Annotated in this window: 109 protein-coding genes, 2 tRNA genes and 3 pseudogenes (2 of these 114 running past the window's edge); 60 read left to right on the top strand and 54 right to left on the bottom strand. The window is 70.9% G+C overall.

The genetic code is table 11. From position 1 onward, the window contains the following. Positions 1-889, bottom strand: the 5' portion of a protein-coding gene (locus tag G7071_RS05030) for an acyltransferase family protein (protein ID WP_166315683.1). It extends 233 nt beyond the left edge of the window; the window shows 889 of its 1,122 coding nt (coding positions 1-889); the start codon lies at positions 887-889; its stop codon lies beyond the left edge, outside the window. A gap of 128 nt (positions 890-1,017) precedes the next feature. After that, positions 1,018-1,593: a LysM peptidoglycan-binding domain-containing protein gene (locus tag G7071_RS19945; protein WP_425489414.1), complete on the bottom strand. Its 576-nt coding sequence runs from the start codon at positions 1,591-1,593 to the stop codon at positions 1,018-1,020. 190 nt (positions 1,594-1,783) lie between these two features. Between G7071_RS19945 and G7071_RS05020 the strand changes: the two genes are divergently transcribed. Continuing rightward, positions 1,784-2,149 carry a sunset domain-containing protein gene (locus G7071_RS05020; protein WP_166315680.1) on the top strand — a complete coding sequence of 122 codons (366 nt, stop codon included), beginning with the start codon at positions 1,784-1,786 and terminating at the stop codon, positions 2,147-2,149. Between the two features lie 67 nt (positions 2,150-2,216). Here G7071_RS05020 and G7071_RS05015 read toward each other — a convergent pair whose 3' ends face one another. Next, positions 2,217-3,308, bottom strand: a complete 1,092-nt coding sequence (locus G7071_RS05015) for a hypothetical protein (RefSeq protein ID WP_166315677.1) — start codon at positions 3,306-3,308, stop codon at positions 2,217-2,219. Positions 3,309-3,415: 107 nt separating this feature from the next. On the opposite strand from G7071_RS05015, the gene G7071_RS05010 reads away from it, so the two are divergent. Beyond that, positions 3,416-4,069: a nitroreductase family protein gene (locus tag G7071_RS05010; protein ID WP_166320941.1), complete on the top strand. Its 654-nt coding sequence runs from the start codon at positions 3,416-3,418 to the stop codon at positions 4,067-4,069. Further along, positions 4,066-4,542 carry a glutathione peroxidase gene (locus tag G7071_RS05005; RefSeq protein WP_166315674.1) on the top strand — a complete coding sequence of 159 codons (477 nt, stop codon included), beginning with the start codon at positions 4,066-4,068 and terminating at the stop codon, positions 4,540-4,542. Before G7071_RS05010 ends, G7071_RS05005 begins: the two co-directional genes overlap by 4 nt. Before the next feature lie 28 nt (positions 4,543-4,570). Here G7071_RS05005 and G7071_RS05000 read toward each other — a convergent pair whose 3' ends face one another. Further along, a complete protein-coding gene (locus G7071_RS05000; RefSeq protein WP_166315671.1) occupies positions 4,571-4,861 on the bottom strand; it encodes a GNAT family N-acetyltransferase in 291 nt (96 codons plus the stop codon). Positions 4,862-4,917: 56 nt separating this feature from the next. Between G7071_RS05000 and G7071_RS04995 the strand changes: the two genes are divergently transcribed. Next, complete coding sequence (locus G7071_RS04995; protein WP_166315668.1) at positions 4,918-6,306, top strand: NAD-dependent malic enzyme; 1,389 nt, start codon at positions 4,918-4,920, stop codon at positions 6,304-6,306. A gap of 18 nt (positions 6,307-6,324) precedes the next feature. On the opposite strand, the gene G7071_RS04990 is transcribed toward G7071_RS04995, so the two are convergent. Then, positions 6,325-8,391, bottom strand: coding sequence for an MMPL family transporter (locus G7071_RS04990; protein ID WP_166315665.1), 2,067 nt, complete (start codon positions 8,389-8,391; stop codon positions 6,325-6,327). A 70-nt stretch (positions 8,392-8,461) separates the two neighbouring features. On the opposite strand from G7071_RS04990, the gene G7071_RS04985 reads away from it, so the two are divergent. Further along, the gene (locus G7071_RS04985) at positions 8,462-9,001 is read left to right on the top strand and encodes a MarR family winged helix-turn-helix transcriptional regulator (RefSeq protein ID WP_166315662.1); all 540 of its coding nucleotides are present in this window, start codon (positions 8,462-8,464) and stop codon (positions 8,999-9,001) included. On the opposite strand, the gene ppgK is transcribed toward G7071_RS04985, so the two are convergent. Beyond that, complete coding sequence (gene ppgK, locus G7071_RS04980) at positions 8,964-9,710, bottom strand: polyphosphate--glucose phosphotransferase (protein ID WP_166315659.1); 747 nt, start codon at positions 9,708-9,710, stop codon at positions 8,964-8,966. The two genes, G7071_RS04985 and ppgK, sit on opposite strands and share 38 nt — an antisense overlap. Positions 9,711-9,754: 44 nt before the next feature. Then, on the bottom strand, positions 9,755-10,033 hold the full coding sequence (locus G7071_RS04975; protein ID WP_166315656.1) for a dienelactone hydrolase family protein: 279 nt from the start codon (positions 10,031-10,033) through the stop codon (positions 9,755-9,757). 428 nt (positions 10,034-10,461) lie between these two features. Between G7071_RS04975 and G7071_RS19585 the strand changes: the two genes are divergently transcribed. Next, positions 10,462-11,907 carry a fatty acid desaturase gene (locus G7071_RS19585; protein WP_206062908.1) on the top strand — a complete coding sequence of 482 codons (1,446 nt, stop codon included), beginning with the start codon at positions 10,462-10,464 and terminating at the stop codon, positions 11,905-11,907. 30 nt (positions 11,908-11,937) lie between these two features. On the opposite strand, the gene G7071_RS04965 is transcribed toward G7071_RS19585, so the two are convergent. The 4 genes and pseudogenes from G7071_RS04965 to G7071_RS04955 all read right to left on the bottom strand — a co-directional run bounded on the left by G7071_RS04965 (position 11,938) and on the right by G7071_RS04955 (position 15,131). Next, complete coding sequence (locus G7071_RS04965) at positions 11,938-13,677, bottom strand: selenocysteine-specific translation elongation factor (RefSeq protein WP_166315653.1); 1,740 nt, start codon at positions 13,675-13,677, stop codon at positions 11,938-11,940. 140 nt (positions 13,678-13,817) lie between these two features. Continuing rightward, positions 13,818-14,195, bottom strand: a pseudogene (locus G7071_RS19940) (hypothetical protein); the annotation flags it as partial. Between the two features lie 119 nt (positions 14,196-14,314). Then, positions 14,315-15,025, bottom strand: a pseudogene (locus G7071_RS19935) (L-seryl-tRNA(Sec) selenium transferase); the annotation flags it as partial. Between the two features lie 11 nt (positions 15,026-15,036). After that, positions 15,037-15,131, bottom strand: a tRNA-Sec gene (locus G7071_RS04955). A 29-nt stretch (positions 15,132-15,160) separates the two neighbouring features. On the opposite strand from G7071_RS04955, the gene selD reads away from it, so the two are divergent. The 7 genes and pseudogenes from selD (at position 15,161) to G7071_RS04920 (ending at position 23,478) form a co-directional block, all read left to right on the top strand. Beyond that, positions 15,161-16,162 carry a selenide, water dikinase SelD gene (gene selD / locus G7071_RS04950; RefSeq protein WP_166315650.1) on the top strand — a complete coding sequence of 334 codons (1,002 nt, stop codon included), beginning with the start codon at positions 15,161-15,163 and terminating at the stop codon, positions 16,160-16,162. Between the two features lie 93 nt (positions 16,163-16,255). Beyond that, a complete protein-coding gene (locus G7071_RS20080; RefSeq protein ID WP_166315647.1) occupies positions 16,256-16,825 on the top strand; it encodes a dehydrogenase in 570 nt (189 codons plus the stop codon). A gap of 12 nt (positions 16,826-16,837) precedes the next feature. Then, positions 16,838-19,609: pseudogene (gene fdh, locus G7071_RS04940) on the top strand (formate dehydrogenase); the annotation flags it as partial. After that, positions 19,606-20,529: a 4Fe-4S dicluster domain-containing protein gene (locus G7071_RS04935; RefSeq protein ID WP_166315642.1), complete on the top strand. Its 924-nt coding sequence runs from the start codon at positions 19,606-19,608 to the stop codon at positions 20,527-20,529. The pseudogene fdh and the gene G7071_RS04935, both read left to right, overlap by 4 nt. 2 nt (positions 20,530-20,531) lie before the next feature. After that, on the top strand, positions 20,532-21,563 hold the full coding sequence (gene nrfD / locus G7071_RS04930; protein WP_206062906.1) for an NrfD/PsrC family molybdoenzyme membrane anchor subunit: 1,032 nt from the start codon (positions 20,532-20,534) through the stop codon (positions 21,561-21,563). Positions 21,564-21,605: 42 nt separating this feature from the next. Then, positions 21,606-22,886 carry an L-lactate MFS transporter gene (locus G7071_RS04925; protein WP_166315639.1) on the top strand — a complete coding sequence of 427 codons (1,281 nt, stop codon included), beginning with the start codon at positions 21,606-21,608 and terminating at the stop codon, positions 22,884-22,886. 28 nt (positions 22,887-22,914) lie between these two features. Continuing rightward, on the top strand, positions 22,915-23,478 hold the full coding sequence (locus G7071_RS04920; RefSeq protein WP_166315636.1) for a TetR/AcrR family transcriptional regulator: 564 nt from the start codon (positions 22,915-22,917) through the stop codon (positions 23,476-23,478). Here G7071_RS04920 and G7071_RS04915 read toward each other — a convergent pair. Then, the gene (locus G7071_RS04915) at positions 23,450-24,331 is read right to left on the bottom strand and encodes a GTP-binding protein LepA (RefSeq protein WP_246210463.1); all 882 of its coding nucleotides are present in this window, start codon (positions 24,329-24,331) and stop codon (positions 23,450-23,452) included. The two genes, G7071_RS04920 and G7071_RS04915, sit on opposite strands and share 29 nt — an antisense overlap. 24 nt (positions 24,332-24,355) lie before the next feature. Here G7071_RS04915 and G7071_RS04910 point away from each other — a divergent pair, with 24 nt between their 5' ends. Together G7071_RS04910 and G7071_RS04905 are read left to right on the top strand one after the other, a co-directional pair. Next, positions 24,356-25,753 carry an MFS transporter gene (locus G7071_RS04910; RefSeq protein ID WP_246210462.1) on the top strand — a complete coding sequence of 466 codons (1,398 nt, stop codon included), beginning with the start codon at positions 24,356-24,358 and terminating at the stop codon, positions 25,751-25,753. A gap of 24 nt (positions 25,754-25,777) precedes the next feature. Further along, positions 25,778-27,013 (top strand): M15 family metallopeptidase, encoded by a 1,236-nt coding sequence (locus G7071_RS04905; protein WP_166315627.1) that lies wholly within the window; start codon positions 25,778-25,780, stop codon positions 27,011-27,013. A gap of 179 nt (positions 27,014-27,192) precedes the next feature. Here the strand turns inward: G7071_RS04905 and G7071_RS04900 are convergent, their stop codons facing one another. Then, a complete protein-coding gene (locus tag G7071_RS04900; protein ID WP_206062905.1) occupies positions 27,193-28,506 on the bottom strand; it encodes an MFS transporter in 1,314 nt (437 codons plus the stop codon). 131 nt (positions 28,507-28,637) lie between these two features. Here G7071_RS04900 and G7071_RS04895 point away from each other — a divergent pair, with 131 nt between their 5' ends. Next, complete coding sequence (locus tag G7071_RS04895; protein WP_166315624.1) at positions 28,638-29,600, top strand: NADPH:quinone oxidoreductase family protein; 963 nt, start codon at positions 28,638-28,640, stop codon at positions 29,598-29,600. Positions 29,601-29,619: 19 nt separating this feature from the next. Here G7071_RS04895 and G7071_RS04890 read toward each other — a convergent pair whose 3' ends face one another. Together G7071_RS04890 and G7071_RS04885 are read right to left on the bottom strand one after the other, a co-directional pair. Further along, a complete protein-coding gene (locus G7071_RS04890) occupies positions 29,620-31,059 on the bottom strand; it encodes a hypothetical protein (protein ID WP_166315618.1) in 1,440 nt (479 codons plus the stop codon). 50 nt (positions 31,060-31,109) lie between these two features. After that, entirely contained in the window at positions 31,110-32,516 is a 1,407-nt protein-coding gene (locus G7071_RS04885; protein WP_166315615.1) for a hypothetical protein, read from the bottom strand. 133 nt (positions 32,517-32,649) lie between these two features. Here G7071_RS04885 and G7071_RS04880 point away from each other — a divergent pair, with 133 nt between their 5' ends. After that, positions 32,650-34,593 carry a M13 family metallopeptidase gene (locus tag G7071_RS04880; protein ID WP_166315612.1) on the top strand — a complete coding sequence of 648 codons (1,944 nt, stop codon included), beginning with the start codon at positions 32,650-32,652 and terminating at the stop codon, positions 34,591-34,593. A gap of 63 nt (positions 34,594-34,656) precedes the next feature. Here G7071_RS04880 and G7071_RS04875 read toward each other — a convergent pair whose 3' ends face one another. Then, positions 34,657-35,418, bottom strand: coding sequence for a collagen-like domain-containing protein (locus G7071_RS04875; protein WP_166315609.1), 762 nt, complete (start codon positions 35,416-35,418; stop codon positions 34,657-34,659). 112 nt (positions 35,419-35,530) lie between these two features. Here G7071_RS04875 and G7071_RS04870 point away from each other — a divergent pair, with 112 nt between their 5' ends. Continuing rightward, the gene (locus G7071_RS04870; protein ID WP_166315606.1) at positions 35,531-36,310 is read left to right on the top strand and encodes a 2-phosphosulfolactate phosphatase; all 780 of its coding nucleotides are present in this window, start codon (positions 35,531-35,533) and stop codon (positions 36,308-36,310) included. A gap of 188 nt (positions 36,311-36,498) precedes the next feature. Then, the gene (locus tag G7071_RS04865) at positions 36,499-37,512 is read left to right on the top strand and encodes an SGNH/GDSL hydrolase family protein (protein WP_166315603.1); all 1,014 of its coding nucleotides are present in this window, start codon (positions 36,499-36,501) and stop codon (positions 37,510-37,512) included. Between the two features lie 59 nt (positions 37,513-37,571). Here the strand turns inward: G7071_RS04865 and G7071_RS04860 are convergent, their stop codons facing one another. Continuing rightward, the gene (locus G7071_RS04860; protein WP_166315600.1) at positions 37,572-39,416 is read right to left on the bottom strand and encodes a hypothetical protein; all 1,845 of its coding nucleotides are present in this window, start codon (positions 39,414-39,416) and stop codon (positions 37,572-37,574) included. A gap of 123 nt (positions 39,417-39,539) precedes the next feature. Here G7071_RS04860 and G7071_RS04855 point away from each other — a divergent pair, with 123 nt between their 5' ends. Next, positions 39,540-41,654 carry a RecQ family ATP-dependent DNA helicase gene (locus G7071_RS04855; protein ID WP_166315597.1) on the top strand — a complete coding sequence of 705 codons (2,115 nt, stop codon included), beginning with the start codon at positions 39,540-39,542 and terminating at the stop codon, positions 41,652-41,654. Positions 41,655-41,663: 9 nt separating this feature from the next. On the opposite strand, the gene G7071_RS04850 is transcribed toward G7071_RS04855, so the two are convergent. From G7071_RS04850 to G7071_RS04840, 3 genes are all read right to left on the bottom strand, one after another. Continuing rightward, on the bottom strand, positions 41,664-44,666 hold the full coding sequence (locus G7071_RS04850) for an NHL repeat-containing protein (protein ID WP_166315594.1): 3,003 nt from the start codon (positions 44,664-44,666) through the stop codon (positions 41,664-41,666). Positions 44,667-44,767: 101 nt separating this feature from the next. Next, on the bottom strand, positions 44,768-46,342 hold the full coding sequence (locus tag G7071_RS04845) for a DHA2 family efflux MFS transporter permease subunit (RefSeq protein WP_206062904.1): 1,575 nt from the start codon (positions 46,340-46,342) through the stop codon (positions 44,768-44,770). A gap of 86 nt (positions 46,343-46,428) precedes the next feature. Next, positions 46,429-46,917, bottom strand: coding sequence for a glutathione peroxidase (locus G7071_RS04840; RefSeq protein WP_166315591.1), 489 nt, complete (start codon positions 46,915-46,917; stop codon positions 46,429-46,431). A 124-nt stretch (positions 46,918-47,041) separates the two neighbouring features. Between G7071_RS04840 and G7071_RS04835 the strand changes: the two genes are divergently transcribed. Both G7071_RS04835 and G7071_RS04830 read left to right on the top strand, forming a co-directional pair. Then, the gene (locus G7071_RS04835) at positions 47,042-49,792 is read left to right on the top strand and encodes a DEAD/DEAH box helicase (protein WP_166315588.1); all 2,751 of its coding nucleotides are present in this window, start codon (positions 47,042-47,044) and stop codon (positions 49,790-49,792) included. Positions 49,793-49,823: 31 nt separating this feature from the next. Further along, positions 49,824-50,495: an SWIM zinc finger family protein gene (locus tag G7071_RS04830; RefSeq protein ID WP_246210461.1), complete on the top strand. Its 672-nt coding sequence runs from the start codon at positions 49,824-49,826 to the stop codon at positions 50,493-50,495. A 19-nt stretch (positions 50,496-50,514) separates the two neighbouring features. On the opposite strand, the gene G7071_RS04825 is transcribed toward G7071_RS04830, so the two are convergent. After that, positions 50,515-51,066: an SACE_7040 family transcriptional regulator gene (locus G7071_RS04825; protein ID WP_206062903.1), complete on the bottom strand. Its 552-nt coding sequence runs from the start codon at positions 51,064-51,066 to the stop codon at positions 50,515-50,517. 309 nt (positions 51,067-51,375) lie between these two features. Between G7071_RS04825 and G7071_RS04820 the strand changes: the two genes are divergently transcribed. From G7071_RS04820 to G7071_RS04790, 7 genes are all read left to right on the top strand, one after another. Further along, complete coding sequence (locus G7071_RS04820) at positions 51,376-52,038, top strand: TetR/AcrR family transcriptional regulator (RefSeq protein ID WP_166315582.1); 663 nt, start codon at positions 51,376-51,378, stop codon at positions 52,036-52,038. 19 nt (positions 52,039-52,057) lie between these two features. Beyond that, positions 52,058-53,659: a carboxyl transferase domain-containing protein gene (locus G7071_RS04815; protein ID WP_246210411.1), complete on the top strand. Its 1,602-nt coding sequence runs from the start codon at positions 52,058-52,060 to the stop codon at positions 53,657-53,659. Positions 53,660-53,670: 11 nt separating this feature from the next. Next, positions 53,671-55,665 carry an ATP-binding protein gene (locus G7071_RS04810; RefSeq protein ID WP_246210410.1) on the top strand — a complete coding sequence of 665 codons (1,995 nt, stop codon included), beginning with the start codon at positions 53,671-53,673 and terminating at the stop codon, positions 55,663-55,665. After that, positions 55,662-56,573, top strand: a complete 912-nt coding sequence (locus G7071_RS04805) for a hydroxymethylglutaryl-CoA lyase (RefSeq protein ID WP_166315576.1) — start codon at positions 55,662-55,664, stop codon at positions 56,571-56,573. Before G7071_RS04810 ends, G7071_RS04805 begins: the two co-directional genes overlap by 4 nt. Positions 56,574-56,639: 66 nt before the next feature. After that, a complete protein-coding gene (locus G7071_RS04800) occupies positions 56,640-57,731 on the top strand; it encodes a hypothetical protein (protein WP_166315573.1) in 1,092 nt (363 codons plus the stop codon). Between the two features lie 11 nt (positions 57,732-57,742). Beyond that, positions 57,743-58,894, top strand: coding sequence for a hypothetical protein (locus tag G7071_RS04795; protein WP_166315570.1), 1,152 nt, complete (start codon positions 57,743-57,745; stop codon positions 58,892-58,894). Next, positions 58,891-60,075 (top strand): hypothetical protein, encoded by a 1,185-nt coding sequence (locus G7071_RS04790; protein WP_166315567.1) that lies wholly within the window; start codon positions 58,891-58,893, stop codon positions 60,073-60,075. The genes G7071_RS04795 and G7071_RS04790 overlap by 4 nt, the downstream gene beginning before the upstream one ends. Before the next feature lie 3 nt (positions 60,076-60,078). On the opposite strand, the gene G7071_RS04785 is transcribed toward G7071_RS04790, so the two are convergent. Further along, positions 60,079-60,756, bottom strand: coding sequence for an EcsC family protein (locus G7071_RS04785; RefSeq protein WP_166315564.1), 678 nt, complete (start codon positions 60,754-60,756; stop codon positions 60,079-60,081). Between the two features lie 46 nt (positions 60,757-60,802). Then, positions 60,803-62,116 (bottom strand): calcium-binding protein, encoded by a 1,314-nt coding sequence (locus G7071_RS04780; protein ID WP_166315561.1) that lies wholly within the window; start codon positions 62,114-62,116, stop codon positions 60,803-60,805. Here G7071_RS04780 and aat point away from each other — a divergent pair. Next, positions 62,088-62,912, top strand: coding sequence for a leucyl/phenylalanyl-tRNA--protein transferase (aat, locus tag G7071_RS04775; protein ID WP_246210408.1), 825 nt, complete (start codon positions 62,088-62,090; stop codon positions 62,910-62,912). The genes G7071_RS04780 and aat overlap by 29 nt on opposite strands. A gap of 181 nt (positions 62,913-63,093) precedes the next feature. After that, entirely contained in the window at positions 63,094-63,315 is a 222-nt protein-coding gene (locus G7071_RS04770) for a hypothetical protein (protein WP_166315558.1), read from the top strand. Positions 63,316-63,325: 10 nt separating this feature from the next. On the opposite strand, the gene G7071_RS04765 is transcribed toward G7071_RS04770, so the two are convergent. Then, entirely contained in the window at positions 63,326-64,207 is an 882-nt protein-coding gene (locus G7071_RS04765) for an Fpg/Nei family DNA glycosylase (protein ID WP_166315555.1), read from the bottom strand. A 45-nt stretch (positions 64,208-64,252) separates the two neighbouring features. Between G7071_RS04765 and G7071_RS04760 the strand changes: the two genes are divergently transcribed. Next, entirely contained in the window at positions 64,253-64,531 is a 279-nt protein-coding gene (locus G7071_RS04760; RefSeq protein ID WP_166315552.1) for a hypothetical protein, read from the top strand. A 198-nt stretch (positions 64,532-64,729) separates the two neighbouring features. Next, entirely contained in the window at positions 64,730-65,821 is a 1,092-nt protein-coding gene (locus tag G7071_RS04755) for an ATP-binding protein (protein ID WP_246210400.1), read from the top strand. A 1-nt stretch (position 65,822) separates the two neighbouring features. Here G7071_RS04755 and G7071_RS04750 read toward each other — a convergent pair whose 3' ends face one another. The 3 genes from G7071_RS04750 to G7071_RS04740 are packed head-to-tail and all read right to left on the bottom strand — an operon-like array spanning position 65,823 to position 66,699. Then, a complete protein-coding gene (locus G7071_RS04750; RefSeq protein WP_166315549.1) occupies positions 65,823-66,356 on the bottom strand; it encodes a YceI family protein in 534 nt (177 codons plus the stop codon). After that, on the bottom strand, positions 66,353-66,526 hold the full coding sequence (locus tag G7071_RS04745) for a hypothetical protein (RefSeq protein ID WP_166315546.1): 174 nt from the start codon (positions 66,524-66,526) through the stop codon (positions 66,353-66,355). Before G7071_RS04745 ends, G7071_RS04750 begins: the two co-directional genes overlap by 4 nt. Positions 66,527-66,528: 2 nt before the next feature. Further along, complete coding sequence (locus G7071_RS04740) at positions 66,529-66,699, bottom strand: hypothetical protein (RefSeq protein WP_166315543.1); 171 nt, start codon at positions 66,697-66,699, stop codon at positions 66,529-66,531. 125 nt (positions 66,700-66,824) lie between these two features. Here G7071_RS04740 and G7071_RS04735 point away from each other — a divergent pair, with 125 nt between their 5' ends. Continuing rightward, on the top strand, positions 66,825-69,650 hold the full coding sequence (locus tag G7071_RS04735) for a helix-turn-helix transcriptional regulator (protein ID WP_166315540.1): 2,826 nt from the start codon (positions 66,825-66,827) through the stop codon (positions 69,648-69,650). A gap of 12 nt (positions 69,651-69,662) precedes the next feature. Here the strand turns inward: G7071_RS04735 and G7071_RS04730 are convergent, their stop codons facing one another. Next, positions 69,663-69,821: a hypothetical protein gene (locus G7071_RS04730; protein WP_206062902.1), complete on the bottom strand. Its 159-nt coding sequence runs from the start codon at positions 69,819-69,821 to the stop codon at positions 69,663-69,665. A gap of 102 nt (positions 69,822-69,923) precedes the next feature. On the opposite strand from G7071_RS04730, the gene G7071_RS04725 reads away from it, so the two are divergent. From G7071_RS04725 to G7071_RS04705, 5 genes are all read left to right on the top strand, one after another. Next, on the top strand, positions 69,924-70,703 hold the full coding sequence (locus G7071_RS04725) for a glycerophosphodiester phosphodiesterase (protein WP_166315537.1): 780 nt from the start codon (positions 69,924-69,926) through the stop codon (positions 70,701-70,703). Positions 70,704-70,714: 11 nt separating this feature from the next. Beyond that, positions 70,715-71,662 (top strand): DUF5926 family protein, encoded by a 948-nt coding sequence (locus tag G7071_RS04720; protein WP_166315534.1) that lies wholly within the window; start codon positions 70,715-70,717, stop codon positions 71,660-71,662. 175 nt (positions 71,663-71,837) lie between these two features. Continuing rightward, the gene (locus tag G7071_RS04715; RefSeq protein WP_166315531.1) at positions 71,838-72,251 is read left to right on the top strand and encodes a nuclear transport factor 2 family protein; all 414 of its coding nucleotides are present in this window, start codon (positions 71,838-71,840) and stop codon (positions 72,249-72,251) included. Between the two features lie 183 nt (positions 72,252-72,434). Continuing rightward, complete coding sequence (locus G7071_RS04710) at positions 72,435-72,992, top strand: hypothetical protein (RefSeq protein ID WP_166315528.1); 558 nt, start codon at positions 72,435-72,437, stop codon at positions 72,990-72,992. Positions 72,993-73,094: 102 nt separating this feature from the next. Beyond that, on the top strand, positions 73,095-73,586 hold the full coding sequence (locus tag G7071_RS04705) for a hypothetical protein (protein ID WP_166315525.1): 492 nt from the start codon (positions 73,095-73,097) through the stop codon (positions 73,584-73,586). Positions 73,587-73,595: 9 nt separating this feature from the next. Here the strand turns inward: G7071_RS04705 and G7071_RS04700 are convergent, their stop codons facing one another. From G7071_RS04700 to larB, 9 genes are all read right to left on the bottom strand, one after another. Beyond that, entirely contained in the window at positions 73,596-74,717 is a 1,122-nt protein-coding gene (locus G7071_RS04700; protein ID WP_166315522.1) for an adenylate/guanylate cyclase domain-containing protein, read from the bottom strand. A 16-nt stretch (positions 74,718-74,733) separates the two neighbouring features. Beyond that, positions 74,734-75,108 (bottom strand): cyclic nucleotide-binding domain-containing protein, encoded by a 375-nt coding sequence (locus G7071_RS04695; protein ID WP_166315519.1) that lies wholly within the window; start codon positions 75,106-75,108, stop codon positions 74,734-74,736. Positions 75,109-75,191: 83 nt separating this feature from the next. After that, the gene (locus G7071_RS04690) at positions 75,192-76,415 is read right to left on the bottom strand and encodes an arginine deiminase (RefSeq protein WP_166315516.1); all 1,224 of its coding nucleotides are present in this window, start codon (positions 76,413-76,415) and stop codon (positions 75,192-75,194) included. A gap of 151 nt (positions 76,416-76,566) precedes the next feature. After that, on the bottom strand, positions 76,567-77,502 hold the full coding sequence (locus tag G7071_RS04685) for a DUF559 domain-containing protein (RefSeq protein ID WP_166315513.1): 936 nt from the start codon (positions 77,500-77,502) through the stop codon (positions 76,567-76,569). 141 nt (positions 77,503-77,643) lie between these two features. After that, positions 77,644-78,789 carry a GNAT family N-acetyltransferase gene (locus G7071_RS04680; RefSeq protein WP_166315511.1) on the bottom strand — a complete coding sequence of 382 codons (1,146 nt, stop codon included), beginning with the start codon at positions 78,787-78,789 and terminating at the stop codon, positions 77,644-77,646. After that, the gene (locus tag G7071_RS04675; protein ID WP_166315508.1) at positions 78,771-79,370 is read right to left on the bottom strand and encodes a TMEM165/GDT1 family protein; all 600 of its coding nucleotides are present in this window, start codon (positions 79,368-79,370) and stop codon (positions 78,771-78,773) included. Before G7071_RS04675 ends, G7071_RS04680 begins: the two co-directional genes overlap by 19 nt. Positions 79,371-79,413: 43 nt before the next feature. Continuing rightward, positions 79,414-80,055, bottom strand: coding sequence for a nickel pincer cofactor biosynthesis protein LarC2 (gene larC2, locus G7071_RS19580; RefSeq protein ID WP_281351733.1), 642 nt, complete (start codon positions 80,053-80,055; stop codon positions 79,414-79,416). Then, entirely contained in the window at positions 79,941-80,576 is a 636-nt protein-coding gene (gene larC, locus G7071_RS19575; protein WP_281351732.1) for a nickel pincer cofactor biosynthesis protein LarC, read from the bottom strand. Before larC ends, larC2 begins: the two co-directional genes overlap by 115 nt. Then, positions 80,573-81,250, bottom strand: coding sequence for a nickel pincer cofactor biosynthesis protein LarB (larB, locus tag G7071_RS04665; RefSeq protein WP_166315505.1), 678 nt, complete (start codon positions 81,248-81,250; stop codon positions 80,573-80,575). Before larB ends, larC begins: the two co-directional genes overlap by 4 nt. Positions 81,251-81,335: 85 nt before the next feature. Here larB and G7071_RS04660 point away from each other — a divergent pair, with 85 nt between their 5' ends. Then, positions 81,336-82,136 carry a VOC family protein gene (locus G7071_RS04660; RefSeq protein WP_166315502.1) on the top strand — a complete coding sequence of 267 codons (801 nt, stop codon included), beginning with the start codon at positions 81,336-81,338 and terminating at the stop codon, positions 82,134-82,136. On the opposite strand, the gene G7071_RS04655 is transcribed toward G7071_RS04660, so the two are convergent. Further along, positions 82,133-82,987 (bottom strand): prephenate dehydratase, encoded by an 855-nt coding sequence (locus G7071_RS04655; RefSeq protein WP_166313515.1) that lies wholly within the window; start codon positions 82,985-82,987, stop codon positions 82,133-82,135. The genes G7071_RS04660 and G7071_RS04655 overlap by 4 nt on opposite strands. Before the next feature lie 82 nt (positions 82,988-83,069). Between G7071_RS04655 and G7071_RS04650 the strand changes: the two genes are divergently transcribed. Continuing rightward, the gene (locus G7071_RS04650) at positions 83,070-83,465 is read left to right on the top strand and encodes a DUF4446 family protein (RefSeq protein WP_246210393.1); all 396 of its coding nucleotides are present in this window, start codon (positions 83,070-83,072) and stop codon (positions 83,463-83,465) included. Between the two features lie 27 nt (positions 83,466-83,492). After that, positions 83,493-84,020: a nitroreductase family deazaflavin-dependent oxidoreductase gene (locus tag G7071_RS04645; protein WP_166315496.1), complete on the top strand. Its 528-nt coding sequence runs from the start codon at positions 83,493-83,495 to the stop codon at positions 84,018-84,020. A gap of 10 nt (positions 84,021-84,030) precedes the next feature. On the opposite strand, the gene G7071_RS04640 is transcribed toward G7071_RS04645, so the two are convergent. Next, on the bottom strand, positions 84,031-85,641 hold the full coding sequence (locus tag G7071_RS04640) for a bifunctional phosphatase PAP2/diacylglycerol kinase family protein (RefSeq protein ID WP_166315493.1): 1,611 nt from the start codon (positions 85,639-85,641) through the stop codon (positions 84,031-84,033). On the opposite strand from G7071_RS04640, the gene serS reads away from it, so the two are divergent. From serS to G7071_RS04610, 6 genes are read left to right on the top strand one after another with little or no spacing between them, the layout of a single operon-like run. Continuing rightward, on the top strand, positions 85,640-86,905 hold the full coding sequence (gene serS / locus G7071_RS04635) for a serine--tRNA ligase (RefSeq protein ID WP_166315490.1): 1,266 nt from the start codon (positions 85,640-85,642) through the stop codon (positions 86,903-86,905). The genes G7071_RS04640 and serS overlap by 2 nt on opposite strands. Further along, positions 86,902-87,756: an HAD family hydrolase gene (locus G7071_RS04630; RefSeq protein ID WP_246210391.1), complete on the top strand. Its 855-nt coding sequence runs from the start codon at positions 86,902-86,904 to the stop codon at positions 87,754-87,756. The genes serS and G7071_RS04630 overlap by 4 nt, the downstream gene beginning before the upstream one ends. Next, positions 87,753-88,256 carry a GNAT family N-acetyltransferase gene (locus tag G7071_RS04625; RefSeq protein ID WP_166315487.1) on the top strand — a complete coding sequence of 168 codons (504 nt, stop codon included), beginning with the start codon at positions 87,753-87,755 and terminating at the stop codon, positions 88,254-88,256. Before G7071_RS04630 ends, G7071_RS04625 begins: the two co-directional genes overlap by 4 nt. A gap of 1 nt (position 88,257) precedes the next feature. Next, positions 88,258-89,073, top strand: a complete 816-nt coding sequence (locus G7071_RS04620) for an HAD family hydrolase (RefSeq protein WP_166315485.1) — start codon at positions 88,258-88,260, stop codon at positions 89,071-89,073. A gap of 4 nt (positions 89,074-89,077) precedes the next feature. Then, positions 89,078-89,665: a hypothetical protein gene (locus G7071_RS04615; RefSeq protein ID WP_166315482.1), complete on the top strand. Its 588-nt coding sequence runs from the start codon at positions 89,078-89,080 to the stop codon at positions 89,663-89,665. Beyond that, positions 89,662-90,228: a hypothetical protein gene (locus tag G7071_RS04610; protein ID WP_166315479.1), complete on the top strand. Its 567-nt coding sequence runs from the start codon at positions 89,662-89,664 to the stop codon at positions 90,226-90,228. Before G7071_RS04615 ends, G7071_RS04610 begins: the two co-directional genes overlap by 4 nt. Positions 90,229-90,235: 7 nt before the next feature. Here the strand turns inward: G7071_RS04610 and G7071_RS04605 are convergent, their stop codons facing one another. From G7071_RS04605 to mobA, 4 genes are read right to left on the bottom strand one after another with little or no spacing between them, the layout of a single operon-like run. After that, positions 90,236-90,877 (bottom strand): bacterial proteasome activator family protein, encoded by a 642-nt coding sequence (locus G7071_RS04605; protein ID WP_166315476.1) that lies wholly within the window; start codon positions 90,875-90,877, stop codon positions 90,236-90,238. Between the two features lie 39 nt (positions 90,878-90,916). Further along, the gene (locus G7071_RS04600; protein ID WP_166315473.1) at positions 90,917-91,885 is read right to left on the bottom strand and encodes an NAD(P)H-quinone oxidoreductase; all 969 of its coding nucleotides are present in this window, start codon (positions 91,883-91,885) and stop codon (positions 90,917-90,919) included. Between the two features lie 2 nt (positions 91,886-91,887). Continuing rightward, complete coding sequence (locus G7071_RS04595; RefSeq protein ID WP_166315470.1) at positions 91,888-92,217, bottom strand: DUF6457 domain-containing protein; 330 nt, start codon at positions 92,215-92,217, stop codon at positions 91,888-91,890. Between the two features lie 46 nt (positions 92,218-92,263). After that, the gene (mobA, locus tag G7071_RS04590) at positions 92,264-92,842 is read right to left on the bottom strand and encodes a molybdenum cofactor guanylyltransferase (RefSeq protein ID WP_166315467.1); all 579 of its coding nucleotides are present in this window, start codon (positions 92,840-92,842) and stop codon (positions 92,264-92,266) included. Positions 92,843-92,888: 46 nt separating this feature from the next. On the opposite strand from mobA, the gene G7071_RS04585 reads away from it, so the two are divergent. After that, the gene (locus tag G7071_RS04585) at positions 92,889-93,671 is read left to right on the top strand and encodes a carbon-nitrogen hydrolase family protein (RefSeq protein ID WP_246210388.1); all 783 of its coding nucleotides are present in this window, start codon (positions 92,889-92,891) and stop codon (positions 93,669-93,671) included. 10 nt (positions 93,672-93,681) lie between these two features. Further along, entirely contained in the window at positions 93,682-94,800 is a 1,119-nt protein-coding gene (locus tag G7071_RS04580) for a hypothetical protein (RefSeq protein WP_166315460.1), read from the top strand. Positions 94,801-94,816: 16 nt separating this feature from the next. Here the strand turns inward: G7071_RS04580 and G7071_RS04575 are convergent, their stop codons facing one another. The 3 genes from G7071_RS04575 to sqr are packed head-to-tail and all read right to left on the bottom strand — an operon-like array spanning position 94,817 to position 96,944. Beyond that, on the bottom strand, positions 94,817-95,329 hold the full coding sequence (locus tag G7071_RS04575; RefSeq protein WP_166315457.1) for a DsrE/DsrF/DrsH-like family protein: 513 nt from the start codon (positions 95,327-95,329) through the stop codon (positions 94,817-94,819). Positions 95,330-95,347: 18 nt separating this feature from the next. After that, positions 95,348-95,662, bottom strand: a complete 315-nt coding sequence (locus G7071_RS04570; protein WP_166315454.1) for a TusE/DsrC/DsvC family sulfur relay protein — start codon at positions 95,660-95,662, stop codon at positions 95,348-95,350. 1 nt (position 95,663) lies between these two features. After that, the gene (sqr, locus tag G7071_RS04565; RefSeq protein WP_246210386.1) at positions 95,664-96,944 is read right to left on the bottom strand and encodes a type III sulfide quinone reductase, selenoprotein subtype; all 1,281 of its coding nucleotides are present in this window, start codon (positions 96,942-96,944) and stop codon (positions 95,664-95,666) included. Between the two features lie 186 nt (positions 96,945-97,130). Between sqr and G7071_RS04560 the strand changes: the two genes are divergently transcribed. From G7071_RS04560 to G7071_RS04550, 4 genes are all read left to right on the top strand, one after another. Next, on the top strand, positions 97,131-98,252 hold the full coding sequence (locus tag G7071_RS04560; RefSeq protein ID WP_166315451.1) for an endonuclease/exonuclease/phosphatase family protein: 1,122 nt from the start codon (positions 97,131-97,133) through the stop codon (positions 98,250-98,252). A 52-nt stretch (positions 98,253-98,304) separates the two neighbouring features. Continuing rightward, a complete protein-coding gene (locus tag G7071_RS04555) occupies positions 98,305-98,538 on the top strand; it encodes a biotin/lipoyl-binding carrier protein (RefSeq protein ID WP_166315449.1) in 234 nt (77 codons plus the stop codon). 155 nt (positions 98,539-98,693) lie between these two features. Continuing rightward, a complete protein-coding gene (locus tag G7071_RS19570) occupies positions 98,694-98,816 on the top strand; it encodes a hypothetical protein (protein WP_281351731.1) in 123 nt (40 codons plus the stop codon). After that, on the top strand, positions 98,813-100,126 hold the full coding sequence (locus tag G7071_RS04550) for a DUF2254 domain-containing protein (RefSeq protein ID WP_166315446.1): 1,314 nt from the start codon (positions 98,813-98,815) through the stop codon (positions 100,124-100,126). Before G7071_RS19570 ends, G7071_RS04550 begins: the two co-directional genes overlap by 4 nt. A 28-nt stretch (positions 100,127-100,154) precedes the next feature. On the opposite strand, the gene G7071_RS04545 is transcribed toward G7071_RS04550, so the two are convergent. The 4 genes from G7071_RS04545 to G7071_RS04530 form a co-directional block, all read right to left on the bottom strand. Next, a complete protein-coding gene (locus G7071_RS04545; protein ID WP_166315443.1) occupies positions 100,155-100,817 on the bottom strand; it encodes a Type 1 glutamine amidotransferase-like domain-containing protein in 663 nt (220 codons plus the stop codon). 161 nt (positions 100,818-100,978) lie between these two features. Then, positions 100,979-101,068: transfer RNA gene (locus tag G7071_RS04540), tRNA-Ser, on the bottom strand. 32 nt (positions 101,069-101,100) lie between these two features. Next, positions 101,101-101,565 (bottom strand): tRNA adenosine(34) deaminase TadA, encoded by a 465-nt coding sequence (gene tadA, locus G7071_RS04535; protein WP_343043540.1) that lies wholly within the window; start codon positions 101,563-101,565, stop codon positions 101,101-101,103. After that, positions 101,562-102,050 carry a tRNA adenosine deaminase-associated protein gene (locus G7071_RS04530; RefSeq protein ID WP_166315440.1) on the bottom strand — a complete coding sequence of 163 codons (489 nt, stop codon included), beginning with the start codon at positions 102,048-102,050 and terminating at the stop codon, positions 101,562-101,564. Before G7071_RS04530 ends, tadA begins: the two co-directional genes overlap by 4 nt. 99 nt (positions 102,051-102,149) lie before the next feature. On the opposite strand from G7071_RS04530, the gene upp reads away from it, so the two are divergent. The 3 genes from upp to pntB all read left to right on the top strand — a co-directional run bounded on the left by upp (position 102,150) and on the right by pntB (position 105,866). Continuing rightward, positions 102,150-102,791 (top strand): uracil phosphoribosyltransferase, encoded by a 642-nt coding sequence (upp, locus tag G7071_RS04525; RefSeq protein ID WP_166315437.1) that lies wholly within the window; start codon positions 102,150-102,152, stop codon positions 102,789-102,791. A 101-nt stretch (positions 102,792-102,892) separates the two neighbouring features. Next, positions 102,893-104,425 carry a Re/Si-specific NAD(P)(+) transhydrogenase subunit alpha gene (locus G7071_RS04520; protein WP_166315435.1) on the top strand — a complete coding sequence of 511 codons (1,533 nt, stop codon included), beginning with the start codon at positions 102,893-102,895 and terminating at the stop codon, positions 104,423-104,425. A 4-nt stretch (positions 104,426-104,429) separates the two neighbouring features. Next, a complete protein-coding gene (pntB, locus tag G7071_RS04515; RefSeq protein ID WP_166315432.1) occupies positions 104,430-105,866 on the top strand; it encodes a Re/Si-specific NAD(P)(+) transhydrogenase subunit beta in 1,437 nt (478 codons plus the stop codon). A 41-nt stretch (positions 105,867-105,907) separates the two neighbouring features. On the opposite strand, the gene G7071_RS04510 is transcribed toward pntB, so the two are convergent. Further along, a complete protein-coding gene (locus G7071_RS04510; RefSeq protein WP_166315429.1) occupies positions 105,908-106,642 on the bottom strand; it encodes a VIT1/CCC1 transporter family protein in 735 nt (244 codons plus the stop codon). 79 nt (positions 106,643-106,721) lie between these two features. Between G7071_RS04510 and G7071_RS04505 the strand changes: the two genes are divergently transcribed. Continuing rightward, positions 106,722-107,612 (top strand): NAD(P)H-binding protein, encoded by an 891-nt coding sequence (locus tag G7071_RS04505; protein WP_166315426.1) that lies wholly within the window; start codon positions 106,722-106,724, stop codon positions 107,610-107,612. On the opposite strand, the gene G7071_RS04500 is transcribed toward G7071_RS04505, so the two are convergent. From G7071_RS04500 to G7071_RS04490, 3 genes are read right to left on the bottom strand one after another with little or no spacing between them, the layout of a single operon-like run. Further along, entirely contained in the window at positions 107,609-108,304 is a 696-nt protein-coding gene (locus tag G7071_RS04500) for a CPBP family intramembrane glutamic endopeptidase (RefSeq protein WP_166315423.1), read from the bottom strand. The genes G7071_RS04505 and G7071_RS04500 overlap by 4 nt on opposite strands. 4 nt (positions 108,305-108,308) lie before the next feature. Further along, positions 108,309-108,884 (bottom strand): RNA 2',3'-cyclic phosphodiesterase, encoded by a 576-nt coding sequence (thpR, locus tag G7071_RS04495; protein WP_166315420.1) that lies wholly within the window; start codon positions 108,882-108,884, stop codon positions 108,309-108,311. Between the two features lie 10 nt (positions 108,885-108,894). Further along, on the bottom strand, positions 108,895-110,040 hold the full coding sequence (locus G7071_RS04490) for an acyl-CoA dehydrogenase family protein (RefSeq protein ID WP_166315417.1): 1,146 nt from the start codon (positions 110,038-110,040) through the stop codon (positions 108,895-108,897). Positions 110,041-110,092: 52 nt separating this feature from the next. On the opposite strand from G7071_RS04490, the gene G7071_RS04485 reads away from it, so the two are divergent. Continuing rightward, positions 110,093-110,992 (top strand): M15 family metallopeptidase, encoded by a 900-nt coding sequence (locus tag G7071_RS04485; RefSeq protein WP_246210384.1) that lies wholly within the window; start codon positions 110,093-110,095, stop codon positions 110,990-110,992. A gap of 97 nt (positions 110,993-111,089) precedes the next feature. After that, positions 111,090-112,747, top strand: partial view of a glycogen debranching protein GlgX gene (gene glgX, locus G7071_RS04480; RefSeq protein WP_166315414.1) — the 5' portion only. The gene runs 565 nt beyond the window's last position; the window shows 1,658 of its 2,223 coding nt (coding positions 1-1,658); its start codon is at positions 111,090-111,092; its stop codon lies beyond the right edge, outside the window.

Here is a 112,747-nt window from a genome sequence, read left to right as displayed (position 1 = left end):
GCTCGTCGAGGAGCAGCATGTGGGCGAGCGCCAGCACCGGCATGTGAAGCACGTAGATCGGCATGGTGCGTCGTCCGAGAGCCGAACCCATCGCCGCACCCGGGCGCCACTGGGCCAGCAGCGCACAGGCCCGCACCGCCAGTGGCACGGCGAGCAGGCTCACAACGAACCGGCTCGGTTGTGCCTGATCACCCAGGACCACGGGAAGCACCGCGAGCACCGCCAACGCTCCCACCATCAGCAGGACAGGTCCGGGACGCAGCCTCGCCATCGTGGTGACCACGGACGGGAAGTGGGCAGCGAAGGCGAAGTAGAAGAAGTGCTGCAGCAGCGCCACGCGGTTCACCTCCTCGATCCCCAGCGCCGGTGTCGCCAGAGCCACTGCGGCGCCGATGACCACGACCATCCGCGGGTCGACCCGCGACAGCAGCCGCGCAACGAGGAAGTAGGCGACCAACGCGTAGAGGTACCACAGCCCGGTCGAGGCGACGACGAGGTTGGCAAGGAGCTCTGAGAAGTTGCGCGTCCGGTTCATCGCCAGCTCGTCGAGGACCAGGAAGGCGGCCGTGTGCAGGGTGAGCCAGAGCGCGTAGAGGTAGTAGACGTTCCAGACCCGCTTGCGGGCGACCTCGCGCCAGGGTCGGGTCAGTGCGGAGCCTACGAACAGGCCGGACACCACGAAGAACAACGGCATCCGGACGGGCTTGAGCGCGTAGGAGAGCTCGATCCACGCGGTGTGGACCACAGCGAAGTCAGCCGGCACGACGTAGACGAGGTGCTTGCCGACCGTGTGGTGCAGGACGACCAGGAGGATGGACACCGCCTTGGCGGTGTCGGCCCACGCGAGCCGTCCGGTGAGGTCGCTAGCAGGCGGCTGGGGTCCGGGCACGGGGCGCAACGATAAGTCGTGGACAGCCGCGCGCCGGCATCTTCAGCCGGATCGAGACGGCCCCGGCCCACGAGCGACGACGAAGGCCCCGGAAGTCCGGGGCCTTCGTCGACACGATGAGTCTCAGATCACTTCCTGGGGATCTTGAACTTCTGTCCCGGGAAGATGAGGTCGGGGTTGTCGACGTTGTTGATGCGCGCGATCTCGCGCCAGTCGACGCCGAACCGGGCGCCGATCTCGGAGAGGGTGTCGCCCGACTTCACCGTGTAGACGTCGGGCTCGTTGGCCTCCTGGCGGGCTTCCTGCCTGGCTTCCTGGCGGGCTTCCTGCCGCTCCTCCTGGCGTTCCTCGCGCGCTTCCTCACGCTTCTCGCGGCGCTTGTTGGCCTTCTCCACAGCGCGCTGGGCGCGCTCGTCGGCCTTCCGGTCGGCGGCTGCCGCCTCCTCCTGCGCCTTCGTGGCCTCGGCCTCGGCGTCCTGGCGGGCCTGGTCGGCCTGGGCCTTCTCCTCGTCAGAGGCGGTCGGGAGCCCTGCCTTGGCGGCAGCCTCGTCGGCCTTGCGGCGGGCCTCGTCGGCGCGGGCCTGCGCCTCCACCTTGGCCTTGTCGGCCTCGGCCTGCGCTGCCTCGGCCTCCTTGCGTGCCTCGTCCGCCGCCTCTGCGTCGTCCGTGGTCACAGCGTCCTTGATCTTTTCCCACAAAGACATTGCGCGCTCCTTTCGTCGGAAGGCCGGACGGAGAAGATCCGTCGCTCGAGCCGTTTCGAACCTAGCCACAATGACCGACCTGCAACACCCGAGGCCGCGCTGGACCCACCCCTGCGGGGGTGGAGGTGTCCGCTCGGCGTCGGCGTGGCTAGCGTGGTCGGATCGATCGGTCAGACCAGCGGAGGACGAGATGGACGACGGCTTCGACCAGCGGAGCGAGGACGCCCCCGCCACAGGGACGGCTGCGCAGAGCCAGGCCCCGGGCCGTCACGCCGGTCCGAGGGACCCCGAGGAGCTGCAGGCGGAGCAGCAGCTGGCCGCGCGGGAGGCCAAGCGCCGTACGTCATCGCTGGAGGAGGTCCGCGACGGCGGCTTCGGGATGGGCTCGGCGGCCCCCCTCGACGACGGCGCGATGCCGCTCGGTCACCCGGTCAAGGCCTGGAAGGGCATCGGCGCGGTCAACCCCGGCGACCCCGGTTATGACGGCGCCGAGCCGGACGTGTGGTTCACCGACCGGGACACGGCTGAGTCGGCCGGGTTCTCCGGGGCCGACTGAGCCAGCACTACGCGCCGACTCGGCGGTTGGTCCGCGCCGACTCGGCGGTTGGTGCGCGCCGACTCGGCTATTCGCGCGTGAAGTCCGGGATGTCGCTGAGGTCGAGGGCGGAATAGCCGCGGCGCTGCCGGTAGGGCTTGAGGCAACCGGGCTGCGCACCCTGGACCCGCAGCCCGGCGAGGTCGCCCGCCTCGAAGCGGGAGTGATAGCCGCTCGGCGCAGGCGAACGGTCGCCGGGGTGCATGACCTGGATGTCGTCGGCGTAGTGCTCGAGGCCGAAGGCGTGGCCGAGCTCGTGGATCAGCACGAGCCCCATCGGCTCGGTGGCCGGGTCGTCGAAGGTGAACGGATATTCGGCGGCATACGCCATGTTCATGGTGACCCCGGGGCGGCGGATCTCCAGGACGACCTTGTTGTTGGAGCGTCGGCGAGCGGGCTTGAGGGTGCCGGGGCCGCCGCGTCCGACGGCCTGGACCAGGGCGGGATGGTCGGTCTCGCTCGACCACGCGATCACCATGTCGGTGCCGCGCTGGTAGTTCTTGTCGTCCAGCGGCACGGCGGTGGTGGTGCCGACATACTTCGTCCGGAAGCCCGTCGCCCGCTCGATGAGCTCGACGGCCTGCTGGGTGAAGGGGATGACGGCCTCGCCGGCGTGGCCCGGGTTGATGCGGTACTTGATGGTCCTGCACGGGTTCCAGGCGAAGTTGACGCCCTTGTAGCTCATCCGCTCGTAGGCGGAGGTCGAGCCACGCGGCGTCCACGGCACCGCGACCTTGAACTTCGTGGCCTTGAAGACCTTGGCCCGGTCGCGACGGGTCCTGGGTGCGACGACCCGCACCTTGTGGGCGCCGTACCAGTCCATGGTCCCGGTGATCGTGAACTTGCCCTTTCGCTTCGTCCTCGCCTTGTCGATGGTGTGCCAGCCGTCGGCCCACCGCACCTGGAGGTGCACCTTGCGCTTCGTGCGAGCGCGCACCTTGCCCGTGACGGAGTAGGCGGAGGCGCCGGAGACGAACGACGTCGTGCCGTAGTCGACCTTGTCGCGACCCTTGCCGCCGGGGCGCTGCTCGGCGTGCACGGGCGAGGTGGCGAAGCTGGTGAGCAGCAGGCTCAGCACGGAGACGAGCGCCAACATGGCCAGGCGCAGGCGGTGGTTCATCGAGTTCTCCCGTTGGTCGTGTCCGGTGCTTGTGCCACCGAGACCCCCGGCGCAAACCCAAGGGTGCCTCATGGGTCGAGATCGCCATCCGGATACTGGTTGCCGTGATGAGCAGCGAGGGTCCGCAGGCACCCCGACCGGGCGCCGAAGGCCTCTCCGAACCGCTGCGGTCGAGGTGGAGCCCCAGTGTGTATGACGACCAGCACACGTTGTCCCGCGCTGAGATCGACCTCCTGCTCGCCGCCGCGCAGTGGGCTCCGTCGGCCGGCAACTCGCAACCGTGGGTGTTCTTCGTCTGCGAGCGCGGCTCGGCCAACCACGCCAGGCTCGTCGCGCGACTGAGCCGCGGGAACTCGGGCTGGGTGCCGCGTGCCTCGGTCGTCTTCGTCACCGCGGCGCAGGTCCGCACCGGCGACGAGGACGACGCACCTGCCTACAGCGACTACGCCCTCTATGACGTCGGCCAGGCCGCAGCACACCTCACCCTGCAGGCGCGGACCATGGGGTTGCACGCCCACCAGTTCGCCGGCTTCGACCACGAGGGCCTCGCCAGCGACCTCGAGCTGCCTGCCACCCACGTGCTGCTCACCGGCGTCGCCGTCGGGATGCAGGGCGACCCGTCGACGGTCGACGAGCGGACCGCCGCCCGCGACCACAAGGCGCGTGTCCGCCGAGGGCTGGACGAGATCGCGCGGGCCGGTGCCTGGCAGGAGAGCTGGCGACCAATCCGGATCGGCACCCCTGACGAAGGACAGACATGACGACGATCGAGGACTTCTCCGCACGAGCCATCGACGGGACCGAGACCGACCTGTCGGCATACGCAGGCCAGGTCGTGCTCGTGGTCAACACGGCGTCGCAGTGCGGGCTCACCGGTCAGTACAAGGGGCTGCAGGAGCTGCAGGACGAGTACGGCGACCAGGGGTTCACCGTCCTGGGCTTCCCGTGCGACCAGTTCGCCAACCAGGAGCCGGGTGACGAGGACGAGATCGCGACCTTCTGCGAGCGCAACTTCGGCGTCGACTTCCCGCTCTTCGCCAAGGTCGACGTCAACGGCAAGGACGCCCACCCGCTCTTCGAGTGGCTGCGCTCGGAGAAGGGCGGGCTGCTCGGCGGACGGATCAAGTGGAACTTCACCAAGTTCCTGGTCGGCCGCGACGGCACGGTCATCTCGCGGCACTCGCCGACCACCGAGCCGGCCAAGCTGGCCAAGGAGATCGAGAAGGCGCTCTGAGCGGGCGCGACGGGGTCAGACGACGGGGTCAGACGACGAGGTCGGCGTATTCCTCGTGGCGCTCGATGTAGCCCTTGATGAAGGTGCACTCGGGCTTGACCTTGAGGCCCTGGTCGCGGGCGGAGTCGAGGGCGAAGCGGGCGAGCTTGCTGCCCAGCCCCTGTCCGTCGTGACCGTCCTCGATGACGGTGTGCGGCATCGTGGCGACACCGTCTGAGGTCGAGTATTGGGCGAAGCCCGCCACGTCGTCGCCGACGAGGATCTCGAAGCGGCCGGCCTCGGGGTTGTCGCGCAGGGTGGTCTCGGGGGTCTGTGTCATGAGACCAAACCTAGGTGACTTGCCCGTAACCCGCGCGGGGGAGCAAGGTCGCTCCCATGGCCGCCACCGCTTCGTCCTACTCGATCACCATGCGCCTGCACACGGCGCCCGACCACGGGGTCCTCGGCACCGTGGCCACCACCATCGCGGCGGGAGGGGGCATCGTCACCGCGATCGACGTGGCCGAGTCACGCCACGACCGGATCGTCCTCGACGTCACGTGCTCGGCCGCTGACCAGGACCACTCGCAGGAGCTCGTCGCAGCGGTCGAGGCGATCGACGGGGTGGTGGTGCACAAGGTGTCCGACCGGACCTTCCTGCTGCACATCGGCGGCAAGATCAAGGTCGAGTCGAAGGTGCCGCTGCGCACCCGTGACGACCTGTCGATGGCCTACACGCCCGGCGTGGGCCGGGTCTCGATGGCGATCCACGACAACCCGGAGGACGTGCGCCGGCTGACGATCAAGGGCAACTCCGTCGCGGTCGTCACCGACGGCTCGGCGGTCCTGGGCCTGGGCAACATCGGTCCGGGTGCCGCGCTGCCGGTGATGGAGGGCAAGGCCGCGCTGTTCAAGCGCTTCGCCGACATCGACGCCTGGCCGATCTGCCTGGACTCCCAGGACACCGACGAGATCGTGCGTGCGGTCGAGATGATCGCGCCCGGCTTCGGCGGCATCAACCTCGAGGACATCGCCGCACCCCGCTGCTTCGAGATCGAGCGTCGCCTGTGTGAGTCGCTCGACATCCCGGTCTTCCACGACGACCAGCACGGCACCGCCATCGTGGTGCTGGCGGCCCTGACCAACGCCCTGCGCTGGGTGGAGAAGCCGTTGCAGGAGGCGCGGATCGTGGTCGCCGGCGCCGGAGCGGCTGGTACGGCGATCGTCACCCTGCTGCTCGCCGCCGGAGCCCACGACGTGGTCGTCGTCGACCGGGAGGGTGCGCTCACGGCCGGCGACGATTCGCTGCCGCCCGCCCAGGCCGAGCTCGCCGGGGTGACCAACCCGCGCGGCGCGACGGGTTCGCTGCGCGAGGTGCTCGTCGGGGCCGACGTCTTCATCGGCGTGAGCGCGCCGGGGGTGCTCCAGCCCGAGTGGATCGCGGACATGGCCGAACGGTCGATCGTCTTCGCGCTGGCCAATCCCGACCCCGAGGTCGACCCGGCTGCGGCGGCGGAGCACGCGGCCGTGGTCGCGAGCGGGCGCTCGGACTATCCCAACCAGATCAACAACGTGCTGGCCTTCCCGGGGGTGTTCCGCGGGCTCCTCGACGCGCGGGCCGAGGACGTCAGCGTCGACATGCTGCTGCGGGCGGCCAAGGCGATCGCCGAGGTCGTCACCGACGAGGAGCTCAACGCGCAATACATCATCCCCAGCGTCTTCCACGCCGACGTCGCCAAGCACGTCGCGGCGGCGATCAGTGGCAAGGCCCCCCACGAGCACTGACCGCCCGCCGCCGCACGGTCAGCCGATCACTCGCCGGGGCCACCAGAACCTGTCGCCCAGCCAGAAGGCCAGCGCCGGCACCAGGACGGTGCGCACGACGAGGGTGTCGAGCAGGACCCCGATGCAGATCACGGTGCCGAGCTGAGCCAGCACCACCAGCGGCAGGACGCCCAGGACGGCGAACACCGCCGCGAGGAGGATGCCCGCACTGGTGATGACACCGCCCGTGGCGGACAGTGCGCGCAGCATCCCGACGCGCGAACCGTGCTCGCGCGCCTCCTCGCGGGCCCGGGTCACCAGGAAGATGTTGTAGTCGACGCCAAGAGCGACCAGGAACAAGAACGCGAGCAGCGGAACCCCGTTGTCGAGGCCCTCGAAGTCGAGCAACCGGGTGAAGACCCACCAGGAGATCCCCATGCTCGCGGCATAGGTCGCCAGCACGGTCGCCACCAGCAGCAGGGGCGCCACGACCGCCCGCAGGAGCACGAGCAGCGAGGCCAGCACCAGGGCCAGGATCAGCGGCAGGATCAGCAGTCGGTCGCGGGCCGCGCTGTCGGCCTCGTCGAGGCTCTCGGCCTCGGTGCCGGTCACGTGCGTGTCCGCGAACGGCTCGAGCGACTCCCGCAGGGCGAGGACCGCGTCGCGTGACTCGTCGGTGCCCGCGGCTGCGCCGAGGACGACGTCGATCTGCGTCACCCCGGCCCCCTGCGAGCTGACGGCCGAACGCTGCACGCCGGGGACGTCGGCCACCGCGGCCAGCACGTCGTCGGCAGGAGCACGGGTCATCACCTGGGCCGGGTCGGACACCCCGGCCGGGAACGACTCGCCGAGGCGGTCCGCGGCCGCGATGGCCTCCGGCCGGTCGAGGAACTGGTCGGCCTGGTCGAGGCCGGTGTCGATGCGCAGCACGCCGGATGCCATCACCGCGAGGACGACCAGGGTCCCGGTCACGAACGCGACCGGGCGGCGCGCCACGAGGGTGCCGATGCGGTGCCAGGACGAGTTGGTGTCGACCAGGCCGGGCTCGCCGACCCGGGGTGCGCGCGGCCAGAAGACCCAGCGACCGAAGAGCACGAGCGCGGCCGGGAGCACCACGAGCACGAAGGCGGCGGCGACGACGATGCCGATGGCACACGCCAGACCCAGGCCGCGCGTCGCCGGCACGACCGAGAGCAACAGCGTCAACAGGCCCAGCACCACGGTGGTGGCGCTGGCGAGGACGGGCTCGGCCGTTCGGCGTACGGCGATGCTCATCGCCACGTGACGGGACTCGTGGACCTTCAGCTCGTCGCGATAGCGCGAGATGAGCAGCAGGGCGTAGTTGGTGCCGGCTCCGAAGACCAGCACCGACAAGATGCCCACGGTCGACTCGTCCCAGGCGACGTCGAGCAGCGCCAGCACCTGGGTGGCGACCACGGCAGCCAGCCGGTCGGCGACGCCGACCACCGTGAGCGGGATGAGCCACAGGACCGGGCTGCGATAGGTCAGCAGCAGCAACAGCGCCACGACCCCGGCAGTGACCAGCAGCAGGTCGGTGTCGGCGCCCTGGAAGACGGCGGCCAGATCGGCCTGGATGGCGGCCGGCCCGGTCACCTGGCTGGTGAGCCCGCTCGGCTCGTCCTCACTGAGCTGGGCGCGCAGCTCCGTGACGAGGTCGGCGTTCTGCGTGGCCGAGGTGGACTCGATCGGGACGACCGCGATGGCCGCCGTCCCGTCCTCGGAGAGCGTCACCGGGCCCGCCGGACCGGAGGGCACGGCTCCGAGGGAGCCGGCCTGGCGGCCGAGGTCGGCGACGACGTCCTGGCCGAGGTCGCCCTCGTCGCTGGTCCACAGCACCACCGCGGCCGAGGAACCCTCGTCCGGGAGCTGGTCGCGCAGCTCGGCGCCGAGCGTGCTGTCGAAGCCCGCGGGCAGCTGGTCGAGGGGGCTACGGTCTCGCTCACCCTCGCCCAGGCCACCGATCAGCGCGCCGGCGAGGAGCAGGGGCAGGAGGGCCACGAGCCAGGCTGTGCGGCGTCCCAGCGCGGGAGAGATGCGGGCCTGGGGCCGGGATCGGGTGTCGGGCGCCTGCGTGTCCTGTGCCATGGGAAAGAGTGCTCCTCGGGGAAGGTGTGAGATATAGTTAAGCATATTAGTCACTAAGAAGGTGAAACACATGACCAGCAAGACCGGCACACCCGCTGGGGTCGCACCCGACCCCTGGGAGCAGACCGGCAGCCTGCTGGCGCTGCGCGAGTGCACCGAGAGCGCCGCTCGCGTGCGAGGTGCGGTCGCGCGCCGTGCCGGACTCAGCGAGTCGGAGGTCGGCGCTCTGCAGCACCTGATGTCCGAACCCCTCGGACCCGCCGAGCTCTCGCGCCGGCTGCGCGTCAGCACGGCTGCCGGCACCGGCATCGTGGACCGCCTGGCCGGTCACGGCCACGTGACGCGACAGGCGCATCCCGACGACCGCCGACGCACCCAGGTGCTCGTCACCGCGTCGGCGCGCGCGGAGGTCTTCGGCCTGATGTTCCCGATGCTCAGCGCGTTGCGTGAGCTGGACGCCTCCTTCGACGCCGACGAGCGCGCGGTGGTGGAGCGCTACCTGCGCGGTGCGGCCGCCGCGTTCCGCGAGATCACGGACCCGCCCGAGTCGCCCGAGTCGGAGCCCGGGACCGTCACCCCATCCGCGACGAGACCAGCGCAGCCCCGATGATCCCGGCCTTGTTGCGCAGCTCGGCCGCGACGATCGGGGTCTTGATGTCGATCAGGGGCAGGAACTTCTCGCTCGACTTGCTGACCCCGCCGCCCACGACGAAGAGCTGGGGCGAGAAGAGCCGCTCGACGGTGCGGTAGTAGGTCGTGAGCCGCTCGGCCCAGGCCTCGTAGGAGAGGCCTTCCTCCTCGCGGACCGAGTTGGCTGCGCGCGTCTCCGCGTCGTGACCGTCGATCTCGAGGTGGCCGAGCTCGGAGTTGGGGACCAGGACACCGTCGTATATCAGTGCGGAGCCGATCCCGGTGCCGAGCGTGGTCATGATGACCAGTCCACGTTGACCGCGCGCAGCGCCGTATTCGACCTCGGCCAGGCCCGCGGCGTCCGCGTCGTTGACGACGTGGACCTCGCGGCCCAGCGCCCGGGTGAAGACGGCGTCGGCGTCGGTGCCGATCCAGGCCGGGTCGATGTTGGCCGCGCTCTGCACCACTCCGTCGTGCACCACGCCGGGCACGGTGACGCCGACGGCCGACTGTGAGTCAGGGAAGCGGGCCACCAGCGTCTTGAAGACCTCCGCGACGGCGTCCGGCGTCGCCGGCCTGGGCGTGTTGATCTTCTCCCGGTCACCGGCGAAGTCGCCTGCTGACAGGTCGACCGGGGCCGCCTTGATCCCGGTTCCGCCGAAGTCGATGCCGATGGGGTGCTCGCTCATGGCTCCACCCTGCCCGAGTGGTGGGCGACGGGCCAACGCCGCCCTCAGCGGGCGATGAACTCCAGCAGTCGGGCGTAGAACTCCTCGGCCTCGGCCGGCTGGAACTCGTCAGGCAGCTCCGGGTCGTTGAACAGGTGGCCGGAGCCGGGGTAGGTGAAGGCCTCCACGACTCCGCCGGCCTGCTCGACGTCGCTGCGGAACTCCGCGGCGACCTCCGGCCCGTCGTCGAAGGGGTCGTCCGCGGTGGCGTGCACCTGCACCGGCACGCCGGGCGGCCACTGCGCCTCGAGGAACCGCATCGGCAGGGCACCGCCGACCAGCACCAGCCCCGGACGTCGTCCGGCCGCTGGCTGGCGACGAACTGCGCCATACCTGCTCCGTTGGAGAAGCCGACGCCGAAGAAGGGGCCGTCGACCTCGGACGCGCTCACGGCGGCGCTCATCAGGGCCGGGAAGCCGATCGCCTTCATGTGGGCCATCGCCGGCTCGTAGGTGTCGAAGGTGAGGCCGTCGTACTGGTCGACGACGACGGGGGTGTGGCCGGCGGCGCGCAGCCGGTCGGCGGTGTCGGTGATGCCGGCGCGGATGCCGAGGACGGAGTGGAAGACGACGACGGTAGCCATGGCCCGACGCTAGCGCGACGAGCGGACAGGACTGGTCCGCCTCTCGAGCCCTGCGAAAATTGCCCCTTGCCAGGTCGCTTTACAAGTCCTATGGTTTTGTAAACCTCGACGGCAGGAAGGCCCCAACAGATGAGCCTGAGCGAATCGATGAGTGGCACGGTCCCCGCAGGATCGACCGACGGCTGGCGCGATCGGAAGCGCTATCTGTGGCTGATCGGGCTGGTCGTGCCGAGCCTGGCGTTCGTGGCCATGGGTGGGTATGTCGCCACCGGCTGGCCGATCTGGTTCTGGGTCGGCCCGATCGTCATCCTGCTGGTGGTCCCGGCCATCGACCTGTTGACCGGGCTGGACCGCTCCAACCCGCCGGACGACGTGATCGAGGCCCTCGAGGCCGATCGCTACTACCGCTGGATCACGTATGCGTTCCTGCCGATCCAGTACGCCGGGTTCGTCGGCGCGATGGCGGTCGCGGCCGGCTGGGACGTCTTCGGACTCCTCGGCGAACCGCTCGGCACGCTGGACAAGATCGGGCTGGCCGTCTCCATCGGCTGCATCGGCGGGATCGGGATCAACACCGCCCACGAGCTCGGCCACAAGAAGGAGGCCAACGAGCGCTGGCTGTCCAAGGTCGCGCTGGCGCAGGTCGCCTACGGCCACTTCTACATCGAGCACAACCGCGGCCACCACGTCCGGGTCGCGACGCCCGAGGACCCCGCCAGCAGCCGGCTGGGGGAGAGCTTCTATGCATTCTGGCCGCGCACGGTCCTCGGCTCGCTCAAGTCGGCCTGGCGGCTGGAGAAGCGCCGCTATGCCCGCAAGAAGCAGCACCCGTTCCGTCTGGGCAACGACGTCCTCAACGCATGGCTGATGACGGCGGTGCTCTGGGGCGCGCTCATCGCCTGGCTCGGGGTCGGCATCACGCCATACCTGCTCATCCAGGCGGTCGTCGGCTTCTCGCTGCTCGAGGTCGTCAACTACATGGAGCACTACGGGATGTTGCGGCAGAAGGTCGGCGTCGGCGAGCGACAGCGCTACGAGCGCGTCCTGCCGAGCCACAGCTGGAACTCCAACAACATCGCCACCAACGTGCTGCTCTACCACCTGCAGCGCCACAGCGACCACCACGCCAACCCGACCCGGCGCTACCAGGCGCTGCGCGACTTCGAGGAGTCGCCGGTGCTCCCGACCGGCTATGCCGGGATGATCGTGCTGGCCATCGTCCCGGCCGTGTGGCGGCGCGTGATGGACCAGCGGGTCGTGGACCACTTCGGTGGTGACGTCACCCTGGCCAACATCAGCCCCCGAAAGCGCGAGACCTATCTGCGGCGCTACCCCGCGCCCGGGGTGGACGGGCGCGAGCTGCGTGAGGACGAGACGCCCGGGCTGCTCGCCGACGAGGTGCTCGCCGCGCGGTGCCCCGGGTGTGGCTATGCCTACGACGTGGCCGCCGGGGACGAGCACGAGGGCTTCGCGGCCGGCACGGCGTGGGCCGACATCCCCGTCGACTGGTGCTGCCCGGACTGCGGCGTGCGGGAGAAGGCCGACTTCGTGCCGATGGAGCCGGCGACGCGCTGACAGGCCCAGCTCGGCTCGGCTCAGGGCGGCTCAGCCCAGCCGGCGGCGGTCGTCGGGCAGCCGGACGGTCCGGCCCGCCCGGTCGAGCCGGTCGAGCAGCGGCAGGACCACGCGACGGCTGGTGCCCAGGGACTGCCGGGCGGCACTCGTCGTGAACGGCTGGTCCAGCGTCTGCAGTCGAGACACCGCCTCGTCGGCCGCGTCCGGGAGCAGCACGATCCCCGGTGCGACGCGCCACAGCAGCCCCGCCCGCTCGGCCGCGGCGAGCGCGCGTTCGTCGAGCCCGAGCTCGCGCAGCCGGTCGGCGGTCGGAGCGGCGAACGGGGCGTCGGCCAGCTCCCGCTGCACCGTGGCGACCGACGCAGCGATCGACGGGGGCAGGCCGTCCGTCCCCGGCCCTCGCACCCGACCGTCGACCACGCGCAGCGGGGGTCGCACGAGCGCCTCGGCGATCTCGCCCGCCGGCACGCCGAGTCGCGTGGCCAGCACCGACACGGGGACCGCTGGGTCGAGCGGGTGCTGCCGGGCGTGGGCCTCGACGAGCTCCGGCAGCCGTCGCGCCAGCGCCTCGGCCGCGCCGCGACCGACCAGCCAGGGCCCGACGACGAGGTGGTCGCCGTCGGTGAGAGGTATGCCGAGCTGCTGCACCCGGTCCCGGTGGGCGACCCCGCGGCGGGCGAGCTCGTCGTCCAGCCGCGGCGTGCCGTCGGCGGAGGCCAGGACCTCGGCGCGGCGGGCGGCGGCCCCTCGACGCCGCAGCCGGGGTGGGTCGGGGTCGAGGACGTCAACCCGCCACACGGTCCGCCGGCCGGGGTCGCGCAGGAGGCACCGGTCGCCGATGCGCAGCGGCAGGGGACGTTCGAGGCTCAGCCGGGCGATGCCCGGCCCCATCGGGCGGTGCCGCACCGCCAGGTCCGCGGCACCGATGTGGAGCCGGGGATTGAGCGGCGGGTCGTTCGGGCCGGTGACGCGCACGTCGACGACCGAGGTGTGGTGCCACGCTCCCGCGGTGGTCAGGACACTGCCGCGGGTGAGGTCGTCGACGTCGCCGGTGAGGTTGAGCGCGACCCGGGCGACCCCGCTGACGGCCGACTCCTCGCGCTCGAGGGCCTGCACGCCGCGCACCCGCACGACGCGGCCGTCGCCGGCCAGCACGTCACCGACCCGCACCGTCCCGGCAGGCAGCGTGCCGGTGACCACGGTGCCGGCGCCGCGGACGGTGAAGCGCCTGTCGACCCACAGCCGCACGGCCGCGTCCGGGTCGGGGGTGGGAAGGCCGGCCACCATGGTGACCAGCGCCGAACGCAGGTCGTCGAGCCCGGCCCCGGTGCGCCCGCTGAGACTGATGACCGGCGCGCCCGCGAGCGTCGTCGCGGTGATCTCGGCACGTGCCCGGGCGACGGCCGGGCCCGGGTCGGCCAGGTCGCTGCGGGTCACCGCGACCACGCCGTGCGAGACCCCGAGCGCGTCCAGGGCTGCGAGGTGCTCCGCGGTCTGTGGCATCCACGGGTCGTCCGCGGCCACGACGAGCAGCGCGGCAGGCACCGGGCCGACCCCGGAGAGCATCGTCGTGACGAACCGCTCGTGCCCGGGCACGTCCACGAACGCCACGTCCCCCACGCCGTCCAGCGCGGTCCAGCAATAGCCGAGCTCGATGGTCAGCCCGCGCCGGCGCTCCTCGGCCAGCCGGTCGGGATCGCTGCCGGTCAGCGCCCGGACGAGGGTGGACTTGCCGTGGTCGACGTGCCCGGCCGTGGCGACGACGTGCATCAGGCACCCTCAGCAGGGTGGCGAGCGTCGACTGCCCGTCGTATGGCGCCGGCCACCTCGGCGTCCTCCTCGGGGGCGACGGCGAACAGGTCGAGCAGCAGCCGGCCTCTCACCAGGCGGCCCACCACCGGCGGGTCGCCCGCACGCAGGGCGAGGGCCAGGTCGGTGGACACGTCGGGCGACAGGGCGACCGCACAGCTGGGCAGCGTGACACCGGGAGCACCCCCACCCCCGACCGCGCCGTCGGAGTCGATGACCTCCGCCCCGGCCTCCGGCGGGAGCGCGGCGGCGATGTCGCCGGCGCGGCGGCGCAGCGTCTCCACGTCGACCCCCAGGGCAGCGGCGACCGGCGACTCGGGGCCGGCCAGCGTCGCCTCGAGGGCAGCCAGGGTGAGCTTGTCGACGCGCAGGGCCCGGGCGAAGGGGTCGCGGCGCAGTCGCTCGACCAGCTCGGCGTCCCCCAGGAGCAGGCCGCACTGCGGTCCTCCGAGCAGCTTGTCGCCGGAGGCGGTGACCAGCGAGGCCCCGGCCCGCAGCGCGGTGGCCGCATCGGGCTCGTCGGGCAGCCGAGGGTGGGGACGAGCAGGCCGGACCCGATGTCGACGACCACCGGCACCCCGAGGGTGGCCAGCTCGGAGACCGACACCGAGGAGGTGAAGCCCTCGACCGTGAAGTTGGAGGGGTGCACCTTCAGCACGAAGGCCGTGTCGTCGTCGACCGCGGCGGCGTAGTCGGCCAGCCGCACCCGGTTGGTGGTCCCGACCTCGCGCAGGCGGGCACCGACCGACTCGAGCAGCTCGGGGATCCGGAACCCGTCGCCGATCTCCACCAGCTCACCGCGCGCGATCACCACGGTGCCGCCCTCGGTCGGCCGGGTCAGCACCCGGGTCACCAGGGCGAGGGCTGCGGCCCCGTTGTTGACGACGTGGACGGCCCCGGCGTCGGGCACCCGCGCAGCCAGCGCGGACAGGGCTCCGGCGCCGCGTCGTCCCCGCCGTCCGGTCGCCAGGTCGAGCTCGACGTCGGTGGCCCCCGCCGCCGTCCGCACCGCGTCGGTCGCGGCAGCGGACAACGGTGCCCGGCCGAGGTTGGTGTGCACCAGGACCCCGGTGGCGTTGATGACGCGGCGCAGCGTGGTGGCTGACGCGGGCAGCGCCGCCACCGCGTCGTCGGCGACCGACTCCGGGGCGACCAGCCCGGCGCGACAGCGCTCGAGCGCGTCGGCGACGGCCGTCCTGACCAACGAGGTGCCCAGCCGCAGCGCGGCCTCGCGCAGGCGTGGGTCGGCGAGCACGTGGTCGGTGCGGGGCGTGGCCCGCCTGGGATCCGGCACCGCACCCCTTCTCATCAAGAGACGTCTGGCGGAGGCGGACGGGAATCGAACCCGCCTGACCCAGGTGCTGGGCCACAGCGGTTTTGAGGACCGCGTCCGTCACCAGACGAGAACCGCCTCCGCCCCGGACTCTAGCCATAGGTTGGCTCCATGGACTCCCCCCTGAGGCTGACCCAGTTCGCGGCGGGCGGCGGCTGCGCGTGCAAGGTCCCACCCGGCGAGCTGGAGCGGGTGCTCGGCCGGCTGGGTCGCGGCCGGGCGGGTGGTGACCTGCTGGTGGGCCTCGACGACGGTGATGATGCCGCCGCCGTACGCATCCATCCGGCTCCCGACGGGAGCGGTCGCGCGGTGATCGCGACGGCCGACTTCTTCACGCCGGTCGTCGACGACCCCTACACCTTCGGCCGGATCGCCGCGGCCAACGCGATGTCGGACGTCTATGCCATGGGCGGCACCCCGGTCGTGGCGGTCAACCTGCTCGGCTGGCCCCGCGACCGGATCCCCTTCGACGTCGCCGCGGAGGTGCTCCGCGGCGGTGACGACGCCTGCGCCGAGGCGGGCGCCTTCCTCGCCGGCGGCCACAGCATCGACGACCCGGAGCCGAAGTACGGACTCGCGGTCACCGGCATGGCCGACCCCGACCGGCTGCTGCGCAACGACGCTGCCCAGGCGGGGATGCCGCTGACCTTGACCAAGCCGATCGGGCTGGGTGTCCTCAACAACCGGCACAAGGCGACGGGGGAGTGGTTCGAGGAGGCGGTCGCAGTGATGACCGCCCTCAACGACGACGCGAGCCGGGCGGCGCTGGCGGCAGGCGCGCGAGCCGCCACCGACGTCACCGGCTTCGGCCTGCTCGGACACCTGATGAAGATGATGCGCGCGAGCGGCACGACAGCGGTGATCGAGGCGTCGGCAGTCCCCTACGTCGAGGGCGCACGGTCCTCGTTCGCCGAGGGGTTCGTGCCGGGCGGGAGCCGGCGCAACCTCGACTGGGTCCGGCCGTATGTCGATGCGTCGGTCGACGACGACGAGCTGGTCCTGCTCGCCGACGCCCAGACCTCCGGCGGGCTCCTGGTGGTCGGCGAGCTGCCGGGACACCCGGTCATCGGCGAGGTCGTCGCGAATCGCGAGCACGCTCTGGTCGTCCGCTGACAGCGCGAATCACCTCACCCCATCGGGCGGTGGACGGTCCCGTCCGACATCCGTAGTGTCGTGGGTCACACCGCATGGAGCAGGGGGTCGCCAATGTCAGGGTCTCGGTCCTTCCTCCCTTGGCCGCTGCTGCGCCAGCTCACCGGCGGCGACATCCTCGGCCGCGGCGCGGCGGTCCGCTCCCGCCGTACGGACGAGGTCGAACCCCGGACCACCACGGCGGACAGGGTCGCCAAGAGCGTCTGCCCCTACTGCGCCGTCGGCTGTGCGCAGAAGGTGTTCGTCAAGGACGAGAAGGTCGTGCAGATCGAGGGCGACCCCGACTCGCCCGTCAACCGCGGTCGGTTGTGCCCCAAGGGCTCGGCGAGCAAGAACCTGGTGACCAGCGACCTGCGCCAGACCAAGGTCCGCTATCGCCGGCCCTTCGCCACCGAGTGGGAGGACCTCGACCTCCACGCGGCGATGGACATGATCGCCGACCGCGTGGTCAAGACCCGCCGCGACTTCTGGCAGGAGCAGGACGAGAAGGGTCGCCGCGTCCGCCGCACGATGGGGATCGCGAGCCTCGGCGGCGCCACGCTGGACAACGAGGAGAACTACCTCATCAAGAAGCTCTTCACCGCGATGGGCGCGATCCAGATCGAGAACCAGGCGCGGATATGACACTCCGCCACCGTCCCCGGTCTGGGGACCAGCTTCGGTCGCGGCGGCGCCACAGGGTTCCAGCAGGACCTCGCCAACGCTGACTGCATCATCATCCAGGGCTCCAACATGGCCGAGGCCCACCCCGTGGGCTTCCAGTGGGTCGTGGAGGCGAAGGAGCGCGGCGCCCGGGTGATCCATGTCGACCCGCGCTTCACCCGCACGAGCGCGCTGGCCGACAAGCACGTGCCGATCCGGGTGGGCAGTGACATCGCCTTCCTCGGCGGCATCATCAGCTACGTCCTGGAGAACGGGCTCGACTTCCGCGACTACGTCGTCAACTACACCAACGCCGCGACGATCGTCAGCGACGACTACCTCGACACCGAGGACCTCGACGGCCTGTTCAGCGGGTTCGACGCCGAGAAGCGCGCCTACGACCCGACGAGCTGGCAGTACGCCCCCGAGGACGGACCCGGCGAGCAGAGCCAGGCCCAGGTCGACAGCTCCGAGGAGCAGTCGGACAACCGCGAGACCGCGGCCGGGATGCAGCACGAGGCGCACGGCATGCAGGTCGACGCCCAGCCGAGGCGCGACGAGACGCTCCAGGACCCCAACTGCGTCTATCAGGTGCTTCGGCGCCACTTCTCGCGCTACACCCCCGAGATGGTCGAGAAGACATGTGGTGTCTCCCAGGCCGACTTCCTCGAGGTGTGCCGAGCATGGACCGAGAACTCGGGACGCGAGCGCACCACGGCGCTGGTCTACAGCGTCGGCTGGACCCAGCACAGCGTCGGCGTGCAATACATCCGCGCCGGCGCGATCCTCCAGCTCCTGCTGGGCAACATGGGACGGCCCGGCGGCGGGATCATGGCGTTGCGCGGGCACGCCAGCATCCAGGGCTCCACCGACATCCCGACCCTGTTCAACATCCTTCCGGGCTATCTCCCGATGCCCAACCCCGACGACCACGCGAGCCTGGACGACTGGGTGAGCAGCGTCCGCAACCCCGGGAGCAAGGGCTTCTGGTCCAAGGCCGACGCCTACGCCATCAACCTGCTCAAGGCCTACTGGGGCGACGCGGCGACGCCCGAGAACGACTTCTGCTTCGACTACCTGCCCAAGATCACGGGCGACCACGGCACCTATCGCACCGTGCTCGACATGATCGACGGCAAGGTCAAGGGCTACTTCCTGCTCGGCCAGAACCCCGCTGTCGGCTCGGCCCACGGTCGGGCGCAGCGACTCGGGATGGCCAACCTCGACTGGCTGGTCGTGCGCGACCTGTTCGAGATCGAGAGCGCCACGTTCTGGAAGGACTCCCCCGAGGTGGAGACCGGGGAGATCGTGACGCAGGAGTGCGCAACCGAGGTCTTCCTCTTCCCGGCTGCCTCCCACGTGGAGAAGGAGGGCACCTTCACCCAGACGCAGCGGATGCTGCAGTGGCGCGAGAAGGCGGTCGAGCCGCCGGGCGACGCCCGCTCGGAGCTGTGGTTCTTCTACCACCTCGGCCGCCTCGTCCGGGAGCGGCTGGCCGACTCGGGCGACGACCGCGACCGGCCCGTCCTCGACCTCGCCTGGGACTACCCCCTGCACGGGGAGGGGGTGGCCCCGGGGTGGGGCGAGCCGAGCGCCGAGGCGGTGCTCAAGGAGATCAACGGCTACGAGGTGGCGACCGGTCGCCCGCTGTCGTCGTTCCTCGAGATGAAGGCCGACGGCTCGACCCTCGGCGGCTGCTGGATCTATTCGGGTGTCTTCGCCGACGGGGTCAACCAGGCGGCGCGTCGCAAGTCGCGCCACGAGCAGTCCGACGTCGCCCCCGAGTGGGGCTGGGCGTGGCCGCTCAACCGCCGCATCCTCTACAACCGGGCGTCCGCCGACCCCGAGGGCAAGCCGTGGAGCGAGCGCAAGGCCTATGTCTGGTGGGACCCCGAGCTCGGCGAGAACGGCGAGTGGACCGGGCACGACGTGCCCGACTTCGAGAAGACGAAGCCGCCGTCCTATCGCGCACCGGCAGGCGCTGACGGGGTCGCCGGGATCGAGGGCATCGACCCGTTCATCATGCAGGGCGACGGCAAGGGAGCCCTCTACGTCCCGCAGGGCCTGATCGACGGTCCGATGCCGACCCACTACGAGCCGGTCGAGTCGCCGTTCCGCAACCCGATCTATGGCCAGCAGGCCAACCCCACGCGGAAGGAATATCGCCGCAGCGACAACCGGATGAACCCGTCGCCGCCCGAGGAGCACTCCGAGGTGTTCCCGTTCGTCTTCACCACCAGCCGGCTCACCGAGCACCACACGGCCGGCGCGATGAGCCGCTATCTCGAGCACCTCGCCGAGCTCCAGCCGGAGATGTTCGTCGAGGTGTCGCCGGCGCTGGCGCAGGAGCGCGGCCTGGAGCACATGGGGTGGTGCCACGTCATCACGGCCCGCTCCGCCGTCGAGGGACGGGTGCTGGTCACCGAGCGGCTGCGGCCGCTGCGGGTCGAGGGGCGCACCGTCCACCAGGTGTGGATGCCCTACCACTGGGGCCAGGGCGGCCTGGTCAGCGGCGACTCGACCAACGACCTGTTCGGCATCTCCCTCGATCCCAACGTGCTCATCCAGGAGAGCAAGGTCGGGACCTGTGACGTCCAGCCGGGGCGGCGCCCGACCGGACCGGCGCTGCGGTCCTTCGTCGCCGACTACGCCCGGCGTGCCGGGGTGGACGACGACGTGCACGGACCGATCGTGACGGCGTCCGAGGCGGCCCAGACGCAGTCGGCGGTCGGCATCGACCGCACCGAGGAGGAGAGCGACCAGTGATCGGACGCAACAGCTTGTTCGGCCCCCTCGACCCGGCCCCCGATGCCGGATATGTCGATGCGCCGGCGCGCAAGGGGTTCTTCACCGACACCTCGGTGTGCATCGGCTGCAAGGCGTGCGAGGTCGCGTGCAAGGAGTGGAACGACGTCCCGGAGAACGCCTTCGCGATGCTCGGCACGTCCTACGACAACAGCCACTCCCTCAACGCCAACCAGTGGCGCCACGTCGCCTTCATCGAGAAGCAGGCCCCGACGCCTGCACCGACGCCGGAGCCCGTGTCGCTCGGGATGCCGTCCGTCGGTGCCCAGCCCAGCGACGTCGCGGACGAGGAGAAGCCGGACTTCCAGTGGCTGATGTCGTCGGACGTGTGCAAGCACTGCACCCATGCCGCCTGCCTCGACGTGTGCCCCACCGGTTCGCTGTTCCGCTCGGAGTTCGGCACCGTCGTGGTGCAGGACGACATCTGCAACGGCTGCGGCTACTGCGTGGCTGCCTGTCCCTATGGCGTCATCGACCGCCGCCGGGGCCCGGAGGGCGACCCCAAGGTGGGCATCGCCCAGAAGTGCACGCTCTGCTACGACCGGCTCAGCGACGGGCAGAAGCCGGCGTGCGCCCAGGCCTGCCCGACCGAGTCCATCCTGTATGGCGACGTCGACGAGCTGCGCCAGCGCGCCGACGAGCGGGTGGCGCTCCTCCACGAGCGCGGCATCATGGACGCGCGGCTCTATGGCAACGACCCCGACGACGGCGTCGGGGGGACCGGAGCCATGTTCCTGCTGCTCGACGAGCCGGAGGTCTATGGCCTGCCGCCCGACCCGGTCGTCACGACCAAGGACCTGCCGGCGATGTTCAACCGGGCCGGGATGGCTGCGACCGCGATGCTGGCCGGCGCCGCGCTGTCGTTCCTGAGGAGGCGGTGACGGTGCGACCACCCGACACCGCACAGGCCCACCACCACGGGGGCAGCCCCAGCCGGGCGCGCGGGAGCGGGCGCGGCGGCGACCGGGTGATGGTGCCCGAGGCCGACTTCACCTCCTACTACGGGCGCCCGATCGTCAAGCCCGCGCCGTGGGAGCACGACATCGCGATCTATCTCTTCACCGGCGGAGTCGCGGCGGGGAGCTCGATGCTCGCGGCGGGTGCCGACCTGACCGACCGGCCGGCGCTGCGCCGGGTGGGCAGGCTCGGGTCGCTGGTGAGCCTGGCGCTGAGCATGGGCGCGCTCGTGCACGACCTGGGCAAGCCGAGCAGGTTCATCAACATGCTGCGGGTGGCCAAGCTGACCTCGCCGATGTCGGTCGGCACCTGGATCCTCGCGCTGCACGGCCCGTTCGCGGCAGCGGCCTCGGCCGCCGAGGTGGTGGGCATGCTGCCGGCCCGCTGGCAGCGTGGTCCGCTGGGGATCCTGCTCGTCCTGGGTCGCCCCGCCGGGATCGTCGGCGCGCTGACCGCGCCCCCGGTCGCGGCCTACACCGCCGTGCTCCTGGCCGACACCGCCACCCCGGCGTGGCACTCGGCCTTCCGTGAGCTGCCCTTCGTGTTCTGCGGATCTGCCGCCGCGGCGTCGGGGGGGCTGGGACTCCTCGGGACGCCCGTCGACCAGGCCGGTCCTGCGCGCGCCTTCGCCGTGGGTGGCGCAGCCGTCGAGCTGGCGGCCGAGCGCCGTATGGAGCAGTCGATGGGGATCTCGGCCGAGACCCTGCACCAGGGGACGGCAGGCCGGTGGATGCGAGCGAGCATCGCCCTGACGGCGGCCGGGGCCGTCGGCGCGTTGGCCGGTCGTCGCAGCCGCGCGCTGTCGATGGCGTCGGGCGCGGCCCTGATGGCGGGCTCGCTGTGCACCCGCATGGGCGTCTTCGAGGCGGGCATCGCCTCGGCCAAGGACCCGAAGTACACCGTCGTTCCCCAGCGGGAGCGGGTGGATCGCGGAGAACAGGTGCGCTACCAGGGCTGAGACCCCCGGGCGGGCTGCCCGGGACGAGATGAGGAGTCGGACATGACGGACACCAGGGCAGCAGGGACGCGGACGATGAATCGCTGGCTGCTGGTCGCCGGCGCGCTGCTCCTCCAGCTCGCCATCGGCGGGGTCTATGCCTGGTCGGTCATCGGCGGGGCGCTCGAGAACGCCGAGTCGTGGGAGCTGAGCAAGGTGAGGGCGTCGCTGCCGTTCACCGTCACGATCGGGATGATCTTCATCGGCAGCTACATCGGGGGACGGCTCCAGGACAAGCGTGGGCCGCGCGTGGTGGCGCTGGCGGGAGGCGTCATCTACAGCGTGGGCATCCTGATGGCCTCGTTCTGCAACGGCGCCGACGACTACTGGCTGTTGATCGTGGGCTACGGCGTGATCAGCGGCTTCGGCCTGGGGTTCGCCTACATCGTGCCGATCGCGATGCTGCAGAAGTGGTTCCCCGACAAGAAGGGCCTGATCACGGGGCTGGCCGTCGGCGGCTTCGGCTTCGGGGCCGTGCTCACGGCACCCGTCGCGCAGTGGCTGATCGACCGGGACCCCGAGGACCCCACCAGCGCGTTCCTCCCACTGGGACTCGCCTACCTGGTGATGGCGCTGATCGGCGCGTCGGTCTTCCGCAACCCGCCGCAGGGCTACGTCGTCGCGGGCTACGACCCCCCTGCCCAGACCGCACGCGGCGCAGCCGGTGCCGACTTCACCCAGGGCGAGGCGCTGCGCACGCCCCAGTGGTATCTCCTCACCGCGATCCTCACCCTCAGCGTGAGCGCCGGGATCTCGCTGATCTCCCAGGCCAAGCTCAGTGCCACCGACATCGCCGGCTTCAGCGTCACCGGGGCCGCCGCGCTCGTGGGCGTCCTCGCGATCTTCAACGGAGCGGGCCGCGTCGTGTGGGCCGGGATCTCCGACAAGATCGGCCGGATGCGGACCTTCGCCGCCATCCTGGTCCTGCAGGGTGTCTGCCTGATCGCCCTGCCGCACGCGGAGAGCGCCGTGCTCTTCTCGATCCTCGCCGCGATCGTCTATCTCTGCTACGGCGGCACCTTCGGCACGATGCCGGCGACCGCGGGCGACTTCTTCGGGCTCAAGAACGCCGGCGCCATCTATGGCCTGATGCTCGTCGGCTGGAGCCTCGGCGGCATCCTCGGACCGGTCCTCGCGTCCGCCCTGATCGGCGAGGACAAGGCCTACACGGTCGCCTACACGACCGTGGGCGCCATCGCCCTGGCCGCGGTCGTGCTGACGTTCGTCACGAAGCCACCCGCCGCCCGGGGCGCACCCGCCGCGACCCGCTCCGCGTCGGTCTAGACTCCCGCGTCTGCCTAGACTCCCGTGCATGCCGCCGTCCCTGCGTGATCGCCTGGTCGCCGCCGCGGTGGAGATGACCACAAGCCAGGGCTGGGCCAAGGTGACGATGGCCGGGCTGGCCGCCGAGGTGGGCGTCAGCCGACAGACCGTCTACAACGAGATCGGCACCAAGAGCGCGCTGGCCGAGGCGATGACCCTTGCCGAGCTCGCCCGCTTCCTCGACCTCGTGGTGGCCGCCTTCGACCAACACCCCACCGACCTCCCGGCCGGGATCGAGACGGCGATCTGCGCCGTGCTGGAGCACGCCCAGGACAACCCACTGCTGCACGCGGTCGTGTCGGCGACGCACGGCGCCGACACCGAGCTGCTGCCGCTGCTCGTCACCAACGCCTCCCCGCTGCTGGAGGTGTCGAAGGCCCTGCTCACCGACCGGGTCGCGGCCTTCGATCCTCCCCTCACGCCCGGTCAGCTCGAGGCGGCGATCGACATGGTGGTCCGGGTCGTGCTCAGCCACGTGATGCAGCCGAGCGGGACCCCGGCGCAGACCGCCGCCGACATCGCCTTCATCGCCGGCCGGGTGCTCGCAGTCTGAGCGCGCGCTCCTGCGCCGCCTCGGCGGCGGAGCGGAAGGCAGCCAGGACGTATGGCGGCACCCGCATCCCCTCCTCGTGCGCCCACAGCAGGTCGCGCTCGACGCGGGAGATCGACTCCGCGAACGCGGTCACGTCGTCGTGGATGCCGAGGGTGCCCATGACGTCGCCGAAGTCGGCCCGCTGGTCGTCGTTGTTGACGCCGACCGGCGCGAACGAGATGGCTCGCAGGCGGCACACGAGCCAGGTCTGCCAGGTGGCCAGCTGTGCGGCCAGTCCGCGCGCGGAGAGCTGGTAGAAGGCGTAGTGGCCCGGCTCCTGTCGCTTGATCGGCGCCACGATCGTCTCGCTCACCGCGCGCTCGCCGAGCCCGCGCACCCCGTCGTGGAGCAGGTTGTAGGCGAGCACGGCTGAGCGCTCGGTCGCCATCCCGGTCAGGTAGTAAAGCATCCGGGTGACGTCCTGGAGCCTGTCGATGCGCCCGAGCGCCCCGAGCACCTTGACCTTGGCCGAGACCGTGTCGGTGTCGGGTGTGGCCGGAGGTCGTCCGAGTCGGGTCTGGAGCTGGTCGAGGATGAGCCCGTGCCGGATCTCCTGCGGCTGCCAGACGTCGGCATAGAAGCGTCGGTCCACCTCAGGAGGGTCGGGCAGCATCGTCATCAGCTCGAGCACGTTGCGGTCGACCTCGAGCTCCACGCGGGCCATGTAGTCCAGGACGTGACCGAAGCGGGTCGCCAGGGTGGCCGGGTCGCGGACCGTGAAGTCGACGCTGTCGAGGTCGATCGGCGGGTGCTCGTGCTCCAGCCGGTCGACATGGTCGACCAGCCGAACCTCGTCGAAGCGGAGGCGGGTCACGCCGGACATCCTAGAGTCGTGCACGTGACCTCTTCGGCGCCGCCGGCCCTGCGGATGGGTACGCCGAGCGGCCGGGCCGTCATCGCGGCGGCGGTCCTCGGCTCGGGGATGACCTGGCTGGACGCGACCGTGGTCAACGTCGCGCTCCGCTCGATCGGTGAGGACCTGGACGCCTCCCTGGCCCAGCTGCAGTGGATCAACAACGGCTATCTCGTCTCCCTCGCAGCGCTGATCCTGCTCGGGGGTTCGCTGGGTGACCGGCTGGGTCGGCGGCGGATGTTCGTGGTCGGCACCATCTGGTTCGCGCTGGCCAGCCTGCTGTGCGGTCTCGCCCCCAATGCCGAGACGCTGATCGTGGCCCGCGTCCTGCAGGGGATCGGCGGTGCGCTGCTGACGCCGGGCAGCCTGGCGATGATCCAGGGCGCCTTCGTCCCCGACGACCGGGGCAGGGCCATCGGCGCGTGGTCCGGGCTGGGCGGGGTGGCGGCGGCGATCGGGCCGTTCGTCGGAGGCGTGCTCGTCGACCACGCCTCGTGGCGCTGGGTGTTCCTGATCAACCTGCCGCTCGCGGTGGTCACGGTGCTGATCGCCATACGGTCCGTGCCGGAGACGCGCGACCCGACGGCCAGCGGCGACTTCGACGTCGTCGGGGCGGGTCTCGCCACGCTCGCGCTGGCCGCCATCACCTATGCGCTGATCGACTGGAACGCCGTCGGCGCCGGGGCGGCCGCCGTCGGCGGGCTGCTCGCGGCCGTCGCGTTCGTGCTCGTCGAGGGCCGCCGCACGTCGCCGATGATGCCGCCGGCGTTGTTCCGCGACCGCACCTTCAGCGCCGCCAACGCGATGACCCTGCTCGTCTATGCGGCGCTCGGCGCGATGTCCTTCTTCCTGGTGCTCCAGCTGCAGACCGTGAGCGGCTACAGCGCCCTCGAGGCCGGGCTCGCGTCGATGCCGATCACGGTCTGCATGCTGCTGCTGGCGGCCAAGGGCGGTGAGCTCGGCAGCCGGATCGGGCCGCGCATCCCGATGACGGTCGGGCCGGTCGTCATGGCGATCGGCACCGCCCTGGTCGTCGGCGTCGACGAGGACGTCGACTACTGGCTCGAGGCCTTCCCGGGGCTGACCGTCTTCGGTCTCGGCCTGGCCCTGATGGTCGCGCCGCTGACCGCGACCGTGCTGGCCGCGGCCCCCGACGACAAGGCAGGCATCGCCAGCGGCGTCAACAACGCGGTGGCCCGAGCCGGGTCGCTGATCGCGGTGGCGGCGCTGCCGACGGCCGTCGGCCTCTCCGGTGAGGACTACGCCGACCCGTCGGTGTTCGCATCGGCATACCCCGTCGCGATGTGGGCCTGCACGGTGCTGCTCGTGCTCGGTGGTCTCGTGTCCTGGCTGACGATTCCCGCCGCTGGGCGCGAAACGTAGGCTGGGTCGGTCGAGGGAGGGTCCATGGCACGACGTGCACACGTGGCGATCGCTGCCGCCGTGCTCCTGCTCGCGACCGCCTGCGGCGACGAGCCCAGCGCCGAGGCCCCGAGCCCGTCGCCCTCCGCGAGCGTCTCCTCCCCGGAGGCCTCCGCGGCGCAGGGCCGCAAGGGTACGAAGGCGAGCCCCGCGTCGAGCGAGACCCCCACCGTCGCCGACCCCGAGCACGCCGTCGAACCGCCCGGACCCCGCGAGGGCCGCCTGGTCTACGCCGACCTGATGATCAAGGACCAGGACGCGCTCGACGACGAGCTGATCGAGGAGATCAACTCCCTCAAGAGCGTCCGGCGCTCGCTGGTGCTCTCGCTCGGCGACGTCGGCATCGAGAACAGGGTCATCAACATCGGCGCCGTCGACCCGTCGACATACCGCAACTTCACGCCCTTCGCGTCTGCCGAGCTCCAGTCGCAGTGGGACCGGGTGGCGGGCGGCGAGGTGGCGATCGACCAGGCGCTCGGCAAGCGGCTGCAGGACGACGAGGGCTACCTCAAGCTCGGCAACGACGAGGACGCACCCAAGGTGCACATCGGCGCCTATGCCCCGCAGGTGCCGCAGATCGATGCGGTGGTGAACGAGAAGTGGGGCGAGGAGCTCGGCATCCCGAGCGACAACGCGATGCTCGTGTGGACCGGCACCGACTCACCGCGCTTCGTGATGGAGGACCTGCAGAAGATCGTCGGCGACTCCGCGGCGGTCTCCATCCTGGGTCCTGACCTCGACCCCGGCGCCAAGCAGACCGCCGTGCTGACGGGTGGCTCGGTGGCCGAGGCGGTCGGCACCTTCCGCTACACGGTGCTCGGCGGGGGCCGGATCGCTCCCGACCAGTCGTGGGTCGACGCCAACATCCGGACCGAGCCCGTGCCGATCCTGGGCAACGTCACCTGCCACAAGGTCGTCCTGCCCCAGCTGCGCGCGGCGCTCCTGGAGATCCAGAACACGGGCCTGGCCAAGGAGATCAACCCCGGCGAATATGCCGGTTGCTACTACCCCCGCTTCATCGCCAACACCCAGCAGCTGTCCTTGCACTCCTTCGGGATCGCGCTGGACCTCAACGTGCCCGGCAACCTGCGCGGCACGGTCGGTGAGATGAACCGAGCCGTGGTGGCGATCTTCAAGGACTGGGGCTTCGCCTGGGGTGGCGACTGGGGCTACACCGACCCGATGCACTTCGAGATGAACGCGATCGTCGACCCCGAGTGATCGCGGAGCGGCGGAGCGGCGGAGCGGCGGACCCGGACCCCGCTCGCTCGCCGCTCGCCGCTCGCGCTTGTAACGCGCTGTCCGGTGCACCTTCGCGTCGTTGGTACGGCGCACAAGCGCATGTGACAGCGCGTTACAGCGGGTGCCGCGGCCGCAGCGAGGACCACCACGAGGATCGGCTAGCGCAGCGGGTGGGCCAGCTCGTCGGCGGGCAGCCGGGCCAGCGAGATCGCCAGGACGGCGAAGACGACCGGAGCCAGACCGGCGATGAAGAACGTGGTCCGGAGCCCGATCGCGTCGGAGACCGGCCCGGCGAGCGCCATCGAGACTGGCATCAGCGAGATCGAGACGAAGAAGTCGAGGCTTGCGACCCGGCCGAGGAGCTCGGGGGGCACCCGGCGCTGCAGGAGGGTGCCCCAGATGACCATCGGCGCGGAGAAGAGCGCCCCGATCACGAAAGCGGCGACGACCACCTGCCACACCGCGTCGGCCAGCCCGATGGCCAGGAAGGGCAGCGACCCGAGCCCCCAGCCGAGGTTCATCCAGGTGAGGTAGCGACGAGGCATCCGCACCGAGGCCATCACGAGCGATGCGAGCGCCCCGCCGATCCCGAAGGCCACCAGGACATAGGAGTGGTCGTCAGGTCCGCCGCCGAGCCGGTCCTTGATCAGGAACGGGATGAGCACCTCGAGCGGGCCCATGATCACCAGCACCATCAAGGAGGCAGAGAGCAGCGTGGCCAGGAGCCAGGGGGTGCGCATCATGTAGGCGAAGCCCTCGCGCATGTCGCGCACCGCCGAGCGGATCGGATGGGTGGCGTGGTCCTCGTCGAGGGTGCGACGCAGCGGGGTCTGCGGCACCCGCAGCAGCATCAGCAGGCCGACTCCTCCCGCGATGGCCGCGACGGCGAAGGCGGCTCCGGGACTGGCCATCGCGACGACGGCACCAGCCACCGCCGGGCCGAAGGCCTGCCCGATGGCCGGTCGCACCATCCCCTCGAAGCCGTTGACCGCCTGCAGGTCGGACTCGGCGACGAGCGCCGGCAGCCAGGCGGAGTAGGCCGGGTAGTAGAAGGCCATCCCCATGCCGGTGACGAAGGAGATCGCGGCCAGGATCGCCAACCGGTCGAGGTCGAGGCTCGACAGGGCGGCGATCGTCCCCATGCCGACGACCTCCACGGCGGCGACCACGAGCAGGATCTGCTTCTGCGGGACCCGGTCGGCGACCACGCCCGCCAGCAGTGCGGGGATGACGACGCCGATCGCCGACGCCGTCGAGACCACCGACAGCTGGGCGGCTCCTCCGCCCATCCGGATGACCTCCCACACGAGGCCGACGATCCACATGCCGTGCGCGAAGGAGGTGCAGACCATGGCCAGCGCAAGCCAGCGATAGCCGGGCGAGCGGAAGGGGGTCAGTGCTCGGGGGAGCCGCCGGCCGACCTGCTGGTCGCCGACGGTGTCCTGCACTGCGTCGACGAACGGATCGGTCACGGTCGCCAGTGTGGCTGACGGGGCCGACAGCGGCGAGCGGTTTGTTCTGGACAGTCCGTGTCAATCCGCACCCTCCGCCCCGTCGGAGAGGTGCGGATTGATGCGGACCATCGCCGCAGTAGCCTCGGCGCATGCGCGCCGTACAAGTCCAGACGCCCACCGGTCCCGCCGACGTCGTCGTCAACGAGGTCCCCGAGCCGACCCCCGGGCCCGGTGACGTGCTCGTCGAGGTGCACAGCGTGGGGATCTCCTTCCCCGACCTCCTGCTCAGCCGCGGCGAATACCAGCTCAAGCCCGAGCCGCCCTTCACCCTCGGTGTCGACTTCGCCGGCACGGTGGTCAGCGGCGGCGGCTTCGAGCCCGGCCAGCGGGTGGCCGGGGTCAACGCGTATGGCGGCGCAGCCGAGCTGGTCGCCAACCCGTCGATGTTCACCTTCGCCCTGCCCGACTCGTTGTCCTTCGACGAGGGCGCCGCCCTGCCGATGAACTACCTCACCGCCCAGTTCGCCCTCAAGGACAGGGGCGACATCAAGTCCGGTGAGACGGTGCTCGTGCACGGTGCCGCGGGCGGTGTCGGCACGGCCACGATCCAGGTCGCCAAGGGGTATGGCGCGCGCACCATCGCCGTCGTCAGCACCGAGGACAAGGCACAGGTCGCGCGCGACGCCGGCGCAGACGAGGTGGTCCTGGTCGACGGGTTCAAGGACGCCGTCAAGGACCTCACCGGCGGTCGCGGGGTCGACATCGTCCTCGACGTCGTGGGTGGCGACCTGTTCACCGACTCCCTGCGCTCGCTGGCCGAGCAGGGCCGCCTGCTGGTCGTCGGCTTCGCTGCCGGCCAGGGCATCCCCGAGGTCAAGGTCAACCGGCTGCTGCTCAACAACATCGATGTCCGCGGCGTCGGCTGGGGTGGTTATGCGATGACCCGTCCGGGCTTCATGCAGGAGCAGTGGCAGGAGCTGTTGCCGATGATCGAGACCGGCGTGGTGAAGCCGCCCATCGGCTCGACACACGCGATCGACGGCTTCGGCCAGGCCCTGCTCGACATGGACGAGCGACGGACGCTCGGCAAGTCGGTCGTGCGCCTGCGGTGACCCTGGGGCGGGGCGACGCTCAGCCCTTGACCTTCAGCTTGAGCCGGGCGGGCTCGTAGCCGCCCTTGGCCGCCTTGAAGACGACCTTCCCCTTCTTCCTCGGCTCGTACTTGATGACGCACACGCCCGTGGCCCTGGTCCTGCACGAGAAGCCGCCGCCCTTGACCTTCACGCCCTGCACGCCCTTGCCGCCCTCGGTCACCTTGAACTTCACCTTGGTCACCAGCCCGACCTTGGCCTTCTTCTTCGACGACCTCAGGGTCAGGGCGGGGTCCACCACCGTGGCATGGACGCGCGAGGTGGCGCTGTCGTTGACCAGGAGCACGGCGCCGTCCTCCGACCCGTTGATCGCCAGGTCGCGCAGGTCGCTGCCGGCAGGCGCGCCCGCGTCGCCCGGCACACCTGTCGCGAAGCCGGTCGGTCCGGTGCGGGTGAAGCTCGTGTCACCGCTCTCGGTGGTCCAGCCGAGCCACAGCCGGCCCGAGGGCGTCGCGGACATGGAGATCCGATCGGCGCCCACGCTGCCCGGCACCTTGGTCGCTGAAGTGCTGCCGACCTCCCACAGGCCCACGCTGGCGTCGAGGTAGCCGAGAGGGTAGGCCACGACGACGCCGCCACCGGGTCGCGCCACCATGGCCACCGTCTGGTCGGGGGCCGAGGAGTCGTCGCCGACGCTGGACCCCGGCGCCTTCATGATGGCGCCGACGCTCGGGTGGATCTGCTGGACGAAGATCCCGGAGGTGCTCGCGTCGCCGCCGTTCTGATACCAGGCCATGAAGACGTCGTCCCCGGAGCTGACCAGCGACGTGTGATAGCTGCAGCAGTCGGCCATGGTCGTGCTCTGGTCCTCGGGCGCCGTGTTGCGGGCTGCCGGGTCGGTGGTCTCGATGGCGCCGACCCGCCAGGCGTGGCTGCCGAGGGCAGGCACGGCGGTCACCGGCGTGCCGTCCGCGAGCAGCGTGGCGCCGAGACCGTAGGCGGCGTAGACCGAGTTGTTCTTGGTCAGGGCGCGGGTGCCGAGGGTCCACGCCGACCCGGAGGCGTCCGAGGTGGCCTCGGCTGCCCGGCCGTCCCCGGTGGGTCCTTCCCCGAGCCCACCGAACACGACCCGGAGCCCACCGGAAGGCGTGACCATCGCGGGATAGATCGACGCGACTCCGCTGCCGGGCGTGACCACGGTGCTGTGGGATGCCACGCCCCCGGCAGAGGTCAGGGCGGTGTGGACGATGCTGCCGTCCTGGCGGTAGAACGCGTGGACGACCCCGTCGGCGGTGCGGGCGGTGCTGATCTCGGCCAGGCTGTCGACCGGTCCGCTGTTCACGGCCGTCCAGCCAACGCTGCTCGATCGTGCGGATGACGGGCCGCTGGGGCTGTCCGCGCCGACGGCCGGAGTGAGCGAGGCGACCGTGAGGCACAGGGCGGAGAGGAGGGTGAGACCGACGGGACGGCGCAGGTTCATGGCAGAGCTCCGGGTGTGCGGGGACCTTGGTGGGGGAGGTGGTGGACGGATCAGCGCTTGACCTTCAGCTTCACCGTCGTGTCGACATAGCCGGCCTTGGTCGCCCTGGCCTTGATCTTCTTCGGCCGTGGGTAGGCGCGGAACCGGATCTGGCACTTCCCCGAGCCGTTGGTGGAGCACCTCTTGCCCGCGGCGCGGACCAGCACCCCGGCGACCGCGCCGTCGACGTCGGTGACCTTGAACCTCACCCGCTGGACGCGTCCCACACGCCAGCGGCGTGGCGAGGCCTTGAGGATCATCTGCGCCTCGACCGACTGGGCGTGCATCCGGGTCGGGTCGCCGGCGGCGTTCGCGGTCAGGACCACCTCGGCGCGGAGGGCACCGGCGCTGCTGACCTCCAGCCCGAACGTGCTGTACATGTCATCGAGCCGGGTGGGGCTGCGGTCGATGTTCCAGCCCGACGCGGCGACGCGCGAGGCGCGGGGGGTGTAGCCGATCGGCCCCTGTGCGGCCACCCACAGGTGGCCGTCCGGCAGGGCCGCCAACGCCACGTTGTTGGGGCCGTCCATGCCCCGGACCGAGTAGGTGCGGCCGGTCAGGATGTCCCACAGCACCACCTTGTCGGCGATCGCGTATGCCGCCACCGGACCGACTCCCGGACGGTCGACGACGGCGACCGGTGCGCCGGTGCTGGTCTGCGAACCGGGGGCTCGCACGGGTGCGCCGAGGGACGGCCACACCTGACGGGCGAAGATCCCGCCGCCGCGGTGGCTCTCGTAGACGACGTGGACGCTCGCCCCCGAGGCGACCAGGGAGGCCGCCATCGCGTCGTGGTCGGTGAACTCCTGCACGGTCGAGCCCGGCAGGGCTGCCTCCGGCACCACACCCACGTTCCAGTGGAAGCCCCCGGTGTCGCCATACCCCGTGATCGGCGTCCCGTCCGGCAGGTGGGCCATGGTGACGCCGCCGTCGGTGGTGCCCTTGGCGAGCACCTCGCGCGGGACGACCCACGAGGCGCCACCGTCGGACGAGACGGCGGTGTAGACGCCCTTGTAGGAGAAGAAGTCGGCCGTGCTCCCGTCGATCGAGCCACGGAAGGCCAGACGCAGGCTGCCGTCGCCGTTGACGCCGAGGTCGACCGGGGTGCTGAGCTGCGACCAGTCGCTCGCGAGGATCCGGGTCACCGGTCCCTGGGTGCCGGTCGGCGAGATCGTGGTGTGCTCGTAGTTGTGGGTGCGATCGGCGTTGTCGACCAGCCAGACCACGTGTTGCATCCCGTCGGCGGTGCGGGTGACGCTCGCGCGTGCGAAGTTGGGCGAGGCGCTCGAGGTCAGCGGCGCCCAGGAGCCAGTGGTGACCCGCTCGGCGGACGGGTCGGCGAGCGCCCCTGCACCCACCGAGGGAGCCAGCAAGATCGCGGACGCAGCGAGAACGGCAGTCAGTCGACGCAGGTGCATGTGAGTCTCCCCGTGATGAGCGGCCCCTGCTGGGATCACAGGACACAATGGCACCGACAGGCAGCCATGTGCGCCCTGGTCTGGACCACCTGTCCCGGAGGTCGGCGTGGCCCTGCGCGTTAGGGTCGGACCCGTGACGATCCTCGATGACGCCCGCCCGGGCATGAACCCCGACATCCGTCCCCAGGACGACCTTTTCGGCCACGTCAACGGACGTTGGCTCGACGAGACACAGATCCCCAGCGACCGCTCCAGCTGGGGCCCGTTCGTGGAGCTTGCCGACATCGCCGAGGCGCAGGTGCGCGACATCATCACCGAGATCGCCCAGAAGCCGTCGGACCAGCTCGATGAGGAGTCGCGCAAGATCGGCGACCTCTTTGCATCCTTCATGGACGAGGCGGCCATCGACCGCGCCGGCACCCGTCCCATCCAACGGCTCGTCACGGCGGTCGAGGCCCTGCGGGACGTGCGCGACCTGGCGGCCTTCCTCGGCGAGTTCGAGCGCATCGGCGGGGCGGGGCTCTTCGGCTCCTACGTCGACACCGACGACCGCAACTCCGACCGTTATCTCTTCCACATCACCCAAGGTGGCCTCGGCCTGCCCGACGAGAGCTACTACCGCGACGACAAGTTCGCCGAGGTCCGCGAGAAGTACGTCGCCTACCTGACCCGGCTCCTCGAGCTCGGTGGCCACGACGACGCCGCAGCAGCCGCCCAGACCGTGCTCGAGATCGACACCCGCCTGGCCAAGGGCCACTGGGAGCGCTCCGAGACCCGGGACGTGCAGAAGACCTACAACCTGACGACCCTCGAGGAGCTCAAGGCGCTGGCGCCCGGCTTCGACTGGGACGCCTATGTCACCAACCTCGGCGGCAACGAGCAGACGCTGGCCGAGTCGTGCGTGCGACAGCCCTCCTATCTCGCCCACCTGTCCACGGTGCTCGACGAGGTCCCGATCGAGGACTGGAAGTCGTGGCTGCTCACCCACGTGCTGCGCAGCGCGGCGGCCTACCTCCCCAACGAGTTCGTCGAGACCAACTTCGACTTCTATGGCCGCACCCTCAACGGCACCCCCGAGCTGCGCGAGCGCTGGAAGCGCGGTGTCTCGCTGGTCGAGGGCGCGCTCGGCGAGGCCGTCGGCAAGGTCTATGTCGATCGGCACTTCCCGCCGGAGGCCAAGAAGCAGATGGACGAGCTGGTCGACAACCTGCTCAAGGCCTATCGCGTGTCGATCGAGGCCCTGGACTGGATGACCGAGGAGACCAAGCAGCGCGCCTACGACAAGCTGGACACCTTCCGGCCCAAGATCGGCTATCCCGACAAGTTCCGCGACTACTCCAAGCTCGAGATCCGGGCCGACGACCTGATGGGCAACATCGCGGCCTCGGCGGCCTTCGAGACCGACCGGGAGCTGGGCAAGATCGGCTCGCCGGTCGACCGCGACGAGTGGTTCATGCTCCCGCAGACCGTCAACGCCTACTACAACCCGGGCACCAACGAGATCTGCTTCCCGGCCGGGATCCTGCAGAAGCCGTTCTTCGCCGCCGACGCCAAGCCGGCGGAGAACTACGGCGGCATCGGTGCGGTCATCGGCCACGAGATCGGCCACGGGTTCGACGACCAGGGGGCGCAGTACGACGGCTCCGGCAACCTCAACGACTGGTGGACCGCCGACGACAAGGCGGCCTTCGAGGTCAAGACCAAGGCACTGATCGAGCAGTACGACGGGTTCGAGCCGCGCAACCTGCCCGGCGAGAAGGTCAACGGAGAGCTGACGGTCGGGGAGAACATCGGCGACCTCGGTGGCCTGACCATCGGCCACAAGGCCTTCCTCATCGCCTGCGGCGGCGAGGCCTCGGCCGAGGACCGCCAGGCCCTGTTCATGAACTGGGCCTATTGCTGGCGCACCAAGCGGCGCAAGGAGCAGGACCTGCAATACCTCACGATCGACCCGCACTCGCCGCCGGAGTTCCGGGCCAACATCGTGCGCAACCTCGACGAGTTCCACGAGGTCTTCGAGACCACGCCCGACGACGCGCTCTGGCTCGACCCCGAGGAGCGCGTCCGGATCTGGTGATCGTCACGCACGTACGGCGCCGCCCGACTACGCGGTCGAGCGGCGCCGTACGTCTTGGCTGTCTCAGCTTGCGACCGTGGCGCAGACGAGGTCGAGGCTGAGGTTGTTCGCCGTCAGTCCGAGCACGGTCGGGAGCGCCATCACCTTGAACTCGGTGGGGCTGACGCGCGAGACCTGAGTGACGATGTTCGGGACCAGGGTGGTCGTGCCGCCCGTCGCTGCCAGGGCCTGCTTGCCCGTGGGGCACGCCGCGGTGAGCGTCGTGGGGGTCAAGGTGAGGAGGCCGACCGCCACGGGCGTGGGTGAGACGATCTCGAACCCACTGATGCCGGGAAGGCCGTCCACCCCGTTGACCCCGTCCACGCCCGGGAGGCCACGCGGGCCGGTCAAGCCGGTCAGGCCCTGGATGCCCTGCGGGCCGGCCGGGCCGATCGCGCCGGTGAGGCCCTGAATGCCCTGCTGGCCGGCCGGGCCGATCGCGCCGGTGAGGCCCTGGATGCCCTGGTCGCCGGCCTCGCCGATGAGGCCCTGGATCCCCTGTTCGCCGGTCGCGCCCTTGGACCCGGTCTCGCCCTTGGGCCCGGCTGGACCTGTCGCGCCGGCCGGACCGGCAGCGCCGCGCAGCTTCTTCTTCGCCGCGGGGGAGAGGTCCTTGGCCGCGAGCGAGCGGTTCTTGATGTCCTTGGTCGTGATCGAGTTGTCCTTGATCTGCTTGCCCGTGATCACGAGGGCAGCTGTCGCGCCGGCGCCGGCGGAGATGACCAGCATGAGACCAGCGACGGCGAGGACGATCACGTGGGACGAGATCGACTTGTGACTTGGCATGGAGACCTCCGCGGACAAGGGATGAAGTTGTCGCGAGGCTAGGCAGTTACGGCACAGCCGTCAGCCGATTGGAGATTTTGGTCACGGGGTGCAGCTGTTGTTGGATCAGCGCGTGTTCAAGCACGGCCACGACCAGTCCGCCCACCGCGTGCGTTGCGAGTGGGGACCCACCGGAGCCGTCGCGATCCCTGCCGACCACGCGGTCGTGGTGGACGTCTTGTCCTTCACCACCACGCTCACGGTGGCTCTCGAGCACGGGATCGAGGTCTTCCCCTACAGCTGGAAGGGAGCCGGGGCCGCCCAGCACGCGCTCCGCCATGCAGCGACGCTGGCCGTGGGCCGGTTCGAGGCGCTGTCGCGCGCGGACGCCCGGCACGTGTCCCTCTCGCCCGCGAGCATCGCCGCATCCAGGGGGCTGGCCGGCGGCATCGAGCGGTTGGTCCTCCCCAGCCCCAACGGCTCGACGATCGCGTTCGCCCTGGCCGAGGCGGGCGCCGGCGTGCTGGGCGCCTGCCTGCGCAACGCCGACGCGGTGGCGGCGTGGCTGGCGCCCAGGCTCTCCGAGGGCACGACGTGCGCCCTGATCCCCGCCGGTGAGCGCTGGCCGGACGACTCGCTACGGCCCGCCATCGAGGACCTGTGGGGCGCGGGGGCCGTCCTGGCCGGCCTGGTCGACCGCGGGGTGGAGGGACTGAGCCCTGAGGCACGTGCGGCGGAGCAGGCATTCCGCGCCGTCCGCCCGTCGCTGCCCGGCGAGCTGGCTGCTTGTGCCAGCGGGGTCGAGCTCATCGAGGCAGGCTTCTCCGACGACGTGGTCGTCGCCGGACAGCTGGACGCCAGCGACGTGGTGCCGCTGCTGGTCGGTGAGTCCTTCACCGCCGTACGCCACTGACGCCTGCCTCCTCGTCCGCACCGCGCAGGATCACCCTGCGTTGAGCCGGCTCGCTGACTGTGGCTTCGGTGTCACCCGGTGACACCGAAGCCACAGTCTGTCGTCGTGGGGAGGTCGACGGCGTCGGTCGAGCGGCCTAGTGTGATCGCGGTCACACTCGGGTGGCCCGTCATCTCGGAGGCATACGCATGCTCACAACCACGCGTCGGGCGGCGCTGCTCCTCAGCGCCCTGCTTGCCCTGCTCGGCTCGCTCCTCGCCGCCCCGGCGCAGGCGGCAGCGCCGTCCTACGTCGCCCTGGGCGACTCCTACTCCTCAGGCACCGGCACCCGGTCCTACATCGCTGACGGCACCAGCTGCCAGCGCTCCACCCTGGCCTACCCCAGCCTGATCGCCGCTGCCAGCGGCTATGCCCTGAACTTCCGGGCGTGCTCCGGGGCCACCGTCCCCGATGTCACCAACACCCAGCTCTCCGCCCTGACCAGCGCGACGAACTACGTCACGATCTCGGTCGGCGGCAACGACGCCGGATTCGCCGACGTGCTGACCGAGTGCGCCAAGCCGGGTTGGATGAGCAGCTGCGACGCACGCATCAACACCGCCCAGGCGTTCATCAACAACACCCTGCCGTCGCGCCTCAACACCCTCTACGCCAGCATCCGGAGCCGCGCGCCCTACGCCAAGGTGGTCGTCGTCGGCTATCCGCGCATCTTCAACGGCGAGGACTGCAACGCCATGACGTGGTTCTCCCCGGCGGAGGAGACCCGCCTCAACCAGACCGCAGACCTGCTCAACTCGCGGCTGGGGGCGGCGGCGTCCGCCGCCGGCTTCTCGTTCGGCAACCCGACCAGCCGCTTCGTGGGTCACGCCGTGTGCGACGACGCCGAGTGGATCAACGGCCTCTCCAACCCGGTCAGCGAGAGCTATCACCCCAAGGGCGTCGGACACTCGTCCGGCTACACGCCGACGGTCAGCCCGCTGCTGACCGGGACGAGCGTCGCGGTCAGTGCCCGGGTCCGGGCCGATGCGTCGTCCGGCGCCTCGCAGCAGGCGTCACTGCAACGGACGTATGCCGACGCCGACCGCTCGATCCGGCCGAAGTCGTTCGTCGCGCCCGACCTGTCGTCGCCGCAGGCTCGCCGGGCCGCACGCCGGGCGGGGATCGACCTCGACCGGTTCATCGCCCGGTCCCAGCGGCGCTGACCCGTCGCCGCGGCCGTCACCGGCCCGCAGGCTCTGCTGCGGGTCGGTGGCGCGGACGTCTAGCCCTTCACCTTGCCCTTCACCTTCACCGTCACGGTGCGCGTCGAGACACCGGGCGCTGCGAGGGTGATGCGGACGCTGATCTTCTTGCCGCGGAGCGCACTCGTCAGCTTGAGGCGGGGTCTCGTCGCCTTCTTGATCGCCTTGGACCCGGCTCGCCACTGATAGGTCACCTTCGCGGGGGCCGGCTGCCACGTCCCGGGGCGGGCCTTGAGTGTCGTGCCCACGATCGGCTTGCCCTTCACCTTCGGCTCCACCACGGCGACGAACGCCGAGGGCAGGGGAGCCGGCGCTGCCGGGACGGACGACGCCGGGGGCACCGGCGCCGGAGCGGTGACGGTCGGGGAGGGTGACGGCGAGCTGGTGGTCGTCGTCGGGCTCGTCGGTGTGGGCGACGGAGTGGCGCTGCCGGTGAAGGAGGCAGCCTCGACGGTGTAGCGGTTGGGAGTGCCGCCGTGGTTGCGACGCCAGACGATGACGGCCTCGTCGGCGATCCCGGCCTCGAGGGCAGCCGCCGTGTCGGACCTGCCGTCGGTCGTGTAGCGCGAGATCAGCCTCTCGCCGGACCAGGTGGAGGACCCGGGGGGAAGCTGGGTCACATAGATGTTGGCCAGGGAGCCGAAGCCCTGGTCGTAGGTCTGGGAGACCGCCCCGTCGGAGTGGATGGTCAGATCAGGTCGGAAGGCGCCGTACTGCGGGTCCTCGACCGGATCCATCAGGTCGCTCCACCCCGATCCTGACCTCCACACCGAGGTGCCGACGCGGGTCACGGAGTCCTGCCCCTCCTCGACCGCCTCGGAGTAGTAGGTGTTGACCGCGGCGACACCCGCACGGACGGCGAGGTCGGCGATCAGCATGTGCTTGGAGATCTGGTCGGGCGCCTGACTGGGGTCGGCGAAGGTGCGCACGTCACCTCCCTTGTTGACCCGGACGACCGCGTCGCCCGAGGAGTTCTCGGTCCAGGCCTCGACGAAGCCGCCTGCGGCGGCCGGGTCACCCGCGACGCGCGGGTTCTCGGGCTGGGGGTAGGAGGCGTCGATGCTGGTGATCGGCGTGATCGCCGTCCAGCCGGTGGAGGTCGTGCGGCTGGTGCGCATCAGCCGGTAGCGGGTCCCGAACGTGGACTCCGAGTGAGCCTCCATCCGCATCAGGACCCGGGCGGCGCCCGCTCCGTCGGCAGCGATCGCGATGGAGGAGACGTCGCGCTGCTCCTGGTCGCCGACGACCGCGATGTGTCCGGTGTCGGAGATGTGGACCTCTCCCGACCAGCCGCCGGTGCCGCCCGTGCCGGCATAGGCCCGCCGGGTCGTGTCCGGAAGACCGGGAGTGCCGTCGGGCGCGACGTAGGCCGACACGGCCGTCCCGTCGGACATGACTGCCACCCCGAAGTCGCCGGAGGTGTCGACCCCGTGGACGAGGCCGCCGAACGCCGAGGGGTCGCTCCACGCCGGTGACGCAGCGGCGCGATAGCTGCCCCACAGCACGTGCTCGCTCCGGACGGCGTCGAAGCGACGGAAGACGACCGCGGCGTCGCCGGCCTCGTTGACGTCGAAGTCGAGTCCCGTCACCCCGCTGGATCCGGTGGTGATCGCCGTCGGGACCGACCAGGTCCCACCTGCCGGTCGCTCCGCCGACCACAGCTGGGCAAGCCCGGACTCGCCGACCTCGGACCAGATCGCCACCGCGCGACCCGAGCTGTCGACCTGCACCTGTGGTGAGCCGACGCTGCCGGGTCCGGAGATCGTCACCGGTGCCGTGGGTGTGATCGCCGCCTGCGCCGGCAGCAGCAACGCCGCAGCCAGGGTCGAGGCCACGGCTGAGACGAGCAGTGGGCGAGCGCGCATGACAGGCCTCCAGTCCGGTCCCCATGGACCTCTCCGCAGGCTAGGCGAGACGGCGCCTCCCCGCCCGGCTGGTCTGGACCGGGCAGGTCGGTCAGCGTCAGTGGCGCCTGTTAGACAGTGCCCATGACCACCGAGGAGATCCGCGCCGAGGCCCGCGGCCAGGCCGAGGCCCATCTGCGCGCGCTCGTCGGCAGCGACAGTGCCGTGCTGCGCGACGACCAGTGGTCGGCCATCGAGGCACTGGCTGTCGACTCCCGTCGTGCGCTGGTCGTCCAGCGCACCGGCTGGGGCAAGTCTGCCGTCTACTTCGTCGCGACCCTGCTGCTGCGCTCGCGCGGAGCCGGACCGACGGTCATCGTCTCCCCGCTGCTCGCCCTGATGCGCAACCAGATCGCTGCTGCCGAGCGTGCCGGCATCCGCGCCGTGACGATCAACTCCACCAACATCGAGCAGTGGCAGCCGATCAACGACGCCATCAACGCGGGCGAGGTCGACGTGCTGCTCGTCAGTCCTGAGCGGCTCAACAACCCCGGCTTCCGCGACGAGGTGATGCCGAGGCTGGCGGCGACCTGCGGCCTCCTGGTGGTCGACGAGGCCCACTGCATCTCCGACTGGGGACACGACTTCCGCCCCGACTACCGCCGCATCCGCACGCTGCTCGCCGACCTGCCGCCCGGCATCCCGGTCCTCGCCACGACAGCGACGGCCAACGCGCGCGTCACCGCCGACGTCGCCGAGCAGCTCGTCTCGGCCACCGGCGAGCAGGAGGTGCTCGTCCTGCGCGGCTCCCTCGACCGGGAGTCGTTGCGCCTGGGCGTGGTGCGCCTCAGGACCGCCGAGATGAGGCTGGCGTGGCTCGCCGACCACCTGGCAGAGCAGCCCGGCTCAGGGATCGTCTATTGCCTGACCGTCGCTGCGACCCAGGAGGTCGCGGCCTTCCTCCGCGACCGCGGCCACGAGGTGGCTGCCTATTCCGGGCAGACCGACCCGACCGAGCGGGCCGCGCTGGAGAGCGCGCTGGTCGAGGGGCGGGTCAAGGCCCTGGTCGCGACGTCCGCGCTCGGCATGGGCTTCGACGCATCGCTCGGCTTCGTGATCAACCTCGGCGCCCCACAGTCACCGGTGGCCTACTACCAACAGGTGGGCCGCGCCGGTCGCGGCACCGACGACGCAACCGTCGTCTTGTTGCCACAGCTCGAGGACCGCGACATCTGGGCATACTTCGCGTCCCTCGCCTTCCCACCCGAACAGCTCGTCAGGCAGACACTCGAGGTCCTCGCGCAGGCTCCCGGGTCGATGAGCACCGTGGCGCTGGAGACCTATGTCGAGCTGAGCCGCAACCGCCTCGAGACCCTGCTCAAGGTCCTCGATGTCGACGGCGCCGTACGCCGCGTCAAGGGTGGCTGGGTCGCGACCGGCGAGCCGTGGTCCTACGACGCCGACCGCTATGCCCGGGTCGCCCAGGCCAGGCAGCGCGAGCAGGACGCGATGCTCGACTACCTCGACACCGACCGGTGCCGGATGCGTTTCCTGCGCGACCAGCTCGACGACCCCGACGCGACCGACTGCGGGCGCTGTGACAACTGCGGAGGGCTCACCCTCTCCTCGAGCGTCACCGAGGCGGCCGTCGACGAGGCAGGCGCAGCCCTGTCCCGACCGGGCGTGGCGATCGAGCCGCGCAAGATGTGGCCCACGGCGCTGGCCAACCTCGGGCTCGACCTCAAGGGCAAGATCGGCGACGGGCCTGTCGAGGGCCGGGCGATCGCTCGCCTGACCGATCTCGGCCACGGCCAGGCGCTGCGTGCGCTGTTCCGCGCCGACGCCGTCGACGGCCCGGTGCCGCCGCCGCTGGCCAGCGCGCTGCTGACCGTGATGAAGGACTGGGCCGGTGACTGGACCGACCGGCCCGTGGCCATCGTCGGGGTGGAGTCGGCGTCCCGACCACAGCTCGTGGGCGACCTGGCGACCGGGCTCTCACGCGTCATGCAGATCCCGGTCGTCGGACGGTTCGCCATCGTCGACGCGAGCGTCGCTCCCGGTCAGGGCGCAGCCAACTCCGCGCAGCGCGTGGCCGCCATCCACCGCCGCTTCCGGCTGGAGGCCGACGTCCCTGCCGGTCCGGTGCTGCTCGTCGACGACCTGGTGGTCAGCGGCTGGACGTTGACGGTCGCTGGGGTCGCCCTGCGCGAGGCCGGCGCCACCGCGGTGCTGCCGCTGACGCTCGGCACCCAGACCTGAGGATGCGACTCACCGACGCTTGAGCTTGAAGCGCACCTGGTTGACGCCGGCCACCGCCACGCTCTTGCGCTTCGCCCTGTCCACCGCCCGGGCCCGGATCGTGTGTTTCCCGCGGACCAGTCCCTTGACCTTGAGCTTCCACGCGGTCGTGCCCTTCACCTTGACCCAGCGCTTCGCGGCCTTCTTGCAGGTGGTCTTCTTCCAGGCCTTGCCGGTGTAGACGGCGCACTTCTTCTTCGTGATCCTGCGGACCAGGTTGACCTCGACCTTGGCGATCTTGACCGTCGGCGTTGCGACGGCCGGGGCAGCGGTGCCCTTGACCACTCGCCAGGCGCGGATGCTGGTGCGCTTGGCCTTCGGGGGCAACTTGATCGTGACCGTCGGGTTCTTCGACAGCTCGCCCGGACCTGCACCCGCGGCTGCGGGCGTGGTGAACGCGATGTTGGCGCCGACGGTGGTGCCTGAGGCGTTGGTGATCACCGCGCGGGCGTTGTAGGTCGTCCCCGGCGCCAGGCCGGTCAGCTCCCGGACCTGCAGTTGCTGGCCGGTGGTTGCGCCGATCGGATCGCGGACCAGGGACCCGTAGTCGGTCGGCAGGCCCACCTCGCTGCCCAACGTGACACCGGTGAGCCCGGCACCGTCACCCGCGGCCGTGAGTCGCGCGGTCGTCGGTCCGGTGGCCACCGCGGTCAGCGACGGCACAGCCGGCGCGAGGCCCTTGGATCCGAAGACACGGCTGCGACGGTCGGACAGGTCGAGCGTCGCGACGCGGCCGTCGGGCAGGGCTGCCGCCGGCGCGTAGGAGTGATCGAAGCCCGGGCTGCGGGTGGCGCGCACCGCTCCTGCGGCGTCGACGATCGACCAGGCAATCTTGGTGGCACCGCCCCCGTCGGGATAGCGAGTGAGACCCACGACCATCGAGCCGTCCGGCCAGGCCGTGAGGGAGGCGGGGTTCTGGTCCTCGCCCACCGGGGGTGTCAGGGTGACCACGCCGCCGCTGCCGAAGCTGTTGTCGACCTGGCCGCCGGCGGTGAAGCGCCGCACGCGCGCCGTACCGCTGTCGCTGTCGGTGAGGAGCAGCCGACCCGCTGCGTCGACCACCCCATCGTTCATCGAGATGGTGATCTGGCCCCCGGTGCCGAAGGACATGTCCTGGCCACCCCCGGGCAGCACGCGGATCGTCTTGTTCACCGAGCTGCGCAGGTCCCAGTACGTCGATCCGTCGGTGGCCTCGCCGATCTTGCGGGCGCCGCCGGTGGCGATCGCGCTCTCCCAGATCCCGTCGCCGTCGAAGGACGTGTCGAGGTTGCCGTTGGGCAGATATTTCACCAGTCGCAGGGGGAACGCGGCGGTCTTCCCGGCGGCCATCACCCCGCCGTTGCGCAGCGCCATGACGGCGTAGCCCTGGGTGAAGCCGGGCGGGGTGACCTTGCCGTCCCCGCTGAACGACGGGTCGAGGACCCCGGAGGCCGTGAAGCGCCCCACGACCAGACCGTGTCTGACATAGAACGCATCGCCCGGACCCGAGGAGGTGTCCTGGTAGGGGAAGTCGGTGCCGGCTCCGAAGACCGTGTCGATGAAGCCCGAGACCCCGACGCCCACAGCCGGTTGTCCGGCCGGGGTGAGCACCCCGATGTCGGTGGTCGTGTCCTCGTCATAGATCTCGGGCACGACCAGGACCCGCCCGCTGGAGGTCACCTCGAGGTCACCGTGGGCGACGGGCAGCCGGGAGGTGGCGTTGCTGAAGCTGCCCTGGGCGGGTGCGGAGTCGCTGCACCACACCTCGAAGGCGCCACCGGTGGCTGCTGAGACGAAGCTGGGGTAGCTGACCAGGACGTCCTCGGGCCGAGTTGTACAGGCAGGCTCGTCCTCCTTCACCACGAAGCTGCCGGCACTGTCGAACAAGACCTTGGTGACGAAGCCGGCCGGTGGGCCGGTCGGGTCGACGAACCAGATGGCGGCCAGGTTGCCCGATGACGCCGGGCCCAGTCCGACGAGCTCGGCCGAGTCCCAGGCGGCTGCGTCGTCATAGGTGGTGCTGCCGCCGGTGCCGAAGGTCGGGTCGAGGCTTCCGTTGGGCAGCAGCCGCGCGATCCGGGCCCGCGCTCCCGTCGCCGGGAAGTCGCGGTAGGGCACCAGCAGCCGGCCGCTGGCGTCGAGCATCAGGCTGCCCGAGACCACCACGAAGGACACCGACGGCGTGGGGTTGGCGCCCGAGCCTGAGCCGTAGGCCGCGTCGATCCCACCGGCTGGGTTCCACTTGCGGATCCGCAGCTGAGGGCTGAGCGAGCTGGTGAAGTAGGCGCTGCGGTCGGGGGCGAGGGTGAATCCGCCGAGTCGGGCGTCGTCGTCGGCGCCGAGGACCTGCGTGGCGCCGACACCACCTGCGCCGTACGACGCGTCGAGGGACCCATTCGCCAACACCCTCATCGGTGTGACTGCCGCGAGGTGGATGTCCATGTGCTTCACCAGGACCGTCAGCGTCCCGTCGGAGCTGCGAGCGATGTCGAGGTGTTCGATGTAGCCGGGTGCCGCCGCCAGCACCCGCTGCCCGAAGCCCGCGTCGAGGGTCCGGTTGGCGTTGACGTGCACGAGCACGGGTGCCCACCCGGTGCCCACTGGTCGGGTCATGGCGACAAATGCGCCACCCGCTCCGTCCGATGTCGCGGCCGAGGCCTCCCCGACGTAGCCCACCTCGTGGACGACGCTTGCGGCACCGCTCGGGGGATTGGTCCCGTTGTTGAGGTGCCGCAAGATCCGCAGGACCCGCTTGGTGCCGTCGCCGCGGACTCCGAGGCTCCAGAACTCGCCGGCGACGCTCGGGACGACGCTCACCTCGCCGAACGCGGCCTGTCGGCTGACGCCGCCCGGCGCGTTCACCCAGGCGTCGCCGGTGCCCCAGGCCGGGTCGGGATCGCCGGGCGCTGCGGCGCCGGGGATGCCGGTGACGGCAGTGCCCGCGACGCAGAGCGCGAGAAGGGACAGGGCAGCTCGACGCATCCGGGTGTGCACCCGTCAAGGGTGTGCCTGCATCGGCCGCGGTGCCAGATCATCCGGCAATTTCTGCCCAATGGTCTAGACCCCGCCGGCGGGGTCGTGTCGCGCGCCGCCCCTCAGTGACCCATCATCGCGGAGGGGTCGACCGGCGCGACCTTCTTTCGCGGCAGGAACGCAGCAGGGATCAGGCAGCAGGCGACCAGGATCGTGGCGACGATGAAGACGGTCGCGAACGAGTCGGCCATGTCGCCGGGGACACGGGCCAGCACGGCCTGCAGCTGGTCGGGGGCGATCGCGAACTTCTGGAGCACGGCGGCGACCGCCCCCTGGTCGTCGCCAGCCTCGCCCAGGGCGTTGGCGACGGTGACGGACTCCTTGCTCTTGAGCTCGTTGGTGAGGATGACCGCGAACAGCGCGGTTCCCATCGACGCGGCGATCTGCTGGGTGATGTTGAGCAGCGTCGATCCGCGGGCGACGTTGTGTGCCGTGAGCGTGGCGAGGGCGGCCGTCATGATCGGCATCATCGTGCCGCCCATGCCCAGGCCCATGACGAACAGTGCGGCGAGCATGTAGGCATACGACGTCTCGGAGCTGATCTGGGTGAACATCGCCATCCCGACGGTGATGACGGTGATGCCGACGAGCACGATCTTGCCGGGGCCGATCCGGTCGGCCAGGATCCCGGCGATCGGCATGGTGATCATCGCGCCGACACCCTGCGGGGCCAGCAGCAGGCCGGCGCCGAGGGCGTCCTCGCCGCGGACCTGGATGAAGTAGAGCGGGAACAGCAGCGAGGCGCCGAAGAACGCGATCGCGAACAGCATCATCGCCAGCACCGCGACGGTCATGTCCTTGTTCTTGAACAGTCGCAGCTCGATCAGCGGGTGGGCGTTGCGCTTGGCCAGGGCCCACGGGACGAACGCGATGACCAGCACGATGCCGATGATCATCGGGGCCAGGACCTCGACGTGCGCGGCGCTGCCGTGCTCGGGGATCGAGCTGACGCCATACAAGAAGGCGGCGAGCCCGGGGGAGAGCAGCAGCATCCCGAGCCAGTCGAAGGTCTCCGAGGGCTCGACCTCGTCCTTGGGCAGCACGATCGCGGCATAGACGATCGCTGCGATGCCGATCGGGAGGTTGATCAGGAAGATCCAGTGCCACGAGGCGTTGTCGATCAGCGCACCGCCGACGATCGGGCCGAAGATCGGGCCGAGCAGCATCGGGATGCCGAGCACGGCCATCACGCGACCGATGCGCTCGGGCCCGGCTGCCCGGGTCAGGATCGTCATGCCCAGCGGCATCAGCATGCCGCCGCCGAGACCCTGCAGGACCCGATAGACCACCAGGAGCTCGAGGCTGGAGGCGGTTGCGCACAGCACCGAACCGGCGGTGAAGAGGAGCACGGCGAGCAGGTAGAGCCGCTTCGTGCCGAACCGGTCGGCCGCCCAGCCCGTCAGCGGGATGACGCTGGCGAGCGCCAGGGTGTAGCCCGTCATGGTCCAGGCGACGGCGGCCGCGGTGGCGTCGAACTCCTCCTGGAAGGTGTTGAGCGCCACGGACACGACCGTGATGTCGAGGATGGACATGATGGCCCCGAGGACCACCACGCCGGCGACGAGCAGGACGCTCTTGTCGATCTTGGCGTCCGTCGGTTCGGTGTGCCCGGGCTGGCTCTGAAGGTCTGTGCTCACGAGCGACGACGATATTGATTGTCAGTGGCAACTAGCCAATCACTATCGCGGTGGCCTTCGTCACGCGGACGGTGTCGCGCGCCGACTCAGCGCAGCAGCGACTCGATGCGCTCGGTGATCTGGGTGTCGTCGGGCTCCACGCCGGGGCTGAAGCGGGCCACGACCGAGCCGTCGGCGTCGATCAGGAACTTCTCGAAGTTCCAGGTCACGTCGCCGGCCTCGCCCTTCTCGTTGGGGGTCTCGACCAGCTGCGCATAGACCTCGTGGCGGTCGTCGCCGTTGACGTCGACCTTCTCCGACATGGGGAAGGACACGCCGTACGTCGCCGAGCAGAACTCCGCGATCTCCTCCGAGCTGCCGGGCTCCTGCCCACCGAACTGGTTGCACGGCACGCCGACGACGGTGAAGCCGCGCTCGGCATACTTCTCGTGGATCTGCTCGAGCGTGGAGTATTGCGGGGTCAGGCCGCACTTGCTCGCGACGTTGACGAGCAGGGCCGGCGATCCGCCGGTGAGGTCGCGCAGCGTGGCGGCGGATCCGTCGAGGCGGGCGAGGGGGGCGTCGAGGAGGCTCATGGGCCAGAGCCTAGCCAGCGACCCAACGAGAACCACGCTGCGGGAACTCGCTGTCGGTGCCGGCCGTTAGCCTCCAACGTGTCCGCGGACGTGGAGCTCGGGGGCCGGAAGGGGAGGTGCACGCGTGAGCTTCGTGCCGGTGACCGGGCCCGCGACGTTCCGCGCCGGTGAGCCTCCCCGCGACGGGCTCGTGGAGTTCTCCGACGACCGGCGGACCATCTCGCTGCCGATCCGCGGGGCGCTGCCCGTGCTCACGCGGGCCCACTCGCGCGACGACCTCCACCCGAGCGTCGCGCTGCTGAGCGGCGCAGCCCTGCTGGGCATGCGGCTGGTCGCGGCCGGCAAGTTCGGCCCGGGGCCCGACGGGCAGTCGTGGCAGGTGGCAGCGCTCGACCAGGACGACGAGGACCGCATCGTCCGGCTGGCCAGCGCCCGCTCCCATGCCGGCCTGGACGAGGCCACCGCCGAGGGCATCGTCCGGGCGGTGCTCGGAGCCGTCGTCGACGCGATGCCTCGGGCCGCGCCGATCGCGACGCGCCGCTCGCCGGCCGCAGCGGGCCGACCGGCGGCGGAGGCCGCTGGAGCGTCGGGGGCCGACCCCGAGTTCACCCGACGGCTGCAGGAGCGGGTCGCGAGGGCGCGCGCCCGGGTGGGCGACGACCGGCCCCAGCTGGTGTCGATCGCGCTCCGGGTGGAGGCCGACGAGGAGGAGCTGGTCGCCGGCGCCGTACGCCTCGTCCTCCAGGTCCACTCGAGCGACAACGCCGCCCATGTCTGCGACGCGGCGCTGTTGTGGGCGGAGTCCGGTCCGGACGCCTCCCACGGCTTCGGCGACCGGGCCCGCACCCACGCCAGCATCGCGCTGCGTGCCGCCGCGGACGCCTGGCCGGTGCTCGAGCGCCTGCTCGAGCTGCGCGTCCCCGACGAGCTGACGCTCGACACCGACGAGCTGGTGAGCCTGCTCGACGAGGGGATCGCGGCGTTGAAGGAGGTCGAGGTCGACGTCTTCTGGCCACGCAACCTCGACCGCGACGTCACCGCCAAGGTGCAGCTCGCCGAGGCTCGCAAGCCCGGGGTCGTCCGGGAGGAGGCCCTCCAGACGGGGCTGTTCGGTCCCGACGCCCTCTTCGGCTTCCAGTGGCAGCTGGCGCTGCACGGCGACGCCCTCACCGAGGAGGAGATGGACCAGCTTGCCGGCGCGGCGTCGCCGATCATCAAGATCCGCGACAACTGGACCGTCGTCGACCCCGCGATGCTCAAGCGGGCCAAGCGGCGGCTGATCCGCACGGTCCAGCCCGCCGCCGCGCTCGCGGCGACCCTCACCAACGTGGTGCAGGTCGACGACGTCCAGCACGAGACGATCGTGGGCGCCTCACTGCTCCGGGTGCGCGACCGGTTGCAGACCGCCGGGACACGCGAGCCCGTCGCGGTGCCGGAGGCGTTGACGGCCACCCTGCGCGACTACCAGCGCCAGGGGCTGACCTGGCTGGCCGAGCTGACCGATCTCGGACTCGGTGCCTGCCTGGCTGACGACATGGGGCTCGGCAAGACGGTGCAGGTGATCGCGCTCCACCTGCACAGGGCGTCGCTCTCCGGGGGCGACGGCGGCGGTCCGACGCTCGTCGTGTGCCCGGCGTCGCTGCTCGGCAACTGGGAGGCCGAGATCCGTCGGTTCGCGCCGGGTGTGCCGGTGCGCCGATTCCACGGGTCGACCAGGTCGCTGGAGGGAGTGGGCGGGGGAGCGCTTGTCGGGGGCGGTGGGTTCGTGCTGACGACCTACGGCACCATGCGCCGCGATGCCGCAGCGCTGGCCGAGGTGCGGTGGGACCTCGTCGTGGCTGACGAGGCCCAGCACGTCAAGAACGCGATGTCCTCGACGTCGAAGGCGCTGCGGACGATCCCGAGCGCGGCACGGGTCGCCCTGACCGGCACCCCGGTGGAGAACAACCTGACCGAGCTGTGGGCGATCCTCGACTGGGCGATCCCGGGGCTGCTCGGGTCGCGCAACGCCTTCCGCAAGGTGTGGGCCGCGCCCATCGAGGCGGGCGTCGACGAGGGCGTCACCCGCCAGTTCGCCGACCTGATCGGTCCGTTCCTGCTGCGGCGTCGCAAGTCCGACCCCGGCATCGCACCCGAGCTGCCGCCCAAGACCGAGACCGACCACCTGCTCGGGCTGACCCGGGAGCAGGTCGTCCTCTACGAGACCTACGTCCGCGACTGCATGCGCCGGATCGAGGAGGCCGACGAGGACACCCGCCGCGGGCTCGTGCTCGGGCTGCTGACCGGGCTGAAGCAGATCTGCAACCACCCGGCCCACTTCTTGAAGCAGGCCAACCCCAAGCTCGCCGGCCGCTCCGAGAAGCTCGACCTGCTCGACGAGCTGGTCGGCACGGTGCTGGCCGAGGACGGGGCCGTCCTGCTGTTCACCCAATACGTCGCGATGGCCCGCCTCCTCGAGCAGCACCTCACCCGGGCGGGGATCTCCCACCAGTTCCTCCACGGCGGCACCCCGGTCGCCGAGCGCGAACGGATGGTGGCGCGCTTCCAGGCCGGTGAGACGCCCGTCTTCCTGCTGTCGCTGAAGGCGGGCGGCACGGGGCTCAACCTCACCCGAGCCGACCACGTCATCCACGTCGACCGCTGGTGGAACCCCGCCGTCGAGGACCAGGCGACCGACCGCGCCTATCGGATCGGCCAGACCAAGCCGGTGCAGGTGCACCGCTTCGTCACCCAGGGCACGATCGAGGAGAAGATCGCCGAGCTGCTCAACCGCAAGAAGGCGCTGGCCGACTCCGTGCTCGCGCGGGGCGAGACGGCGCTGACCGAGCTGAGCAACGACGACCTGCGCGACCTCGTCGAGCTGCGGCGGCAGTGATGCCGGCCGATGACCGGATGACGGCCCGCTGATGGCCACCGTCATCCACCCGCGGCTGCCGCCCCGACGAGGTGGCGTCGGCGGCACGTGGTGGAGCAAGGCGTTCCTCCGCGCGGTCGAGGAGCTCGCCTTCTCGGCCCCCGAGCTCAAGCGCGGGCGTCGCCACGCCCGCGCCGGTGACGTGGGCGCGATCACCGTCGGTGACGGCTCGTTCGTCGCGGCGGTCTTCGACGGCGATGACGCCTTCACCGTCACCGGGAGCGTGCCGCTGCTGGGCAGCGACGACCAGTCGGTGCTCGTGGAGCTGGTGGCCGCCGAGGCCGGTCGCATCGCGGCGCTGATGTCGGGCGAGCTGCCCCACTCGCTGGTCGAGGCGATGGAGGAGGCGGGCGTCGAGCTGCTGCCCTATGGCGGTGAGCTCGGCACGACCTGCACGTGCGAGAGCTGGCTCGACCCCTGCCCGCACGCCCTGGCCGTGCTGACGCAGGTGGCGTGGCTGACCCAGCGCGACCCGTTCGTGCTGCTCCAGCTCCGTGGCCTGGCCCGCGACGAGCTGCTGGCCCGGCTGCACGCCCTCGACGAGCACGCCGGTGCCGGCCCGGGCGGCGCGGTCGTGGACGACCTGGCGATCGCCGAGGAGGCGGCGCTGCGCGCCGCCCGCGAGCTGGCGCAGCTGCCCGACCGTCCAGCAGAGCAGGAGTGAGGGGCAGGACGGCCGGGGTCTAGGCCGGAAGCAACGACCCGAGGGCCATCTCCCGCAGCAGGTCGTGCAGCTGCGGGTCGGGGATGAGTCCGCTGTGGGGGGTGGAGTTGAGCAGGCCGAAGGCGGCGTGCGCCATCGCCCTGGCCCGATCGACGGGGAGGTCGCGGTGGAGCTCGGCCAGCCGGGTGGCCCACACATCGACATACGCACGCTGGAGGAGGCGCACCCGCTCGCGCGCCTCGGGTGGCAGCGACGACCAGTCCCGGTCCTGTACGACGATGAGCGCCCGGTGGCCGAGGGCGAACTCGATGTGCCACTCGACCAGTGCCTCGACGGCCCCGCGGGCGTCGGCCGCTGCCGCGGACCGCGCCGTGCCCTCCTCGAGCAGCGTCTCGCTGATGGAGACCAGCATCTCGGCGAGCATCGCGTCCTTGCTCGCGAAGTGCTTGTAGAGGGCCGGCCCGGAGATGCCGCAGGCGTTTCCCAGCTCGGCCACGGAGACGCCGTGGAACCCGCGGCTGGCGAACAGGTCGGCCGCGATGTCGAGGATCTGGCTGCGGCGCGAGCTCATGGCGAGCAAGGTTAGCGCTCGCTAACCGGGGCCGTGACACACCTGTGCGGGAGATCTCGCGGCAACGGCGTGGAGGCTGACACGCGTGTACGGAGATCGGACCCCGCTCCGAGCGGAAGGCGACACCGCCGTGTTGAAGTTCGGTACGGCCGTGTCACAGCCGGGCCCGGACGCGGTGAGTTCTCCGTACGCGTGTGTCGTGACGGGGGCCTAGAGGGACGCATTTTCCGCACAGGCGTGTCGCCGGCCACCCGCTGGCCTGGGGATGAACGACGAGGCCGGGGTCGCATCCTCGGTTAGAAAATCGCCATGGCAAACCGAGGGCATGACTTCGCAGGCGTTCCCCTTTACTGGGCGGTGGCCCGCGTGATCGATCGCGGTGGAATGCACGCGCTGACGGTGCGAGCCGCCGCTGCGGAGGCCGGCTGCAGCGTGGGGTTCATGCGGCACTACTACGACACGAAGAGCCTTCTCCTGGCCTGCACCTACGGGCTCGTCACCGATACACAGCTGCGCGACCTGGAGGGGCTCTTGTCCGTGCGTCGCCGAGACTTCGTGGGGCAGGCACCGCTTGAGCCTCTCGGTGCCGAGCGGGCGGCTGAGCTCTTGGCGACTTATCTGACACTTCCCGAGGGCTGGCAGCTCCTGGTCGGCGTCCAGCTGAGCTTCTTGGCCCTGGCCCAGCACGACGTGGACGTCGCAGATGCGGTTGGCTCACACCACGCGCGGCTGCGAGAAGTCTGCGCAACGGCGCTGAGCGAGGCGGGGGTCCCCGTGGCCGCGCTCGAGGAGGAAGCCCAGGATCTGTGGGTGTTGTTGATCGGGCTGACGGCACTGGTGCCGGGGTTGGCGACCGAGGACCCTGACCGGCGTCACGTCCGGGTCACGCCGGACAAGGTCACCGACATCCTCCGGCGACACCTGCAGGCTGCGGCGTCCCGGCACCGGGGCGATGTAGACGCGCGTGGTTAACGATCGCTAACCTGCGTTGGTGACCACCACTGCCGAGCAGCCCTCCCTTCGCGACCTCGTCGACGACCTCCGCTCCCGACTGGCGATCGTGCGACAGGGTGGCTCCGAGAGCGCTCGCGCCAAGCACACCGGACGCGGCAAGCTGCTGGTGCGCGACCGGGTCGACCGGCTGCTCGACCCGGGCAGCCCGTTCCTCGAGCTGAGCCCGCTGGCGGCATACGGCATGTATGGCAAGGGATCGGCCGACGACAACGCTGTGCCCAGCGCCAGCATCGTCACCGGCATCGGCCGGGTCGAGGGCCGCGAGGTCATGGTGGTGGCCAACGACGCCACCGTGAAGGGCGGCACCTACTACCCCATCACGGTCAAGAAGCACCTGCGCGCGCAGACGATCGCGGGCGAGAACAACCTGCCTTGCGTCTATCTCGTCGACTCCGGCGGCGCCTTCCTGCCGATGCAGGACGACGTCTTTCCCGACCGGGAGCACTTCGGCCGGATCTTCTTCAACCAGGCCAACCTGAGCTCGCGCGGCATCGCCCAGATCGCCGCGGTGATGGGCTCGTGCACCGCCGGCGGCGCCTATGTCCCCGCGATGAGCGACGAGTCGGTCATCGTCCGCAACCAGGGCACGATCTTCCTCGGCGGCCCGCCGCTGGTGAAGGCCGCGACCGGTGAGGTCGTCACGGCCGAGGACCTCGGCGGCGGCGACGTCCACGCCCGGACGTCCGGAGTCGTCGACCACCTCGCCGAGGACGACGCGCGCGCCCTGCGGATCGTGCGCAGCATCGTCGCCACCCTGCCGGCCTCCTCGGCGGTTGAGGAGGGCCGCCCAGGCCCGTCACGAAACCCCCGAGGACCCGCGGCCGAGGTCGAGGAGCCGCATGAGCCGCCGGAGTCGCTCTATGACGTCGTCCCGACCGACACCCGCACGCCCTACGACGTCCGCGAGGTGATCCGCCGGGTCGTCGACGGCAGCCGGATGCACGAGTTCAAGAAGCTCTACGGCGAGACGCTGGTGACCTGCTTCGCCAAGATCCACGGCTACGACGTCGGGATCATCGCCAACAACGGGATCCTGTTCAGCGAGTCGGCCCTCAAGGGCGCCCACTTCATCGAGCTGTGCAACCAGCGCGGCATCCCGCTCGTCTTCCTGCAGAACATCTCCGGCTTCATGGTCGGGCGCGAGTACGAGAACAAGGGCATCGCCCGCGACGGCGCCAAGCTCGTGACGGCGGTCGCCTGCAGCGTCGTGCCCAAGTTCACCGTGGTGATCGGCGGCTCCTTCGGCGCCGGCAACTACGGCATGTGCGGCCGGGCCTATGACCCGCGGTTCCTGTGGATGTGGCCCAACGCCCGCATCTCGGTGATGGGGGGCGAGCAGGCGGCCAGCGTGCTCGCGACCGTGCGCACCGACCTCGAGGACGAGGAGCAGGTCGAGGCGTTCAAGGCACCGATCCGCGAGCAGTACGAGACCCAGGGCTCGCCCTACTACTCGACCGCGCGGCTGTGGGACGACGGCGTCATCGACCCGGCTGACACGCGACGCGTGCTCGGCATGGGCCTGGCGGTCGCAGCGCAAGCGCCGGTGCCCGATCCCTCCTACGGCATCTTCCGGATGTGATGACCATGGACATGGACAAGCTCCTCGTCGCCAACCGCGGCGAGATCGCGCTGCGGATCATGCGCACGGCCACGTCGATGGGCCTGCGCACCGTCGCCGTGTTCACCGCTGCCGACCGGGACGCACCCCACGTGCGCACGGCCGACGAGGCGGTCGAGGTGTCGAGCTATCTCGACATCGACGCGATCGTCGGCGTCGCCCGCGACGTCGGTGCCGACGCCATCCATCCCGGCTATGGCTTCCTGTCCGAGCGCTCGGCGTTCGCGCGAGCGATCGAGGGCGCCGACGGTGTCCGCCTGGTCGGCCCGAGCGCCGACGTGATGGACGCGATGGGCAAGAAGGACGCCGCTCGTGACATCGCGATCGCCGCGGGGGTGCCGGTGGTGCCGTCCCACGAGCTGCCGTCGGAGGTTGAGGAAGGCGCCCCGTCCTACGAGCTGCCGTCGGAGGTTGAGGAAGGCGCCCTGGCGCCTGTCACGAAACCGATGCACTATCCCGTCCTCGTCAAGGCCGCGGCCGGCGGCGGCGGCAAAGGCATGCGGATCGTGCGCGGCGCCGGCGACTTCGACGCCGCGCTGGCGGCGGCGAAGCGCGAGGCGCTCTCGGCGTTCGGTGACGACACGATCCTGATCGAGAAGTATGTCGAGCGCGGCCGCCACATCGAGGTGCAGGTCATCGCCGACCACCACGGCAACGTGGTCCACCTCTTCGAGCGTGACTGCTCGACCCAGCGACGCCACCAGAAGGTGCTCGAGGAGGCACCCGCCCCGACGATCACCGACGCCCAGCGCGACGTCGTCACCACCAGCGCGGTCGACCTCGCGCGGGCCGTGGGCTACACCAACGCCGGCACCGTGGAGTTCCTGCTCGACAGTGACTCAGGTGAGGTCTACTTCCTGGAGATGAACACCCGGCTCCAGGTCGAGCACCCGGTCACCGAGGAGGTCGTGAGGGTCCGGGGAGACAAGCTCGACCTGGTCGAGCTCCAGCTGCGAGTCGCTGCCGGCGAGACGCTCGGTTTCGGCCAGGACGACGTCACGGTCGCGGGCCACGCGATCGAGGCGCGGATCTATGCCGAGGACTCGTTCAACGGGTTCCTGCCGCAGGCCGGTCGCGCAGACCTGGTGCGCTGGTCCGGCTCGGCACGCGTCGACCATGCCCTCGAGTCCGGCCAGGTCGTCAGCACCAGCTTCGACCCGATGCTCGGCAAGGTGATCGCCTGGGGCGAGGACCGCGAGACGGCGCGCGCGCGACTCCTCGACGCCCTCGACGGGTCGGCCGTGCTCGGCCTGACCACCAACATGGGGTTCGTGCGCGCGCTGGCAGCCAGTGACGAGTTCCGCGACGCGACGATCGACACGGCGTGGCTCGACCGGGCCGAGGTCCCTGCTCCGAGCGCGGACGTGCCCCTGGTGCTGGCGGCCTGGGTCGATGCGGCCCTTGCCAGTCCACGGTTCGCGGGTGTCGCCGGTGACCCGTTCGCACCCGACGGGTGGCGCTCGGCCGGCCCGAGCTCCCCGACCCTGGTCGCGCTCGAGCACGCCGGTGAGGTCCATGAGCTGGTCGTGGACGTCGCGGCCGGCACGGTCGACGGGCCAGATGAAAAGAGGCGTCAGGTGCTCGAACGCGAGCTGGCCGACCACGTCGCCATACTCTCCATCGACGGACACGACGAGCGCGCAGTGGTCAACGCGCAGCGGCACGTGATCGAGGTGTCCCACCGTGGACAGCGGTTCGTCCTCGAGCGCCCCGACGCCTTCGCCGACCACGGACCGGCCGCTGGCGACGGGACCATCCTCGCGCCGATGCCGGGCACGGTGCTCGACGTGCTCGTCACCGTCGGGCAGCAGGTCGCCGAGGGTGAGACGCTGGGTGCCATGGAGGCGATGAAGATGGAGCTCGCACTCAAGGCACCCTTCGCCGGCACCGTCGCCCAGGTCGACGTCGTCGTCGGCCAGCAGGTCGCGCTCGGTGCGACGCTGATCGTGGTGGAGGCGGCCGAATGATTCCTTCCCGGGTCACGATCTATGAGGTGGGCCCCCGCGACGGACTGCAGAACGAGAAGGGGGTGATCTCGACCGAGGTGAAGGTCGAGTTCATCCAGCGGCTCGTCGCCGCCGGGCTCCCGATCGTCGAGGCGACCAGCTTCGTCCACCCGAAGTGGGTCCCGCAGCTCGCCGATGCCGCCGAGGTGATGACCAGCCTGGCTGACCGAATGGGCGACGCCGGTCGCGACCTGCCGGTCCTCGTCCCCAACGAGCGCGGCCTCGACCGGGCGCTGGAGCTCGGCCTCAAGCACGTCGCCGTCTTCGGCAGCGCCACCGAGACCTTCGCGCAGAAGAACCTCAACCGCTCGCTCGACGAGCAGTTCGCGATGTTCGAGCCGACCGTGAAGCGGGCCCGCGCCGCCGGCCTCGACGTCCGGGCCTACGTCTCCATGTGCTTCGGCGACCCCTGGGAGGGTGCCGTGCCGATCGACCAGGTCGTCGGTGTCGGCAAGCGGCTCTTCGACCTCGGCGCCAGCCAGCTCAGCCTCGGCGACACGATCGGCGTCGGCACGGCCGGGCACGTGAAGCAGCTGATCGGGGCATTCACCGAGGCCGGGATGCGCACCGACGACCTCGCGATGCACTTCCACGACACCTACGGCCAGGCCCTGGCCAACACCTTCTCGGCCCTGCAGGAGGGGATCTCCACCTTCGACGCGAGCGCGGGCGGGTTGGGCGGCTGCCCCTATGCCAAGAGCGCCACGGGCAACCTCGCGACCGAGGACCTGGTCTGGCTGCTCGACGGTCTCGGCATCGAGCACGGCGTCGACCTCGGCGCCGTCGTCGCGACCAGCCAGTGGATGGCCGGACACCTGGGCCGCCCCAGTCCGAGCGCCGTGGTTCGAGCGCTGGCAGGCCCTGCTTGATGCTGCCCTCGCGGTTCGACCACTCCGCTGCGCTCCGTGGTGTCTCGCATCGGGCAGGATGACCCCATGAGTCGTCGCGTCGTCCATCTCCACATCGGCGCCCCCAAGACCGGGACCACCTACCTCCAGGACCGGCTGATGCTCAACCAGGCGCAGCTGGCCGAGCACGGGGTGACGATCCCGACCAAGAACCGCTTCGTCGACGCCGACCTCTTCCACTTCCGTGCCGCCCTCGACCTGCTCGACCAGGACTGGGGTGGAGCCCCCGGGCATGCCGTCGGCGCCTGGGACACCATGGTCAAGCGCGTGCGCCGGGCCAAGGGCACGGTGGTGATCAGCCACGAGATCCTCGCCCCGACCAAGCCCGACACGATTGCGCGGGTGATGAACGACTTCGCCGACAGCGAGGTGCACGTCGTCTATTCCGCTCGCGACCTGGGTCGGCAGCTGCCGGCCGCCTGGCAGGAGAGCATCAAGCAGGGTCGCAAGTGGACCTTCGACAGGTTCCTGACCAAGGTCGAGCGTGGTCAGACCTGGTTCCGGGCGGCGATGGACCTGCCGACCGTGCTCGACAACTGGGGCGCCAAGCTGCCGCCCGAGCGCGTGCACGTCGTGACCGTCCCGCACGACCGCGGACCCACCGGCAACGAGCTGTGGCTGCGCTTCTGTCGCGCGTTCGGCATCGATCCCGCCTGGGCCCCGCTCGACTCCGAGCGCGCCAACCGGTCCCTGGGCATCGCCGAGACCCAGCTCATCCGTCGCCTCAACCGTCGCCTCGAGCTGCCGGTGTGGCGTGACGCGACCTATGACGGGCTCATCCGCGAGCTCCTCGCCCAGCAGGTCCTGGTCTCACGCGACGCGATCCCGGTGCGGCTGCCCCCCGAGCGCTTCGACTTCGCCGAGGAGCAGGCCGAACGCTGGGTCGAGTGGATCAAGGGTGCCGGCGTGGACGTCGTCGGCGACGTCGAGGACCTGCGCCCGGTGCGACCCGCACCCGACGCGACCTGGCGCGATCCCGACAAGGTGAGCCCCAAGCTGCAGCTCGGCGCCGCCCTCGACGCGCTGGCGATGATGACGCGCGAGGCGGCGGAGCGCACCCCCAGCGGTGACCTGCCGCAGAAGCTGCGGCAGCAGGCGCGCCGGCTGCGCGAGCGCTGAGCGGCTGGTCGATGGAGCGGCTGGAGTCGGCGGACGGCACTGCCCGCGCCTGGGGCTGGGTCGCGCACCTGCGCGACGGTGGCACGACCCCGTGGTCGGCCTGGCTCGACGAGGCCACCCCGAGTGGTCGCGTCCTGCCGGGAGCACAGCAGCTGGAGCTCCTGCGCCGGCTCAACCTCGCGGAGTCGAGTGCTGGCCCACGCAGCGCAGGCAGCCCCGTCAGCGCTCGACTCGCGGATCGGGTCCTCAACGCCGCCGCACCCGGCCGCGGCAAGCCCGACCTGTCCCTCGTCGGTGTCGCGCCGCGGGCCTATGGCCCCCAGCCGGTCGACCCGGGCGAGCTGCCCGCCGACGAGCTGATCCGGGTCGCGACCAGTGTGCTCGCCGACGACGTCGTCGCCCTCGGTGTGCCGACGCCGACCCGTCACCTGCGCCGGCCCTGGCGCCGGCCCCACCGACTCGTCGGCGACCCGCTCGAGGCAGCGCAGGTGCGTGAGCACCTCGCGCGCCGCGGCCAGCCCCCGGGCGGGCCGGGGGCGCCGGTCCTGGTCCTGGGCGGCCCGCTCGACCAGATGCTGGTCGACGTGTGGACCCGGCGCTGCTTCGAGCGCGGCTCGGGCGGCTGGTTGGAGTGGCTCCGGTTCTGGCAGCAGCGGGGATCGCTGCCGCCCCGCATCGACCTGCCTGCCGTCGTCCAGCGCCACCAGGACCGCCACGTCGACGTCCGGGTGGTCCTCGACCAAGCTCGGCTCCCGTCCCTGCTCGGCGTACGCCGCCTGCCACCCCCCTCGCGGCCGAGGGCCGACGCCGCGGAGCTCGCCCGCCGTATCGCCTCGGTCCTCGGACTGCTGGTCTCCACCGACCAGCGCGCTGCCCTGATGACACACACCGTGCTGCCGCGCATGCCTGCCACGAGCACGCCGCCCGTCTCGCTGCCCGAGGAGCACCGGGGCTGGGTCGTCGAGGCCGCGGAGCGCATGTGCAGGACCCTGAGTCGCTCTGGCTACCCTGTCGTCGGAGATCCGTCCTCGATCGTTCCGGCCGAGTCCGCCGCACCCGCTGCCCCGGCCGTGGCGCGTGGTGAGCTGGTGCTCGACCTCGCCGTGGGGATGCTGGTGGATCCCCGGTGGAAGACCAGCCACGACACGAAGGAGCCGAGGTGAGCGGCAGCAAGCGCGTCCTGCTCCACGTCGGCACCCCCAAGACCGGCACGTCCTATCTCCAGGACGTGTTGTTCCGCAACCGTGAGGTGCTGCGCGAGCAGGGCATCCTCTATCCCGCCGACCGCTTCGACGCCCACTTCCTCGCCGCCCTCGACCTGATGCGGCTGACGTGGGGCGGGCTCGAGACTGAGGCGGTGGGCGCCTGGGACCGGCTCGCCGACGAGGTGCGGGCCTGGCCGGGGACCTCGATCATCAGCCACGAGATCCTCTCGACCGCCTCCCCGACCCAGATCGAGCGGGCGCTGACCTCGTTCGGCGAGGGAGTCGAGGTGCACCTGATCGTCTCGGTCCGCGACCTCGTCCGGCAGGTGCCCGCGGAGTGGCAGGAGAACGTCAAGCACCGCAGCCTGGTGTCCTATTCGCACTTCCTCGAGATGATCCGGGACCCGGCGCGCGACACCCGGATCGGCTCGTGGTTCTGGGGAGCGCAGGAGATCCCCGACATCCTCGACCGCTGGGGGGCGATCCTGCCGCCCGAGCAGGTCCACCTGGTGACGGTGCCTCGACCGGGCGCCGCGCCCGACGAGCTGTGGCGGCGGTTCAGCCGTGCCTTCGGCCTGGACGACGTGGAGCTCGACCTCACTGCGGAGCGCGCCAACCCGTCGCTCGGGGTGCCCGAGACGGCGTTGCTGCGACTGATCAACAAGCGGGTCACGCCGGTGGTGGACCCGCCCGACTACCGCCCGCTGGTCAGGGAGCTCCTCGCCCACCAGACGCTGTCGCGGCGCAGCACGTCGGCGCGTCTGGGGCTTCCGCCGGCCACGCACGAGTGGGTGCAGGAGCTCTCGCGCACCTGGGTCGCGGAGATCGAGAAGCGCGGCTATGACGTCATCGGCGAGGTCGCCGACCTGATCGGCCAGCCGGCGGAGACCTTCACCGATCCCGATGCCGCGAGTGCCGACGACCTGCTTCCGCCTGCGCTCGACGCGATCAAGGCGCTCCTCGTCGAGGGCTCGCGGCTGCGCGAGTCAGAGGCGACGCTGGCCCGCGAGGTCGAGGAGGCACGTCAGGAGCTGCACCTGCTGCGACGGACCCGAGCCGAGAAGACCGTGCAGGCGATGGAGCAGCGACCCTCGGGTCGGGCGGCGCTGGGCGTCTATCGCCGGCTGCGGGGTCGCTGAGCGTCAGCGGCGCCGGGGCAGGATCTCGCGGTCGGCATAGCGCCCCAGCTTCCAGGTCGCATAGCCGTCGGCGCCCATGCCGACGAGTCCGCCCACGACGGGCACCCGGCGACCGACCGTGATCGCGAGTCGCTTGCCGGCGATCCGGGCGACCAGGTCGGCGGCCACCTCGGCGGCGATGATCTTGTCGAGACCGGCGTCGTGCGCCGGGGCCGTGGCGAGGGCCATCGGCGGAGCCGGGATCTTGCCCTTCTTGACCAGCTGGGCGACGCTCTCCTCGCCCAGCAGGGCCGTGAGGATGGCGTTGCGCACGCGCGGGTCGTCCAGGTCGTGGCCCCGGAGGTGGGCGATGCCGGCGATCATCCGGCACTGCACGACGGTGAGGCCGGTGATGTTGGCGGGGATCGTGACGGCTGCGGTGACGAGACCTCCGACGTTGGTCAGGAAGCCCTGGCCGCCGGCATAGCGGACGTGGTTCTCGATCACCTCGTGGATGGCTCGTTCGACGTCGCCGTTCTGCTCGGCGAGCTGCTTGTCGGCTGCTGCCGCCGCTCCCGGCAGCGGGCCGACGCCCGCGATCGCGCGGTTGAGGGCCTCGCGGACGAAGCCCGTGGTCAGACCAGGCGCCACGTCAGTGATCCGAGGAGCGAGGTGCTTGCCGACTCTGCCGCTGATACCCATGGCCCCACCCTAGGCATCGGGGTGATGCCCTGCCCAGAGCGCCTCGTCAGCGGCGGACCTCGCAGTCCGCCGCCCGCTCGATGCTGACACAGGTGTCACGGCCCTTGTCGCCATACGCGCGGTCGCGTCCGGGTCCGCCGTCGAGGAGATCGCGGCCGGTGGTGCCGAGCAGGTCGTCATCGCCGCCGCGGCCGAAGGCTCGCACCCACCGTGCCTGCTTGGTGGCGAAGCGCTCGTCGGCGCGGGTGCCGACGAAGGTCCAGCGGGCGCGGCGTCCCTTCCCGAAGAACTCCTCGACCTGGTGGTAGCGGATGCGGGTGCGCGAACCCGTGAGCCTGATGCGGTCGCGGGGGCGGTCCACGCGGACCCGGGTGCCCTTGGCGAAGTCCGCGGCCAGGTGGAGCGACAACGAGTCCCGTCCGCCGTCGCCGTCGATCTCGTTGCGGACGCCCGGACGGACGACGTAGCCGATCTCGTCGTCGCCCGCGCCGGCCGACACGACGACAGGCGCTGCCCGGGCCTCGAGGCGGTCATCACCCGTCCCACCCCGGAGCAGGCCGTCGCTAGCCACCGACGCGTGGAGGAAGTCGTTGTCGGCTCCACCGGCCAGGACGTCGGTGCCGCCGTGCGACACCAGCGTGTCGCGGCCCGAGCCGCCGTTCGCGACGTCGTCGCCCTCGGGGCCGACGATCCCGAGCCCCCGCTCGTCGGCACTCGTCGTGTCGACAGCGATCACGTCACGTCCACCCAGACCGTCGACGACGTCGTCCCCGGCGCCTGACTGGACGAGGTCGTCGTACGCCGATCCGGTGATCCGGTCGTCGAAGGCGCTGCCCACGACGCCGGCGGGTCCACCCACCACGATGGTGTCGCTGCCTTCGCCCGTGGCGGTGCCGGCGTTGAGGTCCACGAGGACCGGCCCGGTCGCGCCTTCGTAGCTGACCCGGTCGAGGTGCCCGAAGTCGGCGAAGTAGATGTCCTGGGCGTCGGGGTCGGCTCCCAGGTCGACGTGGTCGTCCCCCGGGCCGGGCGCGACCACGTCGGCGTAGTAGTCGTCGTCGGGGAAGTAGGCCCCGTCCAGTCCGCCGAACAGCCGGTCGTCGCCGGCGCCGCCGGCCAGGACGTCGGCTCCCTCGAGACCGCAGATGACGTCGTTGCCGCCCGCACCGTCGATCATGTCGTTGCGGGGGGTCCCGACGATGACGTCGTCCCCGGGCGTGCCCGTGAACGGTGCGGTCCGGAGGTGCCCGTAGCTGGGGACCACGATCGTCGCCGCCCGCCCGTCGCAGGTCTCGTCTGCAGCAGCCGCCGGTGCCGCGACGAGCGCGGGTGTGAGCAGCGCGGCCGCGGCCAACGTCATGGTCAGTGGGCGAGCAGTGATCCCGATCATCAGCGTCCTGTCGTCGTGGGCAGTCGTGGGACGAGGCGACCATGCGAGAAGTTGTCGTCCGCGACGGCTACCGTGCCCGAGTGCCGTCCGTCCCGCCCGACCCTCGCCGTGGGTCTTCCCGGCGCCAGGGGACTGGGATCCCGACGACGACCTGGTCGGGATCGGCGCCGACCTGGCTCCGGGCACGTTGCTCAATGCCTACGCGCAGGGGCTGTTCCCGATGCCGACGGGTGGCACCCGCGATCCCATGGGCTGGTTCTCGCCGGTGCGTCGGGGGGTCCTGCCCCTGGACGGTCTCAAGGTGTCGCGGTCGCTGCGACGGTCGGCCCGCAGCTTCGAGATCCGGGTCGACACCGCGTTCGAGGCGGTGATCGACGCCTGCGGCGACCGACGCCGCCCGGACGGCTGGATCACCCCCGAGTTCCGCTCCGCCTACCTCGCCCTCCATGAGCTGGGCTGGGTGCACTCCGTCGAGGCCTGGCGCGACGGACGGCTGGCGGGCGGCCTCTACGGCGTGGCCCTCGGCGGGCTCTTCGCCGGCGAGTCGATGTTCCACCACGAGACGGACGCCTCCAAGGTCGCGCTGCTCGGGCTCGTCGAGCTGCTGTCCGACGCGTACGCCGACCGGCGGGTCCTCGACGTCCAGTGGGCCACCCCCCACCTGACCTCGCTCGGCGTGATCGAGATGCCCCGCTCGGCATACCTCGCCTCGCTCCGCGACGCCCTGGGCGTCCCGCTTCCCGCTGCCTTCGCAGGCATGTCATGAGGTTCGCGCGACTCGGGTCGGCTCTCACGTGTCTGGTCCTCTTGGCGGCCTGCGGTGGTGGGCCCGGCGACGACGCTCCGGCTGATGCGTCGATCGAGGACTTCTGCGCGGCCAAGGAGTGGTTCGTGACGGAGGGACTCCAACGGCTGCGGGGCCAGGGGTTCCCACCCCCGAGGAGGCGGTGGCCGGCCTCGCCCGTGACTGGGCCCGCGAGCTCGTCCGTGTCGGCACCCCGGACAACATGTCGGCGGAGGCCCGCTCGGGTTTCGAGGAGTTCGTCGACCGCATCGACGACCTCGAGGGCGGCGACCTCGACTCGATGACGTGGGACTGGCAGGGCGAGGACTGGGAGAGCGACGAGGCGAAGGCCGTTGCCCGCTACGTCACCAACACCTGTCCGTGACCGGCACCGGTCACTTCAGCAGTCGGCTCATCCTGCGGTCCGCGAGCGGCTTGCCGTCGGTCTGACAGGTCGGGCAGTACTGCAGGCTCGAGTCGGCGAAGGACACCTCGCGCACCACGTCGCCGCACACCGGGCACTTCTCCCCGGTGCGGCCGTGGACGGCGAGGTTGGTCTTCTTCTCGCCCTTGAGCTGGCTGGCCGCCAACCCGCGCGAGCGCTCCACGGCATCGCCGAGGGTGCCGCGGATCGCGGCATACAACGTCTCGAGCTCAGCGTCGTCGAGGCCGTTTGCCGGCTTGTACGGCGACATCCTCGCCGCGTGCAGGATCTCGTCGGAGTAGGCGTTGCCGATGCCGGCGATCGTGCCCTGGTGTCGCAGCACGCCCTTGATCTGCTTGCGGCCCTCGCTGGCGAGGATCTCGGCGAGGGCCTCGATCGTGAACTCGTCGGCCAGCGGATCCGGGCCGAGCCGGGCGATCCCCTCGACGTCCTGGGGGTCGCGGACGACATAGATCGCCAGGCTCTTCTTGGTGCCCGCCTCGGTGACGTCGAGACCGGCTTGGGTGTCGGTGTCGGGGTCGTCGATCACGATCCGGGCGGCGAGGGGGTTCTTGCTGTTGGGCTTCGCGGGGAGCGCCGGCACCTCGTCGCGCCACCGCACCCACCCGGCGCGGGCGAGGTGCATGACGAGGTGGATGCCCGAGGCGTTGATGTCGAGGAACTTCCCATGGCGCGTCACGTCCTCGACGAGCGTGCCGTGCAGCGAGTGCAGGGGCGGGTCGAAGGTCTTCAGCGCGCTGAACGCCGCCAGGTCGATCCGGGTGATCGCGCGGTCGACGAGCCGGCTCCGCAGATCCTGGACCAGTGCTTCCACCTCGGGCAGCTCGGGCATGCAGGCGAGTCTAGGCAGACCTTGACTGCCGGGGGAGGATGGAGCATGGCTATCGCCCGACCGTTGCCGACGACGGGGTCGATCTTCTTCGACGCCCGGGGCGACGACCGCGCGCTGCGGGTGTCGTGGCACCACGACGTGGATCTCGTCGTCGTGTCGTTGTGGCGCGACAACGTGTGCAGCGGTTCCTTCCGGCTCACCGTCGAGGAGGTCCCGGCCTTGATCGAGCTCCTCCGACGCGGCCTCGACGCGGCCTACGCCGTGGCGGGTGCACGCGACGACCTCCACCGCGCGGACGAGACGCGACCCCTCCACGTGGGCTAGACCAGCCTGACCCAACGGCGCCCTCCGGGAGCGGCGCTCGCGGGATCGGGAAATCTAAGGAATGGGCTAGATCCACCGATACGGTCGGATCGTGGACCCGATCAGGAACCCCTACGCGCCCGGCGCCGGCCAGCGCCCCCCGAGCTGGCCGGTCGTGACGAGCAGCTCGCGGCCTTCGACGTGGTGCTCGAGCGTGTCGTGAAGGGTCGCCCCGAACGCTCGCTGGTGCTGACCGGGCTGCGCGGCGTCGGGAAGACGGTGCTGCTCAACGCGCTCCGCTCAGCGGCCGTACGCCGACGCTGGGGCACCGGCAAGCTCGAGGCCCGCCCTGACCAGGGACTGCGCCGGCCGCTGAGCAGCGCCCTGCACCAGGCCGTCCGCGAGCTGGGGCACACCGACGCGGACAGCGTCGACCACGTGCTCGGGGTGATCAAGGCGTTCGCGCACCGCGACGCGGGGGCTGGAGCGAAGCTGAAGGACCAGTGGAGCCCGGGGATCGACGTCCCCGCCGTCCGCGGACGAGCCGACTCCGGCGACATCGAGATCGACCTGGTCGAGCTGTTCTCCGACCTCGGTGGGCTGGCTGCCGACGTGGGCAAGGGCATCGCCGTCTTCATCGACGAGATGCAGGACCTGGGGCCCGACGACGTCTCGGCCCTTTGCGCGGCCTGCCACGAGATCAGCCAGACCGGGCTGCCGGTCATCGTGGTCGGCGCGGGCCTGCCCCACCTGCCGGCCGTGCTGTCGGCGTCGAAGTCCTATTCCGAACGGCTCTTCCGCTACCAGCGCATCGACCGGCTGGCGCGGGAGGCCGCCGACCTGGCGCTGACGGCACCGGCGGCCGAGGAGGGCGCCGAGTTCGAGCCGGCGGCGCTCGCGGCGATGCATGCCGCCACCGGTGGCTATCCCTACTTCATCCAGGCCTACGGCAAGGCTGTCTGGGACCGCGCCCCGCGGTCGCCGATCACGGTCGACGACGTGCTGGTCGCGACGCCGGAGGCGGAGTCGGAGCTGGCGGTGGGGTTCTTCGGCTCGCGCTACGAGCGCGCGACGCCGGGGGAGCGGGACTACCTGCGGGCCATGGCCGACGTCGCGGCCGCGTCCGACGACCCGGACGTCGACGCCGTACCCACCGCCGACGTGGCGAGCCACCTCGACAAGAAGCCGCAGTCGCTGTCGCCCGCGCGCGACGCCCTGCTGAAGAAGGGGCTCATCTATTCGGGGGAGCGGGGGCGCATCGCCTTCACCGTCCCCCACTTCGGACGTTATCTGCGCGAGCACGCCGGCTGAGTCACTGCCGATCGACCCGGCGAAGGGTCAGCTCGACGTCGAGGTCGAGGAAGCGACCGATCACCAGGCTCGGCACCCTGATGCCCAGAGGTCTGCGGTCAAGCTTCCCCGTGACCTTCGCGCGCACCTCGTCGGCGCGCCGCTCGAGGAGCACGACCGTGAGGTCCACCGGCGCCTGCTCCCCCCTGGCACGCACGACCCCGCCGCCGGTCCAGCCGTGCGAGGCGAGAGCAGCCCGCTCGATCTCCACCCGCACGACGGGGTGGTCATCGAGGTGGAGGAACGTGGGCTTGTGCAGGTCGCGGTCGCGCCGGGCGTTGCCCGTCGCGACGCCGGCGACGTCCAGCTCGACCCAGGAACCTCCGATGTCCCCGTCGGGCCTGACGACGGCGCTCCCGCCGGTCACGGGGAACGACCCGCGGACGGTGGTGACGAGCTTGTCGCGCACCTGGAAGGTCGCCGTGCAGGCCGTGGTGTCGGCTGCCCAGTGGCCGGCCAGCGCCGCCACGCTCGCCAGGTCCGGCTCGGCGCTCATTGCGGTGCTCCCGCCAGGAAGTCAGCGAGCTGTCCGAACGCCACCGCGTCGACGCATCGCGTGACCCGGTCCGGACCTGGCAGGAGGGCCGCGTCCTCGCCGGGCAGCAGCTCGGAGGCACTGACGAGGTGGGCGAGGTCGTCGAGGGCGGCGGGGTCGTGCGTCAGCACGATCACGTGCTCGGTGCCGTCGGCGGCAACCGCGCGTATCCCCCGAGCAGGCGGTCGCGGAGCGCCGGATCGGATGCGACGAGCGGTGCGATGCGCTCGCGGCCTGCTCGGGCGGAGGCCGCGACGAGCTCGTCGCTGCGGGGTCCGTCGAAGGAGATGATCTGGGCATACATCGGGTGGTCCTTCCGGTCGGGGCCTCTTTCGAGGCCGGGGCTGCCAGCCTGCGCCGCCCGGGGCCTGCGACACCTCAGTGGTGGCACGGATATCGCCACCGAACCGGTGCCGCGATACTGAGCCGGTGGGATCGGTTCACGGTCGTCGAGACGAGCTGTCACGCCTGGAAGCGGTGTGCCGAGCGGCGGTCGGCGGCGACGGCGGCTTCGTCCTCGTGACGGGTGAAGCCGGCATCGGGAAGACGAGCCTCGCCCAGGCTGCGGCGGGCGTCGCCGACGAGCTCGGCTTCGCAGTCGCACGGGGTTGGTGCGCCGACGGTCCCGGGACGCCGCCACTGTGGCCGTGGCGCCGGATCGCGAGGAGCGTGCCCGGGCTGGGCCAGCTGCTCCGGGCGGCCGTGGAGGCTGAGTCGTCGGACAACCGTGACGCGACCGTCTTCCAGCTGCTCGACGGGGTGCTCAACGCCCTGCGCCTTGCCACCCGGGACGAGCCGTTGCTCCTTCTCGTCGAGGACGTCCACTGGGCCGACTCGCTGTCCCTGGAGCTGCTGCACCGACTCCTGCCCGAGCTCGCGGAGCTGCGCGTGGTGGTGATCGCCACGGCCCGCGAAGACGGGTCGGGCGAATCGGCATACACGCGGCTCGTGCCGTTGCTGTTGCAGGCGCACCAGGCCATCCACGTCCCGCTCGCCCCTCTCAGCGTCGACTCCATCGCGCAGTGGTTGGGCGCAGATCCTCGTACGGCGAGCTGGGCGCCCCATGCCGATGAGCTGGCCACGCTGACGCGCGGCAACCCGTTCTATGTCAAGACGGTCGCGGGCGAGCTGTCGCCCGGGGAGGCCCGACAGCTCGTCGAGGGGCTGGCGACTCGCCCGACCTGGCGCGCTGTGCTGCTGACCGCCTTCCGGTCGTTGCCCGACACGGTCGCTCAGACCGTTGCGGTGGCAGCCGTGATGGGCGAACGGTTGTCTCCGGCCCTGCTCGCGGCGGCGCTCGCCCGCCCCACGGCCGCCGTGAGCGACGAGCTGTCGGTGGCGGTCCAGGCAGGGATCCTGCACTTCGGCGACACCGGCCTGGCCTTCAACCACGCCCTCGTCCGCGACGCCATCGTCGCCGACCTGAGTCCCCACCAGCGCATCAGCGCCCATGCGGCCGCAGCCGCCGCTCTCGAGGCGACGGGAGACCCGTTGATGGCAGGACCAGCAGCGGCCCACTGGTCCCACGTCGATGGGCCCGAGGCCGCACGCCACTGCCGCGACCAAGCAGACCTGGCCGCGGCGTCCTCGACCCTCGCGCCCGATCGTGGCGTCGAGCTCGCCGGCCTGGCCCTCCGCTCGGCCGAAGCGTTGTCGGCCGGCCCCTCGGAGGTCGCGGAGCGGCTGCTGGCGCTGGCGAGGTTCCAGTGGGCGGCGGGGATGCCCTCTGCTGCCATCGATTCGTGCACCAGCGGACTCGACCTTGCTGAGCAGGCGGGGCGACCGCACGTGATGGCGGAGCTGGCGCTCGTGCCCCAGGGTGTCGGATCCCCCGAATCAGCTGACGACCTGTGCCGCCGGGCGCTGGCGGCGCTGCCCGAGACCGAGAGCGTCCTGCGCTCGCGCCTCCTGGCCGTCGTCGCGGTCGGGTCGGCCGTCGCCGCCCAGTCGCGCGGCCCGCTGACCGGTGCCGAGCAGGCGGGGCCGTCCGCCGACGCCCTGTCCGCCCAGGCGCTGGCTGCTGCCCGAGCATCCGGGGACCCCCAGGCCGAGATCGAAGCCATCGCGGCTCGTCACTTCGTCCTGAGCCAACCCCAGGCGATCGCCGAGCGCGCCGTCCTGGTCGACCGGGCCCTCGAGCTGGGACCGGCGACGACCACGACGATGGGCGTGCTCTGGGGACACCTGTGGCAGGCGGACCTTGCCCTGCAGACGGGGGCGGTCGCCGACGTCCCGGCCTCGATCGTCGCCATCGAACAGGTCGCGGAGCGCCGGCACTCGCCGGTTGCCCGCTGGCACGGGTGGCGGCTGCGAGCTGCGCTCCAGGTCCTGGCCGGTGACTTCGACCAAGGGCGAGACACCGCTCGGCAGGCGCGACGACTGGCCGACCGGGTGGGCGACGTCTCGATGGTCGGCATGCACGTCGCGTTCCACGTCCACCTCGCCGTGCTGCGCGGCGACCCGGACGACTTCCTGCCCGAATCGCTCGCGACGATCGCCGCCGCACCGCCGATGCCCCTCGTGCGCGCGTCTCGACCGCTGATCCACTGGGCACGAGGAGACGTCGCCCGAGCGCGGGCCGAGTTCGCGGCCCTGCGCGACGTCCCCCAGCAGTTCCCGCTGGGACCGCGGTGGAGCGGGACCGTGGGCCAGATCGGCCTCGGCGCGGTCGTCCTCGGGGACGCGGAGGTGGCGCGAGACTGCTATGAGCTGCTGCTGCCCTGCCGATCCTGGTGCGGAGGTGACGGAGGCGGATCGCCATACGCGACGGGCTCGATGGAGTTCGACCTCGGCCGCCTCGCCCAGACTTCCGGCGACGCGTCGCTCGCGGCCACGCACTTCGAGCGTGGGGTGGCAGTGGACGACCGGATCGGGGCTCGGCCGCAGGCCGCCCTGGGTCGCCTCGGGCTCGCCGAGTCCCTCGCCGACCAGGAACCCGCTCGTGCTCTGCAGCTGGCTCTGATCGCTGTCGACGAGCTCAGCCGGCTGGACATGCCGGGACCGCTGGCCCGGGCGGCGTCCCTGCGGGACCGGCTCGCTCCGATCGCGGCCCGAACGACCAGGCAGCCCGACGGACTCACTCCGCGCGAGGTGGAAGTCGCGCTGCTCGTCGGCCGGGCGCTGACCAACCAGGAGATAGCCGAGCAGCTGTTCTTGTCAGTCCGGACGGTGGAGTCGCACGTCCGCAGCGTCCTCGCAAAGCTGTCGCTGACCAGCCGCACCGAGATCGCTGTCTGGGTGCATCGACAGGACTAGCGGGCCCGGCGCCTATCCCGCGACCCGCCGCAGGGCGCGGACCCACGGGGACCATCGGGCCGGCCGGCCCGCCACGGTGCCCGTGACCTGACGCTCGGCGTTGTCGAACAGGTCCTGCATCAACGCCTCGTGGAACCAGCGGACCGCGAGCGGCGGCGCATGCGCAGCCACCGATCCAGGGGGAGGAATATCTGCGCATGGCCGGTCACCTCGAGCGACGAACCGCCGGTTGCTTGCGGCGCCCACGCGCGATCGCTGCGACATGATGCCTGCATGAGGCCGCAGGTCGTCGCCCACCGTGGTGCAAGCCACGAGAACCCCGAGCACACGCTCCGTGCCTACGAGCGAGCGATCGAGGCGGGCGCTGACGCGCTGGAGTGCGACGTGCGCCTGACCGCCGACGGACACCTGGTCTGCGTGCACGACCGCACCCTGCGCCGGACGGCCGCCGACAAGGGCATCGTCTCGACGATGAACCTTGCCGAGCTCGACGAGCTCGACTTCGCCTCGTGGAAGAACCCCTGGGCCGAGCTCGACGACGAGGCGCCCGACTTCGACCCCTCGGAGCGCAGGGTGCTGACGCTGCGCAAGCTGCTGGAGACGGTCGCCGACGCCGACCGACGGGTGGAGCTGGCGATCGAGACCAAGCACCCGACGAGGTATGGCGGTCTGGTGGAGCGGCGTCTGATCGAGCTCCTGGCCGACTTCGGCTGGACCGGTGCGGACTCCCCGGCGCGGATGATGAGCTTCAGCCTGACCGCGATCCAGCGGGCCCGTCGGCTGGCGCCCGACCTGCCGGTGGTGATGCTCGTCGAGAAGGCCCACCACTGGCCGATGCTCAAGATGGTCGTCGGCAGGGACTGGATCATCGGCCCCGGCATCGACGAACTGCGTGCCCACCCGGGCCTCGGCAAGCACCTGCGCCTGGCCGGTCGCGAGATCCATGTGTGGACGGTGAACACCGAGGCCGACCTCCAGCTGTGCCTCGATCTCGGGGTCACGGCCGTCATCAGCGACAAGCCGGGATACATGCGGCAGCTGCTGGACAGATAGCGTCTACGCCCATGGCCAAGAAGTCCCGCACCAAAGCCCGCGACATCGCTTCGACCGAAGGCGCCGGCGAGAACGCCGTCGGCCCTCGCCAGCCCTGCCCCTGCGGCTCGGGGAAGCGCTACAAGGCGTGCCACGGCGCCGCCGGTGGCGCCGCACCCGTGTTCGTCAGCCGTCCGTTCGAGGGGATGCCCGGTGAGTGTGACGTCATCGCGCTCCGCGAGCTGGTGCCTGCGGCGACCGTGCCGCTGACCGTTCCGGGCACCGATCGCGAGGTGCGCCTGTGCACCCTGCTCCCGATGGCCGCTCCGGCCATGGTCCGCGAGAGCGGGGCGATCTGGCTGGGGCTGCAGGTCGCGCACCAGTACGGCGACCCTGCGCGCGACCTCGGCGCGGTGCTCGAGGCCGCGATCGCCCAGACCGAGCCGGGGGTCGTCGGTCTGACCTCCCCGCCCGGTGAGGGCCCGCGCCTCCAGGACCTGATCAGCAACACCTCCCTCGACATCACCGTCCACGACGGCTTCGGCTACTGGATCGACGACCTCGGCGACCAGGACGACGCGACGGCTGCCGCCCTCGAGGAGGCCAGCTCCGCGGCCCCCCCCACGGCCCGGCTGGAGAGCGTGGAGGCGGCGTACTGGACCAACGTCGGCACCAAGGAACACCTGCGCTGGGTGATGCCCCACCCCGAGGACCACCTGCTCGATGCGCTGGCGCGGCTGCATGCAGCGGGTCAGGACTCCGTCGCGGAAGGCTCACGCTTCGTCGGGATGTTCCGCGCCCACGGTCGCCTCGCCCCGGTCTGGGACCTCCCGGTCGGCACCGGCGCGGCTGTCCTCGAAGATCCGGCGGCCGCCTTCGCTGCGGCGCTGACCGACGCGCTGGCCACCGGCGGCGACCTCACGGCCGAGGAGCGCTCCGCGCGTGCCGGATTGGCCAACAGGCAGGTCACCATTCGTTAAAGGATCGGCGTGCTGCTTGTGTCCGGCGCAGCAGTGCGCGTAGCGTGAATTTCGCCCGGCCGTTGTTGTATCCCCCGTCAACAGCGGCCGGGCGTTCCATGTTCTACGGCGGATTCGTCTCTCCTTGCAGCGTGCGCGCCACGCGTGCCATGGTTTTCTGGACCGGAGGTGACAGATGGCTGAGGACACTGCCTCGATCGACCTCGTGAGGCGCTACATCGAGGCGGTCCAACGGGCACGGGCTTCCGGAGACGTCAGCGACTTCGAGGCTCTCCGCGAGTTCCTGTCCGCGGACCTCGTCATCAAGGTCGCAAGCGCTTGGACTGACGAGCCGTGGCAGGTGATGCACCGAGGGGCGGACGCACTGATCACGAGGTTGCAGGCACCGATCAACAAGTCCACGTCGCTCACCACGGAGAACATCACCGTGCAGCAGGCGGGCGACGACGTCTACGTCGAGCAGCTGTCGACCATCGTCGACAGCGACGGCACCCACGTGAGCATGGTGTGCCACATCTTCTCCGTGGTGGATGGCCTCATCACCGGCGTGCGGGGCTACCGCAACGAGCGCGGGATCCCCGCGGGCTGAAAGACCGGCACCGGAACAGGCCGCGAATCGCTCTGCCTGGGCGTTGCCGGTTCCTCGGACCCGCGTTGCAGGCGCGAGCGGCGCCCACGACCGACCTGCGGTTGAGGAGTTTCCCCAGTAGGTCCGTTCCAAGTCCGGGGTGATTTCGCTGACAGCCGGAGAAGCCGCCACTACGGTGTGCCAATGCTGACCACTCTCCGCGCTGTCGTCGCCACTGCTGTCGCCGTCGCCCTGGCTGTCGCGGGCATGGCGGGGCTGGTGGGTTCGGGCGCCACTGCCAACGCATCCGCGAGCGCCTCCTCCAGTGCGTGTGCTGCCCAGACCAAGGAGCTGACCGACGCGGCGACGGCCACCCAGGAGTCGGCCACGAAGGTCAAGAAGGCGAAGAAGCGCCTCAAGAAGGCGAAGAAGTCTGGCCAGCCCGCCAGGGTGAAGAAGGCCAAGCGCAAGCTCCGCGCGGCCAAGAAGGAGCTCAGGCTCCAGCTCGAGTGGTACACCACTGCGCGCGCTGCCTATGACAAGTGCCTCAAGGCCAACCCGCCGTCATCGCCCACCGCGACCAGCACTGCCACCAGCACCGCCACCGGGACGGCCACCAGCACCGCCACCGGGACGGCCACGAGCACGTCGACGGCGACGCCGACCAGTGGGCTCCCGACGATCCCGAGCGGGCCCCTTCCGCCCCTGTGCATCCCCAACCCGTTGCCGACCGGCCCCTCGGAGATCTGCCTGCCTGGCTGACCGGAGCCTCCCTACCCCCAGGGCTGGAAATCCGGCCGACCCGTTCCAATTTCAACATCAGGCGTACACACTGGCCACCTCCGTCCCCCGAGAGGTTCCGCCATGCTCCGCTCCCTCCTTAATCCGCTCGTCGCAGCGTTCGTCGCCCTGGTCCTGGCCGCCGGCGGGCTGCTGGCCGTTGCGACAGCTGGTACGGCGACGGCGACCGAGACCCGGTCGGGCTCAGCGCTTCGGGCCGACTGCTCCGAGGCCAAGCAGGACCTGAGTGACGCGACAGCCGCAGTGCAGGAGGACAGGGCCCTCGTGCGCAAGCTCAAGAAGCGGGTCAAGAAGAGCACGGGGGCCAAGAAGCGGAAGTGGAAGAGGAAGCTGCGCGCAGCTCGGCGCAGTCTCGCCCTCCAGCTCGAGTGGAAGGAGATGGCGCAGAAGACCTACGACGACTGCCTGGCCGGCACGCCGAGCCCCACGAGCCCGCCGCCTTCGACGAGCGCCTCGGAGTCGTCGTCGACGTCGACGTCCAGCTCGCCCTCACCCACGGCCACGACGACGACGCAGCCGCCGTGCCCGCTGGCTCCGCTTCCCTGCCTGCCCTGAGCCCGGCCGTCAGTCCTTGGTCGGCCTGAGCCGCCAGGCCTCGAGCCGGCTGTAGCCCTTCACCGAGACGCGTCGGATGCGGCGGAACTGATAGCTCGGGGAGTCGTCCTGGTCTTGGTTGTCCGCCTCCGGACCGGCGTCGGGGGTGGCAGTCGACTCGCGTGAGTCTTCCGGGCCCGTGTCGCCGTCGGCGGTGGCAGCCTCGTCGGAAGGTGCCTCGTCGGCGTCGGGCGCGTCCTCACCGGTCAGGACGGCGTGGGCGCCACGGTCCACGACCACGGTGCCGGGCCTGGCGACCGAGGTCAGCCGTGAGGCGATGTTGACGGTTGCGCCGAAGACGTCCCCCAGCCGGTTGACCACCGCGCCGTAGGCGATGCCCGCCCGCACGTCGGGGAAGAGGTCGTCGCTGTCTCGACCCCGTGCGGTGAGCGCCAGCGCGATCTCCGCAGCCGTCGAGGCCTCGTCGGTGGTGAAGAGGATCTCGTCACCGATGGTCTTGATGACGCGGCCACCGCGATCGATGACGGCCGTGGTCGCGGCCTGCTCGAACCGCTCGATCCACTCGACCAGCTCGGCCTCCTCCAGCGACTTGCTCTGGGTGGTGTAGCCGACGATGTCGACGAAACAGACCGCCATCGTCTGCTCGGGCTCACCGGCCGAGGCGGTCGCCAGCAGCCGGTTGGCGGTGCTGGCGAGGTGGCGGCGCCATACGTAGGACTGCAGCGCCTCGACCCGCGGCACCACCTCCGTCGCGATCTCCGCCAGGCCCACGCCGGGGTCCTTGGCCTCGATCGCCAGGTCGGTCAGCAGGGTCGCCTGCCACTCGGCCAGACGCGCGAAGCTGCGGCCCCAGGTGCGGACCAGGGCCGCCTGGGAGTCTGGGCTCAGGATGTCGAGCTCCATCAGGTCGACCGCCAGGCGGAGCGCCTGGACGTCGCTGGCAGTGAACGCGACAGTCTCGTCGGTGACCTGCACGAAGCCGAGCAGCCGCCACAGCTCGGTTGCGAGCTCCATGGGGACACCAGCTCGCTCGGCCACCTCGAGGCGGGTCAGCGTCGGTGGGCCACCGAGCAGGAACGACTCGACCTCCTCGTAGGAGTCGCCGAGGTCGATGGAGTCCGACTCGCTCATGCGGACTTCACGCTGGTCAGCTGTTGCCGTAGCGCTCGGCCGCCGACGCCTCGAGCGCCGCTGCCAGGGACGGGATCTCGTCGATCAGCCGCGTGAGCTGTTCGCGGGTGTAGTGCAGCGCCTGGAGCGGGGTGAGCGCGACGATCGTCGCGGTGCGGAGCTTCTTGTTGATGATCCCGGCCTCACCGATGATCTGCCCCGGACCCAGGATGGCGATCTCGGTGCCCTTGCTGCGCACGGACACCTCGCCGGAGGTCAGGATGTAGGCCTTGTCCGCGAGGGTCTTCTCGCCGATCGGAGACCAGCCCTGCGGCAGCGAGACCGGTGTGCCGGCGGCAGTGACCTTGTCGGCGTCGGCGGCTGGGAGGGCGTCGAAGATGGACGTCGTCATTTCACGTGCTCCTCGTGTGGCTTGATTTCGGGTCCCACCCCGCGGGTGATCCTGCCACGTCTTCGTGCCGAGCGTGAGCAGGCTCAGACGACGAGAGGAGCGCGGGTGATCGGGCAGGACATGCACCGGGGCCCACCGCGACCCGACCCGAGCTCCGAGCCGGCGATGCGCACGACCTCGATGCCGGCTTCCTCCAGTCGCTCGTTGGTCTCGTCGTTGCGCTCGTAGGCCACCGCCACCCGCGGCGCCAGGGCCAGGGTGTTGTTGCCGTCGTCCCACTGCTCGCGCTCGGCCGTCACCGGGTCGAGCCCGGTGTCGATCTGGTGGAGGGTGTCGATCTGCATCGCCTTGGCGGCCGCGACGAGGAACGGTTCCGCCTCGGCAACGTCGAGCACCAGGTCGGTCTCGTGCTCCCCGTGCTCGCGGACGGTGACCGCGTGGGCGCGCAGCGTGTCCGCCACGTTGGGATACATCACGACCTTGTCGAAGTCGACCATCGTGCACACGGTGTCGAGGTGCATGGTGGCGCGCTCCTGGGCGATCGGGACCGCCAGCACGGTGTGCGCCAGCCGGCCGTGGAAGACCTGCCTGGCCAACCGTTCCACCCCCGCCGGAGTGGTTCGCTCGCCCACACCGATCGCGATCACGCCGGGCGCGAGCAGCAGGACGTCGCCACCCTCGACGTGCTCGTTGTGCCACCCGTGGATCTGCTCGGTGCCTCCGGCGAACCGGGGGTGCTCGGTGTAGATCAGCTCGGTCAGCTGCGTCTCGCGCATGCGGGCCGGCATCGCGAGGCTGGTGATCGCGACCCGGTCGCGGATCCACACACTGGAGTCGCGGGTGAAGAGCAGGTTGGGCAGCGGGTCGACGAGGAAGTCGTAGGGGCTCAGCAGGCTCGTCACCAGACCGTGTCCGCCGCGGACCTCGTCGTTGCGGATGCCGGCGGTCAGCAGGTCGGTCAGCTCCTGCGGCGACGCGTCCGCCATCGCCTGGGCGAGATAGGTGCGCAGCGTGTCGCCGAGGTGCAGCCCGCTCAGTGCGGAGCTGATCGCGTGGGTGCGCGCGGTCTCGCTGGCCAGGGTCTCGGTCAGCAGGTCGGTCAGGTAGAGCACCTCGACGTCGCGCTGGCGCAGGGTCTCGGCGAAGGCGTCGTGCTCCTCCTGGGCACGGCTGACCCAGGGGATCCCGTCGAAGAGCAGCTTGTCGTTGTTGCGGGGAGTCAACCGCTTCAGCTCGTTGCCGGGCCGGTGCAGCATGACGGTGGTGAGCGTGCCGACTTCGCTGTCGGCACCGTGGGAGTGAGCCATGGTCGCGAGCCTAGACGCCCGCGGCGCCAGGCGTCAGGGTGCGGTGTGCCGCCGCGCCACGCCCTCGGCGTACTCGTGTAGAGGTTGTGGCCCTTGGCCGCTACGATCGGGGGCCACAAGCTCGACACGTGTACGCCGCCGGGTCGCCGTCTCAGATCGCCTGCGCGTGGCCCGGGAAGTGGGCCCGCCACTCGTCGTCCGGCCTAGCCGGCACTCCGTCGAGGCCGCGTGCCCGGAGCAGACGCCACACACGCAGCACGGTCCGCTCGGGTGACTTGTAGATCCCGGACGCGACCACGACCAGGATCCGCCACCCGTCGTCGTCGATGGCCTCGCGGCGCTCGAGGTCGGACTCCCATGCCTCGATCCGCTCGATGTGCTGGCGTCCGTCGTATTCGACGATCACCTTCACTCCCTCAAAGCTGAGGTCGTAGCGGCGCACCACCTCACCGTCGGCCGCCCTGATCTTCATGTTGACGGCGGGCTCGGGGAGTCCCGCGAGCACGAGCAGCATCCGCAGCCGCGTCTCCATCGGCGAGTCCACCTCAGCACGCACGTAGGCAGCAGCTCGACGCGCCGCCCGAGCGGCGCGGTGCCTGCTGGTGTCGCAGTAGGCCACCAGCTGCTCGGGCGTGATCCAGCCCCTGCGAACCATGTGGTCACCGGCGACCACGAGGTCGACCAGGCCGACGAGCTCGGCCAGCTCCACGAACATCCGTCGATGATCGGAGAGCAGCCCTCCCGTGAACCTCTGGACGTCCATGGTGTCGGAGACATGGGTGCGGATGCCGCGATGGTGTCGGCGCATGCGCTGGTGGAAGACGGTGACGTGCTCGTCGGGCAGTGTCGGGATCGGCACGCCCAGCAAGCGGGCGGCGCTGGCGTGGCTCGCGAACGCCGTGGGGTCGAAGAGCCGGAGCGCGGCTTCAGCGCGGATCTTGGGCGTGACCTTGATGCAGGAGGCGATCAGGACGCCGCGGAAGATCGGACGGAAGCGCGGCCCGCGCAGCTCCTTGGCGGTGATTCCCTTCGCCAGTGCGTCGACCCGGCGGAACGGTCGGGTGGTGTCGAGCTTCTCCTCGTTCATCCGGCGAGGGTGCTCGAGGTGCCGAGGCCGGGGCCCGTCCGCATCCCCAGATGCGAATCGCGCCCCCGATCCTGCACACGTGTGTACGACTTCTGGCCCTTGATGGGCCCCGGGCTGGGCCACTACTTCTACACGTGTGCGTCAGGGTGCGGTATGCCGCCGCGCCTCCCACTCGGCGCGGAGGATCGCATAGTCGTAGGAGTCCGTCCATCGTCCCTTCGACCAGTAGTCGGCCACCCGGGCGCTCTCCCGACGCATGCCGAGCCGCTCGGCCAGGGCCGCCGACCGGGCGTTCTCCGCGTCGAGGTTGGCGACCACGCGGCGCACGCCGTAGTGCTCGAACGCCACGTCGAGCAGCGTCCTGGCGGCCTCGGCGGCCAGCCCCCGGCCGGCCCATCCCGGATAGACGGTCCAGCCGATCTCGGCGCTGGTGCGCCCGGCGCCGGAGAAGAACAGCACGACCGAGCCGACGACGGTGCCGTCGAGGTCCATGAGCAACGGCAGCACCCGGTGCTCGCCCGGGGGCTCCGGCTGCGACCGCTGGTGGGCGGTGAAGGCCACCTCGGCGGGGTTCTGCGGGCCCACGAGCAGGTGGCGGACGAAGTCGGGGTCACCGAAGGCGGCTGCCGTGGCAGCGGAGTCGTCCGGCCGCGCGCGACGCAGGGTGAGGCGCTTGGTGCGGATCGGCAGGGCCGGCGGCTGCGGGTTGTGGAACTCGGCGCGCACGGCGTCGACCCAGAGGTCGCGGACCGTCGGGCCGCCGAAGCGGAGCCGGTCGTGCGCGGTCATCGGCAGCAGCAGCTGGTCGAGACCGGGGACGCCCAGACCGCCGTCGACCGCCTCCGCCAGCGCTCCTTGCGCGACCTCGTCGCGCGGGTCGGTGCGCAGCGCCCGGACCGCCGCCCGCGCCTGCTCGAGCATCCTCGTGCGGCGGCGGATCGAGAGCGGGTCGAGGTCGCGGAGGCAGACGTAGCGTCCGGCGAGGAACGTCGCCCACTCGTCGACCGCGGTCTCCTCGTGGCCGGGCCAGAAGGCGAGGAACCAGTCGTGCAGGGCCTCGACCCCGCCGGCCGCCGCGAGGCAGGCGCTGATGTCCGCGACCATGGGCGTCTCGTCGGAGAGGTAGTAGCCCGGCAGCGGCAGCCGGCCCGCTGCGATCAGCTCCAGCTGTTCGGCGGTCGCCGGCTCGAAGTGCGCTCGCACGTAGGCGTCGTCCGCCTCGGTCATCGGGTGCTCGCCGTTGGCCTCGACGAAGAGCCGGCGAACCGTCAGCGCGTCATCTCCCACACGGTCAAACCTGCCATGAGCAGGCACACTCCCGCACCCAGGTAGTGCAGCAGGCTGAGCCGGATCCGGGACAGCAGCACCCGGCCGACGATCACGGCGAGCCCGCTCACGGCGAGCAGGGCACCCCACGCCCCGACGAAGACGCTGACCGGGTCGTCGTACTTCGCCACCAGCGAGAGCGTCAGCAGCTGCGACAGGTCGCCCCACTCGGCCGCGAAGAGCACCACGAAGCTGGTCAGGACGACCTTGAAGCCTCGCGCCTCCCCGGCCCTGGCGGCGAAGTCCTCCTCCTGGGCGCCTTCTGCTGCCTCGTGGGCGCGAGCCTCGCGCAGCAGGATCAGGGCGCCGACGGTGAACATGACGGCAGCAGCGACCTGGACGGCGAGGTCGGGCAGGAACGTCGCGGCCTTGCCGAGCCCGACCGCGACACTCGTCTGCACCAGGAACGCCAGCGCGACGCCGATCCACACCAGCAGCGGGCGGAACTTCGTCGACAGCACCAGGGTGGCGATGAAGGTCTTGTCGGGCAGCTCGACGACGAAGATCGCGGCGAAGGTCAGCGCGACGACGACGAGATCCACGCCGGGGACTCTACGTCCGGCGTCGTGCGGGTCGGGGCCCCGGTCACCCCCGCAGCAGGGCCCGGGTGGCCGCGATCGCGTCAGCCAGCACGTCGTTGGCGGGCCGGTCGAGCGCGACGGCCGCCCGGGCGACGTGGTCCCACTCCGGCTGCGCGTTGACGACCTCGCCCTCGTGACGGGCGAGCTTGACGTCGATGGGGTGGCCGTCGACGTCGACCGAGACCATCTCGCGGTCCAGGGCGTGCTTGCCGAGGGGGATCTCGCGCACGCCGATGGAGGAGGTATGGCGCCAGATGGCCGCTCGGACGGCTTCGGCCGTCGCTCGGCCCGTCAGCACCGAGAGCGTGTGTGCGGGCCGGCCCTTCTTCATCAGGATCGGCGTCAGCCAGGCGTCGCTGGCGCCGGCCGCCAACAGGGTCGAGATCACCGACGGCCACACCCGCGGGTCGAGGTCGTCGATGTTGGTCTCGATGAGCAGCGGGCGGGTGTCGGGGCCGGCCGGGTCCCCGACGAAGATCCGCACGACGTTGGCGTGCGTCTGGGGGTCGCGACCCCCGGCGCCCACCCCGATCACGTCGACGGCCATCGCAGGCTGGGGCCCCCAGGAGGTGGCGAGCGTGGTGAGGAGCGCGGCTCCGGTCGGCGTACAGGACTCGGCGCTGCCCGGACCGGCGAACGACGGCACCCCCGGAGCAGCTCGGCGACCGCGGGCGGCGGGACCGGCATCTGGCCGTGCGCGCCGGTGACGCTGCCCGAGCCGACCGCGACGGGCGAGACGCAGACGTCGCCACCGAGCCACACGAAGCCGGCGCACACCCCGACCACGTCGGCGATCGCGTCGAGAGCCCCGACCTCGTGGAAGGAGACGTCGAGCGGGTCGGCGCCATGGACCCGGGCCTCGGCGACCGCGAGCCGCTCGAAGGCCGCCGTGGCCAGGCGCCGGACCTCGTCGTCGAGGTCGGCGGCCCCCAGCAGTGTCGAGATGTCGCGCCAGGCGCGGTGGTGGACCGAGTCGGCGATCTCGACGTGGCAGCGGGTGGCTGCGAACCCGTTGCGGTCGACCGTCTCCGGCCGGAGCGTGACCGGTTCGGGAGCCACGGCGTCGATCGCCGCCCTGATCGGCTCGAGCGGCACGCCGGCAGCGACCAGGGCCCCGAGCAGCATGTCGCCGCTCGCCCCGGCCGACGCGTCGACCCAGACCGTCACGCCTGCCGCCCCACTGCCCGGGCGATCCGCGCGGCTGCGACACCGGCGCCATAGCCGTTGTCGATGTTGACGACCGTGACGCCCGGGGCGCAGGAGTTGAGCATGCCGAGAAGCGCTGCCAGGCCGCCGAACGAGGCGCCGTAGCCGACACTGGTGGGGCAGGCGATGACAGGTGTCCCGACCAGGCCGCCGACCACCGAGGGGAGTGCTCCCTCCATCCCGGCGACGACGACCAGCACGTCTGCCTCGTCGAGGCGGTCGCGCACGGCCAGCAGGCGGTGGAGGCCGGCGACCCCCACGTCGCGGATCTCGACGGCCTCCGCCCCGTGGACCCGCACGGTCAGGGCCGCCTCGGCTGCGACAGGGGCGTCGGAGGTGCCGGCCGAGAGGATGCCGACGCGTCCGGTGGTGGCGGGCAGCGGGCCGAGGGTCGCTGCCCGAGCCACGGTGTGCACCTCGGCACCGACGGCGGCGGCCGCTGCCATCGCCTCGGTGCTGAGGCGGGTCGCGAGCACCGCGCGGTCGGGGTGGCGCTCGTGCAGGGTGCTGAGGATCTCGGCGACCTGCTCGGGGGTCTTGCCGGCGCCGTACACCACCTCGGGGTCGCCCGTGCGGTCCGCCCGCTCCAGGTCGACCCGTGCGAAGCCGAGGTCTGCGGTCCGCTCGTCACTCACGGTGCGAACCTACCGTTGCCACTGTCGGTGGTCGGGTGTTGAGTCGGACGTGGGGGTCGAGACCACAACCACGAGGGAGTCAGTGATGGCGAAGTTCGACAGGTACGACCAGGGGACGCCGAGCTGGATCGAGCACACCAGCGCCGACCCGCAGGCATCGAAGGAGTTCTACGGCCAGGTGTTCGGCTGGGACTTCGAGGAGAGCACGATGACCGGGGACGACGGACAGGACCTCGGCAGCTATTCCATCGCCAAGCTCGGGGACGACCGGGTGGCCGGGCTCGGCCCGGTGATGGACGGCGCCCAGCCGTCGAGCTGGGGGGTCTACCTCGCCGCCGACGACGTCGACGACGCCGTGGCCAAGGCGCAGCAGGCCGGGGGACAGGTGCTGGCCGAGCCGATGGACGTCCCCGACCAGGGCCGGATGGCGTGGGTGGCAGACCCGACCGGTGCGCCCGTCGGGCTGTGGCAGGACAAGGGGTTCGCCGGCTGTCAGCGCGCCAACGAGCACGCCACCTTGATCTGGAACGAGCTGGAGACCCCCGACCTCGACCGAGCCGCACCTTTCTATGGCGCGGTCCTGGGACTCACGACCGAGACGATCGAGATGCCGGGCTCACCCGAGCCCTACGTGATGCTCAACGCCAATGGCCGGTCCGTCGCCGGCCTGACACCTCCTCCCGCGCCGGACGTCCCGGCCCACTGGAACGTCAGCTTCAACGTCGACGACGTGGACGCGGCGGTTGCTCACGCATCCGAGCTGGGCGCCACCACGATCACGCCGGCCTTCGACGTCGAGGGGGTCGGGCGGCTGGCGGTGCTCCAGGACCCGCAGGGCGCCTCGTTCGTGCTCATGCAGAACCCGCCTGACGGAGCCCAGGGCTAGCTGCTGCGGAACTCGTCGGCGGGATAGACGCCCAGCACCTTGACCTCGGTGGTGAAGAACGCCAGCTCCTCGAGCGCGTTCTTCACCGCCGGGTCCTCGGGGTGACCGTCGACCTCGGCCAGGAACTGGGTCGCGGTGAAGTGGCCGCCGACCATGTAGCTCTCCAGCTTGGTCATGTTGACCCCGTTGGTGGCGAAGCCGCCGAGCGCCTTGTAGAGCGCAGCGGGCAGGTTGCGCACGTTGAAGATGAAGGTCGTGACCACGCTGCCGGCGTCGCGAGGAGCCTGGTCGAAGTCGCGGGAGAGCACGATGAACCGCGTGGTGTTGTGGTCCTCGTCCTCGACGTCGTTGCGCAGGACCTCGAGGCCGTAGATCTGCGCGGCCAACGGCGGTGCGATCGCTGCCCGGGTCGGGTCCTGGGCCTGGGCCACCTCGCGCGCGGCCCCCGCGGTGTCGCCGGCGACGACCGGCGTCAGCCCGAGCTCGCGGATGACGCCGCGACACTGGCCGAGGGCGTGCACGTGGCTGTGCACCGTCCGCAGGCCGGAGACGTCGGCACCGGGGGTCGCCATCAGGGCGAACTGGATCCGCAGGAACCTCTCACCGACGATGTGCAGGTCGCTGGTGGGCAGGAAGTGGTGGATGTCCGCGACCCGGCCGGCGATCGAGTTGTCGATCGGGATCATCGCCAGCTCGGCGTCACCGTTCTCCACCGCCGCGAACGCGTCCTCGAACGACGCGCACGCCAGCGCCTCCCAGTCGGGGTAGTGCTGCTGGCACACGAGGTGGGAGTTGGCGCCGGGCTCGCCCTGGTAGGCGATGCGCGGACGATCCGAGGCTGGTGCGGTCACCTGCGGATCTTCCCACGCAGGCAACGAGTGCGACCGGCTCGTCTCAGCCGATCGGCCCCTCGGGTGGCCTAGGGTCGGGCCCGTGCTGATCCTCGCCATCCTCGCCCTGCTTACCGCTGCGACGGCCCTCGTCCTGGCCGTGGTCGGACTGCGGCGTACGGCCTCGACCCAACGCCCCGCGGTCGATGCGCTGCCCGAGGACGTCCACGGGCTGCGCCAGGAGGTCGCCGCACTCAAGACCGAGACCGGCGACGCCCTGCGTCACCTCTCGGTGGTCAGGTATGACGCGTTCGGAGACGTCGGCGGACACCTGAGCTGGAGCGTGGCGCTGCTGGACGACGCCGGCCACGGGGTGGTGCTGAGCTCGATCCACGGGCGCAGCGAGGCACGCACCTATGCCAAGTCGATCAGCGGCTGGACGTGCGAGCAGCAGCTCTCACCCGAGGAGGAGGAGGCGATCGCGCACGCACGGGTCTGAGCCATGACCCGCCGTAGGATCGCCTCCATGCCCGAGCCCCGGCCCGCGCCGGCGCACCGCGTCCGGTCTGCGCTCCACGAGCGCTATCGCCGCGCCGTGCTGCCGATCGCGGTCGCGATCGGGGCCGACGAGCGCACCCCGCGACACCTCCCGCAGATCGTCAGGATCGACAAGGGCATCCAGCGGCTGTCCCGGGGCCGGTTGACGCTGCTCGACCTGGCGGGTCTGCCCTCACTGACCCTCATCGTGCCGGGCCGTAAGAGCGGGCAGCTCCGCGAGACACCGCTGCTCGCGGTGCCCCACGAGGGTGGCTGGCTGGTGGCCGGCTCCAACTTCGGCGGCACCCGGCGGCCGGTCTGGGTGCTCAACGTGGTGGCCGCCGACGAGCCGCGAGTCCGCGTCGGTGGCCGTGAGCACCGCGTCGTCGTCCACGAAGCCACCGGGTCCGAGCGAGACCGTCTCTATGACGTGATGACCCGGACCTGGCCCAACTTCGCGAAATATCAGGAGCGCACCGACCGGGTCATCCGGGTGTTCCGTCTCGACCCCCGCTAGCCGCAGCGCCTCAGCGCGGGACGCGGACCAGCAGGCGCCCGTGCACGCACTCCATCCGCAGCTCGCGACCGGCGCCGATCGAGTCGCCGTCGAGCTGGCGCGGGGTGTCGGCCGATGCGCGGATGACGACCCGGGCGCCGGTCGAGCGGTGGATCAGCTCGTCGGACTTCGCGCCCTTCGACAGCACCCGGACGGCCAGCGGGATCCACGACAGGAATCGCTTGGGGTGCAGGATCACGACGTCGAGCAGACCGTCGTCGATCGAGGCGTCGGGCAGGAGCGGCATCCCGGCCTGGAGATAGCCGACGTTGCCGACCACGATGGTGCGGGCGCGGTGGGTCGTCGGGTCGTCGTCGTCGATCTGGACCTCGAACTTCACGGCCGGGAACATCAACGACCTCAACCCGGAGATGACGTAGGCGATCCACCCGATCTTGGCCTTGAAGTCCTCGTTGACGCCCTCCATCAGCGCCGCGTCGAAGCCCATGCCGGCCATCACCATGAAGTGGGTGTCGGCCAGGCCGTCGCCGCTGACGTCGACGAGGTCGATCGCTCGGTCCTGACCGTTGAGCGCGACGTCGATGGCCGAGCGGAGATAGAGCGGGATGCCGAGGTTGCGCGCCAGCAGGTTGCCGGTGCCGGCAGGGATGATCCCGACCGGGATGCCGGTCCCCGCGAGCTCGGCGCAGGCCTCGCGGACGGTGCCGTCGCCGCCGCAGACGAGGACCAGGTCGGTGCCTTCGACGGCAGCCTTGTCCGCCATCCCGCCGCCCGGGTCCTCGATGGTCGTGAAGTGCCACCGCGGCTCCGACCAGCCTGACTCGACAGCCATCGCGTTGACGACGGAGCGGAACTGCCCGACGTCCTCGACCTTGATCGGGTTGAGGATCACCGCCAGCCGACGCTGGGAGGTGAAGACCTCCGGCAGCGGGTCGACGTTGGCGGCGGTCGAGCGCGGTCGGGGGTCGATGAAGGCGAGGCAGAGGAGGACCACCGCGAGACCGAGCAACGACCCCGCGATCACGTCCGTGGGGAAGTGGCGGCCCAGGAAGATCCGGTCGGCGCAGACGAGGAGCCACCAACCGACGGCCACGGCGACGGCGACGCGGCGCAGGTTGGCGCGCCGGATGAACAACAGGGCCAGGACGACCATGATGCCGGCGAAGGCGGCTGCGGAGGACGCGTGGCCCGAGGGGAAGCTGTGGTTGGCATGCAGGCCGAAGGTGTCCTGCCACTCGGGCCGGTCCCGGCCGAGCACGAGCTTGAGCCCGGTCGTCGCCAGCGCCGCCACGCCCATGACCATGACGGCGAACAGCGCGGCGCGGCGCTGGCCCCGCGTGAAGAGCCAGCTGGCCACGATCACGGTCAGGACCGTCATCCCGATGGTGTTGAACCCCAGCTCGATGGCGCGCAGCACCTCGACCAGCGGCGCGCTCTCGTCGGCCCAGTCCTCGCTCCGGCGCCCCCACTGGTCGAGGCCGTCGAGCGGCGACCGGTCACCGGTCACGGCCCAGGCGAGCCCGGCGAAGGCAAGCAGGGACAGCCCTGCCCAGATCAGGGGAACTCGTCGAGGGGCGTCCAGCACGCCGAGAAGTATGCCTGCCGGATAGCCTGACCCCATGATCGATCCCCGCCTGCTCCGCGACGATCCCGAGCGCGTGAGGGCGGCCCAGGCCAAGCGCGGACTGTCCGGCGACGTCGTCGACCGCGCGCTCGCGGCCGACGAGGCGCGCCGTACGGCGATCTCCGCCTTCGAGGCGAAGCGGGCCGAGCAGAAGTCACTGGGCAAGCAGGTCGCCCAGGCCCAGGGCGACGAGAAGGCCGACCTGCTGGCCCGGACCAAGGCGCTGTCCGCGGAGGTCAAGGAGCTCGAGGCAGCCCAGACCGTCGCCGAGGTCGAGTGGGACGCGGCGCTCAAGGCGATCCCCAACCCGGCCGCCGACGAGGCGCCGGCGGGTGGTGAGGACGACTTCGTCGTGCTCGAGCACGTGGGGACACCGCGCGAGTTCGACTTCGAGCCGCGCGACCACGTCGAGCTCGGACGCCTGCTGGGCGCCATCGACCTCGAGCGTGGCGCGAAGGTGAGCGGATCGCGGTTCTACTTCCTCACCGGCATCGGCGCCCAGCTCGAGCTCGCGCTGGTCAACATGGCGATGGACCAGGCGCGCGCGGCCGGGTTCACCCAGGTGATCGCGCCCTCGCTGGTCAAGCCGCGGGCGATGGAGGGCACCGGCTTCCTCGGCCAGGCAGCCGACGACGTCTATCGCATCGAGGGCGAGGACCTCTATCTCGTCGGCACGTCCGAGGTGCCGATGGCGGCCTACCACTCCGACGAGATCCTCGACGCAGCCAAGCTGCCGCTGCGCTATGCGTCCTTCAGCCCGTGCTTCCGCAAGGAGGCCGGCTCCCACGGCAAGGACACCAAGGGCATCATCCGGGTGCACTGGTTCGACAAGGTCGAGATGTTCGTCTACACCACCGTCGAGGAGTCCTTCGCCGAGCACCAACGACTTCTCGCCTGGGAGAAGGAGTTCCTCGACAAGCTCGAGCTGGCCTATCGCGTCATCGACGTGGCCGCCGGCGACCTGGGCCTCAGCGCCCAGCGGAAGTTCGACTGCGAGGTGTGGATCCCCACCCAGGGCAAGTTCCGCGAGCTGACCTCGACCTCCAACTGCACCGACTTCCAGAGCCGGCGCCTCGACATCCGGCAGCGGGGCGATTCGGGCACGACCCCGGTCGCCACCCTCAACGGCACGCTGACCGCGATCACCCGCACGATCGTGGCGATCCTGGAGACCCACCAGCAGGCCGACGGCTCGGTGCGGGTGCCCGCTGCCCTGCAGCCCTACCTCGGGGGCCTCGAGACATTGACCCCGGTGTCGTGACGCACGAGCTGGCCACCGACTGGCAGCCCAGGCTCGTCGCCCTCGACATCGATGGCACCCTGCTCGCCTGGGTCGAGGGGTCGGGGCAGACCTATGAGCAGATCCGTCCCGAGGTGTACGCCGCCGTCCACCGTGCCCTCGACGCGGGCGCACACATCGTCTTGTCGAGCGGACGCTCGCCCCACGGCATGACGAGGATCGCCGACCTGCTCGACATCCCCCGTGAGGAGGCGGACCAGCTCTGGGTCGTGGCCTCCAACGGCGCCGTGATCTTCCGCTATCCGCCGATGGACGTGGTGCGCGAGGTGACCTTCGACGCCCGTGCGGCCGTCGCCGCCGTGCTGGAGCACCACCCCAACGCGCTGGTCGCGGTCGAGGAGCGCGGCAGCGGCTATCGCGTCAACCGGCCCTTCCCCGAGGGGGAGCTGTCGGGCGAGATGATCATCACCGACGTCGACGAGATCGTCGCCGGGCCGGTCAGCCGTGTCATCATCCGCGACCCCGAGGCCACCGCGGACGACTTCGTCGAGCTCGCGAGCCGGCTCGGGCTCCACGGCACCGACTACGTCGTCGGCTGGACGGCGTGGCTCGACCTCTCGCCGGTCGGGGTCTCCAAGGCGAGCGGGCTGCAGGTGGTCGCCGACGAGCTCGGCCTGCGGGCCAGCGACTGCCTGGCCATCGGTGACGGCCGCAACGACCTCGAGATGCTCGCCTGGGCCGGCCGCGGTGTGGCGATGGGACAGGCGATCGAAGAGGTCCGCGCCGTCGCAGACCACGTCACGGGTCCGGTCGACCAGGACGGAGCAGCCCAGGAGCTCAACCTCTGGTTCCCGCCCACCGGGCCGACATGAGCCTGCCGCCGACGGTCACGACCCAGCGGCTGGCGCTGGTCCTGATCACGCCCGACGAGGCGGCGAGGATGCGCGCCGGCGAGCGCGCAGCGACATGGCACCCCGACTACCCGCGCCGCGACGACCTGGCCGCGGCCGGGATGGTCCGCAGCGACGACCCGTGGGGCCCTCGCCACATCATGCGGTCGTTCGACGACGTCGTCTTCGGCTCGGTCGGCTTCTTCGGCCCGCCGTCTCCTGGGCCCGACCAGGACCCGGAGGTCGAGCTGGGCTTCGGCCTCGTCGCCGATGCGCGCGGCAGGGGGGTCGCGACGGAGGCGGTGCGCGGGCTGCTGGTCCACACCGATGCCCTCGGCGTCCGCGTGCGGGCGAGCGTCTCACCGACCAACGCCGCCAGCCTCCGCGTGCTCGCCAAGACCGGCTTCACCGAGCTGAGGGGCTCCAACGAGGACGGCGAGCTGGTCATGGCCCGCCCGGTGCGCCCCGCGACCGGTGGTTGAGGTGCCGGCGCAGCGGCCCAGGCTCGTCGCGACCGATCTCGACGGCACCCTGCTCCACACCGACGGCACCGTCACCGACCGGACCCGCGCCGTCCTGACCGCGCTCGACGAGCTCGGCGTCCCCGTCGTGTTCACCACCGGCCGGCCGATCCGCTGGATGGAGTCGCTGTGGGCCGACGTCGGTGGCCACGGCCTGGCGATCTGCAGCAACGGCGGCATCGTCTATGACGTTGCGGCCCGCGAGGTCGCGCGCGCCCGGACGATCGACGTCGACACCCTCGTCGACGTGGGACGTCTCCTGCGGCGCGCCATCCCCGGCACGACCTTCGCCCTGGAGAAGACGACAGGCTTCGCTCGCGAGGCCTCGTTCATGCCCCGCCTCAACGTCAACGCGACGACCGACATCCCGCTCGGCCCGCTCGAGGACATCGCCGACGACCTGGTGGTCAAGCTGCTGGCACGCCACGAGGAGATGGCCCCCGAGAGGTTCTGGGAGCAGGCCGAGGAAGCCATCGGTCACCTCGTCACGACCACGTGGTCCTCGGTCGGCACCCTCGTCGAGATCAGCGCCGCCGGTGTCACCAAGGCCACGACCCTGGCCACGCTCGCGGCGGAGCTGGGGGTGGGACCCGACGAGGTGGTCGCCTTCGGCGACATGCCCAACGACCTGCCGCTGCTGGAGTGGGCGGGGACGTCCTACGCGATGGCCAACGCCCACCAGAGCGTGCTCGACCTCGCCGACCACGTCGCGCCGCCCAACGACGAGGACGGTGTCGCGGCCGTGCTGAACGACCTGTTCGACCTCTCGCTAGGGTGATCCAATGCTGACGACGCCGCTGTTCACGAGGTTGGCGGGCGCCCTGGTCGCCGCGCTGCTGGCGATGTCGGGCCTCGTGCTCGCCACTGCTGCCCCTGCGTTCGCCTGCAGGTGCGACAGCGCTGACATCGAGAAGCAGAGCAACCGCGCCGACGCGGTCTTCGTCGCCGAGGTCGGCGACGTCGTCGAGGTCGGCAAGCAGTTCGAGTACGCCCTCACGGTGACCGAGGTGTTCAAGGGCTCGGTCGAGCGCGACACCGTGGTCGTCTCCCACCAGCAGGCCACGGCGTGCGGGCTCGGGAAGCTCCGCCCCGGCACCGAGTACGTCTTCCTGGTCACGGGCGATGCCCCGCCGTACGCCGCCGACTCCTGTGGCGGCTCCGGGCCGGTCAGCGCCAAGCGGCTCGCCGAGGTCGAGACCGTCCTCGGCCCCGCCGAGGCGGTCCCGGCCCCCGAGCCCCCCGCCCCGACGATGACCAAGGTGGAGGACGCCTCACCCCCGTCGGTCTCGCGGCTCGCCGCACCGGGCGGGGCGGCCGTGATCATCGGTCTCCTCGGACTCGTCGTCGTGGGTCGTCGGGCCCGCAGGTGAGCCCACCGGCGCGTGCCCTCGGTGCGCTGCTGCTGCTCGTCTCGACCGCACTCGGCGCGGTCGTGGTGGCCGCCGGACCGGCTTCGGCCTGCAGCTGCGTCGAGCCGACGCCTGCGTTCCTCGACACCCACGACGTCGCGTTCACCGGCACCGTCACCGATCGGCGCGACCCCGGCGACGAGGTGATCGTGACCGTCCGGACCGACCGCGTCTTCAAGGGCGACGTGACCCGGCGGGTCGACGTCGTGGGCGGCTCGGAGTCAGACACCTGCAGTCTTGCAGCGCAGGACGGCGACGAGGTGCTGGTCTTCGGCAACCTCGACGACGACGAGGTCTCCAGCGGCCTGTGCAGCACCGTGACCGGCGAGCAGCGTCGCGCCCTCGTCCCCGACCTCGGGGAGGGTACGGCGCCGGCCGCCGGCTATCTGCGAGCGGAGCGCCGATCCTGGGGACTGAGCCACGAGCAGTTCGCCGCCGGACGCGCGGTCCTCGGCGTGATCGGCCTGGTCCTGCTCAGCTGGCTGGCGTGGCGGACGTGGCGCGCCCGTCGGCGTACGCCCTGAGATCTCCTCAGAGATACATCCCGCCGGAGCCGCTGGGCTCGTGCGGCTCCTGGGGCGGCATCGTCGGCATCCCCTGCGGCTCGGGGTGCTGCTGGCCGGGGGACATCCCGGGCAACGCCTTGCGCATCTGCTCCAGCTGACCGCGAGCTGCCATCTGCTGGGCATAGATCGCGGTCTGGATGCCGTGGAAGAGCCCCTCGAGCCAGCCGACGAGCTGGGCCTGGGCGATCCGCAGCTCGCCCTCGGACGGGGTGCCCTCCTCGGTGAACGGCAGGGAGAGGCGTTCGAGCTCCTCGACCAGCTCGGGGGCCAGGCCGGCCTCGAGCTCCTTGATCGAGGCGGCGTGGATGTCCTTGAGCCGGTTGCGACTGGCCTCGTCGAGGGGTGCGGCCTTCACCTCTTCGAGGAGCTGGCGGATCATCGAGCCGATCCGCATCACCTTGGCCGGCTGCTCGACCAGCTCGGTGACGTGGCGCTCACGCTCCTCGTCGTCGGCCCCGCCTGCTCCTGCCAGGGCGCTGGCGGGAATGGTGCCGACCGGCTGCCCGTCGGGACCGATGACGACGATCTGCTCCTCGGCCTGTGGTGCGGCCTGCGGGTCGGGCTGCTCGTCAGGGGACGGGGCTGAGGACGTCGGCTGCTCAGTCATGCGCCCACCCTATGACCCGCTCCATCACCGGCTCGCAGGTCACAGGGTCAGGACGATCTTCCCGATGTGGTCGCTGTCGGCCATCAGCTGGTGGGCGGCCGCCACCTCGGCCAACGGCAGCCGGGTGTGCACGATCGGCTTCACCGAGCCCTCGGCGACCAGCGGCCACACGTGCTCGACGACCTCGGCACAGATCGCGGCCTTCTCAGCCGGGGGACGCGACCGCAGGGCGGTCGCGATGACGGCCCCGCGCTTGCGCAGGAGGGCGCTGATGTCGAGCTCGGCCTTGGTGCCGCCCTGCATGCCGATGATGACCAGCCGGCCCGACGTGGCCAGGGCGTCGACGTTGCGGGCGAGGTACTTCGCGCCCATGTTGTCGAGGATGACGTCAGCGCCGCCGTCGGCCTTGAGGACCTCGACGAAGTCCTCGTCGCGATAGTTGATGGTGACGTCGGCCCCGAGGTCGGCGCACACCGCGAGCTTCTCGGCCGAGCCCGCGGTGGTGAAGACCTTGGCGGACAGCGCCGTCGCGAGCTGGATCGCCATCGTGCCGATGCCGCCGGCGCCGCCGTGCACGAGGAAGCGCTCCCCGGGCTGGAGCGCAGCCACCATGAAGACGTTGGACCACACCGTGCAGGCGACCTCCGGCAGGCAGGCAGCGTCCACCAGCGAGACGCCCTCCGGCACCGGCATCAGCTGACCTGCGGGCACGGCCACGCGGGCGGCATAGCCACCGCCGGTGAGCAGCGCGCACACCTCGTCGCCGACGGCCCAGCCCTCCACCCCCGCGCCGAGCTCGACGATGGTGCCGCTGCACTCCAGGCCGATGATCTCCGAGGAGCCCGCAGGCACCGGATAGAAGCCCTGGCGCTGCAGGGTGTCGGCCCGGTTGACGGCGGTCGCTGCCACCTCGACCAGCACCTCGCCGGCCGCGGGGGCGACGTCCGGCACCTCGCCCACGGACAGGACCTCAGGGCCCCCGGGGCCGGAGGCGATGACGGCGCGCACCCCTACTCCTCCTCGTCGAAGGCTTCGCCAGTGTGGTCGACGCCCGAGTCGTCAGGGACCTCGTCGTCGATGTCGTCAGGGTCGGGAGCATCTGCGGGGCGGTCCCAGTTGTTGGCCAGGATCTGGGCCTTGGCAGCGAGCGCTTCCACGGCCTCGGGGTTTGCGTCGGTCGAGCCGACGGCGACACCGAGCAAGTAGGCGGTGATCGGAGCCGCGGTCTTCTGTACGTCGTTGGCTGCGATGCGCGCCAGGTCGAGGACGAGGCCCTCGTCGACCTCGGTCTCGATGTCCAGCACGTCGCAGAGCTCGTCGATCCAGTCGTGGAGGTTCACGTCCCCAATCTCGCGTGACCCGCCACGAGTTGCAAGTGCGTCCCGATCAGGAGGACAGGTCGCGCAGGTCGGCCCAGGTGTCGATGTCGCGCGACTCCTCGCCCACGGCCGGCACCTCGACGAGTGCGAGGCCGTCGAGCAGGGCTCGCATCGACATACCGTGCTGGTGCTCGAGGTCGGGCCGGACCCGCGCCAGGGCAGCGGCGTCGATCACCCCGCACAGCTGCCGGCGTCCGCTGTCGTCGACCAGGAAGGCGCCGTCGGTCCCCGTGGCGGCCCCCCGCAGGCGCCTGAACGTGTGGGCGCCGACGCGGGGCATGTCCACCGCGAGCACCCCGACCACGGCGGGCGGGCGGAGCAGCGCGTCCAAACCGGTCAGCAGGCCCGCCACCGGGCCGCCCAGCGGTGGGTCCTCCCGGACGTTGGTCACCGGCCGGGTCGTCGGATGGGAGCCCGGGCCGACGACGACCACCTCGTCGGCGTCGAGGAAGGCGTCGAGGCAGATCTCCAGGAGGGTCCGGCCGCCGAGCTCGATGCTCGACTTGTCGATGCCGTCCATGCGCGCCGCGGTGCCGCCCGCGAGGAGGATGCCGCTGAAGCCGGCCGCTCCCAGATCGAAGTCCATGCGACCGATCCTCCCAGCGAGCGGAGCGGGCTGGCAGGCTGGGACCGTGAGTGATGCGAACAGTGACGACCTGCGGGTGCGACTGGTGCAGTGGGCCAGCGACCTCGACCCCACGGTGAACCGCGCCCGGCTGCGTGACCTCGAGGGCGGCAGCGGGACGGACCTGGTGGTGCTGCCGGAGGCGTTCGCCCGCGACTTCGGTCCGGTCCAGGACGGGCTGGGCCGGTTCGCGGAGCCCATCGACGGACCCTTCGCGGCCAGCGTCGAGGCCCTGGCCGAGGAGGTGGGCGCCACCGTCGTGGCCGGGATGTTCGAGCAGAGCCCGGACGCCGAACGCCCCTTCAACACCCTCGTCGTCCGGGGTGGGGTGCGGGCAAGCTATCGCAAGATCCACCTCTATGACTCCTTCGGCCACCGAGAGTCCGACCGCCTCCTGGGGGGCGCCCTCCACCCCGTTCTCGTCGAGGTCGACGGCTTCAGGCTGGGCCTGATGACCTGCTACGACCTCCGGTTCCCCGAGCTCGCGCGCGCACTGGTGGCCGAGGGTGCCGAGGTGCTGGTCGTGCCCGCGGCCTGGGTCGCCGGGGAACGGAAAATTGACCACTGGCGGACGCTGGTGCGGGCGCGAGCGATCGAGAACACGGTGTTCGTCGTCGCTGTCGGGCAACCGGCACCGCGATACTGCGGACACTCGATGGTCGTCGACCCGCTGGGCGACGTGCTGGTCGAGGGGGGAGACGACGAGGCGGTGCTCGACGCCGTCCTCGACCGTGAGGTGCTGACCCGGGCCCGGCACACCAATCCGTCGTTGGCCAACCGCCGGTTGTAACCTCGTGGCCGTGTCGACGCCCTCTCGTGGCCCCGCCGGGGGCCCCTCCCGTGGCACAGCCAAGGGGCGCCGCATCGCCGAGAAGCCACGCACCGAGCGACGGCGTCCCAAGCTTCCGGCCGTCCGGTCGTCGCCCAGGCCCGCTTCTCCGGTCGCGCGGTCGGGGCTGGCCGGCGGTGCCGCCCGGCTGGGGGCGGCACTCCTGCTCGTCGGACTGGGCCTGCTGGTGACGGCAGCGGTCGGCGTCGGGCCGCGGTGGCTCGACGGCGTGGGTGCGGTGGTCGTGGCCACCGTGCTCTCCGGCGCCCTGGCCCACCGCACCGGCGGGCGCCCCCTGGTGGCGGTCGGGCTGGCGGTGGCCATCGGCCTGCTCGGCCTGCTCCTCGACCTCCCTGCGATGCGAACCGCGGCCGCCATCGGCACGGTGGTCGTGGGCGGCGTCTATGCGGTGATGGCGACGGTGCCCGCGGTGAGCTTCGTGCGCGCCGCCCGCGAGGTCCTCTTCGCCACCGTGATCTCGAGCATCACCGCCATGGCCGCCATCGGCTTCGAACCCACCTTCAGCCCGCGCCGCTTCGAATACGCGGCCCTGCTGCTCGCGCTCGCCCTCGTCGTGGCAGTCGTCTATCGCCTCGGTGCCGGCTTCCACGGCCTCGGTCGGCGCGGGATCCTCGCGGTCGTCGTCGGCGCCGTCGGCCTGGTCCTGACCCTGGCCTATGGCGAGCTGCTGCGTGAATACGGCGCCGGGTCGGTCGTCGAGTCGGTGGTCGGGTTCGCCGCGTGGACCCGCGAGCACCTCGGCGCCTTCCCGCGACCGCTGGTCGTGTTCCTCGGCATCCCGGCGCTGCTGTGGGGCTGCTTCCAGCGCGCCCGTCGTCGACAGGGCTGGTGGGTCTGCGCGTTCGGTGTCGCCGCCACGGTGCCGTTGGCCCAGGGGCTCCTCGACCCGGACGGCTCGTTCCTCGAGGCCGGGTTGCGGACGGCATACTCCCTGGTCCTCGGCCTGGCCGTCGGCTATCTCGTCGTGCGCATCGACCTTGCCCTGACCGCTCCGCGCGGCCGCCGCGGCCGCCGTGCGGAGGAGGCGGACGCGCACCGCCCGGAGCCCAGCCGCTTCGCCGAGCTCTGAGCCCGAGGCGTCGGCGCTAGATGAACAGCAGCTGTGCCCCGTCGGTCTTCTCGATGAAGTCCGAGGCGCTGATGATCGCCTCCACCTCGTCATAGAGGTCCTCGGCCTCGAGGTGCTGCATGTCGGCCGACATCCGGCAGGCCCACAGGTGACCGCCGGAGTCGACGATCTGCTGGAGGAAGTCGGGCACCTCGGGCACGCCGGCCTCCGCGATCGACTTCTTCATCTGGTGGGTGGCCATCGAGGTCATGCCCGGGATGCCACCCAGCCCCTGGGGCATGTGGGTCGCGGTGTTGCCGAGCATCGTGAACTTCAGGTCGCCCATGGTCTTCTTGTTGATCATGTCGAAGCCCCAGAAGGTGAAGAACAGGTGCGTCTCGATGCCCTCCCCCAGGGCGGCGTTGGCCAGGATGAGCCCGGGGTAGGCCATGTCCAGGGTGCCCTTGGAGCAGATGATTGCGAGCTTGCGCCCACCGTCGGCGTCCTCGTCGAAGGACGGGACGATCGGGGCGGTCTGGGTGGTGGTCATGACGGTCTCCTTCTCGGCTCACACGCAACCGCGGGGCTTGGGCAGCCCGGCGATGTAGGCCATCTTCTTGGCCGGCTTCTTGGGGAACAGGACGAACAGCTGCTTGGTGGGGATGCCCCCCACGGTCGACACCCGCCGCAGGGTCGCGGTCTCGCCCTGGTCGGGGTAGTCCCGCCGCAGGAACTGGATCGCCTGCCAGTGCTCGTCACTCATCTCGACGCCGATCTGGGCTGCGAGCGCCTGTCCAAGGTCCTCGGTCCACTCGTCGTACTCGGTCATGAAGCCCTCGTCGTTGACGTGGATCTCGTGACCACCGATCGTGGTGGTGGGCATCTCAGGCCTCCTGCTTCTCTCGTTGGGTGGCTGGGTGCTTGCCAGCCATGGACATCAGGGCCGGCAGCGGGACCGGGCGGCCGGGGAGCAGGACGTTCCAATAGATCCAGCGGAAGGCGAGCTTCCCGAGGTGGTTGACGCGGGTCTCCTTCAGCAGTTCCAGCGGCCCGACGACGGGGAGCGGATATTTCCCGGTCAAGGGCTCGGTGTCGTAGTTGAAGTCGATCAGCAGGGCCTTGTCGTCGCCGGACTCCACGAAGCAGTTGGCGTGGCCGTCGAAGGCCCCGGTCATCGCTCGACCGGCGATGTGCTGGAGGAAGTTGTCGACGAAGATCTCGACCGAGAAGTGCGCGACCGAGCCGGCCTTGGAGGCGGGGATGTCGCTCGCGTCGCCGATGGCGAAGATGTTGTCGAACTTCCGCGACAGCTGGGTGTGCTTGTCGACGGGCACGTAGTTGAGCTCGTCGCCGAGCCCCGAGCGGGCCACGAAGTCGGCACCCATGTTGAGCGGGATCGTCACCAGCAGGTCGAAGGGGATCTCCCGCTCGTCGTAGGAGACGAGCATCTTCTGCTCGTCGTCGATCCGCTCGACCATGAAGTCGGTCTCGACGAGCACCTTGCGCTCGTCGAGCATCCCGCCCAGGTGGGCAGACGCGACGGGCTTGGTGAACGCCCCGTCGAGCGGTGTCACATAGACCAGCTCGACGCGGTCGCGGAGCCCCCGCCCACGCAGCCACGCGTCGGCGAGGAAGGTGAACTCGAGCGGGGCCACCGGGCACTTGATCGGCATCTCGGTGATGTGCACGACGAGCCTGCCGCCGTCGAAGCGGCTCAGCGCGTCGGCGAGCGCTTCGGCTCCCTCGAGCGTGTAGAAGTCGAAGATGCTGCGCCTCCACTCGAGACCCAGCATGCCGGGCGTCTGGTCGGGCCGCGGGGTCGTCCCGGTGGCGATGACGAGCTGGTCGTACGGCAGCTGCCGTCCGTCCTCGAGGAGGACGACGTTCCCCTCGGCGTTGACCATGTCGACGGACCCGATGACGAAGTCGACGCCGTCGGGAAGGAACGAGTGCCGAGACCTGACGACCTGCTCGGGCGAACATCCACCGAAGGGCACGAACAGGTAGCCCGGCTGGTAGTGGTGCTCGTCGTCGCGGTCGACGACGGTGATGTGCCACTCAGTGCGTGCCAGCCGGTGCCGCAGCTTGTTGGCGATCATGGTCCCGGCCGTGCCACCGCCCAGGATGACCAGGTTCCGCACGGCCCTCTTCGCTGTCTCGTCCATGCCTCCAAGCTAAACCCCGGGGGTATCGGGAACAGGGACGAAGGTCCCTCCTCCGCAGGGAACAGGACACCCCTGGCGGTGGGCGGGATCCCCCAAGTTGGGTATGGCGACCGGCCGGCCCCCGCTCGGGAGGCGAGTGTGTTTCAGTGCCATGTCACGACGGAGAAGCCTCACTGGGAGATCGCCATGCGTGCACACACAGCTGTCCGGGGATTGCTCTTCGCGGTGCTGGGGCTCGCCCTGCTGGCACCGCCCGGCGGCGCCCACGCGGTCCCCGAGCGCGACCTCACGTTCATGTCGTACAACCTCTACCTCGGGTCGAGCCTTGACCCGGCCCTCGATGTGGCCCTGCTGCCGCCGGACCAACAACCAGCGGCCTTCGTCGGGGCCGTGGCGCAGATCTATGGCACGGCCGTCTTCACCGACTTCCCGACCCGAGCCGAAGCGATCGCCGACATCATCGCCGCCGAGGAGCCTGACGTCATCGGGCTGCAGGAGGTCACCAACTGGATCGCGCAGGCAACCGCTCCCGGCTCGACCGCGAGACCTCCCAGCTATGACTTCCTGGAGATCCTGATGGCCGAGCTCGCGTCCCGTGGCCTGGACTACGAGGTCGCCGGCGTGTCTGACAACGCGAACATCGGGCCCGCGCCCCTGGTGAGCCCTGGCTTCGGGTGCGTCACGGTCGTTCCCGCCCCCGACTGCGTCGTCACGCTCCAGGACCGGGACGTGATCCTGGTCAACGACGCCACCCCTGCGCTGCACTGGGGGAACGCGCAGTCCGGAACGTTCGAGGCCCAGCAGAGCATCCCGCTCCCCGGCGGCCTCGAGGCGTCGTTCGGCCGGGGTTGGGTGACGATCGACGCGAAGTATCGAGGGCGTCGCCTCCATGTCGCCAACACCCACCTCGAGGTGTCCGGCTTCGGTGACGTGCAGGAGGCGCAGGCGCAGGAGTTCCTCGCGGGACCCGCCGAGGGCCCCGGCGCCGACGTCCTCCTGGGCGACTTCAACTCCGCCGCCGACGGCAGCACCACGGACTCCTACGACCTGCTCACCGATCGGTTCCGCGACGCCTGGGCGGTCAACCCGCAGGACCCCGGAGACACCAGCGGGCAGAACCAGGCCCTCACCAACCCGACGTCGCTGCTCCACCAACGGATTGACCTGGTGCTCGTCCACGGGGCCGTCAGCCCGATCGAGGCAGATGTCGTCGGCGACGTGCCCTTCAGGTCACAGACTCCGCAGCAGCCGAGGCCGATCTGGCCCTCGGACCACGCGGGAGTGGTGGCGACCCTCCGGTTTCGCTGAGTCGACCGTCGCCGAGACCGCGCTACGCGGTGGTAACCCTTAACGTCGGGGCATGGCCCGCAACCAGTCCACCGAGATCCTCGCCGAGCTGGTCGCCAACGTCCTGAGCGTCGACTGCGAGGTCGGCGACACCGTGGGAGCGGGCGACGTCGTGGTCCTGCTGGAGTCGATGAAGATGGAGATCCCCGTCCTGGCCCAGGGTCCGGGGCGCGTCAGCGCCATCCGGGTGACGGCGGGCGACGTCGTGCAGGAGGGTGACCCCCTGGTGGTGCTCGACCCGATCTGAGGAGCGCGTCGCCGTCCGGCCGTCCGAGCCGCGCTGATCACGACCCAGTTGTTGTACGCCGTCTCGGGCTGTGCAAGCCATGGCGATGCCCTGCACGCGGCGCCCGGGCCACGATCGGCGGCGAGCCGCTGGGCCGCGACGGCCCCTTCTCCCGGATGATGGACGTCGTGCTCACGATCTATTCCGTCATCGTCTTCGCCACGCTCGCCGGCAGCCTGGGGGCCTTCTTCCTCGAGCGCGGGCGACACCCGGCGGGTCTGCCGCAGGAGCAGGCGTGAGCACCTGGACCCGGCTGCGCCAGAGCTTCTGGTTCATCCCGGCCCTGCTGTGCCTGGGCGCGGTGATCCTCGCCGAGGGCCTGATCGTGATCGACCGGCAGTGGGGCAACGACGGACTGGGCGCGCTGGACTTCCTGATCACCCGGGTCGGCGAGTCCGGCAGCCGCGACCTGCTCGGTGCGATCGCAGGCTCGATGCTGACCGTGGCCTCGACGACGTTCTCCATCACGATCGCCGTCCTGGCGCTGTCGTCCTCGACCTACGGACCTCGACTCGTCCGCAACTTCATGGCCGACCGAGGCAACCAGCTCGTGCTGGGGATCTTCGTCGCCACCTTCCTCTACAGCCTGATGGTCCTGCGCTCGATCCGAGTGCTCGGAGAGGACGACGGCACCTACTTCGTCCCCCACCTCGCGGTCAACGTGGCTGTGCTGATGGCGGTGCTCTCGATCGGCGTCCTCGTCTACTTCATCCACCACATCAGTGAGTCGGTGCAGGTGTGGACGCTGGCCGAGCAGGTGCGCGTCGACCTGGTGGGGGTCGTCGAACGCCTCTATCCCGAGGAGAGCCGCGACGACGAGAGGCTGCCCGACCCGGTCGAGGCCGGGGCGGCGCGCCGGGCCGGTGGGGCGGCCGTCGCCTCTCTCGACACGGGCTACGTGCAAGGCATCGATGTCGACGACCTGGTGACGCTGGCGCACCAGCACGACGCCGTCATCTCGCTGACGGTCCGCCCTGGCGACCACGTGACGAAGGGCGCCTCCCTGGCCGTGGTGTCGCCCGCCGACCGCGCCGGGGACGATGTGCACGCAGCCACCCAGCAGGCCGTCCTGGTCGGTCGGGCCCGGGACCCCCACCAGGACCCGGAGTTCCCGGCGCTCCTGCTCGAGGAGATGGCCGTGCGAGCGCTGTCACCCAGCACCAACGACCCCTACACGGCGATCAACGCGCTCGACAACCTCGCCAGCGGCCTCGTCCTGCTCGCCGCTCGCCCTGCACTTTCCTCACATCGACACGACGAGGAGGGACACCTGCGGGTCGTCGTCGAGACCCCACACCTCCTCGACATCCTCGAGCACCTGATGGATGCCATGCGGCACTACGCCATCGAGCACCCGACCGTCCTGCACCGCTCCCTGACCCTGCTTGCCGAGGTTGGCTCGGCCAGCCGCGACGCGGGCGTACGCCGACGCATGACCGGGCTCGCAGACGAGCTCGTCGAGGCGTTCGCCGCAACCTCCCCGCATCCCGGCGACCTGGAGAAGCTGAGCGCCCACGCCGCCGACGTGTGTGCTGCCCTGTCGGGCTGAGACCCGCAGCCACCGACGTGTCAGCCGGCTAGGCCTCGAACTTCACCCAGCGTCCTTCGGAGACCACCTCGACGGAGCCGTCGACGACCTTGATGGCCGTCTGCTCGTCGATGGCGTAGGCCGGGATGCCGACGTCGGCTGCCCACCGCTCCGCCTCGGGCAGGGTGTTGGTCGCGAAGGCGTCAAGGTGCGGGAAGATCGCGAAGTCGACGACCCCCAGCGTGCGGTCGTCCGGTGCAGCGGGCCACTCCACGAAGCTCTTCCCGATCCGGGGGGTCATCACCATGCTGCCGGCACTCACGCCCACCCACACGGTCCCGGGCAACGACGGCAGCAGGTCGGCGAGCCCGGACTCCCGCATCCAGTGGCAGAGGTAGGTCGCGTCGCCGCCATCGACCAGGAGCACGTCGGCGTCGCGGACCCAGGGAACCCATCGCTCTGCGCCGATGGAGGGCAGTGCCGTGAGCTCGAGCACGCCGAGCGATGCCCAGCCCAGGCCCGAGAAGTGCTCCCACGGCGGCTCGGCAGCCACGAAGCCCCGCACGGATGTCGGGCCGCACATCGGATGACCCCACAGTGCCGTCGGGACGCACAGGGCGTGTGACTCGGCGATCGGCTTGCCGAGGAGCTCCACGAGCTCAGCGTGGATGCTCGGATTGGTGACGCCGCCGGAGGTGAGCAAGAGCTTCAAGGCGCCTCCGAGTGTGGGGATGGATGTGCCTCGACCTTGTCATCAGCGTGGGAGCTGGTCCAGGTGCGCGACGAGTGTTCCTGCCGACGCGGCGCAAATGAAGAACACCCGAACCCACGTTCCCGTGGGTTCGGGTGTCCGGGATGTCCTGAGACATCACATGGCGGTGGCGGTGGGATTTGAACCCACGGTGGGTTTGACCCCACACAACATTTCGAGTGTTGCACCTTCGGCCGCTCGGACACGCCACCGCCGGAGAGGTTACCGGACACCGAACGGCGCGCTAAATCGGGCGGTGGTGGGCGAAGAACTCCTCCAGCAGGGCGGCCGACTCACCCGCGGCGACGCCGGAGACGACCTCGGGGCGGTGGTTGAGGCGACGGTCCCGGACGACGTCCCACAGCGAGCCGACGGCGCCGCCCTTGGCGTCGAACGCGCCGAAGACGATCCGCTCGACGCGGGCCAGGACGGCAGCGCCGGCGCACATCGTGCAGGGCTCGAGCGTCACGACGAGCGTGCAGCCGGTCAGGCGCCAGGAGTCCAGCGCCTGCGCCGCCTCGCGCAGCGCGACCACCTCGGCGTGCCCGGTCGGGTCGTGCTCGACCTCGCGGACGTTGCGGCCGCGGCCGATGACGTCCCCGGCAGGGGACAGCACGACGGCCCCGACGGGCACGTCATCGGTCGCCAGCGCGGCGCGGGCCTCGGTCAGCGCGAGCCGCATCGGCTCGAGCCAGGAGTCGGCGTTCATGCAGAGGTGAAGCCCACCGCGTCGTCGAACAGCTCGCCGAAGCCGATGACGCGGGCGACGTCGGAGAGCATCTCGTCGGGATAGAGGTCGTCGTCGTCGATCAGGACCGCCATGTCCGGTGCCGGCATGCCCAGGTCGGCCAGCAGGTCGAGCTCACCAGCGGGCGCGACGTCGTTCTCGTCGCTGCCGTCGAAGGGAGGCAGGCCGAGGAAGTCGAGGGCAGACCTCGCGAGCTCCCACTCGTCCGCGGCCGTGACGTCGCTCAGCAGGACCTTCGTGGTCGATCCCTCGACCCGGACGATCACGAAGAAGTCCTCGTCGACGGCGACCATCGCGACCGCCCCGTCGCCGGGCAGCCGACGCAGCGCGTGGCTGAGCGACTCCACCGAGGCGAACGCGGGGGAGGCGATGTCCTGCACCTGCCACTGCCCGCGGTCGGTGAATGCGGCCAGCGCGAAGTCGACGCTGTCGAGCTGGTCGTCCATGGTGAGTCCCTTCGCGAGAACACCCTGCGGTCGAGCCCAGCGTCGCACGTCTGGTTCGCCGAGGAAACCCCGCCCGGTTCCGGCCACTAGTGTCGGACCATGCGCACGCACGTCGTCGACCATCCGCTGGTCGCCCACAAGCTGACCACGCTCCGTGACCTCGACACCGATTCGCCGACGTTCCGGCGCCTCACCGACGAGCTGGTCACCCTCCTGGCCTACGAGGCGACCCGCGAGGTGCGTGTGGTGACCAGCGAGATCGTCACCCCCGTGGCGCCGACGACCGGGGTGAAGCTGGCCAGTCCCAAGCCGCTCGTGGTGCCGATCCTGCGCGCCGGGCTGGGAATGCTGGACGGGATGATGCGCCTGCTGCCGACGGCAGAGGTGGGCTTCCTCGGCATGCTCCGCAACGAGGAGACGCTCGAGGCGTCGACATACGCCGAACGGCTGCCCGACGACCTGTCGGGCCGTCAGTGCTACGTCCTCGACCCGATGCTGGCCACCGGCGGCACGCTGGCCGCCGCGATCCACTTCCTGACCGCCCGGGGGGCCGACGACATCACCGCGATCTGCCTGCTCGTCGCGCCCGAGGGGCTGGCCAACCTCGAGGCTGCCCTCGACGACCTCGCGGTCCCCGTCACGGTCGTGACGGCCGCGCTCGACGAGCGCCTCAACGACAAGGGCTACATCGTCCCCGGGCTCGGCGACGCCGGTGACCGGTTGTACGGCGTCGCACACTGAGGCCACGCGTGACGGGTGACCAACGCCACCTGAGACGTGAACGCCTCGCGGCTCGCCCCGTGTAGGTTTCCGGACAGTCCAGCCGCCCCCAAGGAGCAACTGTGCGCATCGGCATACCCCGCGAGTCCCGTCCGGGAGAGACTCTCGTGGCCGCGACGACCATCACCGCGGCCCAGCTCGAGTCCCTCGGCTACGAGGTGGTGGTCGAGTCCGGCGCCGGCACGGCCGCCGACCAGACCGACGCAGCCTTCGCCGACGCGGGGATCCGGGTCACCGACGCCGACGAGGTGTGGGCCAGCGACATCGTCGTCAAGGTCAACGCTCCCACCGCCGACGAGATCTGGAAGCTCCGCGAGGGCGCCACGGTCATCTCGCTGATGGCTCCGGCCCGCAGCCCCAAGCTGATCGAGCAGCTCCAGGCCCAGCGCGTCACCGGGCTGGCGATGGACGCGGTGCCGCGCATCTCTCGCGCGCAGGCGATGGACGTCTTGTCCTCGATGGCCAACGTCGCGGGCTATCGCGCCGTGATCGAGGCCGCGCACGAGTTCGGTCGGCAGTTCACCGGACAGGTCACCGCCGCCGGCAAGGTGCCGCCGGCCAAGGTCTTCGTCGTCGGCGCCGGTGTCGCCGGTCTCGCAGCCATCGGGGCTGCCGGGTCGATGGGTGCGATCGTGCGGGCCTTCGACGTCCGTCCCGAGGTGGGCGAGCAGGTCGAGTCGATGGGCGCCGAGTTCGTCACGGTCGACATGGAGCAGGAGGTCTCTTCCGACGGCTATGCCAAGGAGATGACCGCCGAGCAGGAGGCGGCCACCGCCTTGATGTATGACGAGGAGGCCCGCAACGCCGACATCGTCATCACCACCGCGCTGATCCCGGGCCGTCCTGCTCCCCAGCTGATCACCGCCGAGACCGTGGCCAACATGAAGACCGGCTCGGTCATCATTGACATGGCGGCGGCGAACGGCGGCAACGTCGCGCTGACCCGGGCCGACGAGCGGGTCGTGACCGACAACCTCGTCACGATCCTCGGCTACACCGACCTGGCCGGCCGGCTGCCCGCCCAGACCAGCCAGCTCTACGGCACCAACGTCGTCAACCTCCTCAAGCTGCTCACCCCGGGCAAGGACGGCCAGCTCGTCCTCGACCACGAGGACGTCGTGCAGCGCGGCATCACCGTCACCCAGGGTGGCGAGTCGATGTGGCCGCCCCCGCCGGTGCAGGTGAGCGCCGCCCCGGCCGCCCCGGCCGCGCCCGTGGCGAAGCCGGAGCCGGAGCCCAAGAAGCCGGTCGACCCGAGGCGCAAGCTCTATGCCGCCGGGCTCGGTGCGTTGCTGTTCGCGCTCGCCGCGGCCTACGCGCCGCCGGAGTTCCTGGGCCACTTCACGGTCTTCGCGCTGGCGATCTTCGTGGGCTACTACGTCATCTCCAACGTGGCGCACGCGCTCCACACGCCGCTGATGGCCGAGACCAACGCCATCTCCGGGATCATCCTGGTCGGCGGCATCCTCCAGGTCGGCAGCGACAACCTCGCCGTCACCGTCCTTGCCTTCATCGCCGTGCTCGTCGCCAGCATCAACATCTTCGGTGGCTTCCTGGTGACTGCCCGCATGCTCCAGATGTTCCGGAAGGACTGACACGATGGACTTCCTGACCTCCGAGCGCCTGCCCGGCCTGATCCAGGCCGCCTACATCGTGGCCGCGATCCTCTTCATCCTCGCCCTGGCGGGCCTGTCCAAGCACGAGACCGCGCGTCGCGGCAACACCCTGGGCATGACCGGCATGGGCCTCGCGCTCGTCGCCACGCTCGTCCTGGCGGCCCGCAACAGTCAGTACGGCGACCAGCGCCCCCTCGCGGTCACGCTGGTCCTCATCCTGGTGGCCATGGCCATCGGCGCCGTGATCGGCGCCTGGCGCGCCCGCACGGTCGAGATGACCGGCATGCCCGAGCTCGTGGCGATGCTGCACAGCTTCGTGGGCCTGGCGGCGGTGCTGGTCGGCTTCAACTCCTACCTCGCCGAGGACCACCTCGAGGGCTCGCTGGCCACCATCCACGACGTCGAGGTCTTCATCGGCGTCTTCATCGGCGCCGTGACGTTCACCGGTTCGATCGTGGCCTATCTCAAGCTCAGCGCGAAGATGAAGTCGACGCCCCTGACGCTGCCGGGCCGACACCTGCTCAACCTCGGCATCATCGTCGCCTCGGCGCTGCTGCTCGCGTGGTTCATCCCGGTCGAGGGCGACCTCGGCCTCGTTCCCCTGATCATCATGACCGTCCTGGCGCTGCTGCTCGGCTTCCACCTCGTGGCAGCCATCGGTGGCGGCGACATGCCGGTCGTCGTGTCGATGCTCAACTCCTACTCCGGCTGGGCCGCCGCGGCCGCCGGCTTCATGCTCAGCAACGACCTGCTCATCATCACCGGCTCCCTCGTCGGTTCCTCCGGTGCGATCCTGAGCTACATCATGTGCAAGGCGATGAACCGCTCCTTCGTCAGCGTCATCGCCGGCGGGTTCGGCTCCGACGGCGCGGTCAGCGGCGAGGAGCGCGACTACGGCGAGCACCGCGAGGTCCAGGCCGACGAGGTCGCCGAGCTGCTGGCCGAGGCGAAGACCGTGGTGATCACCCCCGGCTACGGCATGGCGGTCGCCCAGGCGCAATATCCCGTCGCCGAGATGACCCGGAAGCTGCGCGAGAAGGGCGTCGACGTCCGCTTCGGCATCCACCCGGTCGCGGGCCGCCTCCCCGGCCACATGAACGTGCTCCTGGCCGAGGCGAAGGTGCCCTACGACATCGTCCTCGAGATGGACGAGATCAACGCCGACTTCCCCGACACCGACGTCGTCCTGGTCATCGGCGCCAACGACACCGTCAACCCCGCGGCGGAGGAGCCCGGTTCCCCGATCGCCGGCATGCCGGTGCTCGAGGTGTGGCACGCCAAGGAGGTCGTGGTGTTCAAGCGCTCGATGGCCACGGGCTATGCCGGCGTCCAGAACCCGCTGTTCTTCAAGGACAACTCACGCATGCTCTTCGGCGACGCCAAGGAGCGGGTCGAGGACATCGTCCGCGCGCTGGGCTGAGTGGACACGAGCGAGCCCCGCTTGCGGCGAGGGGACTCGGCTCAGGCGATCCCCATGCCGACGAGCGAGCCGATCAGGTAGGTCACGCCCATCGAGAGCAGGCCGCCGCCGACGTTGCGGACGATGGCGCGCAGTCTCGGGCTGAGGCTGAGCTTGGCGCTGACGTAGCCGGTGAGGACGAGGGCCAGGGCTACCGCGCCGACGGTGACGGCGATCCGCAGGCTCGCCGGGACGAGCAGCACGCACAGCAGCGGCAGCAGCGCGCCGAGGGTGAAGGCGAGCATCGACGCCCAGGCGGCGTGCCACGGGTTGGTCAGCTCGTCGGGGTCGATGCCGAACTCGAACTCGGCGTGCGCGGCGAGCGCGTCGTGCTCGGTGAGCTCCCGGGCGACCTTGGTCGCGAGGGCGGGGCTGATGCCCTTGGCCTGGAGCATCAGGCCCAGCTCGCGCTCCTCGGTCTCCGGCATCGCCACGAGCTCCTCGGCCTCGAGCTTGAGGATCGACTTCTCGGCGTCTCGCTGGGTGCTGACCGAGACATATTCACCGGTCGCCATGCTCATCGCGCCGGCGACGAGACCGGCCGCACCGGCGATCAGGAGGGCCGTGCGGTCGCTCGTGGCTCCGGCGACGCCCATCACGATGCCGGCTGTCGACACGATCCCGTCGTTGGCGCCGAGGACGGCGGCCCGCAGCGCGTTGATGCGGTTGCCGTCGGTGGCTCGCGTCTGGTCGTGCCAGTGCTGCGGGTCGTGGTCGGTGCCGATCTCCAGGCTCATGCGCCAATGGTCCCCGCCGCACCCAGCGGGGGCAACGAAGGTGAGGCTGGGCTTAACGGTCTGGGCTTAGGGTCGCCACATGACCCGCATCCTCGTCACTGGCGCCACCGGCTTCATCGGCCAGCACCTCGTCCCCGCCCTGCTCGAGCAGGGGCACGACGTCCGCGCGATGACCCGGCGCCCCGACGGCTACTCAGGGCCGGGCACGGCGACGTATGGCGACGTCCACGACGCCTCGACCCTGATCTCTGCGATGGCTGACGTGGAGGTCGCCTACTACCTCGTGCACTCGCTCGACGACGTCGACTTCGAGCGCAAGGACGCCGACGCGGCCCGGGCCTTCGGGCGCGCGGCGGCCGAGGCGGGTGTGCGCCAGATCATCTACATGGGGGGCCTGGGTTCCGACGACCAGGAGCTGTCGGCCCACCTGCGCTCGCGTCGCGAGGTCGAGGGGCTGCTGGGCGAGGGTGGCGTGCCGGTGACGGTGCTGCGCGCCGCGATCGTCGTCGGCGCCGGCGGCATCTCGTGGGAGATCACCCGCCAGCTGGTCAAGAACCTGCCCGCGATGGTGGTGCCGAAGTGGGCGTCGACCCGCACCCAGCCGATCGCGCTCGAGGACGTGGTGCGCTATCTCGTCGGCGTGGCCGATCATCCCGGCGCGATGGGGCGGGTCTTCGAGATCGGTGGTCCCGACCAGCTGACCTACATCGAGATGCTCCAGCTGGCGTCCGAGGCCGACCGCGGCAAGCGCATCCCGCTGGTCTCGGTGCCGGTGCTCACGCCGCGGCTCTCGTCCTACTGGCTGGCCCTCGTCACCGACGTCGACGCGACGACCGGCCGCAACCTGATCGACTCGATGAGCACCGAGGTCCTGGTGACCGAGCAGTCCATCCGCGACGTCGTGCCGGGTGACCCGCTGACCTACGAAGAGGCCGTACGCCGAGCGGTGGCCCCGGAGAAGAAGCGTTAGCCCAGCACCAGCGGCAGCGCGAGGAGCATCGACAGCGACCACGTCACGTGGGTCAGGATCGGGGCCAGCACGCCCCCGCTGGCCCGGCGTTCGAGGCCGACTACCACGCCGATGAACACAGCGGCGAAGGCCAGCATCGGGTTGCCGGTCGCAGCCGTGGCGAGACCATAGGCGATGGTCGTCCACACGACGGGGTGACGGGGGATGGCGGCATACAGCGCCCCTCGGAAGAAGAGCTCCTCGGCGATGCCGTTGACCGCGGTGATGACGATCAGCAGGGACAACGAGCCCTGGTCGGCATAGTCGAGGACGTCGCGGACGCGCTCGGCCAGCCAGGGGATCTCGCGCACCACCAACGAGCCGCCGAGGAAGACCGCCGACAGGACGAGCCCGACGAGCACCGGCGGCCACACGGGGCGACGAGCGACCTCCACGCCGATGTGGCCGAGGTGGAGGTTGCCGGAGGCGAAGGCACCGATCGCCCACACGGCCGCGAGCGCGAAGGTCGCGGGATAGAACCACAGGCTGCCCGGCTCGATCCGCAGCGACCAGCCCAGGGTGGCGGCACCGATCAGCACGACCGCGACGCAGACCAGCTGGCGGCGCCGCAGGTCGGCGTCGGTGTCGCGGTGGTTGCGCGGCGACTTGTCGACCAGCGAGTGGCGCAGGGTTCGCAGAAGGGGTCGGTGCACGGGTTCAGGCTAGGCGGTGGGTCGAGACGACCTCGTGCCGAGGACGCCGCCGCGGCCCCTCGCCGAGGTGGGAGGCGACGAGTGCGACCTCGTCGACGACCCAGGCCGGTCCGTCGTAGGCGTCGAGCAGGCGCACCCAGGACGAGACGTTCTCCGGACGTCCGAGCCGGGCGAGCGTGACGTGGGACACGAACCGCTGACCGTCGACACGCGCGCCTGCCTTGGCCATCGCGGAGCGGCAGCCGGCGGCCAGCCGGCCGAGCTCGAGCTCGGATGACTCGTCGCCAAGGTCGGCCTCGGTCCGGGCGAACAGCACCCGGGCCCGGTCCGGATCGGGGAAGGTGCCGCCGCCCGCCAGGCGCAGCCGGACGGCCCGGCGCTTCCCGGCGGCGAGCTCCAACCGCTCGGTGAGGTCGTCGAGGCAGCGGTCCGGGACGTGCTCGGAGAAGGCCAGCGTCAGGTGCCACTGGTCGGGGAGCGTCCAGCGGAAGGCGGCCGCGCCACGGCGTGGGTCGAGGAACTCGTCGAGGTCCTCGACCACTTCTGGCGGCGGGATCGCCGCCACGAACATCCGGGTCATTGGCCGGACGTCACAGACCCAGGTCACGCCCGATCAGCATCTTCATGATCTCGTTGGACCCGGCCCAGATCTTGGTGACCCGGGCGTCACGCCAGGCGCGGGCGACACGGTATTCGTTCATGTAGCCATAGCCGCCGTGGAGCTGGACGCAGTGGTCGAGGACCTCGCTCTGCACCTGCGAGGTCCACCATTTGGCCTTCGCGGCGTCGACGGCGGTGAGCTTGCCCGACGTGTGCTTGAGCACGCACTGGTCGACATAGGCCTGGGTGACCTCGACCTGGGTGACGAGCTCCGCCAGCAGGAACTGGTTGTGCTGGAAGCTGCCGATCGGCTGGCCGAACGCCTTGCGGTCCTTGGCGTACTGGATCGTCTCCTCGAGGATCTGGGCGGCGTGGGCCAGGTTGGTGATGGCCGAGCCGAGACGCTCCTGCGGCAGGAACTGCATCATCGAGATGAAGCCGGTGTCGAGCGGGCCGACCAGGTCGTCGTTGCTGACCCGGACGTCCTCGAAGGCGAGCTCGGCGGTGTCGGACTCGTCCTGGCCGACCTTGTCGAGCACGCGGCCGACCGAGAAGCCCGGCAGGGTCGTGTCGACGGCGAAGAGGGAGATGCCCTTGGCCTTCTTCTCCGGGCTCGTGCGTGCGGCGACGAGGACGATGTCGGCCGACCCGCCGTTGGTGATGAAGGTCTTGGAGCCGTTGATCACCCAGTCGTCGCCGTCGCGCACCGCGGTCGTCTTGAGGTTGGCGAGGTCCGAGCCGCCCCCGGGCTCGGTCATGCCGATGGCGGTGAGGATCTCCCCGCTCGCGGCGCCGGGCAGCCAGCGCTTCTTCTGCTCGTCGTTGGTGAGGTGCACGAGGTAGGGCACGGTGATGTCGGCGTGGATGCCCAGGCAGCTCGGCAGGGTCATGTTGACCTTGGCGAGCTCCTCGGTGAGGACGGCGTTGAAGCGGTAGTCGCCTGCCTCGGCTCCGCCGAACTCCTCGGGGATCTCCAGGCCCAGCAGGCCCGCCTCGCCCGCATCGAGCCAGAACTGCCGGTCGAGACCGTGGCCCTCGGCGTAGCTCTCCAGGTTGCCCACGACCTTGCGGTCGAGGAACTCCTTGACGGAGGCGCGGAACGCCTCGTGGTCCTCGTCATAGATCTCGCGGCTCATGGGCTCGATGTTACCGGCGGGTCACTCGGGTGTCGCGAGATAGCGTGCAGGTGTGACGAGACGAACGCCCGTCGGCTCGGCCGTCGCGTTCGTGGCCGTCGCCCTGCTGGCCGGGTGCGGCGCCGCCCAGACGGATCCGCCGTCTCCCCTGGCCGAGCCGACCGGCTCGGCGGTCGAGGACGGCCGAAGGCCCCTCACCAGACCCGGAGCGCCGGGCACCCTGGTCGAGCCGGCCACCGGCCTGGGTTCCAGGCCCCCCGCCTGGCTCGGCACCCGCGAGCTGCCCCGCACCAGCAGCGGCTATGGCGAGGTGCGCCCCACGCCGCCGGCGCTGCGCAACCGGCGCTTCACCCTGCCCGACACGGTCCCCATGCTCGGGGGCAAGGGGTTCGCGGCCAAGGTGGTCTCCCCGGCGCCGGGGCGGGTGATCGCCCGGTCCACCTGGAAGCCCGGCTGCCCGGTCGGTCCCGGCGACCTGGCCTGGGTGCGACTGGCCTTCTGGGGCTTCGACGCCCAGCGGCACACCGGTGAGCTGCTGGTCCACCGCACCGTCGCCCGCGACATCGTCGAGGTCTTCGGCACGCTCTATCGCCAGCGCTTCCCCCAGGAGCAGGTGGTGATCGTGAGGTCCTACGACCCGGACGCCCCGCCGACCGGCGACGGCAACGGCACCGGGGCGTTCGTGTGCCGGCCGAGCACCGGGGCGACGTACTTCTCCCAGCACGCCCATGGCCTGGCGATCGACCTCAACACCTTCCAGAACCCCTACGCCAAGGGGGAGGTCGTGCTGCCCGAGCTGGCGAGCGCCTATCTCCGCCGAGATCGGGTACGGGCAGGGATGATCGTGCCGTCCGGCCCGGTCGTCGAGGCGTTCGCCCGCATCGGCTGGGAGTGGGGCGGCGACTGGCAGCAGTCGCTGGACTACCAGCACTTCAGCCAGAACGGTCGTTGACCCGGTTCGCGCAGGCCCGTCCGCACGGGTGTCGGCGGCTAGGAGCAAACGCCGCCGACGTGGTTAGGTTGGATCGATCCAACAATCGAGGAGCACTGTGCAGATCTGGCCTGGAACGTCCTACCCGCTGGGTGCCACCTTCGACGGCAGCGGCACCAACTTCGCCCTGTTCAGCGAGGTCGCAGACCGGGTCGAGCTGTGCCTGTTCGAGGAGGACGGCACCGAGACCCGGGTCGAGGTCAGCGAGGTCGACGCCTACGTCTGGCACTGCTACCTGCCGACCGTGCAGCCCGGTCAGCGCTACGGCTATCGCGTGCACGGCCCTTGGGACCCCGCCAACGGGCTGCGCTGCAACCCCAACAAGCTGCTGATGGACCCCTACGCCAAGGCGACCAGCGGCGAGATCGACTGGAACCAGTCGCTGTTCGGCTACAACTTCGGCGACCCCGACTCCAAGAACGACGAGGACTCGGCCGCCCACATGCAGAAGAGCGTCGTGATCACGCCGTTCTTCGACTGGGAGGGCGACCGCCGCCTCAACATCCCCTACAACGAGTCGTTCATCTACGAGGCCCACGTCAAGGGGCTCACGCAGCTGCACCCCGACATCCCCGAGAGCGAGCGCGGGACCTACGCCGGTCTCGCCCACCCGGCCGTCACCGACCACCTGACCAAGCTCGGGGTGACCGCCATCGAGCTGATGCCGGTGCACCAGTTCGTCCAGGACAGCACCCTGCTCGACCAGGGCTTGCGCAACTACTGGGGCTACAACACCCTCGGCTTCTTCGCACCGCACGCCGACTATGCCGCCAACCGCGAGCACGGACAGCAGGTGCAGGAGTTCAAGGCGATGGTCAAGGCGATGCACGCCGCCGGCATCGAGGTCATCCTCGACGTGGTCTACAACCACACCGCCGAGGGCAACCACCTGGGCCCGACCTTGAGCTTCAAGGGCATCGACAACCCGGCCTACTACCGCACGGTCGAGGACGACCAGCAGTACTACATGGACTACACCGGCACCGGGAACACCCTCAACGTCCGCCATCCGCACTCGCTGCAGCTGATCATGGACTCCCTGCGCTACTGGGTCACCGAGATGCACGTCGACGGCTTCCGCTTCGACCTCGCGTCGGCCCTGGCCCGCGAGTTCTATGACGTCGACCGGCTCGCGACCTTCTTCGAGCTCGTGCAGCAGGACCCGGTCGTCAGCCAGGTCAAGCTCATCGCCGAGCCGTGGGACGTCGGTCCCGGTGGCTACCAGGTCGGCAACTTCCCGCCGCAGTGGACCGAGTGGAACGGTGCCTACCGCGACACCGTCCGTGACTTCTGGCGCGGTGAGCCCTCGCTCGGCGAGTTCGCCTCCCGGCTCTCCGGCTCCTCCGACCTCTACGAGGACTCTGGCCGGCGCCCCTTCGCGAGCATCAACTTCGTCACCGCCCACGACGGCTTCACCCTGCGCGACCTGGTCTCCTACAACGAGAAGCACAACGAGGCCAACGGCGAGGACAACAACGACGGCGAGAGCCACAACCGGTCCTGGAACCACGGCGTCGAGGGACCGACCGACGACCCCGAGATCCTCGAGGCGCGCGCCCGCGAGCAGCGCAACTTCCTGGCCACGCTCCTGCTCAGCCAGGGCGTGCCGATGCTGCTGCACGGCGACGAGATGAGCCGGACCCAGAACGGCAACAACAACACCTACGCCCAGGACAGCGAGATCAGCTGGGTCCACTGGGACCGGGCGGACAAGCC

Origin of the sequence: Nocardioides piscis (assembly GCF_011300215.1) — a bacterium.
GTDB classification, from domain to species: domain Bacteria; phylum Actinomycetota; class Actinomycetes; order Propionibacteriales; family Nocardioidaceae; genus Nocardioides; species Nocardioides piscis.
The sequence above is the reverse complement of the archived record's forward strand: the minus strand, read 5'-3'. Positions and strand labels throughout refer to the sequence as shown.

Excerpts from the sequence above, each read along its gene's own strand:
- G7071_RS19945 (WP_425489414.1), bottom strand. The coding sequence starts at position 1,593 with ATGTCTTTGTGGGAAAAGATCAAGGACGCTGTGACCACGGACGACGCA.
- G7071_RS05020 (WP_166315680.1), top strand. The coding sequence starts at position 1,784 with ATGGACGACGGCTTCGACCAGCGGAGCGAGGACGCCCCCGCCACAGGG.
- G7071_RS05015 (WP_166315677.1), bottom strand. The coding sequence starts at position 3,308 with ATGAACCACCGCCTGCGCCTGGCCATGTTGGCGCTCGTCTCCGTGCTG.
- G7071_RS05010 (WP_166320941.1), top strand. The coding sequence starts at position 3,416 with ATGAGCAGCGAGGGTCCGCAGGCACCCCGACCGGGCGCCGAAGGCCTC.
- G7071_RS05005 (WP_166315674.1), top strand. The coding sequence starts at position 4,066 with ATGACGACGATCGAGGACTTCTCCGCACGAGCCATCGACGGGACCGAG.
- G7071_RS05000 (WP_166315671.1), bottom strand. The coding sequence starts at position 4,861 with ATGACACAGACCCCCGAGACCACCCTGCGCGACAACCCCGAGGCCGGC.
- G7071_RS04995 (WP_166315668.1), top strand. The coding sequence starts at position 4,918 with ATGGCCGCCACCGCTTCGTCCTACTCGATCACCATGCGCCTGCACACG.
- G7071_RS04990 (WP_166315665.1), bottom strand. The coding sequence starts at position 8,391 with ATGGCACAGGACACGCAGGCGCCCGACACCCGATCCCGGCCCCAGGCC.
- G7071_RS04985 (WP_166315662.1), top strand. The coding sequence starts at position 8,462 with ATGACCAGCAAGACCGGCACACCCGCTGGGGTCGCACCCGACCCCTGG.
- ppgK (WP_166315659.1), bottom strand. The coding sequence starts at position 9,710 with ATGAGCGAGCACCCCATCGGCATCGACTTCGGCGGAACCGGGATCAAG.
- G7071_RS19585 (WP_206062908.1), top strand. The coding sequence starts at position 10,462 with ATGAGCCTGAGCGAATCGATGAGTGGCACGGTCCCCGCAGGATCGACC.
- G7071_RS04965 (WP_166315653.1), bottom strand. The coding sequence starts at position 13,677 with ATGCACGTCGTCGCCACGGCCGGGCACGTCGACCACGGCAAGTCCACC.
- selD (WP_166315650.1), top strand. The coding sequence starts at position 15,161 with ATGGACTCCCCCCTGAGGCTGACCCAGTTCGCGGCGGGCGGCGGCTGC.
- G7071_RS20080 (WP_166315647.1), top strand. The coding sequence starts at position 16,256 with ATGTCAGGGTCTCGGTCCTTCCTCCCTTGGCCGCTGCTGCGCCAGCTC.
- G7071_RS04925 (WP_166315639.1), top strand. The coding sequence starts at position 21,606 with ATGACGGACACCAGGGCAGCAGGGACGCGGACGATGAATCGCTGGCTG.
- G7071_RS04920 (WP_166315636.1), top strand. The coding sequence starts at position 22,915 with ATGCCGCCGTCCCTGCGTGATCGCCTGGTCGCCGCCGCGGTGGAGATG.
- G7071_RS04905 (WP_166315627.1), top strand. The coding sequence starts at position 25,778 with ATGGCACGACGTGCACACGTGGCGATCGCTGCCGCCGTGCTCCTGCTC.
- G7071_RS04895 (WP_166315624.1), top strand. The coding sequence starts at position 28,638 with ATGCGCGCCGTACAAGTCCAGACGCCCACCGGTCCCGCCGACGTCGTC.
- G7071_RS04890 (WP_166315618.1), bottom strand. The coding sequence starts at position 31,059 with ATGAACCTGCGCCGTCCCGTCGGTCTCACCCTCCTCTCCGCCCTGTGC.
- G7071_RS04885 (WP_166315615.1), bottom strand. The coding sequence starts at position 32,516 with ATGCACCTGCGTCGACTGACTGCCGTTCTCGCTGCGTCCGCGATCTTG.
- G7071_RS04875 (WP_166315609.1), bottom strand. The coding sequence starts at position 35,418 with ATGCCAAGTCACAAGTCGATCTCGTCCCACGTGATCGTCCTCGCCGTC.
- G7071_RS04865 (WP_166315603.1), top strand. The coding sequence starts at position 36,499 with ATGCTCACAACCACGCGTCGGGCGGCGCTGCTCCTCAGCGCCCTGCTT.
- G7071_RS04860 (WP_166315600.1), bottom strand. The coding sequence starts at position 39,416 with ATGCGCGCTCGCCCACTGCTCGTCTCAGCCGTGGCCTCGACCCTGGCT.
- G7071_RS04855 (WP_166315597.1), top strand. The coding sequence starts at position 39,540 with ATGACCACCGAGGAGATCCGCGCCGAGGCCCGCGGCCAGGCCGAGGCC.
- G7071_RS04840 (WP_166315591.1), bottom strand. The coding sequence starts at position 46,917 with ATGAGCCTCCTCGACGCCCCCCTCGCCCGCCTCGACGGATCCGCCGCC.
- G7071_RS04830 (WP_246210461.1), top strand. The coding sequence starts at position 49,824 with ATGGCCACCGTCATCCACCCGCGGCTGCCGCCCCGACGAGGTGGCGTC.
- G7071_RS04825 (WP_206062903.1), bottom strand. The coding sequence starts at position 51,066 with ATGAGCTCGCGCCGCAGCCAGATCCTCGACATCGCGGCCGACCTGTTC.
- G7071_RS04820 (WP_166315582.1), top strand. The coding sequence starts at position 51,376 with ATGGCAAACCGAGGGCATGACTTCGCAGGCGTTCCCCTTTACTGGGCG.
- G7071_RS04810 (WP_246210410.1), top strand. The coding sequence starts at position 53,671 with ATGGACAAGCTCCTCGTCGCCAACCGCGGCGAGATCGCGCTGCGGATC.
- G7071_RS04805 (WP_166315576.1), top strand. The coding sequence starts at position 55,662 with ATGATTCCTTCCCGGGTCACGATCTATGAGGTGGGCCCCCGCGACGGA.
- G7071_RS04800 (WP_166315573.1), top strand. The coding sequence starts at position 56,640 with ATGAGTCGTCGCGTCGTCCATCTCCACATCGGCGCCCCCAAGACCGGG.
- G7071_RS04795 (WP_166315570.1), top strand. The coding sequence starts at position 57,743 with ATGGAGCGGCTGGAGTCGGCGGACGGCACTGCCCGCGCCTGGGGCTGG.
- G7071_RS04785 (WP_166315564.1), bottom strand. The coding sequence starts at position 60,756 with ATGGGTATCAGCGGCAGAGTCGGCAAGCACCTCGCTCCTCGGATCACT.
- G7071_RS04780 (WP_166315561.1), bottom strand. The coding sequence starts at position 62,116 with ATGACGTTGGCCGCGGCCGCGCTGCTCACACCCGCGCTCGTCGCGGCA.
- G7071_RS04765 (WP_166315555.1), bottom strand. The coding sequence starts at position 64,207 with ATGCCCGAGCTGCCCGAGGTGGAAGCACTGGTCCAGGATCTGCGGAGC.
- G7071_RS04760 (WP_166315552.1), top strand. The coding sequence starts at position 64,253 with ATGGCTATCGCCCGACCGTTGCCGACGACGGGGTCGATCTTCTTCGAC.
- G7071_RS04750 (WP_166315549.1), bottom strand. The coding sequence starts at position 66,356 with ATGAGCGCCGAGCCGGACCTGGCGAGCGTGGCGGCGCTGGCCGGCCAC.
- G7071_RS04740 (WP_166315543.1), bottom strand. The coding sequence starts at position 66,699 with ATGTATGCCCAGATCATCTCCTTCGACGGACCCCGCAGCGACGAGCTC.
- G7071_RS04725 (WP_166315537.1), top strand. The coding sequence starts at position 69,924 with ATGAGGCCGCAGGTCGTCGCCCACCGTGGTGCAAGCCACGAGAACCCC.
- G7071_RS04720 (WP_166315534.1), top strand. The coding sequence starts at position 70,715 with ATGGCCAAGAAGTCCCGCACCAAAGCCCGCGACATCGCTTCGACCGAA.
- G7071_RS04715 (WP_166315531.1), top strand. The coding sequence starts at position 71,838 with ATGGCTGAGGACACTGCCTCGATCGACCTCGTGAGGCGCTACATCGAG.
- G7071_RS04710 (WP_166315528.1), top strand. The coding sequence starts at position 72,435 with ATGCTGACCACTCTCCGCGCTGTCGTCGCCACTGCTGTCGCCGTCGCC.
- G7071_RS04705 (WP_166315525.1), top strand. The coding sequence starts at position 73,095 with ATGCTCCGCTCCCTCCTTAATCCGCTCGTCGCAGCGTTCGTCGCCCTG.
- G7071_RS04700 (WP_166315522.1), bottom strand. The coding sequence starts at position 74,717 with ATGAGCGAGTCGGACTCCATCGACCTCGGCGACTCCTACGAGGAGGTC.
- G7071_RS04695 (WP_166315519.1), bottom strand. The coding sequence starts at position 75,108 with ATGACGACGTCCATCTTCGACGCCCTCCCAGCCGCCGACGCCGACAAG.
- G7071_RS04690 (WP_166315516.1), bottom strand. The coding sequence starts at position 76,415 with ATGGCTCACTCCCACGGTGCCGACAGCGAAGTCGGCACGCTCACCACC.
- G7071_RS04685 (WP_166315513.1), bottom strand. The coding sequence starts at position 77,502 with ATGAACGAGGAGAAGCTCGACACCACCCGACCGTTCCGCCGGGTCGAC.
- G7071_RS04660 (WP_166315502.1), top strand. The coding sequence starts at position 81,336 with ATGGCGAAGTTCGACAGGTACGACCAGGGGACGCCGAGCTGGATCGAG.
- G7071_RS04645 (WP_166315496.1), top strand. The coding sequence starts at position 83,493 with ATGCCCGAGCCCCGGCCCGCGCCGGCGCACCGCGTCCGGTCTGCGCTC.
- serS (WP_166315490.1), top strand. The coding sequence starts at position 85,640 with ATGATCGATCCCCGCCTGCTCCGCGACGATCCCGAGCGCGTGAGGGCG.
- G7071_RS04640 (WP_166315493.1), bottom strand. The coding sequence starts at position 85,641 with ATGGGGTCAGGCTATCCGGCAGGCATACTTCTCGGCGTGCTGGACGCC.
- G7071_RS04625 (WP_166315487.1), top strand. The coding sequence starts at position 87,753 with ATGAGCCTGCCGCCGACGGTCACGACCCAGCGGCTGGCGCTGGTCCTG.
- G7071_RS04615 (WP_166315482.1), top strand. The coding sequence starts at position 89,078 with ATGCTGACGACGCCGCTGTTCACGAGGTTGGCGGGCGCCCTGGTCGCC.
- G7071_RS04605 (WP_166315476.1), bottom strand. The coding sequence starts at position 90,877 with ATGACTGAGCAGCCGACGTCCTCAGCCCCGTCCCCTGACGAGCAGCCC.
- mobA (WP_166315467.1), bottom strand. The coding sequence starts at position 92,842 with ATGGACTTCGATCTGGGAGCGGCCGGCTTCAGCGGCATCCTCCTCGCG.
- G7071_RS04575 (WP_166315457.1), bottom strand. The coding sequence starts at position 95,329 with ATGACCACCACCCAGACCGCCCCGATCGTCCCGTCCTTCGACGAGGAC.
- G7071_RS04570 (WP_166315454.1), bottom strand. The coding sequence starts at position 95,662 with ATGCCCACCACCACGATCGGTGGTCACGAGATCCACGTCAACGACGAG.
- sqr (WP_246210386.1), bottom strand. The coding sequence starts at position 96,944 with ATGGACGAGACAGCGAAGAGGGCCGTGCGGAACCTGGTCATCCTGGGC.
- G7071_RS04560 (WP_166315451.1), top strand. The coding sequence starts at position 97,131 with ATGCGTGCACACACAGCTGTCCGGGGATTGCTCTTCGCGGTGCTGGGG.
- G7071_RS04555 (WP_166315449.1), top strand. The coding sequence starts at position 98,305 with ATGGCCCGCAACCAGTCCACCGAGATCCTCGCCGAGCTGGTCGCCAAC.
- G7071_RS19570 (WP_281351731.1), top strand. The coding sequence starts at position 98,694 with ATGATGGACGTCGTGCTCACGATCTATTCCGTCATCGTCTTCGCCACG.
- tadA (WP_343043540.1), bottom strand. The coding sequence starts at position 101,565 with ATGAACGCCGACTCCTGGCTCGAGCCGATGCGGCTCGCGCTGACCGAG.
- G7071_RS04530 (WP_166315440.1), bottom strand. The coding sequence starts at position 102,050 with ATGGACGACCAGCTCGACAGCGTCGACTTCGCGCTGGCCGCATTCACC.
- upp (WP_166315437.1), top strand. The coding sequence starts at position 102,150 with ATGCGCACGCACGTCGTCGACCATCCGCTGGTCGCCCACAAGCTGACC.
- pntB (WP_166315432.1), top strand. The coding sequence starts at position 104,430 with ATGGACTTCCTGACCTCCGAGCGCCTGCCCGGCCTGATCCAGGCCGCC.
- G7071_RS04510 (WP_166315429.1), bottom strand. The coding sequence starts at position 106,642 with ATGAGCCTGGAGATCGGCACCGACCACGACCCGCAGCACTGGCACGAC.
- G7071_RS04505 (WP_166315426.1), top strand. The coding sequence starts at position 106,722 with ATGACCCGCATCCTCGTCACTGGCGCCACCGGCTTCATCGGCCAGCAC.
- thpR (WP_166315420.1), bottom strand. The coding sequence starts at position 108,884 with ATGACCCGGATGTTCGTGGCGGCGATCCCGCCGCCAGAAGTGGTCGAG.
- G7071_RS04490 (WP_166315417.1), bottom strand. The coding sequence starts at position 110,040 with ATGAGCCGCGAGATCTATGACGAGGACCACGAGGCGTTCCGCGCCTCC.